The sequence below is a fragment of the Streptomyces olivaceoviridis genome (assembly GCF_014650115.1).
GTDB classification, from domain to species: Bacteria; Actinomycetota; Actinomycetes; order Streptomycetales; family Streptomycetaceae; genus Streptomyces; species Streptomyces olivaceoviridis.
Genome location: NZ_BMUI01000014.1, coordinates 1 through 115,343, shown reverse-complemented (window position 1 = coordinate 115,343; position 115,343 = coordinate 1). Strand labels below are relative to the sequence as shown.

Below are 115,343 nucleotides of genomic sequence, written 5' to 3'. Positions count from 1 at the left end.
CCCGACGAGACCTGGCCGACCCTGTGACGGCACTCGACACCGCCAAGGAGACCGACACGATGAACACCCCAGTGCCATCGGCGCGGCGCCGCAGAGGGGCCCTCATGGTGCTCGCAGCCGCAGCGATGCTGGCGCTCGCCGGCTGCAAGGGCGGTGACCTCGTCTCCTACGACCTTCCGGCGAAGTCCGCCCGGTACACGTTCGAGACGCGGACCAACGACGTCAAGACGGTGTGGCGGTACACCTCCGCCACGGCGACCGAGGACGACGCCCCGAAGCTGAGCCCGTGCGTCGGTGAGCTGGTCGGCAGCAACCACGCGGCCTGCCGCCCGGAGCCGCTGATCTTCCTGCGCTACGACTTCGGTCTGGCCCTGGACAACACGGCCAGGGCCGGGGAGAAACACGAGGTCACCGTCGTCGGCTACTACCAGCAGCGGCTCACCGACCCGCCCGAGGTGACCTCCCTGAAGGCGGAGACCACCTTCGACGGAGGCAGGACCTGGCATCCCGCGGCCACGAAGGCGACCGGGAAGAACACGTTCACCACCACCGTCGGCAACCCGCGGCGGGAGCAGGCCGCCGAGGGTGTCGGACTGAGGATCAGCGCGACCGACAGCCAGGGCAACACCGTCAGGCAGACCATCCCCACGGCATATACGCTGCGCTGACGGACATCCATCGCGCGGCCGGGTGAGCGGGGCGAGAGGCGACTCTCGCCCCGCTCACCCGGCACAGCCCTTCGGGACACTGATGGGACGGATGGTGGAATAAGGAGCTTTCACCGGAAAGTTGGGGACATACGACTGGCTCCGGGGTGCCGGTGGCCGGTCGCCACGTGTCACGTGATGTCCCGACGGACTTCTGGGGAGGCCTGATGCACCGCGAATCCCTCGCGGCCACCGACTGGCGGGCGATGAGCGCCTGTAGACGCGAGGACCCTGAGCTGTTCTTCCCGATCGGCGACACCGGTCCCTGCGCGGTGCAGATCGAACAGGCCAAGGCCGTGTGCCGGGACTGCGCCGTCGTCACGCCCTGTCTGCGGTGGGCGCTGGAGACACGCGAGGCCCACGGCATATGGGGGGCGACGACCGAGACCGAACGCCGTCGGCTCCGTCGTCAGCCCCCGGCCGTGCGGGCGGACGTCCGAGGCGCATGACCCGCGAGGGAGCCGGAACCCCGCACGACGGGGCGGGAGAAGGTGCGCCGTGCGGGTTCCTGGGCGGGGTCAGTCCTCCCCGTGGCGGACCGCGTCGGTCGCGGTGACGTCACCGGCGTAGACGAGGGCCACGCGGTGGTTGTACTGGATGGTGTACATCTTCTTGCCGCCGATGACGACCGCCCCGCTGGAGGGGAAGTAGTCGTCGGTGGCGGCGGGGCCGGTGGTGGCGACGTACGCCTGGCCCGCGGGGAGGGAGTACATGCTCAGGGGTGCCTGGGTGGAGGCACCGAGGCCGGCCGGGTACTCCGCCTTGTCCGGGTAACTCGATCCGTAGAGCGAGACCGCGGTGGTGCCCACGGGCCGGATGGTCTTCACTCCGTAGCCGATCTTCGTGTTGGCGCCGCCGGGGTTGTGGAACCACACCTCGGAGCCGCTGTACCAGATCGCGGTCCAGTCGCCCTGTACGTCCGCGACGACGAACTGCTGCCCGGACTGGGCCGTGCTGCCCCAGTCGCTGACGCGGTCGGTGCCGGCGGCGGTCCCGTGGATCGCCTGGTCGCCGAAGAGCGGGGCCGTCTCGCTCGGAGCGGTGCGCAGGTAGACGAAGTCGGCCGGCTGCCGTCTGTCGGCGCAGGCGGTCGTCTGCCCGGTCGGGTCGTCGGACGGGCACACCTGGATCGTCTGGGTGTTCTCGGCGAACGGCGGGTCGATCGTCACGACCTGGCCCGTCCGGGGAACGCCCGGCAGGCCGTTCGCCGGCGCGCCCAGCAGCGTCATGAAGTGGTCCCAGTCCCAGGAGGGGCCCGGGGCCCAGTGCATGCCGGAGACCAGAGCGGAGTTCGGTCCGGCAACGTTGTCATGGCCGATGACGTGCTGCCGGTCCTGGGGGATGCCGAACCGGGCGGCGAGGTACTGCACCAGGGCGGCCGTCGCCTCGTACTGGGCCTCGGTGTACCAGGCCGCGCCCTGCACGGCGTAGCCCTCGTGCTCGATGCCTGTCGAGTGCAGGTTGGTCGAGTAGTTGCCCGCCTGGAAGGCGATGTCCTTGGTGGGCACCATCTGGGTGACGGCACCGGCGGAGGACATCACGTAGTGCGTCGAGGCGGGGTGCACCGGGTTGGCCAGGCCGGTGACGCCGGCGTCGTAGGTGGTCTCCAGGTCGTGGATGACGATGGTGTCGATCCTGATGCCGTTGGCGGGCCGGTCGGAGACCTGGCGGCCGACGGGCGAGCCGGCGACGAAGGCGCAGGGGACGGCGGGCGGGCATTCGGTGTCGGCGGTGGAGGCCGCGGCCGTCTTCAGGCCCAGCGCGGCGGCCTGGGACCGCGCGGGGCGGACCGAGGGGTCGGCCGCCAGGCGGATCCGCCGGCCGTCCCGCGCCGTCGTGGCGGCGCCGGTGCGGAGGGTGGCGAAGACGCGCTCTGCTTCTGCGTGGCCTGGCTGTACCGGGCCACCGCGCCGTACCACTGGGAGGCGTCCGCGGGTGTGCCGCCGACCAGCTTCTTCTCGTACGAGGCGAGCAGTGCGGCTCCGCCGCGGATGTTCGCCTCGTCGTCCTCGCGCAGTTCCCGCGGGGACAGCCCGGTCAGCTTCGCGGCCGTCCGGAGGGTGTGCAGGGCGGGGGCCGCGGCAAGGGTCTTGAGGTCGGCGCGGCCCGCCGCACCGGCGCCGCCGCCGGCCAGCATGCCGGGGGTGACGTCCGTGAGGTGCATGGCGCCGTAGCCGCCGTCCGTGCTGACCTGCGTGCCGTGGGAGTCCCAGCGCGACTCCTGGTAGGAGAGGGCGAACAGGACGCCGGGCGGGATGTGGTACTCGGCGGCGGCGGACCGCAGGGCCTGCTGCCGAGTGGTGGGGGTGCTGTGCGAGGGGCCGTTCGGGGTGTCGGCCAGCGCCGTGCATCCTTGGGGATGGGGAAACGTGTTTCGAGATACGTATCTCGGAAGACGGTGAAATGTGTCTCGGAGCCGCATCTCGAACGGGCCGACTACAAGGTGTCCGGGCTCCTCCGCGGTGTCCCGGGCGCCGCGGTGCGGGAGCGGGCGAGCGGGTTTGCCGGAGTCGGACACACATGTCACGTATGACGCGGAGTTACACTCACATGTATGACCAATGACGATGCGGTATTCGAGGCCGCCGAGGCATTCCAGACGGCTGCGGAGCGGCTCGCCGGTGTCCTGCCGGACGGCCTGCACGAGCGCGGTCCCGGCGGCGCCCTGCTGGCCGTCACCCGCTCGATGATCCCCTTGCTCAACAGCATCATGAGTGTGACCGACGTGCCGGACGCGGCGGAGATCGAGCTGCTCTGCGAGAAGGCCGCACCGCATGTCGCACAGCTCCCCTGGAGCATCCGGCTGCGCGGCGAGCCCGATGCCGGGATCGTCGGCATCGCCGCCGCCCACGGGCTGCGCACGCTCACCCGACAGCCCTTCATGCTGCTGTCGCTGGACGAGGACCGCGGCAGCAGCGAGTCCGCCCGGGGCTCCGTGACCGTGCGTCCGCTCCGCGACGACGAGGACCAGACCTTCGCCACCGTCCTCGGCGCGGCCTTCGGGGCTCCGCCGATGATCATCACCAGCCTGTACACGCCCCTCGTCCTCGGACAGCCCTTCGTCCGGGCCTACCTCGCCGAGGTGGACGGGGTGCCGGCCGGAGCGGGGCTGGCGATCCTCACCGACCGGCATGTCGGGCTCGCCAACATCGGTACCCTGCGCGACCACCGGCGGCGCGGGGTCGGCCGCGCGGTGACCGAGGCGATCCTGCGGGACGGCCGGGCCGCCGGGGCGCACACGGCGTATCTGCACTCCAGCGACGAGGCGCTGCCGCTCTTCGAGCAGGCCGGCTTCCGCACCCGGGAGTCGTGGGCGGCCTTCACGGCCTGAACGCGAAGGCGACAGAAGGCGACAGCGGCCCTGCCGGTCGGCCCGTGGGTCGCTGTGCCGGGCTGCCGGGCCCACGCCGCCCGGGGCTGATCACCTGTGCCGTCGTACGGCGACCGCGCGCGCCGGGGAACGGCTCACACGCCCGGCGGTGGGGCCGACAGCCGGGCGAGCTGGGCGTGCCAGAGTTCCTCCAGGCGCTCCACCCATGTGGGCGACAACGTGTCGAACGCCCTGGGGAGGGAGGCGCGGACGGCGCTCTCGACGACGATCTCCGTGTCGTCGCCGACCTCGGTGAGCAGATATCCCTGGTACAGCCGGACACTGGTCCCCAGGCACATCCAGCCGAGCCGGCGGGGCGGTACGTGCTCTCCCACGTAGACCTCGAACCGATGACCGCACCAGCGCACCTCGAAGGTCTGGGTGAAGGTCTGGGTGCTGACCTCCTCGCACCCCGGCACCCAGCTGGTCCAGTCGGCGGCGTCGGTGAGCACACGGAAGACCCGCTCGGGCGGGCCGGGCACGACGGCCTGCACATGGTGGAAGCCATGGGCTTCGGCAGGTGAGAATCCGGACGGCCAGTGGATGTCCGGGTGGCTGTCTGCGGGGTCGTGCATCCGACTCTCTCTCACGCTGCTTCTGGCTTCGGTCGCCCCCGGCGGCGCTGGTGGCGCGAGCCGGGGGCATGCCCCTGTCCAGGATGCGACCATCGCCCGTGCGGGTACATACGTCATCTGACTGACCGTGCACCGTGCGGCAGGTCAGCTCACGCCGCCTCCGGTCTGCTCGGCCACCAGGTACGCGGCGTACCACTCGGCCCAGTCGGTGCCCGCGTCGCCGGTGCTCCCCGGCCGCTCGGCGTGTGCCGCGGCGGCTCGGCGCAGGGCCCGGGCGAGGTCGTCCGCGGAGGTGAAGGCCGTCGGGCCGGGTCCGATACGGCCGGGCAGGCGGGAGGTGACCTCCTGGACCAGCCACGCGTTGCCGTCCGGGTCGCGGAAGGGGAAGTGCGAGCGGTAGCTCTCCCGCTCGGGGTGCAGTCCGGGCTCGGGGACGGGCCCCCCGGTGTGGTAGTAGTCGCCCACCTCGCCCCCCAGCCGCACCAGTCTGTTCCGTTCCGCGACGATGTCGGGGACGCACAGGTACATGTTCTGGGCCGAGCCTGGTTCGGCCGTGGTCAGGGCCGTTCCGAACTGCACCGAACACGCCGAGCCCGGCGGGGTGACCTGCACCTTGGCGGGTGGCGTGCGGTCCAGTCGCCAGCCGAGCCGTAGGTAGAACTCCTTCGCCCGCTCGACGTCGGACACGGGGATCGTCACCACCTCCAGTCGCTCGTCGGGGCTGAACCGCACCGGTTCTGCCGTCATGACGTCCTGCCTCCTCCCCTGCGACATCTCACACGTACCTGGATGAACGCTACGCTCCCATCAGGGGCAAAACCAGCGAATCGGGTACATATCTTCGCCCGACATGTGTCCGGTAGACTCCGGCCCGGAGACACGTGTGCCGGGAACGGACCCGGTGGGCACATGTGAGCACAGGGATGGCCGCGAGGTCAGCGACGCGTGTCCGTGTCAAGCCCTCCGTGTGTCTCCTTCCGTCGTGACCATGGACTGTGAGGGCCGCATGACCGTCATCCCCGCGGGAGACCCGGGCCACGCTCGATACGACACGGCGACGGCATCGACGCTCACCTCCGTCGGCGAGCACCTGCATCTGGTGCACTCGGGGAGCAGGCCGCCGGTGTGGCTCACCCGGCTCGCCGGCCGGCTGGGCCCCACCCGGCCGAACGAGGCGTTCGTCGTGGTCGGCGTGCCCTCGGTCGAGGGCGGCGCGGAGGGGCTGGGCCGGCTGCTGGCGCCCGCGCTGGAGGCGAGCCGGGACGCACGGGTGCGCCTGCTGACCCTGGTGATGTCCGAGGGCGCCCACGAGGCCGGCGACAGCCCGTCGGCGGCCCGGCTGATCAGCGAACGGTGGGGGATGGACGTCCTGGCCACCGCCGGGTCCGCGCTCGTGACGGCGACGGGTTGTCTCTTCGCGCCCGGCCACCCGGGGGGCCCCGGCGGCTGGTGGCACTTCTCGCCCGGCACGGCCGCCCGGCACGTGAGCGGTCATCTGCCCGTTCCGGACTGGGAGATCGCGGTGCGGCGGGTGGGCCGCCAGACACTGGCCGGGCACATCGTCGAACCCGTGCCGGCCGGGCTGGCCGTACGGCCCGCGGGACCGGTGTCGCCCGCCACCCACGCCCGGCTGCACGCCGTACCGCCGGAGGACGGCCGGCCGCAGCTGATCATCACCTCGCCGCGGACTCCCGCCACCGTCCTCGCGGTGGTCATGGGGACGCTCCCCGAGCGGGTCCGCGGCTCGCTGCGGCTGGTTTCGCTGGCGGGTCGGCCGATGTCACGGACCGCTCAGGAGGTGTCGGACCTCCTGGGCTGCGAGGTCGCGGTGGCGCTGGGAGCGCCCGTCATGCACGGCAGGGCCGTCCCGGAGGGCGTCTCGGCCGGCGACGCCGCCGCGGACCAGTACCTGCTCGACGAGGAGGGCCGGCCCGCCTGGCGGCCCTTCGCCCGGACCCTCGTCCACGGGCCGGCGACGGGCGAGGGCGGCCGGCCGGCGCGCGTGACGCAATGGCGGGTCCCCGCGGTGCTGAGCGCGGGCACCGGGCCCGACGCGCTGTCGCTGGGCCGGGACTGGAGGGCGGGGGTGACCCCGTCGGGCCTGTGGGTCGGACCGCGTGACGCCGCACCGCCGCTCCTCGCCACGGCCCGCCCCGCCCGCGCCGACACCGTCGCACTCGACCTCGGGCCCTGGGGTTCGCACCGACCGCTCGACGCGTCCCTGTGGCCGGCGCTGGAGCGGCTGTTCGGGCAGTTGGAGCCCGAGGTCTGTGTCCGGGCCGTGGTGCACGTCCACGGTGTTCTCGACGCACGGGACGGTGAGCGACTGCACGGGCTGACGGTCCGTCACGGACTGCGGCGGGCCGACTCGGTGACATCGCCCCGGCCGGAGCCCGCGGGAGGCCCCGGCAGCGGACCGGAACCCGCCTCCGGCTCCGGCCGGTCCCGGCATCGCACTCCGCTGCCGGCGTCGTAGTCCGCCATGAACCGCCGCGGGCGGCGTCCCGGCCGGCGCACGGATCCCGACCCATTTCTTCCTCTTGGACACGTATGTGACTGTCGGCACATTCGCCCGACCTGCGAACCAGCGGAGCGTCACACGTCGTTGGTGATACGTGGGGGATACATCGTGCAGCGATCCCGCACCCTGATCAGGAGGGGACAATGGGTCCCAGCGGAAGGACACCCAGGACCGCCGTCGCCGTGATCGGCGCGGGTGCCGTCGGAGGTGTGGTCGCGTCAGCGCTGCACAGAGCAGGCCACGATGTGACGGTCTGTGTGCGTACCCGTGCTGGGTCCTGCTCGCCGTGAAGTCGTTCGACACTCAGAGCGCGGCCATGTGGCTGCGCTCCCTGTGCGACGAGAACACCACCGTCGTCGTCCTCCAGAACGGCGTCGAACAGACGGAAGGCGTCCAGGATCTCTCCCCCCGGGCCTCGCTGGTCCCGGCACTGGTGTACATCCAGGCCGAGAGGCTCGCCCCGGGCCGTATCCGGCTCGGTTACGGCGACAGCTTCCAGGTTCCGCGGGGGCCGTGGGCCGAGGAGCTGGCCGAGTTGTTCGAGGGCAGCGGAATGACAGTGGAGGTGGCGGAGGACCTCACCACGGCCATGTGGCGCAAGCTGATGCTCAACATCGCCGTGAACTCCCTCACCGCGCTCACCCTGCGCCGCATGGAGGTGTTTCAGGACGCACACGTGCGTGAACTCGCCCTCGGGCTGATGCGGGAGGCGTCGGCGGTGGGCGTGGCGCTCGGCGCCCGGCTCACGGAGGAGGACGTCCAGCGCACCCTCGCCTTCACGGCGGAGTTCGCCGCGGACAACGGAACGTCCATGCTGTACGACCGGCTGGCCGGAAGGCCGCTGGAGTACGACGCCCTCAACGGGGCCGTCGTCCGGCAAGCCGAGAAGCTCGGCATCGACGTCCCGTTGAACCGGGCCGTCACCGCGCTCCTCCAGGCGCTGCGCCCCCTGGACACCGGCGGGGCCGGGGTGCCGCGTCTGCCACGGGCCGCGTGACCGGCGGCGGTGAGCCGACGGCGCTCGGTGCCGGACAGCGCCCCGGACGCCGTACGCCCGCCTCCGCGTGTGCGCCCTCATCCGGTCAGCCGCCGTGTGTGCCCCCATCCGGTCAGCCGCCGTGTGTGCCCCCATCCGGTCAGACGCCGTGGGCGTCCCCTGCCGGCACCGGCTCGTGCGGTGGCCCGGTCCGTGTCCGCGCGCGCGGCACTCACGCGGCACCGGAGCCGGACGGTCGCCGGTAACTCCGGTCCGCGGCGGAGGAGTTCGGCGGCGAGGGCGGCAGCTTCAGCGGATTCCGAGGCAACCCGGGGGCCACCCTTCCCTGTTCACCTGTCGGGACACATGTCCCCGCCCCTCGACCACGGGGCGCCGACAGGAGGATTGCAGTGACACGACACAGAACAGCGGCGCTGTTACTGGGCGTCGGCACGCTGACGGGAGCGCTCGTCGCTCCGGCCGGCGCGACGCCCACGGACGCCGCCGCCCGGCCGGGCACACCCGCCGCCGGGCCGGTCGAACAGGTCACCCTGATCACGGGGGACATCGTCCGCTACCGCCGCACGGGCGACACCGTACGGGTCGTGAGCGCCACGGCCGGCACGGAACGGCGCCAGACGGCGTTCGCGAACTACACCGAGGGTGGCCACACCTATGTCGTGCCCCGGGACGCCTGGGGTGCGATGGCGCGCGGCGAGGTGGACAAGGCGCTGTTCGACATCACCGAACTCGCGCGGCAGCACCTCGACGACCGGCACACCCATGACATCAAGGTGATCGTCGCCGGACGACCGGGCACCGCCCCGAAGACGGTGACGCCCTCCACCGCCAGGGTCACCCACACCCTGCCCCGGCTGGGCATACGAGCGCTGAGCACCGGCAAGCCGCACGCGACCGCCCTGTGGCGGTCCCTGACCGGTGAGCGGGCCGGCGCGGCCGGCACCGGCCGGGCCGCCCCGGCGCACGGCACGAAGATCTGGCTGGACGGCGTCGTACGGTCCACCCTGGACGTGAGTGTGCCGCTGGTCGGCGCGCCCACCGCCTGGGAGCACGGCCATACCGGCGAGGGCGTCAAGGTCGCCGTGCTCGACACCGGCATCTCCTCCACCCATCCGGATCTGAAGGGGAAGGTCGACGCGGCGGAGAACTTCTCCAGCGCGGCCGACACCGACGACCACGCGGGCCACGGCACCCATGTGGCGTCCACCATCACCGGCAGCGGCGCCGCCTCCGGCGGCCGGTACCGGGGGGTGGCCCCCGGGGTGAGGCTGCTCAACGGCAAGGTCCTCGACGACGAGGGCAGCGGCACGGACTCCGGCGTCCTGGCCGGCATGGAGTGGGCCGTCCAGCAGGGTGCCGACGTGATCAGCATGAGCCTGGGCGGCGACGCCCCGAGCGACGGCACCGACCTGCTGTCCACCTCGGTGAACAGGCTCTCGGCCGCGTCGGGCGCGTTGTTCGTGGTGGCCGCCGGCAACGCCGGCCAGCCGCGCAGCGTGACGGCGCCCGGAGCCGCGGACGCGGCGCTGACCGTGGCGAGCACCACCAAGCAGGACACCCTCAGCCGGTTCTCCAGCCGGGGGCCGCGCGCGGGGGACTTCGGACTGAAACCGGAGATCTCGGCGCCCGGCGAGAACATCGTCGCCGCCCGCGCGCCGGGGGCGTTCCCGGACGCGCCGGGTGACGCCGACTACGTGTCGCTGTCGGGGACGTCGATGGCCACCCCGCACGTCGCGGGCGCCGCGGCGATCATCGCCGGCGAACACCCCGACTGGACCGGCCGGCAGATCAAGGCCGCGCTCACGGGGTCGGCGACCGTGCTGAAGGACGTCGACGTGTTCGGCAACGGCGCGGGCCGGCTGGACGTGGCCCGGGCCGACGCGCAGTCCGTGCGCGCCGTCACCCCGTCGCTCGGCCTGGGCCGCATCCCGTGGCCCCACGACCCGGCGCAGCCCACTACCGGCCGGGTGACCTACGCCAACGACGGCGACGCTCCGGTCACCCTCGGCCTGAGCCTGTCCGTGACCGACGAGCGGGGACGGCCCGCGCCCGACGGCTTGTTCTCCGCCGAGCCCTCCGTCACGGTTCCGGCGCACGGGACGGCCACCGCCACCGTGCGGCTCGCGGCCGGCCCCGACTCCGTCGGCTCCTACGAGGGGCGGCTGACGGCCACCGCCGGGGACGCCCGGGTGGTCACCCCGGTCACCGCCCAGGTCCGGGAACTCCTCCGCACGGTGACGGTCCGCGTACGCAACCACGCGGGGGAGGCGCTGGGCCTCGACGACGCCTGGGTCGCGCTCCAGAACGAGACCACGGGCGCCGTCTACCCCGCCGACTCGGGTGACGAGAACGGCCTGCGGGCAGAGGTGCCCGACGGGGACTACCGCGTCCTGGGGCTCGGCACGGTCTCCGGCCTGCTGCATGTGACGATCACCTACTACCTCCAGGGCGGACTGCACGTCGACGGCGACCGCACCCTCGCCCTCGACGGGACCAAGGCCCAGCCGGTCACGGCCGACCTGGACGATCCCGCCGCGCGCCCGGATCTCTACTCGGCCCACGTCACCCTCTCGTCCGCCGTCACCACCGGCGACGGCACTGACGGCATCGCCCTGGAAAGCAACTACACACCCCGCTACGTGCTGTCCGACAAGGCCGTCCCCGGAACGGCGCTCTCGTACGGCGCGGCCTGGGCCCCACCGCAGAACCAGGTGACGACGGTCGGCGAGCACCCGTTCGAGGTCAGCTATGTGGAGGACCCCCAGTCCGCCGGTTACGAGGGCGACATCACCGCGGACCTGGTCGACATCGACGAGGAGACCGACCCGGACCAGGTCGGAGACGTCCGGGGCAAGGTGGTGCTCGTCGCGCCGGAGCACTACTCGCCGGATCCCGTCGGCACGCCGACGCAGGAGCAGTTCGCCACCCTGGTGACGGGGCTGAAGGCCAAGGGCGCCGCGCTGGTCCTCACCTACGACTACATCGCGCGCCTCACGGAGGTGCCGATCCTGCAACTGCTGCGGTACGAGGACGTCGAGGGGCTGCGGGAGCGGCTGGCGGCCGGTGCGCGGCAGGTGCACGTGGTCGGCACACCCGCCACCCACACGCAGTACAACCTGTTCGGCTCGGTGGGCCTGGACCTGCCCGAGGGCCAGGCCTGGCACTTCCGGCGCGCCGCGCTCGCCCGGACGAAGGCCGTCTACCGCAACCCGGCGGGGGGTCGGCACGTCATCGTGCAGGGCGTGCTCTACAACGACCCGGTATCGGGCCTGTCGGGCGTGACGGAGCAGCGGCTGGCCGTCCCGCAGACGCGCGTCGAGTACTTCACGCCCGGGGTGTCCTGGAGCGTGGACTCCGGCGCCGGGCTGAACGCCGACTGGACGTACGGGGCGTCGGAGCGGACCGCGTGGACCACCTACCGCACCGACCGGCGCACCTCGGCCGCGTGGGGCACGGCGCCCTTCGCGCCGCGGCTGCCGAAGCCGCTGACCAGTGACGCGGACGGCCTGCCGGCACCCGCGGCCTACCGGTCCGGCGACCGGCTCGTGACCGCGATCCCGGTGTTCAACGACGCCGATCCGAACCACACGACCGCGGCCGGTACGGACATCGACGGCCAGGTCCTGGAGAAGGGCACGACCGAACTGTTCCGGGACCGGACGAAGGTGGACGGCAGCGACACACCGGGAGCGGGGGCTTTCGACCTGCCGTCGGCCGCGGGCACCTACCGGCTGGTCGTCAGGGCCACCCGCCCGTCCGTGCTCTCCCCGAAGGTGCGTTCGGAGTGGACCTTCACCACCGGCCGTACCGAGGACTCGGTCCGCACCCCGGTGGACCTGCTGGACCTCGGGTTCGCCCTGCCGCTCGACGGGCACAACACCGCCTCGGCCGGCAAGGAGTTCACCGGTTCGGTCACGGTACGGCACCAGCCGGGCGCTTCCGGCACGTCCCCGGTCCGCAAGGTCACCGTCGACGTGTCGTACGACGACGGCAGGACCTGGAGCCCGGCGGCGGTCACGTCCGCCGGCCGGGGCCACTGGTCGCTGGTGATACCCGCCGGCGGGCAGCCGGGCGGCCACGTGTCCCTGCGGGCGAGCGCCGTCGACCGCGCGGGTGACCGGGTCCGGCAGACCGTCACGCGGGCCTACGGGCTGCGCTGAGCCGGTCATCGGGTGTCCGCCACCGGGATCGCCGGTGGCGGGCACCCGTGTCGTGACTGATCACAAAAAAGGAGCGCTCGCGTTGCGCGAGCGCTCACCGACAACCAGTCCAGGGGAACGCGGGTGAGGAGGGCGGTTCCATCGGGCCGACAGGTCCGGCGGGCCGCCGGGCGGCCCGCCGGAGGAGGGGGTCAGCCGTGGATGCTGACCAGGGTGCCGGTACCGTCCTGGTAACCGACGTAGGCGGTAGCCGGAGCGGAGGTGTCCACACCGGACCACGTACCGGTGACGGGGAAGGGGACGCCCGGCTTCGTCGCAGGACGCTCGGGAGACACGCTGAAGGTGCCGGTCGTCGGCGCGTCCGTGCCCACCACGTTCGCCTGAAGGGTGAACTTGATGTCGGACGAGAACGGCGCCCCCTCGTACCAGGCCGACATGACGGTCACCGCGTACTTGCCCGGCTTCAGCGTCCCCAGGCTGACGTGCGCCTGGTGTTCGTACTCGCTCAGCTGGCCGCTCGTGGCGGGCGAACCGTCCTCCCGCAGGGGCGTGACCATCAGGTACAGCTTGTCGTCGGGGTTGTCCCCGACGGCGAAGAACTCACCGGCCTTGCTTCCCTGCGGCACCGTGAGGACGAAGTCCTGTGCGTTGCCCGTCTCGTCGGACATCTCACCGCGTACGGGGGCGCCCGCCACGGGGGCGTAGGCGGTGAGCTTCAGCTTCTCGGTTCCCGGGGTCACGGAGTACGAGACGCTTCCCGCGCTCCCGCTGCCTTCCAGCCGGCCGGGGGCCAGCAAGCTCTGCGGTGTCACCACGATCGGGCTGCGTACTGACACGTGCCCGCTGCCCGCCCAGGTCAGGGAACCCGTGACGGGGACATCGGAGACCGCTGTGGTGCGCGTCAGCTTGATGCTGACCTTCGCGGTCTGTCCGGTACGGGTGAAGCGCAGGGTCGAGGGCTTCACCTCGGCCTGGAAACCGGGCAGCTCGACCGACGCCCGGTACACACCCGGCCTGACCGCGGTCAGCGTGCGGGTGAGGGTACGCGAACCGAGCAGTCGGTCCACGGAGATGGAGGGGTAGTTCAGATTGCTGGGTTCGATGGGAGCCACGCCGGTACCGGTGTCGATCCCGAGGCCCTCCTCGTAGGCGAGCCAGTCCCGGTTCGACGAGTCGTAGACCAGGCCGGGGTTGAGCATCGCGGCGGGGTCGACCTCACCGGAACCCTGCGCGTACACGTCGGTGTTGGTGCCGCCCGACGCGGTCTTGGTGTCCACGGCGGTCGTCATCAGGGCCGACTTGACCGCCATCGGGGACCACTTGGGATGCACGCCGAAGTAGAGGGCCGCGAGGCCGGACACCTGCGGCGCGGCCATCGACGTTCCCGACATGAAGTCGAAGTCGTGCCCCTGGTTGCTGGGCGGCGCGACGGCCGCGAGCACGGCCACGCCCGGTGCGGCGAGGTCCGGTTTGATCAGCGCGCCCTTGTTCTCCTCCGAGGGTCCCCTGGAGGAGAACGGAGCGATCTGCGGGTACGGCGTCCCGGTGGAACCTCCCGGCTCCAGTGAGACGGTGGCGCCCGGCGCCGCCGCGTAGCCGCGGACCGTCGTGGCCGCCGTTCCGTTCAGGTGCACGGTCGGCACCAGGTGGATGTCGCCGTCCGTGTCCTGGTCGCTGGTGTTCACCAGGACCATGCCGACGCCCCCGGCCCGCGCGACCTCGGCGGACTTGCTCACCCGGGTGTTGACCCCCCGGTCGCACACCACGATCTTCCCGGCCGTCTTCGCCGGGTCGAGCGTCCCGTCCTGGCACAGCTTCGCCGTCGTCTCCGTCGCCGAGGCGGCCCGCACGTCGGTGGACAACACCAGCGGTTTCGGCCCGACTTCCGTGTCCACGGTGACGCTGGCCCCGACGAAGGTCCGGCCGTCGCCCAGCTTCACCGTGGCCTCCGGGGTCGCCATGGTGCTGGCCGCGACGGTGGTGGTCCACGGGGCGGTGTTGTCCATCCACGACCTCGACGGGCCGTTGTTGCCCGCGGACGTCGACACGAACACGCCGGCCTGTGCCGCCGCCCGGAATGCCTGCTGGACGGGATTGTCGAGCGGGGTCTCCAGGAGCGCCCCCGCGGAGTAGTTGATGACGTCGACGCCGTCCGCCACCGCCTGGTTGATCGCCGCGACGATGTCGGAGTCGGCGCCGCCCTTGTCCTTCCACAGCGCCTTGTACACGGCGACCGCGGCGCCCGGTGCCACTCCGGAGATCTTCCCGAAGTCCTTCCCCTGCACGGTCACCCGGACGTTCGCGTTGCCCGCGGCGGTGGACGCGGTGTGGGTACCGTGGCCCTCGCCGTCGCGCGGTGACACGTAGTCGTCCCGCTGCTCCGGGGGCGTCTCGGCGAGATAGGCGTCGCCGAAGTACCGGGCGCCGACGAGCTTGGTGTTGCAGGCGGCGGCGGTGAACTGATCACCGGTCTGGCAGACGCCGGTGAAGGTGCCTCCGTCGGCCTTCTTCATCGTTATCACGTCGCCCTTGCGGTAAGGGCGGTAGGGGTCCTTGGCCGTGGGGGGCGCGGTGCCCAGCGCGGGGGCGGCGAACGACGCGCTCTCGGGCCAGACGCCGGTGTCGATGACACCGACCACCACGCCCTTGCCCGAGTTCGCGGTGCCGCCGAGCCTCGACCACACACCGTGCGGCCCCGACAGGCCCATGAGGTCGGTGGACCGGGAGTCGTCCGTCGGCTTGTTCCATCCGTCCGGGCTGACCTTGAGGACGCCCGGCTGCCGGCTCAGAAGCGCCGCCTGAACGGCCGTCAGTTTCGCGGTGAAGCCGTTGGTCACCACCGTGTAGCGCCCCCGGACCTTGGCGCCGACCGAGGCGGCGACCTCGCTCTGCCGGTCCTGGAGGTAGTCCCGGTAGCGGTGCGCGGCGGCGCTGGAGGTGTCGACCCTGGCGCCCGGCTTCGGTGCGGTGCCCGCGAGGCCGGCCACGCCACCCTGGTAGAGAGCGACGGGCGCGTCGGAGAGGGTCACGATGTAACGGCCGGCCGGGAGGTGCCCGGAGCGGGGGACGGGTGTCAGCGGGTCACCGGCGGCCTGCGCCGGTATGCCGGTACAGACGGCGGCCAGGGAGACGGCCAGAGCCGCCGCGCCACAGGCGAAGGTCGTTCTTCGGAGCGTGGAACTCACACGTTCCTCCACGGGGAGTGGGCCGAGCGGATGGTGTCTCCAGCACCTTCGGACTGGTGCTGCGCGTGCGGGGGTGGGGAGTTGACGACGGCGGGAGCCGGACACTGAAGCAACCTCGTCGCCCCAGCGAGAAAGTGAACGCTGTTCCTTGGAGAGGTGTCCAGATACTCTGTTGGCACATTTGGACGGATGGCCAACCGCGCCAGGAATGTCACACACCGATCCGACGGAGGTATGCATACGTGCTGTCGGTCCTGGGCATAGCCGAGCCCGATGAAGAGGTGTACCGGTGCTTCGTGGACCACGGTCAGGCGACCGTCGAGGAGGTCTGCGCGTCCCTGGGTGTTCCGGAGCAGCACGTCGTGCGGTGTGTCGCCCGCCTGCGGGACCTCGGGCTCCTGCACGTGACCGGCCTCAGCCGCTACCAGGCGACGAACCCGCAGACCGCGATGCTTCCCCTGCTGGCCAGACGGCAGTGGGAGACGGAGATGGCGCTGGCCTCGGCACGCGCGGAGATCGACCGGATCGCCGAGCGCTACCGTGAGGGGCGGCTGCGGTCCGATCCGCGCAACCTGGTGGAGGTCCTCTCGGACCGCAGGCTGATCCTGGAACGGGTCGAGGAGCTGAGCAACTCCGCGGCCTCCCACATGTGGGCCCTGGACCGGCCGCCCTACGTGGGCCGCCCGGACGGCCGGCTCCACAGCAACGAGGACGAGTTCGGCCTCACCAAGGGGTGGCTCGAACGGGGCATCGACGTGCGGTCGATCTACTGTCCGCAGTCCATGGAACGGCCCGGACGGTTCGCGATGCTGCTGAGGCTCGCCGAACTGGGCGAGCGTTCACGGATGCTGCCGTCCTTGCCGTTCAAGCTCCACATCATCGACCGGCGGGTCGCGCTGGTCCCCCTGTCGGGGCCGGTCTACGACGACCTCGTCGTGATCCACCCCTCCGCCATGCTCGACGCCCTGATGGAGTTGTACGAGGCCTACTGGATCCGCGCCGAGCCGATCACCGGGCCGGCGCCCGCCGGGGACGACGGCCTCGACGAGGACGATGTCCTGCTGCTCCGCATGCTCAAGGCCGGCCTGAAGGACCAGGCCATCGCCCGCCAGCTGGGGTGCAGTACCCGTACCGCCACCCGGCGCGTCGCGGCCGTCCTGGCCAGGCTGGGCGCCGACACCCGTTTCCAGGCAGGGGCCACGGCCGCGGCACGCGGACTGATCTGACCGCCGCGCGCCCCGCACCCGTCCCGGCGAAGGGCGGGATCACGGACAAACGCGCAGGTCACCGCATGGCACCGGCTGGTGACGCCGAGCGAGGCAGGTAGGCGGATTACGCCCACGCGCTCCTACAATGGCCGGGCACGGTGGGAGATACGCATGGCACGGTTGCGCGAGGCCGGGGCCGGAGGAAGGCGGTGGCCGGTGGCGCACGCCGACGTGCCGAGGATCGGCCACACCGAGCTCCTGGTGGGACGCGAGCGCGATCTGGACCACCTCTCCGAGATGCTGGAGCGGCATGCGAGCGGTGTCCTGCTGCTGTCCGGGGAGCCCGGGGTCGGCAAGTCGGCCCTGCTGGACGCCATGGCGCGGGCCGCCGGCCGGCGGGGGACCCGCGTCCTGCGGGCGGCCGGCGCCGAGTTCGAGGCCGACGTCGGCTATGCGGCGCTCAACCAGATCCTGCTGCCGTTGCACGGCCTGCTCGAACGGCTCGACTCCCCCAGCCGCGAGGCCATGCGGATCGCCCTGGGATTCGGCGCCGGCCCGCTCCCCGAGCGCATGGTCGTCTGCAACGCCGCGCTGGCCCTGCTGCGGTCGGCGGCCCAGGACACTCCCGTCCTGCTGATCGTGGACGACCTGCCCTGGGTGGACCGGGCGAGCGCCGCGGTCTTCGGCTTCCTCGCCCGACGGCTGTCCGGCACCCCCATCCGTTTCCTCGCGGCCTCCCGGACGGGCGTGCCCAGCTTCTTCGACGGCGGCGGACTGCCCGCCCACCAGTTGCCCGCCCTGGACGCGGACGCCGCCGCCCGCCTGGTCGACCTGCGCTTCCCGGACCTGGCGCACCCGGTGCGCCGACGACTGCTGGACACCGCCCAGGGCAACCCGCTGGCCCTGCTCGAACTCCCCGACGCGCTGGGCGCGGACCAGCGCCGGGCCCGGGAGGTGCTGCCGCCCGTCCTGCCGCTGGGCGAGCGCCTCCAGTCCGTGTTCGTCTCCCGGGTGCGCTCCCTGCCCGCCACGACCCGCACCCTGCTGCTGCTCGCCACCCTGGACGGCACCGGCGACCTCGGTGTGCTGTCCGCCGCAGCACGGGAGAGCGACGCCGACGCGGACCTGCACGACCTGGACCCGGCCGAGCGGGACGGGCTGGTACGCGTGGCCGAGGCACCGCGCCGCCTGGTGTTCAGGCATCCCCTGATCATGTCGGCCGTGGTGGCGGCGGCCACCAGCAGCGCCCGCCGCGCGGCGCACCGTGCCCTGGCGCGGGTGCTGGCCGGCAAGCCGGAGCGACGGGCCTGGCACCTCGGAGAGGCGACCCTTCAGCCCGACGAGGAGGTGGCCCTGCTGCTGGAGCGCACCGCCCGGCGCATCCTGGACCGCGGGGACGCGGTGGCGGCGATCGCCGCCCTCACCCGGTCCGCCGACCTCAGCCCGCTGGACACCGACCGCGCGCGCCGCCTGTCGGAGGCCGCCTACGTGGGCGCCGAGGCGATCGGCGCGCTGAGCAGCGCCTCGGCCCTGCTGGAGGACGCCTCCCGGGCGGATCCCGGACACGGCGCGTCCCTGCGCTCCGCGACCGCCGCCGTCCAGCTCGTGCTGAACAGCGACGGCGACCTCACGACGGCCCACCGGCTGCTGGTCGGCGCCATCGAGGAGGGCGGCCACGGCTACGACGCCGAGGATCCCGCGCTCGTCGACGCACTGCACTTCCTGCTCCTGCTGTGCAACTACGGCGCGCGTGCGGACCTGTGGACGCCGTACTACACGGCCGTCTCCCGGCTGCGCCCCACTCCCCCGCGGCTGCTGTCCGTGGCCGCGCGGACATGGGGTGACCCGGCCCACGCGGACGCGGAGACGCTGCGGGAGCTGGACGAGATCATCGAGGGCACGACGCGGGAGACCGACCCGGCGCGGGTCGTCCGGGTGGGCACCGCCGCGGTGTACCCGGACCGGCTGGCGGCGGTGCGGGACGCGGCCTGGCGGCTGGTCAGGCAGGGACGCGAGGGAGGTCCGGTACGGCGGCACATCGGCGCCCTGCTGCACCTGTGCCTGGACGACTACCACCGCGGCGAGTGGGCCGAGGTCCTTCAGCTGTCGGAGGAGGGCCTGGCCCTGTGCGCCAGCTCGGGGTACGTCGTCTGCACCTGGTTCTTCCAGTACACCAAGGGGCTCGTCACCGCGTCGCGGGGCGACACCGGGACCGCGCACGCGCTCGCCGAGGCGATGACGAACTGGGCGGCGCCGCGCGGCATCCGGGAGGCCGTCCACTGCGCGCTGCACGTGCACGCGCTCGCGGACATCGCCGACGGTGACTTCGACGGGGCGTTCGCGCGCGTCAACGCCATCAGCCCGGCCGGGAGCTTCCCGCCGTACGTCGCCCACGCGGCATGGGTGTTCTTCGAACTGGTGGAAGCGGCCGTGCGCACCGACCGGCGGGCGCAGGCGGTCGCGCATGTGCGGGCGCTGCGCGAGACGAACGTCGCCGGGCTCTCGCCACGGCTCGCCATGCTGGCCACCGGCGCCGAGGCGCTCGTCGCGGAGGACGACGCGGAGGCGGCCCGGCTGTTCGCCGCGGCGCTGGCCGTCCCGGACGCGGAGCGGTGGCCCTTCGCCCTGGCCAGGGTGCGTCTCGCCCAGGGCGAGCGGTTGCGCAGGTCCCGGGCGCTGTCCGGCTCCAAGGCTCCGCTGACGGCCGCGCTGGAGACCTTCCGGCAGCTGCGCTCCACGGCCTGGACGGAGCGGGCGCGCAAGGAACTGCGGGCGGCCGGACGGGTGGTGGGCGGCCCCGGCGGCAGGGACGTGACGGCGCTCACCCCGCAGGAACGCGAGATCGCGGAGCTGGCCGCGACCGGGCTGACGAACAAGCAGATCGCCGAGCGGCTGTTCCTCTCGCACCGTACCGTCGGCGCACACCTGTACCAGATCTACCCGAAGCTCGGCATCGCCTCCCGGGTGGCGCTGCGGGACGCCCTGCGCCCACCGGACACGGACTGACGGGCCTCGGGGCGGGCGGACCGGGCGCCGGCTGCGCCCCACCCGGCCGGACGCGCCGCCGGGCAGCGGAGCCACCCCGCCCGGCCGGCGCCGCCCGCCACGGTGTCACCGTGCCTCATCCTTCCCCGCCCGGCAGCGCCGCGAGCGCTGCCTCGGGCAGGTCCTGCGGGAGGAGGGTGGTGAGCGCCTCCAGGTCGGGTGCGGGCAGGGACGCCAGCCGGCCCGCCTGCCGGGTCATCATGGTCTCCAGCAGTTGGCGGGCGAGGCGCGCGTTGCCGAAGCTCTTGGTGCGCGGCAGGCCGTCGAGGTGGAGGCGCAGGGCCTCCCTGGTCTGCGGCGCGCACACGTATCCCGCCGTCGACGCCTGCTCCTCCATGATCGACAGCAGCTCGTCGGTGGAGTAGTCCTCGAAGGTGACGTGCCGGGAGAAGCGGGAGGCCAGACCCGGGTTGGACTCCAGGAACCGGTCCATCTCCGCCGGGTAGCCGGCGACGATCACCACGACCTCGTCGCGCCGGTCCTCCATCAGCTTCAGCAAGGTGTCCACGGCCTCACGGCCGAAGTCCTGCGGCGAGTTCTCGGGCGTCAGCGTGTACGCCTCGTCGATGAAGAGGACACCGCCGACGGCCTCCTCGAACTTCTCGGTGGTGAGCTGCGCGGTGTGACCGATGTAGCGTCCGACCAGGTCGGCCCTGGCGACCTCGACGAGCTGGCCCTGCGGGAGCACTCCGAAGGACTTGAGCAGGTCGGCGTAGAGCCGGGCCACGGTGGTCTTGCCGGTGCCGGGCGGGCCGGAGAACACCGCGTGGTGGCTGACCGAGGGGGTCGGCAGTCCCAGCGCGGCACGCTGCTGGTAGTTGGTGAGCAGGTTCACGATGCCGCCGACCTCGCGCTTGACCGCCCCCAGACCGGTCATCGCGCGCAGCCGGGCCAGCACGTCGGACTCGCCGGGCTCCTTCTTCTTGACCTCCGTGCGCAGTTCCTCGGCGAGGTCGGCGCCGACGTCCTCGGGCAGCATCAGCATCAGGTCCGCCTCGCTGGCCTCGGGCAGGGTGGCCAGCCGCAGCGACTGCCGGTCGACCATCTCCTCGAAGACCTGGCGGGCGGCCCGGCCGTTGCCGAAGGTCGCGTCCCGTCGCATCCGGGAGAACCGCAGCCCCAGCGCCTGCCTGGTCAGCGGGTCCAGTACGTAGCGGTGGCCCGCGCACATGGACTCGGCGATGGTGACGAGTTCGTCCACCGAGTAGTTCTCGAACTCGATGGTCCGGGTGAAACGCGAGGCCAGGCCGGGGTTGGCGGCGAGGAAGTCCTCCATCTCCCGGGGATAGCCCGCGACGATCACGACGGTGTCGTCGCGGTGGTCCTCGATCAGCTTCACCAGGGTGTCGATGGCCTCCTGGCCGAAGTCGACGCTGGAACCCTTGCTGTCGGACAGCAGGGTGTAGGCCTCGTCGATGAACAGGACACCGCCCTGCGCCTGTTCGAACACCTCGGTGGTCTTGATCGCGGTGCCGCCGATCACCTGGGCGACCAGGTCGGCGCGGGCCACCTCGACGATATGGCCGGACGACAGCATCCCGAGGCTCGCCAGGATGCCGCCGTAGAGCCGGGCCACCGTGGTCTTGCCGGTGCCGGGCGGGCCCGCGAAGACCAGGTGACGGCTCATCGGCGGGGCGGGAATGCCCAGTTGGGCCCGTCGCTGGGCGAGCTTGCCCAGGCTGACGAGCATGTTGACCTGCTCCTTGACATTGGTGAGACCGACGAGGTCGTTCAACTCGGCGACCAGGGCGTTCTCCGGCGCCCCGCCCTCCGTGCCGCCGGCGGCACCGGTCCCGGCCTGCTCGGGTACGACCGGATCGGCGGCCGGGTCGGTGCCCTCGTCCGGCGACTTGTTGTCGACGCTGGTGAGACCGGAGAGCGTGAACTCGCCCCGGGACGGCGCGCGTTTGATGCCGGCGCCACGGTTGGAGCGTACGGTGCAGTCGGTGACCTCGACGGAGCGGTCGGTGTCGATCCGGATGCCGTCCCCGGCGTTCCCGCTGAACTCACAGGACTTCAGCGCCACCCGGCCGCCCGAGCCGACGAGGGCACCGTGGCCGCCGCTGCCCAGCACCCGGGTGCGGACGAGCGACAGGTCGCCGTCCTCCTCGACCGCGGCTCCCGAGGCGGAGCAGCCGGAGATCTCGCAGTCCCGCAGCGTGACCCGCCCGTTGCCGCCGACACAGACCCCGGACCGGCCCGCACCGCGCAGGGCGGAGGTTCCCACGTGCGGATTGCCGCCGCCCTCGACGCGCACGGCGTGTCCGGCGCAGTCGCCCACCTCGCAGTCCTCGAACCGGCCGCGGCTGTTCCCGGCGACCAGGATGCCCGCGCCGCGCGCCTCCGTGATCCGGGCCCGGCGCAGCAGCGGATTGGCCCCGGTCGACAGCGACACCCCGTTCCCGCCGGCCCGTACGACGTCCAGCTGGTCGAACTCCGCGGCGGACTCGCCCTCCAGCAGCACGCCCACCGTCTTGCTGTTCGTCACCCGGGTCCCGGTCAGGGACGGGGTGCTGGACTCGTCGACGTACACGGCGGCCTCTTCGGCTGCGTCGAACGCGCAGTTCACGTAGTAGCCGCGGGAGCGGCCGGTGACGTACAGGCCACTGCCCCGGGTGCGGGCGGTCTCGCAGTACGACAGCTGCGGGTCGGAACGCTCCGCGACCACGAAGCCGTGACTGCTGGAGTCGTACACCTGGACGTGGGACAGCTCGGTGCGCACGGAGCTCGCGAGATGCACGCCCACCGAGCACTCGCGCAGCGTCGTGCGCACCACCCGCAGCGACGTACCGCCCTCCAGAGCGAGTCCGGGCTTCTCCACGGCGGTGATCTCGCAGTCCTCCACGACGCCCCGGGACTGGCCGTTGGCCAGCACGCCGTTGCCGCGCGCGTCCCGGATACGGCAGTTGCGCACGTCGGCGCGGCCCTGCTCGCTGATCACCACACCGGAGGTGCCCAGGTTCTCGATCAGGCAGTCCGCGATGACGCTGCCGGTCGTGCCGGCCTCCACCACGCCCGCTCCGACGGGGTTGGTGATCCGGCAGGACCGTATGGCGAGGGAGCCGCTGCCGCGGCTGAGCAGGGCCGTCCAGCCCGCTCCGAGGACCTCGCAGCCGTCCAGGGCGACCTGGCCGCGGACCGCGTCGATCACCGGCAGCTCGCCCGCGCCTCCCCGCAGGAGCAGGTCGGTCAGCATCACGGCGTCGGCGGCCAGCGTGACGGCGGCGCCCTTGTCCGGGGCGATCTCGACGCTGCCGCGCGGGCCGTCGGCGACGATGGTCACCCGGTTGTTCACCACCAGGGTCTCCCGGTAGCTGCCCGGCCGGACGCTGATGACGGCTCCCGGCCGGGCGTTGGCGAGTGCCGCGCCGATGGTGGTGTGGTCGCACCCGTTCTCCTGGCCGACGGTGATCAGATGGCGGGCCACGCCTGCTCCTTCGTGTTCGCGGTGTTCGCGGTGGGCTCAGTGCTGGGTGCCGGCGGCCCAGAGGGTCTGATCGCCGGAGCTCAGGATCGTGACGTTGCCGTCGTTCTGGATGACCAGCTTGGCGCCGGTGTGGCCGCCCGTCCGTGAGGACCACAGGGTGTGCTGGTAGGCGGACCGGACGACGAGTTCGCCGTCCGCCTTGAAGGTGGCGTAGTTGTTCTGCCCGGTGGTGCCCGACGACCAGCGGACGGTGCCGTTCTCGTCGGAGATGACGAGGTCGCCGCCGGCACGCATGGTGATGCGCATCCGGTCGGAGTGCACCGACTCGCCCGAGCGCAGGGTCAGCGTCGAGGTGAAGACCTTGGTGCTCCACTGCGGTGCGGGGGCCGCCTGGGCCGGAGCGGGTGACGGGTCGGCGGCCTGGTCGGAGGGGGTGTCGGCCGAGGTGCCGGCCGCCTGGGCGGACGTCGCCTGCTGGCGGTCGGACGCCGGGGTGGTGTCCGCGGCCTTGGTGTCCGTCGTGTCGGCGGCCGTGGTGTCGGCGGCCGTGGTGTCGGAGGGCTTTGTGTCCGTGGGCTTGGTGTCCGTCGCGCCGGTGTCGGTGGGCTTGGTGTCCGTGGGCTTGGTGTCCGTCGCGCCGGTGTCCGCGGGCTTGGTGTCCGTCGCGCCGGTGTCCGCGGGCTTCGTGTCCGAGGGCTTGGTGTCCGCGGCCTTCGTGTCGGTCGCCGTCGTGTCCGTGGGCTTTGTGTCCGCGGCCTTGGTGTCCGTCGCGCCGGTGTCCGCGGGCTTGGTGTCCGCGGCCTTCGTGTCCGCGGCATTCGTCGTGGTGGCGGCACCGGTGGATGCCGTCGAGGCGGCCCGCGCGGCAACGGCCGTACCGGCCGCGCTGCCGGACTTCACGGTGGTGCCGGTGGCCGCCGTGCCCGCGGTTCGGGCCGCCGCCGTCGTGGTCGCGGCCTTGGCGGGAGCATCGGCGGCGGTCGTCCGCGCCGGTTTGGAGTCCGTCGCGGCGGGCTTGGACGCGCCGGTGCCGTGGGCGGCGGCGTTCTTCGAGGACGCGGCGACCACCGCGGGACCCGGTGCGTCGGCGTCGTGCCCCGGCCGCGCGGCGGCCACCGGGGTGCCGGTGGAGGGCGCGGACGCATGGGCGCCGGAAGTGTCCGCCGTCAGCACGCCCGGCACCACCGGGGACTGCGCCGTCGGCGAGTCACCCGCAGCGGAGGTGTCCGTCGAGCCGTGCCAGGCACCGGCATCGGGGTCCAGCAGGTTGTCCGCGGACGTCGTCCCCCCACCGGTACCCGGGTCCTGCAACGGCACCTGGCTGGGATAGGCGTCGGGGTGCCGGTCGGGGGTGCCCCCGGACCCCACCGCCACCGGGTCCGCCTGCCCGAGACCCTCGTACGTCGTCGTGTGGCCCTTGTCGTTGGACGTCATGAACGGGGTGGCCGCGACGACCGCTCCGGCCAGGGCGGCGGCGACCAGGAACGGCCGCTCGGCCACCTTCGACGTCAGCCGGCCACCGCCCGCACGGCGCGGCGGCGAGCCCGCCGGGGCGGTCGCCGCAGCGTCGGTGCCGGTGGCCGCTGCCTCCTGGCCGGCCTCCTCCGTGCCGCGCGGGCGCCAGGCGGCCGGGTCCGTCTCGGGCTCGTCCTGCGCCGTGCGGGACGCGGCCAGCGTCGAGGCCAGGGACCGCAGCGTGCTCTCGTCCTGTCCGGCACCCAGCGGATCCGCCGGTGCGAGGGGGCTCATGCTCGCTCCGTCGGGCATGGGCAGCGCCGCGGCGCGACGGATCCGCCGGTCGGCGGACGCACTGCCGCTCGTGGCGATCGGTTCGGCGGCGGAGCTCGGCGTTCTGGGGGTCATGACGCTCCTCGGGGCGGGACGCTGGAGGTAGGGGCTGGTCGGGACTGACTGCTGTCTGCGGGACGGGTCGCCTGGCCACCCGTGTCGGGGACGGGCGACGTCCCGGGGGGCGGGGCGGGTGGACCGGTGTACCGCTCGGGTGCCGCGGAGGGGAGGTCGAGTACGGTCCGCAGCCGGTTGAGGAGAGCCGCGTCCAGGTGCGGCAGCGAGGCGTGCGCCTGCCGCGGCACTTCTTGCAGGAGCCCGACGGTGGCCGGGCCACGGCGGGCGACCCCCAGGACGCGGAAGCGTGATTCCCGGGCGAAGAGGACGTCCTGGCCGTCGTCGCCGGCGCGGGTGCCGCTACGGCGCCCGGTGACCGACCAGATGAGGAGGTGATCGGTGGACGGCCCCGGGTAGGTACGCCCGACCGAGACCGCGCGGACCGGCAGGTTCCCCTCCCACTCGTCGCCTACGGCCTCCGGAGTGAGGCGCGCGACGAACTCCTCGGCGGTGCTCACCGCGGCGCCCCGGTACGAGGGCAGTCGGCGCATACCGGACCGCAGACAGCGCAGCAGGGTCCGGCTCTGGTCGTCGTCCTGCGCGAGCGCGGCGCGCAGTTGCGCGTCGTCCACCGCCGTCATGTAGACGTGCACCGCGACCAGTTCCGCGATCATGGCGTCCGACTGCTCACGCGAGGAAGCGGGGAACAGGCGTTCGACGATCTGTGAGGCGGCCGTGCGGTGCTGCTTCCAGAAGGGGCCGAGATAGGCGCGGAGCTTCTTGTGGTCGCTGTCCGGGGCGCCGCGCTCCGGTGACGTGTCCGGCGCACCGGCACGGCCGGTCGCACGACGCGACGGCTCGGAGGGGGAACCGACGCCCGCGGACGGGGGCTGCGGCGCCGACGGCGCACCCGGGTTCTCCCGCACCTGAGGCGGTACGACGGTCTCCCGCGCCGGCGCGCCTACGGCGGGCGGCGCGGAAGGCGTGCCCGGGGTGGGCGCAGGAGGCGCGCCCAAGGTGGGCGCAGGAGGCGCGCCTACCGCAGGCGCGGAAGGCGTATCCACGGCCGGCGCCGGAGGCGTGCCCACGGCAGGCACGGAAGGGGTGTCCACGGCAGGCACGGAAGGGATGCCCAAGAGGGGCGCGGAAGGCGTGCCCACGGCAGGCGCGGAGGGTGCGCTCGCCTGTGCCGGGGGCGTGTTCGGCGGCTTCCCGGGCGTGCCGGTGGCGGACGCGGGGACATCCCCCGCCCCCGCCGCCGTCGTCGTACGCGGAGCGGGCGGCGCCGAGGGGGCGGGCGCCGCGGTGGCGCCGGCCGACGCCGCGGAAGCACCGGCGGGCTCCGGGGAGGAGCCGGACGGCGGACGGCCGGTGGCCGACGGCTGCGTCTGCTCCTGCGGACGCACCCGTGCCTGTGCCGGGGACGGCCCGGAGGCGTGCGCCGCGCTCGTGGACTCGGTCTGCGTGGGAAGCTCTCGTGGAACCACCGGCGTCTCGGTCCGGCTGCCGCGCTCGGGGGACGCGGACCCGTCGGCACGGAAGACCTCGCTGGTTTCCTCGGTCTCTTCAGACTCCTCGGCCTCTTCGGCCTCTTCAGACTCCTGCGTCTCTTCGGTCTCTTCGGTCTCTTGGATCTCTTGGATCTCTTGGATCTCTTGGATCTCTTGGATCTCGTCCGTCTCGGGGGCCTCTTCCTCCCGCTCCGGACCGGAAGTCAGGCCGGCGGACAGGAAGGGCTCGGCGGTGGACGGCACGGACGCCGCCGCCCCTTCGGCATCGGCCTCCTCCCGTGCCTGGGGCATCAGGGAGAAGTTGTGCCGGACCGTCAGCCGCCGCAGGTGCTCCATGCCCTTGCTGCCGAGGACACCGTGGACATGGACGACGGCCCGTTCCCGCACGTCGGGGTCGAGCTCCCCGAACAGGCGGTCGAGGCTCGGCCACAGCGCGTCGTCGAGGGCCCGGCGTGGGGCACCGAGCTCGATGGCCACGGTGTCGGCGTCCGCCGTACGGGTCACCGCGGTGAGCGGGGGCTCGCTGCTGCGCGGGCCGGCCCACAGACCGGCGGGGGTGAGCGCCACCTTCCAGGTCGGGTCGAAGGGCAGGGCGTCGGGCCGGGCGCCCTTGAGCAGCGGGGCCGGGCTGTGCCAGGAACTGACCCGGGCGCGCCCCCCGCGGCCGTCCGCCGCCGGCGCGCAGGTGAGCGTCTGCGCGAACGGCCGCCAGGCAGGCGTGCCGTCGGCGTCGACCATGTACAGCTCCGTCGTTGCCCCGCCCGCCTCGTCGGTCTCCGGGTCGTCACCGTCGACCACCACGGGTATCCCGTTGGCCACGTGCACGTCGGTGCCGAGCAGGTCCGCCACCTCCTGCCCGGTCTCCAGCAGGGAGCGCCCGTCCAGGGACAGCAGCCGGATGTCCTTGCGCACCCGTCCCGGCAGCGCGGCGATCACGGTCGCCAGTCCCGCGGCGGGCACGTCCACCGCGTCGACGAGCAGGTGCGGCCGGTCGGGGTCCGGAGGCACGGCGTACGGCAGGGTGTGCACGGCGGCGGGGGCCACGCCCGCGTGCCGGATCAGCAGGCCGGCCGGTACCGGCTCGACGACGTGGTCGGCGACCAGGTTCCGGTCCGTCCGCCGCAGCCCGGCCTCCCAGTCGGGGATGGGCAGCCGGCTGCCGACGGGCCGCGGTACCTCGCGGAAGGAGAAGTGCCACCAGCCGCCGGGGGCGTCGGGAAGGTCGGGTGAGAAGAGCGTGCCGTCCGGGACGACGACCGCGGGCCCGGCGGTCGCCAGTACGTCGAGTTCCCACCGCTCACAGATGAGCCTGGCCGTGGAGGGGCGGCCTTCCGCCTCGTCGGCTCCCGCCGACATCACCAGCCGCAGCAGACGTACGTCGTCGTCCTTGAACCGCTGGAGCACCGGGGCGAGCAGGTCGCACAACCCCTCGACACCGTCCTGGCCGAGGGAGGCGCCGACGAGCACCGCGGCCTCCTCGGGGCGGGCGGGCCCGAGCCAGTCGGCGATGTCCGCCAGCCGCCGTGGCGGTGTGCTGCCCGTGTGCACCAGGTGCACACGTTCACCGGCGCGCGACACTGTCAGGCGGGGGGCCGGGTGCCGGTCGGCCTGCCCGCCTCGCCGACCGGTGCCGCGCCGGATCATCACACACTCCTCACGAGGACGGCGGTCACGCGATCCTCACAGTCCGCGGTCACATCCGGCAGGGGTGGCATCGCAGCCGCCCGGCGCGGGAAGTGACCCGTCGATGACGGCCGGCCGGTGCCGAGCCGAAACCGAATGAAAACAACGGTGTTCTACGGTTCGCCCCTTGCGAGGCCACATACGGCTGGTCGGCGTCGGCCCACTGCCACACGTGTTTCTCATGCGCAGCTTACCCGCTGTCGGCAACCGCCGAGCCAGGGCACCATGTCCGGGGCACGAACGTCATATGTGTTCCGAGCCTCCACCGCGAGCTGACTAGCATGTCCTCATGTCCACACCCAGCGGGACACCTCAGCCGCGGCCGGTGGCATGCCGACCGGCCGCCAGGGCCAGGGAATTCGATGACATGACCGACGACAGCCTCTTCCCGCGCCGTCTCACACGCGGAACCCGGAAAGGAGACGTCCGGGCGTTCCGACCGGGACGCGGGCCCGGTGCGCCGCGTCTGTCGGTGCTGGCCCCGCTGCTCGGCGCGGCACTCGCCGTGGTTCCGGCGGTGAGCGCCGAGGCCGCCGGGGGCGCCACGCCGACGCCGGTCGCCTCGGCGTCGGCCGGGCCCAAACTGCGGTTGATACCCCCCTCGCTCGACCCCGGGTCCGGCACCTGCACCAAGGCCTCGCCGACCCAGGTGGCCGCCACACCCTGGGCGCAGCTGAGCCTGAACCTGGCGCAGGCGGGCCGTTACACCCAGGGCGGCGGCGTCCTGGTCGCCGTGGTGGACACGGGTGTGGCTCCGCAGGCCGCCGGGCTCGCCGGGCGCGTGCGGGCGGACGGTGCCGCCGCGCAGGACTGCGTGGGACACGGCACGTTCCTGGCCGGGGTGATCGCCGGCTCGGCGGTGCCCGGAAGCGGTTTCGCGGGCGTCGCGCCCAAGGCCCGTATCGTCGCGGAACGGGGCACGGACCAGTGGGGCCGGCCGAGCGCCGACATGGTCGCCGACGGCATCGAGGCGGGCATCGCGGCCGGCGCGAAGGTGGTGGACGTCTCGGCGGCCCTGCCCGCGAACACCGCCCGGCTGCGGGCCGCCATCAAGCACGCCGCCGCCGCGGACGTCCTCGTGGTGGCCCCGGCCGCGCCCGACACCGCGCCGCGGACCGGTTCCGGACAGTCCTCGGCTCCCCCGCCCGCCTCCTACTGGCCGGCCGCCTCGGACGGTGTGCTCTCGGTCATGGACGTGGACATCAACGGTCAACGCCCCGACGGAATCCCGCAGCCGGAACACGCGGACCTGGCCGCGCCCGGCGACGGCATCACCGGGATCGGCCCGAAGGGCACCGGGAACTACGTCGCGAGCGGCGCGTCCGTGGCCACCGCCTTCGTGGCCGGGACCGCCGCCCTGGTGCGGGCCCATCTGCCGCATCTCACCGCGGCCCAGACCGCCGCCCGGCTCAGGGCCACCGCCGCGCACGCCGAGGTGCCGCTGCTCGACCCTTCCGGCGCGCTGAGCACGGTGCTGCCCACGGGGGCGGCACCATCCAGCGAGCCGGACGCCGCGCTGCACCTGCCCGAGGCGGCACCGACGAGTGGTGTCGTCCCCCGGGCCTGGGCGCTGGCGGGAGCGTGCCTGCTGCTGGGCGTCCTGGCGGCCGGGGCCATGGCGGTGGCCCGGGTCCGCCTGTCCCGCCGGACGGCCGGGCAGCGACGGGCCTGAGCCCACCGGGGCTCGCGACGCGGGGCCGGGCCAGGCACTCCCTGCCGAACCCGGCCCCCGCTCATCGCCCTTGGGCGTTCTCCCGCCACCAGCACCGCAGCAGCCACCGAACGCCGTCCTACCCGGCCCTTCACCCCGCCCGGCCCACGCTCACCGGCCCTGGACGTTCCCCCGCCCATCACCCCGGGGCGTCCCCCGCCCCCAGCACCGCAGCAGCCACCGAAGACCGCCCGATACCTGGCCCCTCACCCCGCCCGGCGCCGTCAGTCACCCTTCGGCGGCCTCCGCTCCACGCCATGCCCACCCCGCACACGACCGCACCCCGGCCATCGCGGTGCCTCCCCCGGCGGCCGGGCCGGTCGGACCAGCGACGCGGGGGGACCCACGACGGCGGAACCCGCCCGCACCCCGCCGACCACGCAGGGCACCCTCGCACCCTGCCGACCCCGCTGAGTGCCCCCGCACCCCGCCAGCCACGCGGCGCACCCCCACACCCCGCCGACCCCGCGGAGCACCCCCGTATCCGGCCCCCACCTCGATGCCCGAGGTGGGGGCCGCCGTGGTCAGTGGCCCGTCGGCACCTCCGCCGTCTCGTCCTCCAGGAACGCCGTCTGGATCTGCGTCACGCTGCGGCGCGTGATGTAGTTGCCGCGGCCCGGCGGCAGCACGCGCGGCTTGACGTTGCCGAACACGTATCCCTCGCTGGGCGGGCAGGACAGCAGCAGGCCCGGGGCGTTCACCTCCAGCATGCGCCGCACGAGCGGGTCGTTGACGCCGCGCACCGCGCCCGCCGCGGACCGGGTGACGACCATGTGCAGACCCACTTCGTAGCCGAGGGGAAGGTGTTCCAGCAACGGCTCGAAGACGGTCCGCATGGGGGCGGCGACCAGGTCGTAGTCGTCCACGAGAATGAACAGCCGGGGCCCCGCCCACCAGTCGGCCAGTCGCATCCGGGCAGGTGTGATCTCCGGACCGGGCGTGCGGGTCTTCAGGGCCCGTGCCACGCCCTGCACGTACTCCTCCAGTTGGTCCACCGAGACCGCGTGTCCCAGCCGGTACGCCTCGGGGACCGACTCGACGAGTTCGCGGCGGAAGTCGACCGCGAGGATCCGTGCCTCGGCCGGGGTGAACCGCTCGGTCACCGCCTTGGCGACCACGCGCAGCAGGTTCGTCTTGCCCGACTCGGTGTCGCCGAAGGCCACCAGGTGCGGGGTCTCCGCGAAGTTGTGCCAGGCGGGAGCCAGTTGGTTCTCCTCGATGCCGAGCGCGATCTGCAGGGGCCGCCCCTCGGGCACGGGGGCGAGGTCGCGGGCGTCGAAGAGCGTCGGGAGCATCCGCACGGGGGGCGCTGTGGGACCCTGCCAGCTCTCGGTCACGGCCTGGACCAGGTCGGCGACGCCGTCGCCGAGGTCGGCGGGGTCGTCGACGCCGTCGATGCGCGGCAGCGCGGTGAGGAAGTGCAGCTTCGAGTCGACCGTCAGGCCCCGGCCGGGAATGCGCGGGATGCTCTTGGCCTGCCGGATGTCGATCATGGAGTCCAGCGGGTCGCCCATCCGCAGCTCCAGCTTGGTGGCCGACTGGTCGCGGACCGCGGCGGTCAGTTCGACCCAGCGGGTGGTGGTGGTGACCACGTGGATGCCGTAGTTGAGACCGGTCGTGGCGAGCTGGCCGATCACCTGGACGTGGTCCTGGAAGTCCTGCCGGACGGTCTGCCATCCGTCGACGACCAGGAACACGTCGCCGTGCCGCTCCTCGGGGAACTCGCCCGCCGCCCGGCGGCGGCGCAGCGTGGCCATCGAGTCGATGCCGTGCTCCAGGAAGAGCCGCTCGCGGTGGGCGAGCAGCGTCATCATCTCGGCCAGGGTGCGTCCCACGCGCTCACCCTCCAGCCGGCCGGCGACGCCGCCGACGTGCGGCAGGCCGGCCAGCGAGGCGAGCGAGCCACCGCCGAAGTCCAGGCAGTAGAACTGCACTTCGCGCGGGGTGTGGGTGAGCGCCAGCGCCGTGATCAGGTCGCGTACGAGGGTGGACTTGCCGCTCTGCGGCCCGCCGCCGATGGCCACGTGGCCGCCGGAGCCGCTGAGGTCCACCATCATCGGCTCACGCACCTGCTCGAACGGCTTGTCCACGATGCCGAGCGGAACCCGCAGCTTGCCGCGGCCCTCCCAGTCGGCGGTGGTGAGCCCGAGTGCGGGGTCCGGGACCAGCGGGGGCAGCAGCGCGTCGAGGGTGGGCGGTGCGCCGAGCGGCGGCAGCCACACCTGGTAGGCCGGCGGCCCGGCGTCACGCAGCTTGTCGATGGCCACCGCCATCAGACTGGTGTCGTCCTCCTCGTCCCCTTGCGCGCCGGCGGCCTTGTCCGGTTCCTCGGCCGCCGGTTCCTCCCGCGCGTTCACCCAGTCCCCGGTCCAGGGCACCACCTGGCCGGCGATCTTCTCCTGGGCGAGCGCGCCGACCCGCTGCCGGTACGGTCCCGACACATAGGCGGCACGGAAGCGGGTGAGCGGTTCCACGCCGCTCTTGAGGTAACCGGCGCCCGGCTGGGAGGGCAGTTCGTAGGCGTCCGGCACGCCGAGCACACCCCGGCTCTCCATCGCGGAGAACGTGCGCAGGCCGATCCGGTACGACAGGTGGCTCTCCAGCTGGTGCATGCGGCCCTCGTCCAGGCGCTGCGAGGCGAGCAGCAGATGGACGCCCAGGGAGCGGCCGAGCCGGCCGATGGCCACGAACAGGTCCATGAACTCGCGGTGTGCCGAGAGCAGTTCGCTGAACTCGTCGACGACCACCAGCAGGCTGGGCAGCGGCTCCAGGTCCGCTCCGGCGGCGCGCGCCTTCTCGTAGTCGAGGGCGGAGGTGTAGTTGCCCGCGGCGCGCAGCAGTTCCTGGCGCCGCTGCATCTCGCCGCGCAGCGCGTCCTGCATGCGGTCCACCAGGGCGGCCTCGTCGGCGAGGTTGGTGATGACCGCGGAGGTGTGCGGGAGGGCGTCGAAGCCGAGGAAGGTCGCGCCGCCCTTGAAGTCGACGAGGACGAAGTTCAGCGTCTCGGACGAGTGGGCGAGGGCGAGGCCCAGGACCAGGGTGCGCAGCAGTTCGCTCTTGCCGGAGCCGGTGGCGCCGATGAGCATGCCGTGCGGGCCCATGCCGTCCTGCGCGGACTCCTTGATGTCGAGCTCGACCGGACGGCCGTCGGCCCCGATCGCGATGGGCACGCGCAGCCGCTTGTTCTGCCCGGCCCGCCGCTCCCAGTACTCCCGCGGCGAGTAGCGGTGCAGGTCGGTGATGCCGAGAAGGGCGGTGAGCTGGATGTCGGTGGACAGCGGCTGCGCGATCTGCGCGGTGACGCCGGTGCGCATGGGCGCGAGCTGGGCGGCCAGGGACCGCGCGGCGGCGGGGCCGAGCCGGTCGGCGCGGCCCAGCGCGATCGCCGTCTCCTTACGGTTGCGGTCGGTCCGTACGATCTTCACCTCGTCGTACGCCCCGGCCGTCCCCGCGGTCCCCTCGGCCTCCTCCACGAGCAGGCGCAGCACGGTCCGGCCGGGCTTCCAGGCCAGCGTCTCGGAGACGTCGAGCACCACGGTGTTGCGGTACCCGGCACGTTCGAAGCGGTGGCCGGAGGGGACCTGACCGCCGTCCAGGACGACCACGACGTAGGGCTCGTCCTTGGTCGGTGACGCACCCGCCTCGAAGACGCCGCGGTCGGTGAGTTCCGCGCCCAGCAGGTCCTCCAGCTCGGCCACGGTGGACGTGATCAGCCGGGCCGGTCCCGCGCCGTCGGACTCCTTGGGGTGCAGCGCGTGCGGCAGCCACTTCGACCACTCCCACTCCACGCGGTTCTCCGGCGCCACGCAGAAGGCGATCACCAGGTCCTGCGGGGTGTGCAGCACCGCGAGTTGGGCGAGCAACGCCCGCGCCGTCGCGAGCACCTTCTCCCGTTCCCCTCGGAACATGATGCGCGCCCAGGCCCGCAGGAACACGGCGATGGGCTGCTCGGGCACGGTGGAATAGGCGTTGATGAAGGCACGCAGCGCGTGCGCGGACAGCGGGTCGAGGTCCTCGACCGGCTTCGCCGTCTTGTTGACCAGCTGCATCGCGAGGCGCTGCTCGCCGACCGCGACGCGCACCTCCGCGAAATCGTCGTCGGTGGTGCGGCGTTCCCACAGACGGGTGGTCTTCGCGAACGACCACAGCACGGCCGGGTCGGGATGCTTCCAGGCCAGCGCGCGCTGCTGCTCGGTGACCGCGGACCGCACCCGGCGCCGTACACCGCCGAGGTAGCGCAGGTAGTCCCGGCGTACCCCCTGCATCTTCTGCTTGCGCTCGGAGCCGGACTTCACCAGCTGCCCGACCAGCATCATGATCATCGAGAGCAGCATCAGCCCGACCACCAGATAGATGATCGGGCCGGTCCCACTGCCGATACGTGTATACAGCAGCACCATACCGACGGACATACCGGCCATCGGCAGATAGGTGAGCATGTTGGCCGTGGACGACGGGGCCGCCTCCGCGAGCGTCGGTGGTTCCTGGAGCGTCAGCTCACCGTCGGGCAGTTCCGGGCCGCGTCGGCGGGCCGGCCTGCGGAAGAAAACCACACTCACGACTGGGCTCTCCTTCAACTGTGCACAGGGCGGTTCGACAGGGCCCCCGCGCAGGGGTGATGAGGGGCCTGGAGAGCGGGCTCACCACAGGGTGACACCTGAGTGCCTGTCACCGCAGGGGACGATCCCGGCGCCGGGCCGCGGCGGCATCGCAGCCACCCGAGGACACATGTGCTCCCAGGGGCTCGGGTGAAGAAACGCTTCCGGACATGAGAGTATCTGACTCTCAGGTATTTCCGGCTCAGGCATCGCATGGCCTCGACCGCCCTCGCTTCACCCGGCAGACTGAACGCCTGCGCCGCGGTGAGGCGGAGCGTCCCGACCGCTTCGCCCTGCTGCACACGTGTTCTGCGGAGCACGCTGCGGCACGGCCGTGTATCTCTCCACGGAAGGCTGTTGCCCCCCATGAGCGAAGGCTCGCTGAACGGGCTGTGCCGCCTCACGGTGCGCGCCCCCGACAAGACACTCGACCTCGCGGTCCCGGCCGACGTGCCGATAGCCGACCTGCTGCCCGTGATCGCGGGACACGCGGGCGAAGACCTGAGCGAGCACGGCCTGGAACACGGCGGTTGGGTGCTGCAACGCCTCGGCGGCCATCCCCTGGACCTTGAGGGCACGCCCGAGTCGCTCGACCTGCGGGAGGGCGAGACGCTGCTGCTGCGCCCGCACACCGAGACCCTGCCGCCGGTGCGTTACGACAGTCTGCTGGAGGCCGTCTCCGCCGTCGTCCAGCAACTCCCGCACGCGTGGAGCCCGCAGATCAGCCGCTGGGTGCTGCGGGTGCTCATGGCCGCCGCGCTGCTCGGCTGCCTGGTGCTGCTCGTCACGGCGAAGGGCGACTCCGGCGACCGGATCACCCTCGCCGCGGGCGCGGCCCTGCTCGCGCTGTCCGGGGCGGGCTCCGCCGCCCGGGTCCTGGAGGACCCCCAAGGAGGCGTGCTGCTGGGCCTGTTCGGCTCCGCCTTCCTGGCGGTGTCGGGTCTGCTGCTGGTCGGCGGCGGGCAGGCCGGGGACGGCTCGGCCCGCACCGCGGGCGCCCATCTGCTCGCGGCGGGGGCGGCGGGCACCGTGGGCCTGGTCCTGGCCACCGCGGTGGTGACCGGTTATCCGGTCGTGTTCGCGTCCTGCGGAGTGCTGACGCTGGCGGCGGTGCTCGGCGGTGCCCTCATGATCGCTCTCGACGTCTCCGCCCACCGGGCCGCCGCCGCGGTCGCCGCGGGCGCCGTCCTGCTCGGCGCCTTCATTCCGATGATGTCCTTCTCCTTGTCGGGGCTGCGACTGCCCCCGCTGCCCACCAACCCCGGTCAGCTCCAGGAAGGCATCGAGCCACGCTCCGAGGACGACGTCGCGAGCGGCGCCGCCGCCGTGGACCACTGGATGACCGGGCTGTACGCCGCGGTGGGCGTGGTCTGCCTGGCCTGTCTCGCCGCGATGGCCCGGCACCCCGGCCTGCCCGAGACGGTCACCGTGCTGGTCCTGTCGGTGCTGCTCGGTCTGCACGGGCGCAGCCTGGGCACCTCCTGGCAGCGGATCGCGCTGAGCCTGCCCGCGGGCATCGGCACCGTGCTCCTGATCGTCGAACTGGCCGCCCGGCACGGCCGGCACGGGGAACTCCTCGGCATCGCGGCCCTGCTGCTGTGCGCGGCCCTCGCCGCGGTCGTCTCCTGGACGGTGCCCGGTCGGCGGCTGCTGCCGTACTGGGGTCGAGCGGGTGACCTGATCCAGTCCGGCGCGGCCCTCGCACTGCTCCCTCTCGCCCTGTGGGTGCTGGACGTGTACCAGCGCCTGCGCGGCCTGTTCGGCTGAACCGAGGAGGTGTCGTCATGCAGTCCCGACGCGACCAGGTCATCGCCCACCAGTTCCTGGTGTCCCGGCTGACCTCGGGTTTGCTCCGCGCGGATCCCGATGTGACGGAGCCGCCCACCCGGCGGACCAACCGCGGTATGACCTACGGAATGGTGATCGCCGCCGTCGTGTCCGCCGGATCCCTGGTGTTCGGCCTGGTCAAGCCCGGCGGCAACACCACCTGGGAGAGCGGCAAGGCGCTCATCGTCGAGAAGGAGACCGGCACCCGGTACGTGTACGACGGCCGGCTGCACACGGTGCGCAACTACCCTTCCGCGCGTCTGCTGCTGGGTGCCGGCATGACCACCGTGTCGGTGTCCGCGAACTCCCTGGGCTCGGCCCGGCACGGCACCGAGGTCGGCATCCCCGGTGCCCCCGACTCGCTGCCCACCACGGAGAACCTGAACAGCCACCCCTGGCAGGTGTGCGCGGCCACCACCACGACCGGTTCCGGAGCCCGCAAGCCGCTGACGGTCCTCGCCGTCGACAGCGCGCAAGAGGGCACGGGCGTACGGGAGGGCCAGTCCGTGCTGGTCAAGGGCCCCGACGGCAACGTCTATCTGCTGTGGCAGGACAACCGGTTCAAGGTGGCCGGCGGTCAGGATGCGCTGGCGGCGCTCGGCTACGGCGGCGCCACCGCCACCACCGTCTCCGCGGCGTTCCTCGACGCCGTGCCCGCCGGCCCCGACCTGGCGGCTCCCCCGGTGACGGGTCTGGGCGACAGCGGTCCGGCGCTGGACGGCAAGGCGACCCGGGTCGGCCAGGTGTTCACCGTCCAGACCCCCGGGTCCGCCAAGCGCTACTACGTGCTCGGCGGCGACGGTCTCACCCCGATCACCCCGACGCAGGCGGCCCTCGCCCTGGGCGACCCGGAGGTCAAGCAGAAGGCCTACCGGGGAGCCGTCCCGACGGAGGTGGTCCTGTCGGCGCAGGCACTCGGCGGCGCGCTGGCACCCTCGGGTTCGGCGACCAGCGCCGCTGTACGGCGGGCCGGTTCGCAGCTTCCGGGGCAGCCGCCGGCCCTGCTGGGCGTGCCCGAATCCTCCGGTGTGTGTGTCGGTCTCGACGCCGAGGGGGCGAAGAGCATCCGGGTGACGCTCTCGCTGGTGCCGGGGAAGACGGTCGTCGAGGAGGCCCTCCCGCCGCTGAAGGCGCTGGCACCCGCCTGCCTGCCCGTCGACGGCATCGCGGTGGCGCCGGGCAGCGGAAGTCTGGTGCGCGCGCTCAACAGTTCGGGGGGCGGTACGGGAACCACCACGTATCTGGTCACGGACAACGGGGTGAAGTACCGGGTGCCCACGGCAGACGCCGCGAAGGCGTTGGGGTACGACCTGTCCGCCGCGGAGGGTCTGCCCGCCCCGCTGCTCGACATGCTCCCCACCGGCCCCGACCTGTCCGCGGAGGCCGCGGCGACGGGCCGGGCGACGGCCACGGGCTCACCTGTGTGTGAGCAGGGCAACAAGGGAAACGCGAAGGCGGGTTGATGTCGCAGCGGATAGTGTGAACCAGTCCAGGCACGTATCTCGTCTTCAACAGTGGCGGCGGAGGTGTCGGCATCGCGACACCTCCCGTCGGCCGCATGGCCGCTCCGGCCTACCGGAGCACCTCACGACACCGCGGAGAGGAACCATGGACACCAACAACCAGAAGTCAACAAAAGAGGCCTACATCAAGTCCATCGGGTTTCTGGAGCAGGCCCGCAAGGGGCTCCAGTCCACGCAGGACGTGGTCAGGTCGCACCGAGAGTCCCTCGCCACGCACTACCAGGGCAGGGACGGCGTCGCGTTCGGGCAGGTGATCGACACCTGGCTGGAAGAGGTCGACCGGATCATGAACACCTGCATCGCGATGGAGAACACGCTCGGCGAGAGCATGCAGCGCGACGAGCACGTGCAGGAGTCCAACTTCCAGGCCGTGGTCAACAGCGGTGGCGGCCTGACGGGTTTCGGCGAGGGCGTCACGCACGTCGCGCCCTCGGTCAGCTCCACCGCGGACAGCACCTACGGGGCGCTGGTTCCCTGACCCTGACCCGGCCGCGGGCCGGTCAGCACCACATCGCAGTACACCCACGACTTCCAAGGAGAAACCGTGTCGGACGGCATTGACATTGATCACCTGCAGGTCGGCCAGTCGGTCGCGGCCATGCAGGAGCAGACCCGGGCGATCGCGAGGACGATGAGCGAGCTGGAGACCAACATCGGCACCGTCATCGGCGCCTGGACGGGTGCCGACAGCAACGTCTACTACCAGCGGGTCCTGCCCACCTGGCACACCGAGGTGGACAACCTGTCGCTCATCCTCGAGCGGTTCTTCACGACGCTGAACGACGTCTCGGACAACTACAAGAAGGTCGTGCAGACGAACGCACAGGGCTTCATGGACATCCGGATGTAACTCCTCTCAACAACACGTCGAAGCGGTAGGAAGGCGCACATGCCCGGTAGCGAGAACCACCACCTGGACCAACTGGATTTTGCGGCCCTGCAAAATTTCATCGACACCGACGTCAGCGGCTTCCTCCGCGCGATCGACAACATGCGGTCCGTGGACGCGCACCCCACGTCGCTCTACGACGTCAGCAAGAAGCCTCAGGTACTGGCCATCGGCCCGATGGCGGGAGACGACCAGACCGGCGGCAAGAACATCTGCGACAACGCGAAGAAGGCCGCCACCGCGATCGACGAGGTTCTCAATCGTCACAAGGCCGGGTTCACCAAGCTCCAGGCCGATCTGCGGAACGTCATCACGACCATGAAGGACGCGCAGGCGCACAACCTCTCGCAGGTCGAGTCGCAGAAGTTCATGAAAGCGATCAGTGACTACCAGACAGCCATCGGCGGCAGTTCGGGCACCGGAACGGGCAGTGGCACCGGCAACGGCCAGAACTCCCTGGGCATCTGACAGCCAACGATATCCCGGAGTAGTAGGACCATGGCCGCGCAAAGCTGGGAAGACATCCTCCACCTGTTGACCAACTGGTCGCTGGTCACGCGTTCCGACGTCACCAAAGTCACCGGCGACAGTGGCATCCCCTGGGTCAATTACGCGTACAAAAGGGGCGGAAAGACCTTCGACAGCAGCGATGACGTCTTCGCGTGGATCGTGCCGCAGAACCCGAACAAGGGATTCCATTTCGAGTTCTACACGGCGGTCGACGGCCCACGTAAGTGCCGGGTCGACATCACCTACATCGATGATCCCTCGTATCACCGCTACTGGGGTGACTCGGACGGCGTTCTTTCCAGCCTGCTCACGAACTACTCCTCCGCGAAGGGCGACATCAGCGTCAGTGGCGACGGAGCGCCGGCTGTCGACGGGGTGCAGCTCAAGACGTTCGCCGAGCTTGCCTGGTCCTTCGACGCCGCAGGGGACTTCTTCAAGCAGCAGACCGCGGTCCTGGCGGACTGGAAGCATCAGCTCGGCAGCGAGCAGGCGTCCTGGAAGGGGAACGCGGCGGGGGCCTTCTGGCTCCTGATCGACGACCTCCACAGGAAGTACGAGAACTACACCTCACAACTTCAGCCGCCGGGATTCAGTCCGCAGCACAGGTCCCCCTCCACCGGATTCGTCAGCAAGACGCTGCACGGGGACGACCTGATCGGGGCCGAGCAGTCCCTGTACAAGGCGTACACCGACCTGCACAAGATCTACAGTGATTTCTACTGGCAGCAGGGAAAGCCCATCAGCACCACCCTGCCGGACGGCTCGACCACGCAGCAGCCGATCCCGGCCGATCCCCTGGACGTGCTCAACCAGGTGTTCGTCGAGATCGGACGCTGGATCATCGACAACAACGCCCGGCAGATCGAAGCCGACATGGGCGATTACAACGACATCACCGGCGCGCACGTCAAGCCGGGCTTCAGCGAGCACATCACGTGGGGTGGACTGACCGACACGGCGACCTGGCACGCGGCGGTCAAAGAAGCCCAGAACCGCTGGACCACCAACATCGAGACCAATCTGGACGCACCTGCCCGGCAGGTGCTGGAGACCCTCCAGAAGGACTGGTCACGTGTCCTCGATCCGTCGTGGAACCCCGCGTACTCCTTCAGCGACACCAGTTCCACGCTGACCTCGGACGTGCAGCAGGAGACCAGCGACAAGAGCGGCAACGCCCTCGGCGACAGCCTGAAGAACCTCGGGAACGGCCTCAACAACCTCGGCAACGGCCTCAACGACGGTTTCAAGAACCTCGGCAACGGCCTCAACAACAGTTTCGACAACCTCGGCAACGGCCTCAACAACGTCGGCAACGGCCTCAACAACGGCCTGTCGAACCTCACCCACCAAACCGGCGACGGCGGGTTCTCCAACCTCCCGACCCCCGGAACCGGTGGGTTCTCCAACATCCCGGCCCCCGGAAACGGCGCGTTCGCGAACGATCTGGCCAACGGACTCGGTGGTGGCGGTGGTCCTGCCCCGACGCCCATCTCGCACATCGGCGGCAACGGCGGTTTCGGCACCGACCTGCCGAACCCCAACACCCTGCTGGGCGGCGGCGGGAACACGCCCTTCGGCAATGGTCTGCCCATCAGCAACATCGACGGCAGCACCACCACCCGTAGCGGCAACGGTGTGATGACCACGTACCCGAACGGCAACACGGTCACCCGCAACGCCGACGGCAGCATCACCTCGACGTTCCCCGACGGAACCAGGCGGACGATCACGCCCGACGGCGCGGTGACCACCGTGGACGCGCAGGGTCACTCCAGCACCAGCCACCTCGGCGTCGGCGAGTCGGTGCACAACCCGGACGGCACGACCATCACGCGCAACGGGGACGGGAGTCTGACCGAGACCGCTTCGGACGGCACCAAGACCACCCACTTCACCAACGGTGCGTCGGAGATCGTCAAGCCCGACGGCGGGACACAGCTGACCTCACCGGACGGCACCGTCTCCCACATCAACTCCGACGGCAGTCTGACCACGCAGAACGCGGACGGTTCGAAGGTCACCGTGCACCCCAACGGTGACGTGACCACCGTCGACGCCCACGGACACTCCACCACCAGCCACCTCGACGCCGGGAAGACCATCACCACCGGCGACGGCAGCACCATCTCCGTCGACGGCAAGGGCGACATCGTCACCCACAACCCGGACGGCAGCACCACGACGCTGCATCCTGACGGGAAGATCACGACCACCGGGCCCACGTCGAACGGCACCCGTGTGAACGGTGGCGGAAACCTCGACGTCCCGTCCGTCCACTACCCCACCACCGGTGGCGGAGGCGCGATCAAGTACACGCCGGACGGCACCTCCATCACCACCCACCCCAACGGCGTCACCGAGTACAAGCACTCGGACGGCAGTGGACTGGTGACCACGTCGGACGGGCGGTTCCAGACGGTCCCGAGCCCGCAGAGCGCGGCGGCGGAGGAGGCCAACAAGGCCGCGGCCGAGGCGGCGGGCGTGGGCATGGGCGTGGGCGCGGGTGCCGGTGGCGCCGCCGGCGCTATGACCGGGGCGGGTGCCACGGACAGCCAGAGCGCCATGGGGCTGCTCTCCCCCATGATGATGATGGCCGGCATGAACCGCATGGGCGGCCAGCAGGGCGGCCAGGGTGGCGGTGACCGGGAGCGCAACCTCTACGACGGCAACGACATGGACGGTGCCGTCATCCAGCACGGCATGTCCCCGTTCGCCGCCCGTGCCACTGCCGAGGAGCCGGAGGAGTGGGAGGAGGAGGAGACCGACTCCGACGAACTCCTCGGCCCGCGCCGCCCGTCCACCGAGTCCGGCTACGGACCGGCCGGCGGCTCCCGGCAGGCGACCGACAGTGCCGCCTGGAAGGGGAAGGGCAAGGACGTCTGGGGCACCGAGGAGGGCGGGCTGCCCGCCTCGATCGGCTACTGAACCCGGGGCACCCGACAAACGGAGAATCCATGAGTTCATCACTGCAAGAACAGCAGCAGCAGGCGCTGGCCGAGTTCATGAAGACGCGCGAGGCGCTCATGGAGGCCAGGAAGGAGATCCAGTCGATCTCCGTCACGGCGCGGTCGCGGGACGGCGCCGTGGAGGTCACCGTCGGCTCCGACGGGACGCCGTCCGGACTGCGCTTCCCCAACAACAAGTTCAAGGAGATGACCGGGCAGGCACTGGCGGCCAGCGTGCTGGAGGCCATGTCGGCGTCGCGGGCCCAGGTGACATCGCGTGCCATGACCCTCATCCAGGCCGCGGGCGGCAGCGCTCCGACGACCCTGGACGGCGGAGTGCTCGACCGCGTCGACCTGGACAAGCTCCTCGACGGCGGATCGCTGGAGGAAGTCCTCGCCCCGCGGCCCGCCGGAGGTGACAAGCGTGGCTGATGACAACGTCTTCGTAGCCGACCCCAGCCGTATCCAGTCCGGCGCCGGCGCCACCGACCAGGTCGCGGAGGCGACGGACCGCGCCGCCGAGCAGTTCGCCGAGGACACCGCCTTCGACCCGGCGGACCCTCCGTGGGGCAACGACTCGTACGGCAAGCAGTACGTCCAGAACTACGTCCCGTTCCACAACCTGCTCAGGGACGGCATACGCGACCTGGCGCAAGCCATGGAGGGTGCCGCGCGCCTCACCCTGAGCTCGGGCAAGAACTTCGAGAAGACCCAGACCGACAACACCAAGGCCATCCACGACCTGCCCACCCCGCACACCCACATCTGACGGGCTCGTCGGCGGCCTGCCGAGCAGGTGTCACCAAACGAAGAGGACCTCACCGCACCGGTTGCCCGGCGCGGTGAGGTCCTCTCGTGTGATCGGGTCCGGTTACTTCTTGGACCACTTCTGGTTGTCGGTGCCGGCGCAGTCCCACAGTTGCAGGCGTGTGCCGTTGGCGGTCCGCTGGTCCTTCACGTCCACGCACTTGTCGGCGAGGACGCTGGTCAGGTCCTGCCGGAAGTTGAGCCGGAACTGCTGGGCGGGGCCGCCATTGCAGTTCGCCAGCTGGACGACCGTACCGTTGGAGGTGGAGGCGCCCGCGGCGTCCATGCACAGGCCGAAGGCGCGGATCGTACCGTCGGAGGCGAAGGTCCACTTCTGCGCGGCCGAACCGGAGCAGTCACGGATCTCCAGCGGGGACCCGTCCTTGCCCTGGCCGCCCGCCACCGTGAGGCAGCGGCCGGAGGCGTGGCTGAACACCATGACACCCGAACCGCCCGAACCGCCGGAGCTGCCGGAGCTGCCGGAGGTGGACGGAGCCTTCGTGTGACTCGGGGCCGCGGGGGCCTCCGTGGCATGGGTGGCGGGGTGGGTCGCGGTGGAGGAGGTACTGCCGCCCCCCGTCTTGCCGTGGCTCTGCGAGGCCGACGACCCCGACGAGGAGCCGTGCGAGCCGCCCCCGCTCGCGCTGGTCCCGGCATGCTTCCCGTGTCCCGCCGGGCTCGGGTCGCCGTGCCCCGTGGAGGCGTGGCCGTCGGCGGCACCCGACTTGTGAGCGGACGGCACCGGGAGCGCACCGGGCACACCCGCCTGCGGGCCGCCGTCCGTAGCCGGATCGAGCAGGGTGGCGGCGGGGTCCGGTGCGGCGCGGTCATGACCGCCGCCACCGCCACTGCGCAGACCGACCAGGACACCCGCCACCAGGACGACGCCGGTGACCGCGGCGACGGTGAGCAGGGTGCGGTGGGAGCCGCGCAGCAGAGCACGGGCACCTCGTCCGGCTGCTTCCGTCCGCGTGCTGCCTTCGGCCACGCCGGCGGCCTCGCCGGCGGCCTCGCCGGCGGCCTCGCCGGCGGCCTCGCCGGCGGCGGCGCCACCGGTGTCGGGGTCCGCCTTCGCGGAGACCAGGACGTCCGGGTCGCGACGGCTTCGGTCGGCGCCGTCCTCACCCTCCGCCGTGGCGGTGGCCGGCGTGCCGGACGGCGTGACCGTCTCGGCCGCAGTGGTGCCGGTTCTCCGCCGCGAACCGCGCGGTGACAGCAACGAGAGCGGCGAGGAGGCGGCCACGCCTGTGGTGGGCCGCGTCTCGGCTTCCCGGGAGTCGGTCCGTGGCCGCGTACCGCTCTCGGCCTCGGTCTCCGCGCCCTCTTCTGCGGGCTGGAGCGACGGCGCCTTCCGCGGGTCCTTGGTCTTCGAGCCGGTGGGTTCCTTGCGTCCGTCCGGCGTGCCCTTGGGCACCGGCGGCTTCGTCGCCGATTCCGTGGGCATCGGAGGAACTGGTTCCGAGGGGGCGGGGCCGGTGCCGGCTGCCACGCCCGGGATGACTGGTGTGCTTGCCGGAGCCGCGCGGGCGGGCCGCGGCGGATCTGGAGACTTCATGTGCTTCCTTTCGAGGGAGCGCAGGCCGGATCCGGTGCGTCGGGTTTCGGCACACCTACCTACTCCCACAACCACACAACGGATCCGAGGACCGCAGGGTACAGCACGTGTGAGTTACGACTCATCCCGCCGGGGCGACGCGGCCACACCCCACCGAGTAGGTGCTCCGCATGCGAGACGTGCGAACCTAATACACGTATCGACGCGTATAACTGATGGTGAGTTCCGTCCTGTGTGAGGTGTCACGCTCGGCGGGCCGGTGACCGGTTGCCGATCGATGAGTTCGCGTTTGTGGGGATGTTGTGACTGAGGAGCCCTGGTACAACCCGATCGTGGTGTTCGTGGCGGGTATGTCCGTGCCTCTGGGTTCGTCCGAGCGGATGCGCAACGAGGTCCAGGTTCCGCACCTTGAGCTGGTGAAGTACCTGGACGAGTTCCAGAACCTGGTGGCGCAGGTCGCGGGCGGGACGGCACAGGGGGCCAACGGTGACTGGCCCAAGGCGTACGTGGATGCGATGAAGACGTTCCTGTCGGGGGACGGGGCGGACTACATCTCGGGGCTGCGGGACACGGCGGCACAGCTGGCGGACGGGGCCGGGGAGTTCGCGTACCAGCTGGACTACACGAATCTGATGATCGTCCTCCAGGTGCTGGCGTTCCTGGTGGAGTGGGCGATCACCCTGATCATGTGGGACTTCAACCCGATCGGGGCGGCGATCGAGCAGGCGCTGCTGAAGGAACTGTTCAAGATCCTGTTCGGGAACACGCTGCGGCGTTTCCTGACGCACGCGGCGATGACGATGGTGACGAACGTGGCACTGTCGACGGCGCTGGACGGGCTGGCGCGGTGGATCCTGGCGCTGGGGGGCGAGCACACCTCGCAGGGGGACCAGTACCGGCACAGTGCGGTGCTCTCGGGTGCGGTCCAGGGTGCGATCGGCGCGGGAGTGCCGCTGGTGACCGGGCCGATCAAGAAGCTGATCTCGAAGGGGTTCTCGCCGGCGGCCGTCAAGTCGATGCAGGAGTCGATCGAGAACGCCCTCAAGCATCCTTCGACGTCGACTCCCACCAGGTCCGCCGTCTCGGACCTGGCGGGGTCGGTGACGCCCGGAACCAAGACCGCCGTGAAGACCGGGGCCGGCCTGGCCGACACCCCGCTGGTCAAGGACCTGGCCGACCTCAGCGGCACGTTCGGTCCCGACCTGGCGAAGCTGACGGTGCCGATGCGGGTCGAACTCACCCACAGTGTCGTCTCCAAGGACGCCCAGGAAGCCTTCCAGCACGCGGTCGGCGACCAGTTCGAGCGGGCCTTCGGCTCCCGGCTGGGTCCGGATGTCGCCCGGGAGATGGGGGCGGAGTGGGCGAACGCGTTCATGGCGCACGCGGGCGGCGGCAAGAACCTGGCCGGCGCGCTGAAGTCGGCGCTGGACCCGATGGAGAAACTCGGGGCGACGTACGAGCCGCTGCGCACGGCTCTGTCGGACGGTGTGGCCAAGGCGATGCCGTCGGTGTGGAAGGAGAAGCCGCCGCACCTGCTGCTGGACACCGGCTTCAGCATGGCCCACCAGAACCTGTCCGAGGCCGTCGTCAACTACATCGAGCAGGGGCAGTTCACCACCAGCAAGGAGACCACGTTCGGCGCGATGGGCGGCGACGTCCTCAGTCACGCCAAACATCCCGTCCTGAGCGCCGTCCACAGCACCATCAAGAGCTCTCTCAGCCTCAACCTCAAACTGCCCCAACTTCTCCTGTCGCCGGAGCAGTTCAACACGGCCGCACCCGACGACCTCACCACCCCGCCCCCGTACACCCCGTACCCGACCGGGGGCGACTCCAGCCTCGGTGGCACCCACAACGCGGCGTTCACACCCCCGCCCACGTACAGCGAGGCGACCCCGAACCCGTTCACACCGCCGTCCGTCAACACCCCCGCCCTCGGTTTCCCCTCCTTCAACGCCCCGGCCGTCAACATCCCCGAGGGCCTCGGTGCGACAGGGCCTCAGACGGCTCTCAACAACCCCGCCACCCACCAGACGCCGCTGCCCACCAGCTCCGGCACCGGCTCCGCCACGACCGCGGGTACGGGTGCTCCGGCGGCCGGTACGAGTGCACCGGCGGCCGGTGCGGGCACAGGCACGGCAGCCGGCACACCCGCGCAGCGTCCGGGCGCGCCTGCGGCGGGGCAGACTCCGCCGTCCGCCCCGCCCCGCATCAGCACCACGAGCACGGCCGGAGGGGACCAGGGCCGCCCGGAGACCCAGAGCGACAACACCGGCCGGCCGGCGGCCGGTACGTCGCGCCCGGAGACCCGCGGGTCGCAGCCGGGCTCGACCGGGCCCGAGCGGCTGTCCACCAGCTCCTCCGGCGGCACCGGCGGGCCCGGACGCCGGGAGCCGGAGAGCCCGGAGTCACAGCCGACACCCCCCGCGCACGAGACCCCGGCCACCGCGCAGGAGACTCCCGCCACGGCGCAGGCGACTCCGATCACCACGCAGACGACCCCGACCACCACCGCGCAGGAGACTCCGGCCACGGCGCACGAGTCCGCCGGGCACCTCGATGAGCCGACGGGACGAGCGGACGTACCGGAACCGGCACGGGACGGCTCCACACCTGCTTCCGGTACGCCACACCTGGCCCCGGCACCGGAGACGACCGCGACGCGCGGCCCGGACGCCGCGGCCGGTCCCGTCGACGCGCTGGACGGGACCCGGTCCCAGACCCCTGCCGCCCACGACAGTGCCCCGCCGAACACCACCGGTCCGCAGCGTGACGCGCACACCGCGACCGGCACGGGAACGACTTCCCGCCCGGGAACCGAGCACACGACGACCAGCCGGGGCGACGGTGACCGCGAGGACACCGACGCGTTGCGGTCGTTCCAACGGCTCTGGGGAAAGACGTCCGCCGACCGCGGGCTCCCCGCCCCGTTGCTGGCCGCGGTGACGGAGGCGTACGTACGGCTGGGGGGATCCCCGGAGCACACGGACCGACTGCTCACGCAACTCAATGAACATGCCGACGACTTCGGCGGCCTGTCCCCCGTGGACCGGCACGTGGCGATCGTCGCCCAGAAGCTGCTGCGGGGAACCCCGCAGGAGGTGGAAGACACCGTGGAACGGGCGCGGTCCGCCGGCATCACGGTCTCCGGGACGGACGCGAACACGGGCACGAAGACACCGTCTCCGGCGGACAAGGGGAAGGGCCGTCAGACCGAGCCCGGCGCGCCGGACGAGAACACCAGGCTGCTGTCACCGGACGAGGCGGACGCGATCCACGAGCGGCTTCGGGCGGAGCTGGACCCCGAGGTCTACCGCCGTATCGTCCTCCAGGCTTCCGGGATCACCGGATCCGTGGTCGACACGCCGCTCAGTCTGGACAGGGGCCTTGCCGACGCCGATCCCGCGGCCTACTCGGTCCTGACCCAGGTGGCCGTCGTTCTGGCCCAGCACCAGCACGATCCCCGGACGGGCCTCCGTCTGGCCGGCGACCACGCCCGCGTCCTGCGCGACGAACTGGACCTGGACCAGGCGCCGCCGCGGGTTCTCGCGGGCGTCCCCCAGGGGCTGCACGAGCCCGACCGGGCCGGTACACATGTGACGGAGACGTCGTCCTCGGGGCACCGCGTCGCCGAGCCACCCCTGCGATCGCCGATCGCCACGGAGTCGACGTACGACGCCGCGTCCGGAACCGACACCGGGAACGCGGTCGAGCACGGACCCGCAGCCGGTGCCGGAGCCGACGCCGTTCAGGAGCCCTCCCGTCCCGCGCCACGGCCGTGGATGGTGTCGGACGGTAGGTACGTGCCCGTCGCGAAGATCGACCCGGCAACCGGGCAGCAGATGGTCGACCCCACCACGGGGCAGCCGCAGACGGAGTACGTGCGCGTCCCGTACGAGCCTTCGACGTCTGTCTTCCGCGTGCTGGACGGCCAGAAGGTCGGTCTCACACCCAAGGGCGTCCGGGACTGGCTGACCGAAGAGGGCGTGCATGTTCCGCCCGGCCCGGTGCGCGAAGCGGTCGTCGACCACCTGTACGGGGTTCATGACGGCGAAGTCGTCTATCAACCGCACGACGCGGCGCGGTTGCTGAAGGATCTGCGGGCGGCCGCTCATGCGCAGATCCTGGCCGGACAGGACGCCGTGATCGACGCCGTCGTCGAAACGTCGGCCCTGATCACCGAGAAGTACCCGCCTTCCGGGCACTTCTACCTGGGACTGGGCCGCAGCCCCGCCGCGATCATCGCCGCCCTCCAGGCGACCGGTCACCGGGCCGAGTCGGTACCGCTGTCCGACTTCCGCCCCGCTCCGGAAGAAGGCGACTGGTCGATCTTCCATGACGCGTTCAAGAAGTATCCCCCGCTCAACGGCGAGCAGCGGCAGATGCTCGACGCGCACTTCGACGAGTTCGTCAGCCCGCACCTCGAAGCGGGCAAGGACATCGTGCTCATCGACTACACCCAGACCGGCCTGTCGCTCTTCGCCGCACAGCACTACCTGGGCGCCTACCTGGCAGAGCGGGGATTCGACGGCCAGGTCAAGGCACTCGCCATGCACCAGGACATCGACACCGGCAATCTCGGTGCGACGATGGACGCGATCCGGGCCCCGCGCAGTTGGCTGCGCAACCCCCTCGACTGGTACTACAACACCAGCGAACGCGTCGCATGGGGCAAGGGCGCGGACAGCTTCCCCCTCGGCACGGACAGCGCACTCGCGGACAACGGACCCGTGCTCGGACAGGCTTTCAAGCAAGAGGCGTTCGACGGGCTCGCGGAACACGGTTCCTACAAGCTTCTGAAACAGACCCCGCAGGACTTCGAAGTCAACCGCCCGCTGGTCCGGCACGCGCAGGACGCCACCGGTTATCACACGCTGAAGGGCCTCATCAAGACCCGCCTCACCATCAGCGGTCAGACCGGCACCCCGCACGACACCGCCACGCACGTGGCCGAGTCCGCTCCGTCCCCCGTCCGCGACCAGTCCCTGTCGACGGCTGTGCGGGAGCCGTCCCCGGCCGGTCCTGGACGAGCTGCCGAGCCTGTGCCGACCGTGCGGGGCTCGGAACCGGGGGAAGCCGTCCCGGGTTCGGTGGACAAGGGCAAGGGTCGAGCGACCGAGCCCGACGCGCCGGGCGGAAACACCAGGCTGCTGTCACCGGACGAGGCGGACGCGATCCACGAGCAGCTTCGGGCGGAGCTGGACGAGGACACCTACCGCGAGATCGTCTCCGACGCCTCCGCGATCACCGGCTCCGTCATCGACATGCCCCCGCACCTCGACGGGGGCCTCGCCATCACCCGCCCCGCCGCCTACTCGGCCCTCACCGACGCCGTACGCATCCTCGCCGACCACCTGCACGACCCCGATGCGGGCGCGGCCCTGGCCCACCAGCACACCGTCGACCTCCGCACCGCACACGACCTGCCTCCCGCCACACCCAAGGGCCTCGGCGCCGGCCCTACACGAACGAAGCCCAACGACCGTCCCGCAAGAAACAGCCAGGCCGGCCCCTCTCGCGCTCCAGGCCGGCCCCGCACGTTCGGGCGACCCACGTCGGCACAGGCTGCCCCGAGGCCGTCCGCGGCTCACGCGCCGGCCGTGGACCCACGTGTGCACCAGACCCTGCGACCGCCCGTCTACGCACCTGAGAACTCGCTGGTCATGCACCCGGGTTACGCGTCCGGCGACCAGTTCGGCATCCTCGCGATGCTGCTCGACGAGCCCAACATGCACGTGCTCATCGCGGGCGGTCCCGGTCCCGGCCTTCCCGGACACGACCCGATCCGGGACAAGTCGCGGTCCATCGAGGCCTTCTACCTGGAGAGCGGGATCCACCCCGACCGCATCTGGAGGCTGGAGCTCCCGAGCCTGGAGCAGGGCAAGGTCTGGAAACCGCTGAACCAGGAGGCCACCCGAATCGCCCAGGTGCAGTGGAAGATCGACAAGAAGTTCAGCGCCATGTACCGGAAGAAGGAGTTGTGGGGTGTCACGGACGGCACCGGCTTCGTCGCCCGCCACTTCTCCGATCAGCTGCGGACGAGAATCCGCACGGCGTGGAAGCTGGACGACCACCGCGACACCGAGATCACCGAATGGCTCGCCGGCCGGGGGGTGCGGATCCCGGAGGGCGAGAAGGACGTGCTGGTGCTGTGGTCCCGCTTCACCGGCAAGTCCACGAACTGGTCGGGTCTGCGCAGCCGGATGGAGCACGACACCAGCTTCGAGGGCACGCGCCAGCTCCTGCGGAACCTGGCGAAGGACTACAAGGCGGTGATCATCACCGGCGACCCGCACCCCGGCCAGGGCAAGGAGGGCAAGTGGGACGAGCTGGTCCGGGACATGCGTGCCGAACTCGGCACCGAGAACATCCACCAGCTCACCGGCTTCTGGCGGGGAAAGGACGCCGCACTGAGCGCCTGGGGCGGTGACACCCGCACCGGCCAGTTCCGCCTGTACGACCACCTGAACCGGCGGCACGGCGTGCAGCACGTCGGCTTCCGCTCCGGAAACCTGGAGGCCGTCGCGCTGATCGGCCACGACGTCCACTACCTGGAGGATGACGGCTCGACCGGCTCCGTCCGCATGCAGGCGTGGCACGACGCGGGCTACGGACGGACCAGCAGCGGAGGCCTCGCCCCCGGGTACGAGCGCATCGTCGTCTCCGAGCCGCCGACCGCGTCCGGACGGTACTCCAAGGACTTCGAGGTGAAGCCCGAGCTTCGGGGGACGTACCAGCCGCCCGACCCGAACTCCCCGTGGCGCAAGCCCGTCATGGCCTACGGCAAGGAACACGGCTTCGGCCACGCGGACGTGGAGCTGATCCGACGGGAGCTGGGGCTCGACGAGCGCGCCGGCCAGAGCCGGGCCGAATTCGACGCGGACCGCCTGCGCCACGTCATGCGGAAGTACACGGCGGCCACCGCTCCCCTGCGGCAGCACCCTGAGACGGTCGACTCAGCCGTCACCAGGTACGTGAGGTACGCCGACGGCTTCCTGAGCAAGAAGCCGAACGAGTACGACGGCGGCCCGGCCCACATGTACGACGACTTCGTCACCAACGTCCTGCCCTACTTCCCGCACATCTGGAACAGCAGCCGGTCGGTGCAGCAGTGGGCCTGGATCCAGCAGCAGTCAGTCCGGACCGGCACGGCCGAGCAGACCACGCCCGGCGGTGACGGAGTAGCGCCGCGCGGACCGCAGCCGGACGGTGTCGGCACCGGCAACGACATGGCGGTGACACACGCGGCGCACATGCACTGGGAGCCGTCCACACCCTTCGGCAAGGGCATCCTCAGCAAGACCGCGGCGTCGCACCAGGAGACCCCCTCCCCTGCTGGCAACGCCATGCGGGAAACACCCCCCACCCACACGCCGCTGAACCCGCTCACCGACCTGAAGATGGCGTACGCCGCGCAACGGGGCATCCGCCACGGCGACGTCTCCGACGGCGCGTTCGACGAGTCCCTGCGGAAGACCGCGGCGCACTTCGACGACGCCGAATGGCGACGCATGACCACCCGGGAGAAGGCCGGGCACATCGTCGCCGTGGAGGTCACGGGCAGCCCTCTGCGGAGGTCCGGCGGCGCGCACCTGCTCGACGACAGTGCTCCGCACACGCCGGGAGCCGGGCCCTCCCGCGTTCCCGGCAGCACCTCCCACACGCCCGAGGAGCCTCATGAGCCGGTGTCCGAGGAAGGGGACGGCGAGGACGAGTCCCTCGGACCGCAGCCGATTTCGGATTTCCTGGACGAAGAGCAGTGGTGGAACGTCTACATCAGGGCCGATGACCTCACCAAGGCAGCCGACGCTTCACTGACGGATCCCAAGATGCTTGGTAATCCCGGCGGCTACTACGAGCAGACCGACCCCGGCTACCAGCAGCGCATGACGGATGCGTACCACGAGTTCCTGAACGATCCGCAGGCCGTGGCGAAGCCGGTGAACTCAGCCGACTACGTCCGTATGCACCAGGTCGTGACGGGCCATGAGGCCCGTGCGCTCGGGTGGTCCGATCTCGGCTGGCTCACCGATCTCCCGGATTCCCACTACGTGAGCTCCGATCTCTTCTCGGAGACGCTGCTCGGCCGGCCACTGATCACCCGGCACATGGGAGACGCCTGGCCCTACACAGGTAATGCCCTGCTCACCGTCGTGTCGGACGAGGCCACTCCTGCCATCATGGTCCGCTACGAAGGCCACGAGGCGCCGGCCCTGATCGACGCGGTGTTCGAACGCCATTACCGCGAGATCGAGCGCATAGGCACGAAGAACGAACACGCGATCATCATGTCGATCGCTCGCACCGTCCGGGCCCTCACCCTCCTCAACCCCGTCGACCCTTCCTCCGCAACAGTCAACCACTACCTGCTCCTTCCCAAACTCCTCCTCGAACAGGGACTGCCCCCGGTCGCCTCATCCGATATCGAACACATATTCAGGGGTGACCACAGCGCCGAAGAGATCACCCGCGCCATCATCAAGATCTACGACGCACAGGAAGAACCCGACCCCACCGAACAGAAGGCGGTACCAGAACTCAAGACACTTTCCGATCACTACCCCGAGAAAGACTGGTGGAACTTCTACATCACCGGAAACGCCCACTGGCTGGCGAAGCGGGACCTCCTCAAAATCCCCGAGCTTCAGCGCGACCCCGGACGCTACTTCGATGTGCAGATTCCCGACAGCACCTACAATCCTTCCCCCGGCTATCAGCAGAGCATGATCGCCGCCTACAAGGCGGCTTTGGACGACAAGAAGTTCATCGCCAAACGGTTGAACTCGACGGAGCACAAGAAGCTCCACGAACTCGCCACCAGGGACGTCGAGGGCAACTTCGGATGGACCGGGGAAGGCGGCGTGGGATTCCCGCTGCGCAGAGCCGTCGAACTGAGCCCCGACCTGCTCTCCGAGAGACTTCTGGGCCGCCCCGTGGCCAAGAACTACAACGTCCACGGCGAACAGCCGATCACATCCTTCACCAGCGGTCTCATGCTGACCAGGCACGAAGAGGGTGGCGCACCCCGCCTGGTCGACGCCGTCTACGACCGCTACTACGAGGAAGTCGGCAAAGCGGCTCCCGGTGACCGGCGCGCGGTCGTCACCGCCATCGGACGCGCCGTCCGCACCCTTATGGTGATCCACGCGTTCACCGACGCCAACAGCAGGCTCAACATGCGCCTGATCCTGCCCAAACTCCTGCTCGAAAACGGCTTGCCACCCGTATACTCGTCCGCCTTCCACCAGATCTTCCAGGGTGGATATTCACTGGACAAGATCACCGACATCATCGACGGCCTCATCGCGGAGAAACTCGGCGGTCCGGCATTTAAACTGGACCAGGACCTGGCCACACACGAGGACGTGGCGGACGATCCGGCACCGGAAAGCGACCTGGCTGCCATCGAGTACGCCACGGCGGCGGCCTCGTTCGAAAATCGGCTCGGTCGGTACCTGATGGAGCGCCCCCAGGCACTGGAAGCGACCCGGAAGGTCGCCCAGGCGGTATGGGATTTTCTCCAGGAAAACGATCCGGGCAAACTCCACATGCTGGGCTCGCTTTCCGACTCCGCAGTCGGCGGTGTCGGAGTCGATGTCGAAACCCTGCGAAAGGTGGTCAGTTCCGGCAACCTCCGCGAACTGTCCACACTGCTCTACAACGCCACCTCCCATTCGGCTCTGGGCTCCTTCATCAAGGCACCCGGCTATGCCGACTTCCCGGAGATCAAGGAAGAACGCGTCTGGCGGCAGCCCCTCTTCGGCCAACGGCCGCCGACGCGTCCCGAGGACGTGGTGCCCCCGCTCAGCGAGGCCGAGCGAGCGATGTCGGTGAGGACCGACGCCGCCGGTAGGGAGTATCTGCTGTGGTCGGCGGCCAGTGACACGAAGCACGTGACACTGGACAGCCCGCTGCAACAGGCGGGGCAGGGCACAGGAGCTCTCATCGCCACCGGCACCTCCGGTTCCCTGGCGCTGGTCCTGGAGACGGTGTGGCGTCTCCAGGAAGTGACCGGCCAGAGCTTCGACCTGGACGAGGTTCGGCTGGGACTGATCGGCCACAACCTTCAGGCGGGCCATCACACGCTGCATGAGCTGATGCGCTCGGCGGAGCTGTGGGACAGGGCGCACGACGGTCATCTCGGGCTTCGCTACGAGAACGCGTGGAACCGGTACCGGCATCTGGCGCCGCTGACCGAGACCGAACTGCGCGAGCACGTCGCCGAGAACGGGCTGTTCCCCGACGAGATCGCCCTGGGCGTGCGCGACCCTCGTCTCGACGAGTCGTCCGTCGCCGACGGCAAGACGATCCTCCACGCGCTCGGGATCGACCCCGGGCGGTGGGCCGCCGAACTCGAACACGACGGGCACGGCAACCCCCTGCCCGGATGGCAACCGGAGTCCGCCGGCATGCCGGCCACACGTCTGGACGCCTGGTCGCAGTACCTGCGGGCACAGAACGCCCTGGACATCGCCGTCGAACAGAAGAACCTCCTGCGTCCCCCCGGACAGGACGCCGTCACCGAGGCCGGCCCGGACGGCCGCGGCGAGCGGGAATGGCGACAAGCGACCGCACAGGTGGAGGAACACACCCGGCAACTCGCCTCCGCCGAGGAGGCGTTGCGCGGCACGGGACATGACCCCGCAGAACTCGACGGGCGCTTCTCCGCCTGGCTCCAGGGGCAGTGGCAGGAGACACACTCGCCGTCCCGTGAGCCCGACCCGATCGCACAGGGCACCCGGCAGGAACCGGACACACGGTCGGCGGACAAGGGCAAGGGCCGTCAGGTCCCGTCCGAGGCACCGGAGACGGACGACGGTGTGCGGTTGCTGTCGCCGGAACAGGCGGACCAGACTCACGAGCGGTTGCAGAAGGAACTGGGCGACTCGTACCGCCATATCGTCACGCGGGCGTCCGGGATCGTCGGTTCCGTGATCGACATGCCGCCACGGATCGGCGGGGGGCTGGCCGACACTCACCCCGGCGCCTACACGGTGCTGACCGAGGTGGCCGGCATCCTGGCCCAGCACCGGAACGACCCCGTGACTGCCGCCGACCTGGCCGACCGTCACGCCCGTGCCCGGCGCGACGAGCTGGACCTTCCCCCAGCGGCGCCCAAGGGTCCTGGCGCCGGTCCCGGACAACCGGTGGAAGGCGGCGGCCCCGCTCTGTCGGATGCGCCGGCGACGGGCTCGTCGTCCAGGCCCACGCCCGGCGACGGGGCAGCGCCCGCGCAGGTGCCTAGCGGCAGTACCCGGCCGACCACGACCGGGACATCTTCCGGTGCCGAGGCAGTGCCGTGGAGAATTCCGAGCGAGAGGCTGGTGCCCAGCCAGTTCACCCGCTCCGACGGTAGTTCGATGACCACATTCTCGTGGCGTCCGTACGAGCCTTCGACGAGTGTCTTCCGTGTGCTCGACGGCCAAAAGGCCGGTCTGACACCCAGGAGGGTCAGGGACTGGCTGAAGGAAGCGGGGCTGTACGTTCCCCCGGGCCCGATACGCGACGTGGTCGACGACCACCTGTACGGAGTCCGCGACGGCGAGGTCGTCTACCAGGAACACGACGCGGAGCAGTTGCTCAGGGACCTGAGGCTGGCCGCCTACCGGCAGCTTCAGGAGAGTCAGGACACCGTGATCGACGCCGTCGTCGAGACGTCGGCCCTGATCACGACAAAGTATCCGCCCGAGGGGCACTTCTATCTGGGGCTGGGCCGCAGCCCCGCGGCGATCATCGCCGCCCTCCAGGCGACCGGCCACCCGGCCCAGTCGATTCCGCTGTCCAACTTCCGCCCTGCTCCGGCGGACGGCGAACGGTCGATCTTCCGGGACGCTTTCAAGGGCCGTCCGCCGCTCAGCGACGATCAGCGCCGGATGCTCGCCGCGCACTTCGACGAGTTCGTCCGACCGCATCTCGAAGCGGGCAAGGACATCCTGCTGATCGACTACACCCAGAGCGGCCGTTCGTTGTTCGCCGCACAGCACTACCTGGGTGCCTACCTGGCCGAACGGGGTTTCGACGGCAGGGTCAAAGCCCTGGCCATGCACCAGCAGGCCTTTGCCCACCGCCTCGATGGGGTCATGGACTCGATCCAGGCCCCGCGTAGCTGGCTGCTCCGTCCCCGCGACTGGTACTACAACTCCAGCAAGCGCATCGAGTGGGGCAACAACGCGGACACGCTCTCTCTCGACGCGGAGACCGCGCTCGCCGGCAAGGGTTCCGTTCTCGGTGACGTGCTCGAACTGGAGGTGTTCGACGGGCTCGCGGAACACGGCTCCTACAAGATCCTGGAGCAGACCGCGCAGGACTTCGAAGTCAACCGCCCCCTGCGCGTGCACGCCCAGGACGCCAGCGGCTACCAGGTACTCAAGGGCGTCATCAAAACCCACCTCACCCTCAACGACCCCACCGGCACGACCCGCGGTGACGGGGCCCCGGCCCGGGTCTCCGAAGTACCGCCGCGTGGCTCCGGCTCGGCGGACCAGGACACCCCCCTGCGCACGCCGGACGAAGCAGACTCCACGACCGGGCCCGCGACACGTGGTGCTCTGGATCCGCGTACCGATCTGAAAATGGAGTACGCGGCGAAGCGCGGCATCCGGCACGGTGATGTCTCCGACAGCGACTTCGAGGAGTCCCTGCGACAGGCGGCGGCACACTTCGGCCAGGCCGTATGGCGGCGCATGACCACTCGCGAAAAGGCCGACCAGATCATCGCTGTGGAAACCACCGGTGTTCCCGTCAGGACGGCCGGCGGTGCTCGTCCGGACCACGTCGGCGCCGACACCCTCCGCGATGAAACGGACCTGGATGAGGCGGCTACAGCGCATCCGGCCGCACCCCCGCACGGTGCACAGCAGCAGGACAACGGGGCCGAGGAGGCCGCCTCACCGGTGTCGTCGGACACCGGTGAGGAGCCGGGGGGCGCGGCGCTCCTGTCGGAGATGGTCGCCGAGCGTAACTGGTGGGAGATCTACGTTCCCGCGTCGCATCAGGCGACGGTGGAGAACGAGTGGAGCAACGCCGGCCACCGGGGCGATCCGGGCGACTACTACGAGAGGTACTCGCCCGGCCACAAGCAGCGGATGCTGGACGTCTATCACTCGATCCTCGACGACCCCCAGGCCATGGCCACGCCCCTGGACAATGGGCAGTACGCCCGGCTGTACACCCTCGTCAAGGGCCTTGACAGCGACGACCAGATCCCGTGGTCGCAGCAGGGCTGGGGCGGCCCCGCCCCCGAGTCGGGACACGTGAGCTCCGACCTCCTGGAAGAGACGCTGCTGGGCCGGCCACTGATCACCAGGGGCGCGGACCCCGCCGCGACGGACGACTCCGTCGTACGGGTCGTCAGCAACGAGAAGGGAACCTTCTTCGTCGCCAACTACCGACGCGACGAGGTCCCGCGCCTGATCGACGCGGTCTTCACCCGGCACTACCAGGACATCGCGGCCACCGACCCAGCGGACGAGATGGGAGTCCTGACGACCATCGCCCGCACCACCCGCGCACTCACCGTTCTCCGGCTCGCCCAGGAACCCGACACGCTCAACGAACATGTGGTTCTGCCCAAACTGCTGCTTGAGCAAGGGTTCATGCCCGTCACATCAGTGGAACTCCAGACCATGTTCCACGGCGACCACACCGCAGCGGAGATCGCCAACGCGATCGCCAGGGCCATGACCAGCGGCGAGGAGGAGTCGCATCCCTCCGACGTCCCCGGAGAAGCAAAGCCGACGCTGCTGTCCGAGCACATGCCGGAGAAGGACTGGTGGCGGCTCTACATCGACCCGTCCGTGCACAACGACGCGGTGAAGCACGCGGGCTACCGGCCGGAACTCCACAAGGACCCCGGCCTGTACTTCGACGCGGGCACCCCTGCCATCAAGGGCTCCCCGGGCTACCAGAAGAACATGATCCGCGCCTACCGCGAAGTCCTGGACAACCAGGAATCCCTCGCCAAGCGCATGGACGCGACCGAACACCGCAGGATCCACGGCATCCTCACCGGCGGCATCCAGGGCAAGTTCAAGTGGTCGGAGAACAAGACCAGCTTCCCGTTGCGGAACGAGACGCGCGACGACAGAGGCCGGATCGTCCGGTACGCCGACCTGAGCCCTGACATCCTCGAAGAGGAACTGCTGGGCCAGCGGCTGGTCGCACCCTACGCACCCGACCTCGACAGCGAGCCCATCACCACCTACGCCAAGGGCTTCGGCGTACTCAACACGAACCACGCACCCGCCAAGGCACCACGGCTGGTCGACGCCATCTACGACCGGTACTACCAGGAAATCGCCGGCGTCGGGGACAACCGGACCGCCCACCTCAAGGCCATCGCCCGAGCCATCCGCGCCTTGATGGTGATCCACCCCTTCACCGATGCCAACAGCCGCCTCAACATCCGCCTCGTCCTTCCCAAACTCCTCCTCCAACACGGCTATCCACCCGTCTACCACGAAGATTTCCACGTCCTCTTCCAAGGCAGCTTCTCAGTGGAAACCATCGCTGAACGCCTCAACAGCCTGCTGGAGGAACGACTCGGCCCCGCCTCGCGTCCGCCCTCGGAACCGGCCGGACGCGAGGAGGCGGATGACGGCCGGACCGGTCACCCGGTTCCCCCGACCGCTCCCTCCCCCGAGCCTGCACGGACCGAGGACGAAACAGCGGACACCGAGCAGACACTGGACGCACTCTCCGACTTCGCTCCGGAGAAGGAATGGTGGACGTTCTTCATCGACCGGAGCGACCACGGTGTCGCGACGCATGCCGCACAGAACGACGCGACCACCGGCGGCGATCCCGGGGCGTACTACGAACGCAGGCACCCCGGCTATCTGCGTGGCATCACTGAGGTGTACCGAGAGGCGCTGGACGACACGTCCGCCCTCACGCAGCACATGGACGCGCGAGGATACGAGCGTCTCCACAAGATCCTCATGAAGCACATGGGCGGCGCGACCCGGTGGTCGGGCGATTCCCGGTCCGCCTTCCGCACAGGTTCGACGAACCTCAGCACGGAACTCTTCGACGAACAGTTCCTGGGGCGGAAGCTCGTCGTGGCCAGGGACGGCAGGAGCGATCTTCCCGACGAGCAGAACCCTCCCCTCACCATCGTCAGCAGCTCCCCACAAGGGAACGCGGTCATGCACAACGCGTACGGCGTCCGCGAAGCCCCCGCTCTGGTCGATGCCATATTCAGCCGGCACTACAGGACCCTCGACACGCTGGACAGCGGTGATGACCACGCGATTCTGAGCACCATCGCCCGTACGGTGCGCTCGCTCACGGTGATCCACCCGTTCACGGCCGGCAACGAATGGATCAACGTCAGAGTCGTGCTGCCCAGGCTCCTGCTGGAGCAGGGATTCCCGCCTGCGATCCTGCGGGACGCGGCGGGGATTTTCGACGGCCGGCACTCCGCGGACGAAATGGCCCACCAGATCGAACAGTCCCTCATCGCCTTCTGGGGATACGAACCTCCCGAGCATTCCGCCCCGCAGACGGGTGCCCTCTCCCCGAATCCGGTGCAGGCGGCCACGGATCTGGCTGCCATCCGGTATGCGGAAGCGTCCGCGGAGTTCGAGAACAACCTCGGTCGCTATCTGGTCCAGCACCCCAGGGCGCTGCGGTCGCTCCGCGAGGTGGCGAAGGCCGTCTGGGAAGTCCTTGAAGAACACAACCCCGACCGGCTTCCCCTGCTGGGATCGACCTCACGAAGCATGGCCGGCAGCGTCGGAAGAGACGTGGGGGTCCTGCGGGAAGTGATCCGTTCCGGCAACGTCCGGGAACTGGCCACCATGCTCTTCAACGCGTCCAACGCCCAGGCTCTGCGGTCGCACATCCCTCTGCCCGGCTACTCCGACTTCCCCGAGATCCAGCACGAGCGTTCCTGGCGGCGCAACCGCGACGACGACTCGCCGCAGCTGCGCCCGGAAGACGTCGTGCCTCCGTTGAGCGATGCCGAACGCGCGCTGGCGGTCAGGTCCGACGCGTCGGGCCGGGAATACCTCCACTGGTTCAGGGCCGCCGACACCAGTCATCTCCCGGTGGAGGCGCCGTTGCACACGCAGGGGCAGAACACCGGAGCTCTCGTCGCCACGGGTACGTCCGGTTCGATGACGCTGCTGCTGGAGATGGCCTGGCGGCTCCAGGTACACACCGGCCAGAACTTCGATCTCGACGGGCTGCGGCTGGGCCTGCTGGGACACAGCCTCGTCCTGGGCCACCACTCGCTGCACGAACTCCTGCGTTCCGCCGCGTACTGGGACTCCGTCCACGGACATCGCTACGGCTTCCGCTACGACGACAGCTGGAGCCGCTACCGGCAGCTCGCACCGCTGACGGAGAACGAACTGCGCGAACACGTCGCCAGGGACGGACGGTTCCCCGACGAAATCGCACGCGAGGCGGACGACCTCATCCTCGACAACGAGTCCGCCGCCGATGGCGAGAGCCTCCTGCACGCTCTCCGCATCGACCCCCGGCACTGGGCCACGGAACTGGAACTGGACCAGCACGGCACGCCTCTGCCCGACTGGCAGCCCGCCTCCCCCGACCAACCCGCCACACGACTGGACGCCTGGTCACAGTACGTACGCGCACACCACGCCCGCCAGATCGCCCGGGACGAGCACGACACCGCCCCGCGCGACGACCGCGGCATGGCCGTCGGCCCCAACGCCCACCAGGCCGGCACCGCCCTGGAACAGCACGACCAGGACCTCACCACTGCCACGGAGATCCTCCGTGCCACCGGCCACGACCCGGAGGAACTCGACACCCGCTTCTCCAACTGGGTGCGGCAACAGTTCCGGAACACCCGACGGACGGCCGACCCGCTCACGGACGCCACCGCCGACGACGGTCATGGCGGACCCGGGGACGAGGGAGACCTCGGCGAACGCACGCACACGGAAGACCCGGCCCCCCTCACGGTCGACGGCCTCGGCGATGACACAGTCGGCACCCAGCCCACGCCGGTGAGCGAAGGTGTGCGTCTCGGCGACGTGACCCAGCCGATGATCGGCGAGGGGGGGTTCCACCGTTTCGACACCACCGACGGCGGAACCGTGTACATCAGCGACAGCCAGATCAGTGGCGGGACTGTCAGCCCCGACGTGGCACGGCTGGTCACCAGGTTCCTCAACGGCGGGCTGGTCCTCCATCGCGTACAGTCCCTGACCGCACCGCGGGCGGGATACGAGGGTGAGCCGGTGAACCTGCTCCCCGTCGGCCGGGAGGAGTTCCCCCGGCACAACGATGTCGACTCGACCGCGTTCGTGGTGTTCTCCACTACTCCCGAAGGCGCCGAACACAGTTTCCACGAGCCGGGCGGGCAGCGGCCGGGTGCCTCCACGGGGCTGATGGTGGACGCCATCGTGGGGCCGGACCAGCACATCGCCGTCATCGACGCCACGACTGTCCAGGTCCGGGACCTGGTGGTCGGCACCTTCGCCGATCGCGCGCCCCTCACCGTCGACGCCCCGGAACAGCCGCGTCGCTCCGGAAGCACCGGCCTGGACGACTCTGCCGACGAACATCCGCACAAGCAGCCGCTGACACAGGAACCCGGCAGCGGCGGCCTCTCGCCCGACCCGCGCGACCAGCCTCATGCGGAAGCATCACGCACACCCGCTGACAGCCCCGCGCCCTCCGGCGAGACGACCGTCCCGGCCATCGTCGACTCGGTCTTCTCCATCCTCACGTCGCCTCATGTCCGCGAAACCCCCGCCGATGCCGACGGGACCGGACTGACCGAGGGCGGCGGCGAGCAGACCCCCCTCAAGTCCGGGACCACCGCGGAGCCGACCGCGATCCCGCCCTCCCGGGACTCCACCCCCGCTGTCCCGGAGGACAGCGCGAACAACCCGGTGCCGCCCGGCGAGGACGGCGTCACCAGGACCCCGACGGGCAAGGGCAAGGAACGTGCCCACGACTGGGAGGACGACACCCGGGACGAAGGGGCGGTGATCGACGCGGGCGCGGCGATCACCGAAGCCCGGCGCAACCTGGCACACGCGGAGTCCGTGATGGAGGAGGTACAGGCCCAGCACGGGCAGCATCTGGGCACGTCCACCGATGTCGACGGCACGCGCATGGCACAGGCGTACGACGATTACGTGCGGGCCGGTCACGAGTTGTCCGAGGCAGAGGCTCACTGGTACGAGGTCACGAACGGCGAACCACTGCCTGAGGTGCAGCCGTACGAGGGACCCGGCCTCGGCGGCGGTATGCCACTGCTGAAACGGAAGACAGGGGACATCTCCCAGCGCCCGCCCATTGCCCAAGACCCCGGGGAGGGTTCGGCACAGCCGGGCCACGGAACGCATCCGGGAACCATGGGCACGAATCATGTGGCGGCGACGCCTGACACTTATTTCACAAAGTGGCTGTCGAAAACTCCGCCAGAAGCACGAAAGAACAGGAACTTCGCCCGCGTTTACGACGATCTGCAGGCCTGGGTCTACAACCGAGGGTCCCTCGACGCCGTCCATCACAGTATCGATGCGTACTTGAATTCACTCGCCGGGCGGACCCATAACCGGCACACCAGTGCCGTGAAGAGCTTGCGGGATCGTCTGGGTCAGCACACGCAGAACCAGATGCCCTCGGGACCTGTGTATCAGCATCAGGGCAGGAACAGCTCGGTAGGGCACCTCGACATCGGGTACAGGATGGAGCGCTCGGACACCCGCGAAAGCCACCGCAGCCAGGTGTCAGTGGCGAGCCAATCGGAGCGGGGCCGCTCGAAGACGCGCGGAATCTTCGGCCGCATCGGAGACACGTTCAAGCGTTCGGTTTCCCGTGGTGGTGCGCAGAAGGACAGCCTGCCTCTCGCCGAAGGCACACTCCACCCGCAGTTCACCGGTCAGCACGTGCCCTGGACCGGCCCGGCCCCGGAGCGCCCGCCGTCCGCGGCTGGACAGTACGCCGCCGGTCCGTCCCGGCACCGGTCGTCTTCGTCGGCCCGCCCGGACACCACGCAACAGCAGCATCCGGGGGGCGCCTACGGCACCGCGCAGCACTACCCGGCCGGCGCTCCGGCGCCGGGCCGCGGGCGTTCGGCGAGTCAGGTGAGTGTCGACAGTCTTGTCGGCTCGTTCCAGGGAATGGGCGTGGGCCAGACCTGGCACGGTGGCCCGCAGACGCACCCCTCCTACGCGCAGGGCCCGGTGCACGTCCAGCCGATCGGTCAGCAGGCGCCATGGGGAAGCGGCGTGCCCGGACGACCGCCCTCGGCGTCCGGATTCCACGCGGAGCCGCCGCGTGGCCGCAGCTCGTCGAGACCACGGACAGGCACCGGGCACAATCCGCCTGTCGCGAACCCCTACGGCACTTCCCAGCCCTACCCCGTGAGCACGCACCACACGAACCAGTGGCCGGCCGCAGGGAACAGTCAGGTCAGCGGCGTTCCTCACCAGTTCCAGCACACGGCCGTGAGCGCGCCGCCGCAGGGCGGTCCGCAGGCGTACGCCCCGACACATGTGCATCCCCAGGGCGCGATGTACGCGCAGCCTGCGGGTTCGCGGCCGCACCCGATGGTGCAGACGCCTGCCAATCCGGTAATGGCACCCACTCTCCATAAATATCTGACCGTTGCGCCGAAAGCAGTCCAGTTCTTGAGTGGCGCGCCACGCTTCAGTAATCATCCGGCAGGCAAGGAAGGCACCATCCTCCCGCAATATCTCAAGCCCCGGTATGACGCCAGACTTCAGCAATACCAAGTCATGACAGAGGCCGCAAGGCAAGGATCCGTCACACAGTACTCAGGCCCCTTGTCGCAGCACGAGAAAGACTACCTCCGAAACCAGTATCCGCCGCTGACCTCGTTCTTCGAACACCAGGAGAGGCACGCGAACAGCACGCAGGACGCCGTGATCCGAAAGCCGGGTTACAGCAGGCACAAGGTCGGGAACACCGCTTTTACGCTGCACACGGTCTCCGGTGAGGATTTCACGAGGCATGCACTGAAAACATACACGGCGGCGCTTCAGAAGATCCTCGTGAAGTTTGACGTCCCCGAACTTGAGGTCCACGTATCACGATACAACCATTCACACTACATTATTCATAAGGACAAGACCGTGGAGGTACGCCCGATCAAGGCCAGCGGCACGGAAATTTTCCATGACAACAGGGTGGCCTTCTTCTTGGCCCCCCAAGCGATCGTGATTCTCACTCGGTCTGCCGTGTCCGAACACGACCTCATACATGAGATCGGGCACGCTCTGCACTGGGATCGCAGTTTCTCCCTCTACGAAGAGGTAGACATGTCAACTTGGAAGGACGACAGGACACAACATCTGGCCGCCAGCGCCACCACCATCGGCACAGCGTCCGGATACGCCGGCGAAAATCCGATGGAATTTGTCGCAGAAGTATTCACACGCCTGGTAGAGGGACAGCCTGTGAGTCCGCAGTGGATGGCCATGTACACGGCCTTCGGAGGAGCGCTGCCGAACAGGTAGAACCGATCCCGCACCAAGTTGATCGCCACGATTTTTCCAGTGTCTATGTGACAGGAACCTTCCATGACGGAGCAGCACGCACTTGCCGGGCGGGACATGGACCCGGCACCCACCGACGACACACATGACGACTCCGACTCCATCGCCCTGCCCATCCCGCCACCGGAGATCATCAGCGCCGCCCGATTCGCGCGTGGCCAGTGGCTCACGGAGGTCGATCCCTTCTGGGCGGACGAGGATGATGTGCCGTCCTGGGCAATCGTCGGTGAGTGGCAGAGCGACTCCAGAGGGCTGATCGTCGCCTGGCGTCCGAATGACGACTACCGGCCCTCCCCCCTGGCCCTCGGCTGGGCCGAACCGACGGATCCGGTGGACGAGGCGATGCAGGCGGCGGCGACCGGACTCGGACCTGTCGAGGCAGTCCTGGAGGCCCTCGTCGAGGCCGAGGAGGTCGCCGTGCTGACCACCGCGGGCGGCGGCCTCGTCACCGCCCTCTCCCAGGACGGCGCCGAGGTGGTACCCGTCTACACGGCCGCGGACCAGATGCTGGGCATCGGTCGTCTGACCGCGCGTACGGCGCCCGTCGCCGAGCTGCTGGACGGGCTCCCGGACGGCCACGAGTTCTACCTCAACCCCGCCGGCCCGGTCGCCATGCGCGTGCGGACCGAGGCGTTGCGGGAGGCGCTGGCCCGGTCATCGGCCGAAGCCGAGCGTCCGGAGGACCTGTCGCCGGACCTCGAACCGCCCTTCGTGCCCGTGCCCACACAGTCCGCACAGGCCGAGGAGCCGCTTCAGGCCTCCGTCGGTCCCTGACCCCATCGGCCGGCGGCGGCGGTCGAACGCCGCCCGCCGTGCTGACCCGGCCGAGGAGACCCGGGCATCCTGACGTCCGCGCCTTGGTCCGAGCGGACCTGGGAGATCGCCAGGGGAAGCGTCTGCCGGAGGAGCAGGCCGGAGGCGCGTGTGAGTACCACCGGTGTGATCGGCCGGGACGACGGTCTGTCACCGCCCGCCGTGCCCCGCGACGGACATGTGATCCCCGGCGCCCCCGGATTCCGTGTCCCTAGTGAGCGGGCCGGAAGAACCCCGGCTCCCCGAGCCGGCCGGACCGGCCCGCCGCTCGTGCACCGGCTCGGTGGACGGCCTCGTCCCTTCGGCGGCGGACACACTTCTTCTTCGAGGAGACGGCATGCAACGTCTGGAGAACAAGATCGCACTGGTGACGGGCGCGGCACGCGGGCTGGGCCGCAGCCACGCCGTACGCCTCGCCGAGGAGGGCGCCGACATCATCGCGCTGGACATCTGCGCACCGGTCGCCGGCATCGACTACCCGATGGCCACCCTCGACGATCTGCGCACCACCGGGGACCTGGTGGTCAAGGCGGGCCGCCGGGTCGTGACGGCCGAGGTGGACGTCAGGGAGCGGCAGGCCCTCACGGAGGCGGTGCAAGCCGGGGTCGCCGAACTCGGGGGCCTGGACATCGTGGTGGCCAACGCGGGTGTGGCGGCGTTCGGGCGGTGGAACGACACCGACGGGCAGCAGTGGGAGGCCGTGATGGGGGTGAACCTCACCGGCACCTGGAACACGATGGTCGCCACGATTCCGCATCTACAGGCCCGCGGCGGCGGTTCGGTCGTGGTCACCGGCTCGGTCGCCAGCGTCGAGGGCCTGCCCTGCGCGGAGGCGTACACGGCCTCTCAGCACGGTGTCTTCGGGCTGGTGCGCTCGCTGTCCGCCGAACTGATCGAGGAGGGCATCCGGGTCAACGCGGTACGCCCGACCGGCGTATCGGGAACGGGCATGCCGCAGACCCTGCCCGCGGTGGCGGACGTCCAGGCCGGCATGCGGGGGGAGTCCGCGTTCCGCCGCGGGTTCGCGGCCGACACCGTCGAGCCCGCGGACGTCAGCAACGCGGTGCTGTACCTGGCATCCGACGCGTCCCGGTACGTCACCGGTACGGCCATGCCGGTGAACGCCGGCCTGGTCAGTCACTGACCGCGCGACGCGCGCCCTGGGGTCCAAGAGCACCGGCGCAGCCCGGCGCGTCCGTTCGGACGTCGTATCGCAGACCCCACGGCCGGCGGCTGGAAGCTCCATGCGCCGTCGTTCCCTTGGCGAACCTCTCGCCCGGGTCGTAGCACGGCACCGGCCGCCGTGGTACGACCGGGCTCGGCCGTCATCCGTGGAAACCGGGCCCTGTCGAAGGGACCGAAGGGACCGGCATCGGCATTATGGTCCGGCGCCGTGCTCTCAAAGGGTGCGGGCGAGCAGGGCGAGGAGTTCGGTCCAGTGCCGCTCGGCCGCCGCGGGGTTGTAGGCGGCGGTGTCGGACTGGGTGTAGCCGTGGTGCGCGCCCTCGTAGACCTCGCACCGGTGCTTGACGCCCGCCTCGGTGAGCGCCTGCTCCAGGCGGTCGACCTGCTCCTCGGGCATCGACGGGTCGTCGTCGGCGTGCGCGAAGTACAGCTCGGCCGTGACCCGGCCGGCGAGCAGGTGCGGGCTGTCGGGCGCCTCGCTGGCGAGCCCGCCGCCGTGGAAGCCGGCCGCCGCGGCCACCCGGTCGGCATGGGTGCCGGCCGTGTACAGCGCGAGCCGGGCGCCCATGCAGTAGCCGGTGATGCCCACCGGTCCGTCGGCCACCGGCGCAGCGTCCGCGAGCCACGCCAGGTAGGCCCCCGCGTCGCGCTCGATCAGGTCCGGCGTGAGCGACTCCATGACCGGGACGATCTTCTCCACGATGTCCGGTCGGGCCTCCATGTCGATGAACTCGGGCAGTTCCACCACCGGGGCAGGACCGTGCCGGTAGAAGACGTTGGGGACGAGCACCGTGTAGCCGGACTCCGCCAGCCGGTCGGCCATCGCCTTCAGATGCGGGCGCAGCCCGAACGCGTCCTGGTACATGAGCACACCTGGATGTGCCTGCCCGTCGTCCGGGTGGACGAGATACGCGTCGGCGGTGCCGTCGGCGGTGGCGATCTCCACGGACGTTCTGCTCAGGGTGCTCATGGCGGGGCTGCCTCTCAGTGTGGTCGGGACGGGCGGCGGCACCACGGCACACCGCTCCGCTCACACATGTCGAACACACATGTTCGTTCCGCGATTCCCGCCCGCCATGACCAATTGACATAGGTGTCTCGCGCGGGCGGGACGGGCACGGAGGCCGACGTCATATGCTGAACACGGCACCGGCATGCGCACCGTCGAAGTCCTCGCCGCTCGGCCGTACCCCCGCCGCCAGGAAGGCCACCTCGACGGCCGCCGGCAGGAAGGCGCCCTCCTCGTCCTCCCGGTACCGGCCCAAGCCGATCTCCTCCATGGACGGCACGAAGACGCTCCGCTCCGCGCCCCTGGGAGCCGCCTTGCCACGCTCCAGCCGGGTGGAGTCGTCCTCCCCGTACCCGGCGAGCAGCTTCCCGTCCCGGTACCAGGCGAGGGACTGCCAGCCGTCGTAGTCCAGGTAACAGACGATCGCGTCGGTCCCGCGGGACAGGTCCTTCCCGCGTTCCACGGCTTGGTAGCCGCACGGCTCGACGACCACGACGTGGTCACCCGTGCGTACCGCGAACGCGCTCGCGCAGTCGCCGTCCGGGTCCCGGAGGGACGCCTGAAGCAGGTCCCGGTACGTGGTGGCCCTGATCGCCTCGGCGGGGGCGCCCAGGCTCCGCAGGACCTCCTCTTCGTCGGTGTGCCTCACCAGCGTGAGGGTGTACGGGCCCTCGGACAGGTCCAGCAGGTCGAACCAGTCCCGGGGCAGGCCGGTGCCGGCCGGACGCACGGGCCTGGCGGCCTCACGGGCCTGCCTGCGGGCCTCCGAGCGACGGAGCTTGTCGAGCCGGGCCTCTTCCGCGGCCGACCCGCTGTCGTGGAGTTCGTCGCCGTTCTCGTCGAGCAGCACGATGTCTCCCCGGTCGCGCACCACCACCGCGGAGATCCGGACGGCCTCCGGATCCAGCCGGTAGCGGCCGGTCCAGCGCAGCAGGACCATGGAGTTGGTGCCGGCGCGCAGGATGCCGTCGGTGCCCAGGGTCAGCTCGCCGGGTGCCTTCACGCTACGCGACCAGACCCAGCGGTCCCTCCCGTCACCGGGTGCGGTGAGAGTGGTCTCGCCGTCCGGGGTGTGGCTGAGCCGGTACTGCCCGTTCGGGGAGACGAGCGGCTCGGAGAGCACCTGACCGGGCAGCAGCCGGTCGCCGGTCGCGGGGCGGTGGGCGGCCAGCTCGGCCTCGCTCACCGGATCCCGGCTCCAGCGCAGACCGCCGTCCGGGTCGGTGAGGACGAGGCGCCCCTGGTCGGTGACCATGGCGGTGACCGCTCTGGGGTCGGGGTCCGCCGAGATCCAGACGGGCACCTCGGGCCATGCCTCCAGCACCAGACGCCCGTCGTCGAGCAGGGTGAGCTGCCCCGGCGTCGTGCCGGGGACGCCGACGTGCCACAGGTCGCGCCCCTGGACACGGTCACGCAGGGCGGCCGTGCCGTCGCGCCGGTGCTCCAGGACATAGCCGCCGCCGGGCGACACCAGGGACGCGAGGACGAGCGGGCGGCCCGCCCTCAGCACGGTCGTGTCAGCGGTGCTCATCACGGCCTCCAGGGGATCGGACAGCGCGGCGGTGCGCGCAACGGAAGGCGGCCGTCCCACCGGGGGAGATAGGGACGGCCGCCGGGTCCGCCGCATCTCGATCGCGCGGCGGAGCTTCCCAACCGACAACGGATCCGGGCTGCCGAAAGGTTCACATCACTCGGCTCGGCCTCGGAACAGGTCTGCCCCGCCCCGGAGCTCCTCGGCCCCGGGTTCCGCTGCGAACGAATCGTACACACGGCCGGGTTGGGCCCGGAAACACCTGATGCTTCTCCGCGTAGACACATATGATCGTCCGGCGACATGCCACGACCACATGTCACGGAGCCGGTCGTCCGGCTCTGCCCTCACACCGCGAGGACAAGACTGACGTGAACGACGACTTCCACCCCGGCCGCCGACGCCTGCTGAAGATGTTCGGGCTGGGCGCCACCGCGACCACCGCGACCATCCTCCAGGCCGACCCGGTGCTCGCCGCGACGCTCGGGTACGACGAGAAGACCGGTGTCTCTCCGACCTCGTACCGTGCCCCCAAGGGGCTGGCGCAGAACACCGCCGCCAAGCAGACCGCGCTCGACTGGATCTCGGCCAACGAGGACGCGATCAAGAAGCTCAGCGACGAGGTGTGGCGGCACGCGGAGCTGTCGCTGCGCGAGTGGAAGTCCTCCCTCGCCCACGCCAGACTGCTGAAGGACAACGGCTTCACCATCGAGTGGGGTTCGGCCGGCTTCCCGACCGCCTTCGTCGCCACGTACGGCACGGAGGGGCCCGTCCTCGGCTTCAACGCCGAGTACGACGCGCTGCCCGGCCTGTCCCAGAAGAAGGGTATGGGCACCCACGACCCCCTCGTCTACAACTACGACGCCTACGGCCCCACTTACGGCGCCGGCCACGGCGACGCCCACAACACCCTCGGCGCGGGCGGCACCGCCGCCGCCATCGCCGTCGCCCAGGCGATCCGGGCGAACGGTCTCAAGGCCCGGGTCAAGCTGTTCGGCAGCGCGGGCGAGGAACAGCTCGTCGGCAAGGCGTACGCCGTCAAGGAGGGGGTGTACGACGGCCTCGACGCGTTCCTGGACTGGCACCCGTTCAACATCACGGTGCCGTTCTGGAACACCACCAGCGCGCTGATCTCGGCCACCTTCACCTTCCTCGGCGCCTCCGGGCACGGCGGCACCCCGCTCGGCAACAAGAGCGGCCTGGACGGCGCGCTGCTGATGGCGACGATGTCGGAGTACCTGCGCGAGAAGAACGTCGCCCCGTCCGGGCGTTTCCACTACGCGATCATCAACGGCGGCGGCGCGCCGAACGTGACCCCGGACATGTGCTCCATCTGGTTCTTCGTCCGCGAGGGCAGCCCGGCGCGCGCCCAGGTGCTCTACGACAAGATCGTGGAGTGCGGGAAGGCCGCCGCCCAGGCCAGCCAGACCCGCCTGGTGCACAAGTTCCACGCCGCGACGTGGAACCTGCTGGCCAACAAGGCCGGTGCGGAACTGCTCAACGACAACATGCGGCAGATAGGCGCCCCCAAGTTCGCCGACGCCGACCACGCCCTGGCCAAGAGCATCCAGAAGTCCCTGGGCAAGCCCGAGGTGGGCATGCCGACCGAGCTGACCCCGCTCGCTCCCCCGGCCGCCGCCTACACCGGCGGACTGGCCACCGACACCGCCGACATCAGCTGGCAGGCGCCCACCGCCGTGCTGCTGTCCGCCGCCTATCCGCCCGGCATCCCGAACCACAACTGGGGTGTCACCGCGACGGCTGCCACGAACATCGGCCACCAGGCGCTGCTGTCCGCCGCCCGCTACCTGGCGGCGGCCGCGGTCGACCTGATCGAGCAGCCGGAGCAACTGGACGCGATGAAGCAGGAGTTCAAGGACCGTACCGAGGGCGTCACCTGGGCCTCGATGATCCCCGACGGCAACCAGCCGCCGCTGTACGAGCCGCCGGCCGAGTTCCTGAAGGCGACCGGGCAGAGCTGGCCGCCGAAGGGCGTGACCTGGCCGGTGCCGCCGGTGGTGTCCACTGAGCAGCTCGGCACGACGGGCCCCAACCTCCCGCCCGTCACCTGACGTCCGGCGGACTCCCACACGAACCCGCCCGTGGCCGGTCTCCGCCGGCCACGGGCGGGTTCGTGTCGCACGGTGGGTGCGACGGTCACCGTGCCAGCGAGGCGGCGTCCCCCATCACGATCACCGGGTGCAGCGTCGGGTCGAGCGTGCGCAGCAACTGCCTCATGTGCTCCTGCGACAGGCTCACACACGCGTGGGTCGGGCCGCCGTGGTCGACGTGCAGCCATATGCCGCCGCCCTTGTCCGCGCCCTGGGGGCGGCCCCAGTCGAGCGGGGACGTGCCCCTCACGCGGTTGTAGTCGATGGCGACGACGTAGTCGAAGGAACCGGCGAGGGATTCACCCTCGAAGCCGGTGCCGCCGACCGCGAACCCGCCGGAGCGCGTGTACGGAAGCTTCGTGCCCGGGTCGGCCAGCAGACCGCCCGCGTCGCTGAGCGTGAACACACCGATGGGCGAGCGGAGATCGCCGAGGTGGTGGTCCGTCGTCCAGCCCTTGAAGGCGTTGTGGGCCTGCCAGGTCGCACCGCCCTCCCAGCCGGACGCCGTCTTCCGGTACAGCACCACCCGGGAGCGGGAGGAGTCCTTGTCCTCGCCGGTGACCAGCACGACCTGCCGCGCGTTCGCGGGGATGCGGGCCGACGTCTTCGGGCCCACGCCGGGAAGGTGTGTGTCGGTGGCGGAGACCGGGTCGGCGGCCGTCACCGTACGGGGGACGTCCGGTGCGGCCGGCGGCGCGCCGCTCGGCGCCGCGTCCGGTGCGACGGCCTGGGCCCCGTGGACGGGATCGGCGGTGGTCGCGCCGGTGGTTCCGCATCCGCTGACGGAGACCGCGGCGACCAGGGCGACCGCGGGGAGCGGCAGACGCCTGCCGGAGTCGGCGAGCAGTGCGCGCAACCGGTCGCCGGCCGAGGGCGCGCGGTGGCGGCCGGTACGGGCGCGATCGTAGGACGAGGACATGTCTGAGGCGACCCCCACTTCACGGTGCACGTCGGTGTGCGGCGGGAACCCGCACGGATGCGTGCCGGCGACGCCCGTCGTCCAGGTGTGGGACATCGCCGATTGAGGCACGTATGAACTTGAAGATACATGCACCGTGGTCGCAGCCCGTCGGCACCGGCCGCTCGGCGGCTTCCCGGCGCGGGGCAGCACATTGACTTACGTCGCGTTCCTCGCGCTCCGTACGGCGCGTCTCCGCGTCATCGGCTGCCCCGCCGCGCCGCGTCCTTTGACCGTCAAGTGACCGATGTGCGGGTTGTGCCCCCGGGCGAACAGTGGGAGGCGCAGGCTTCCTACCACGGAGGGGAACTCCCGTCATGCACCGTGATCAGTCACCACTGCGGGCGCGGTCGACGCCCCGGCATCTGCCTTCGCTGCTCCTGGACCTCGACCAGATGCTCGACGAGTTCACCCGGCAGCCCATGCGAGCGGAGTTCCGGTTCGACGCGGACATGCCCGCGGTGATCACCGTCGAGTTCCTGGCGGAGCGGGGGCCGAGTCTCATCTGGCGGATCGGCCGCGAGCTGCTCCACCGCGGCCTGACGTCGATGAGTGGCTGCGGCGACGTGCGGATGTGGCCGACGCTGCCCGGGGAGCGCCCCTCGTCCTGGCTGCTCCTCGAATCGCAGGAGGTGGAGGCCCTCTTCGAGCTGCCCACCGGGCCGCTCGCCGAGTGGCTGGAGGCCACCTACCGGATCACCTCGGCCGAGGCGGAGATGGACGGTCTGAACTGGGACGACTTCCTCCTCCGGTTGCTCGACGGTCCGGCGGCGCCGTCCGAGTGAGCGCGGCCGGGCCCGGGCAGGGACGACTTGCGCCCGATCGCGTCACCTGTCAAAGTGGTGACGCACAGGATGGCCGGACATCGGTCCGGCGGACGGCACGACACACGTATGCCACCCCGGACGCCCGAGGACAGCACTGTGCCGCAGGCCGCACGCGCGGCGGACGAGGAGGAATGACGTGAAGAGCACCAACCCGGTCTTCTCCCGCTGGGGCGCCGCCCGTGATGCCGCCCCGGTCGACGCATACACGCGTCACCCGGTGGGGGCCACGGCCGGAGGCCGGCCGGCGGACGACTACCCGACCAACCCCTACGCCCCGGCCGCCGGCGCGGGCCCCGACGCCGGCGTACGGACCACGCGGACCGCGATCACGATGGACGACGTCGTCGTCCGCACCGCGACCACGCTCGGCACCGTGGCACTGACGGCGGTGCTGTCCTGGCTCCTGCTGCCCGTCGACGAGGCGAACATCGGCCGGTCCTACGGCCTCGCCGTGGGCGCAGCCCTGATCGCCTTCGTCCTGTCGATGATCCAGGCGTTCAAGCGGGCGCCGTCCCCGGCGCTGATCCTCGGATACGCGGCGTTCGAGGGGGTCTTCCTCGGCGTCATCTCCAGCGCCACCTCGACGTACATCGCGCCGGGCGTGGTCGTCCAGGCGGTGCTCGGCACCTTCGCCGTGTCCGCCGGCGTCCTCATCGCCTACCGGATGCGCTGGATCCGCGTCGACCGGCGCTTCGCCGGGTTCGTCGCCTCCGCCGCGACCGGATTCCTGCTGCTGCTCGCGGCCGACCTGCTCTTCTCCGCCTTCGGCGCGGGCAACGGCCTCGGCTTCCACAGCGGCGGCCTCGGCATCCTCTTCGGCGTGCTCGGCATCCTGCTCGGCGCGGCCTTCCTCGCCCTGGACTTCAAGCAGGTCGAGGACGCCGTCGCCTACGGCGCACCCCGCGAGGAGGCGTGGCTGGCCGCCTTCGGTCTCACCACGACCCTGGTGTGGATCTACCTGGAGGTGCTCCAGGTGCTGTCCATCCTCAACAGCGACAACTGAGTTCCCACACGCCGGAGGGGCATGCGCACCGCGCATGCCCCTCCGGCGTGTCCGCCCACGGGCCGGGCAGGCTGAACCAACGCCGAACCCGGCTCGTTCTCCCCACACGACGACCTGACAGCGCGTCGGGTGCCGTCCGGGGCCGCCCCGGGCGGCCCCGGACCGCCAGAACCCGAGAGGCACCCATGAGCGCGCACGAGCACTGCCCGTACCAGGACGGCAGGGTGGTCATCGATCACGCCTTCAAGGCGGACTCCCCCGCGCGGTACGCCCGGCTCCGCCGGCTCGGCCCCATCCACCCGGCCGAGTTCCACCTCGGTCTGAAGGGCTGGGTGATCGTCGGCCACGACCTGGCCCGGGAGGCGCTGACCCATCCCGCCCTGCTCAAGGACGCCACGCCCGCCGCCGAGGCCCTGGCCGCCGCCGGATACGTCCTGCACCAGCCCTCGGTGGGGCTCGGCGCGCAGATGATGGAGGCCGACCCGCCCGAGCACACCCGGCTGCGCCGGCTGGCCTCGGCCGCCTTCACCCCCCGCCGTACGGCCGAACTGGCACCGCGCATCGAGCGGATCGCCCACGACCTGATCGACGCGATGCCGCCGTCGGGCGAGCTGGACCTCGTCGAGGCCTTCAACGCCCCGTTGCCCGCCACGGTCATCGCCGAACTCCTCGGCATCCCGCCCCGGCACCACCTGGACTTCCGCCGCTGGTCGGGGCAGGCCCTCCAGGTGGCCTCGCCCGAGCACCGCCCGGCGCTGGCCGCGCTGCACGGGCTGCTGGCCGACCTGGTCGCGGACAAACGCCGCCGTCCCCAGGACGACCTGCTGTCCGCCCTGGTGGCCGTGCGCGACGAGGAGGACGGCCGGCTCTCCGAGGAGGAACTGGTCGGCACGGCCATGATGCTGGTCGTCGCGGGCCACGAGAGCACGGTGAACCTGCTGGGCAACGCGGTGCTGGCCCTGCTGCGGCACCCCGGCCAGCTACGGCTGTTGCGCGAGCGGCCCGAGCTGGTGCCCGGCGCGGTGGAGGAGTTCCTGCGCTACGACACGTCCGTCGAGCGCTCCACGAGCCGCTACGCCTCGGAGGACCTCGAACTGGGCGGGGTGCCGGTCCCCCGGGGCAGCATGGTCGTCGTCGCTCTCGGCTCGGCCGGGCACGACGCCCCGCAGCCCGACGGCGACGACCCCGCCGTTCTCGACGTGACCCGGCCGAACGCCCGTCACCTGGCCTTCGGGCACGGCATCCACTACTGCCTCGGCGCCCCGCTCGCCCGCCTGGAGACGGCCATCGCCCTGCGCACCCTGCTGTCCCGCGTCCCCGAGCTGGAACTGGCCGTACCGCCGGACTCGCTCGACTGGATCGGTTCCGGGATCATCCGCGGCGTGCTGTCCCTTCCGGTGCGCTACCGCGTCGGCTGACGGCCCCCGGCCACCCAACCACCCACCGGCCACCGGCCACCGGCACCGGCCACCGGCATTTGGCCACCGGCATTTGGCCACCGGGCCACCGGGCCACCGGGCCACCGGGCCACCGGGCCACCGGGCCACCGGGCCAAGGGTCCCGGCCCGCGCGCCCCTGCCCGGCGCACGGAAAAGTCCCGGCCCGCGCCACAGGGGCGCGGGCCGGGACGGCACCGGTCAGGGGTGGGTCAGACGGTCCGGGTGCGCAGCTGGCGGGCCTTCCAGCCCAGCAGCAGGGCCTGGAGGATGAACCACACCCCGCCGCCCGTGGCGTAGACGGACAGCACGTCGAGCGAGGGATTGTCGCCCGCGGCCTGGACGTTGTAGACGAAGCCGACCAGGAAGGACAGCCCGCCCGAGATCAGGGTCGGCCACTGCTTGCCCAGCTCCGGACCGCGCCGCCGCAGCCCGACGGCCACCTGGGCGGCACCGGAGACGACGGCCCAGGCACCGAACACATGGAGCACCGGCGCGACGCCACCGGCCCCGGCGATACCGACCGCGATGGCGGCCAGCGTGCTGAGCGCCCCGTTGAACGCGGTGACCCGGCGCTCGGAACCGTCGGGGGTGGCGCGGTAGTCGATCAGCGAGGACACCGCGTCGATCAGCGGGTAGACGACCAGCAGGGTGATGGCCACGGCGTCGACGTTCTCATGGGCTCCGGCGAACGCCAGGGCCCACGCCACGGCCAGCACGCCGCGGCCCAGGTACAGCCTCAGCAGGGAGGAACGTCCCGTGGCCGCCGTCGGGTTCGACGGTGCCGCTGTCTGCGTGCTCATGAGGGTGGGGCCTTTCTCGGGTGGTCAGGTGGTCGGTCGTCGGGTCAGTGCCGCGACGGCAGGACGCACCGGAAGCTGGAGGCGACGGCCGGGTCGCCGTGGCCGTCGTAGCGGGACACCGACGGGTAGCTGCACAGGTCGCGGGTGACGCTCTTGTGCTCGGCGTTGATCAGGGTGGCGGGCAGCGTCCGGGGGGCCTTGCCCTTCTCGACCCAGGTGCGCAGCGCGCCGAGGTCGTCGGCCGTGGCACCGCTGCCGTTGTTGAGGCCGCAGTGCGCGGTGCCCGGGGCGAGGAAGAGACGGTAGAAGTCGTTGACCTTCTTGGCGCCGCCCAGCTCCTGCTCGACCTGCTTGCGGTACTTCACGGTGCCCTGGTCGGGGATGTACTGGTCGGCCCGGCCGTGCCAGCTCAGCAGCTTGCCGCCGGACTCGCGGAAGGCGGACAGGTCCGGGTCGTCGGTGCCGATGATCTTGTCGTACTCGGCCTCGGACTGCTTGAACAGCCGGGTGAACTCGCTGTAGGTGATCTTCGCGAGGTCGGAGGACGGCTGCTTCTGCACCCAGGTCTGGACCCACGCGGCGGGCACCGGGAAGGGGGCGCCCTTGACGTTGCCGTTCGCGTCCGGCGGGGTGACGCCGGCCAGGGCCGACAGCTCGGCCCCGATCGGGACGCCGGACCACAGCTTCTTGCCCGACGCGGTGCGCGGGCCGTCCCAGATCTTGCGGACCACGGCCGCGTCGGCCGCCGTGATCGTCAGCTCCTTGCCGTTGCACACCACCTTGGTGCCGATCAGCCGGCGCGGGTCGAAGTCGCACCGGGCCGGGTCGTTGACCAGGCCGTCCTTGACGCCGTCGAGCGGGTCACAGGCCTTGACGGCGGCGTCGGTGAAGGCCTCGAACTCGCAGGAGGTCGGGTAGGTCTTCTCGTTGTTCATGACCACCTGGGGCCACAGGGTGGCGACCTCGAACTCGTCCCAGTTGATGGCGGGCGCGTTGGCGAGGATGCCGTCGTAGTCGTCGGGGTAGCGCTGGGCCTCCATGTAGCCCTGGCGTCCGCCGGTGGAGCAGCCGTTGAAGTACGCGTAGGAGGCGGGCCTGCTGTAGAAGCCGTCGATGACGTCCTTGGCGACGACCGCGGCCTCGTGCTCGGAGCGGCTGGCGAAGTTCTTCAGCAGCGTCTTGTCGACCTTACCCTCGTCGGTCAGGGCCCAGCTGGTGTCGATGTAGGTGCCGACGCCGGCGTCGGTGGTCGCGGCGGCGTAACCGTTCTTGACCGCGGCGGCCAGGCCCGCGCCGTAGTCGCCGGCGGCGTAGGCCTGGCCGCCGATCGTCTGGAGGCGGCCGTTCCAGCCGTTCAGCGGGAGCCAGACGCGCACCTTGGCGTGGTCGCCCTGGCCCGGGTGGGTCAGCGTCACCGTCACGTCGCAGAACGCCGGTACGTCGGGGACATGCACCTCCGGCAGCGGGGTGACCGGAGGCACGTCCACGGTGCCCGCCGCGTGGCTGACCGCGGTCACGCTCTCCACCGTGGTACCGGCGGGGGCCTTCACGGGCAGCGAGCGGCAACCGAGCGGCGCGGAGGCGGTGTTCGCCGTCTCCGCGGACGCGGTCGGCACCCACAGTGCGGCGGCCAGCGGAACACCGGCCGCGAGGACAGTCAGAAGTGTGCGTCTCATTGGTTTCCATCCCGGAAGTAGTAGATGTGCGCCTGACCGCGGCGACGCAGGTGCACGGCACATGAGCTGAACATGGCTGAGGTCGGCGGGCCCCCCGCGGGCGGCGTCCGCACACGTTCATCCGCGACCTCGGTACGCGACCCGAGACGATCTCGGGCGCCGAAGACTGAGCGACACACTATCACCGGTCTAACTGGTGACGGAAGAGGGTGGGCCATATGTCTCGCGGTCATGTCTCGTACGGCCGCGGGAAGGGTTGCCCTGCGCCCGTGGTGTCACTCTGGCCGGGCGGACCACAAGACGGCCACAGTCAGTTGACGGTCCCTGGCCACGGCTCCGGGCGGGGCTGGGTCAACGGGCTGTTAGGTCATTCGACGGTCGGCCGGGCCGCCGCCCCGTCCCCGGGGATGTCCATCTCCAGCCAGACGGTCTTGCCCCGGCCGCTCGGAGAGGTGTTCCACGTGTGCGCCAACGCGTCGACCAGGTACAGGCCGCGGCCGTGTTCCGCCCGCGCGCTGCCCTCGTCGGTGAGCGAGTAGGCGGTGGGCACGGGCGGGTCGCTGTCCGAGTCCCGCACCTCCAGACGGACCCGGTCGCCGAACGCCCGCAGACGCAGGTCCACATCGCTGCCCGCGTGGATGAGCGCGTTGGTCACGAGTTCCGAGGTGATGAGTTCGAGGTCGTCCGACAGATCGGCCAGACCCCAGTCGCACAGGCACTCGTGCACGAAGCCGCGGGCCGCCCTCACCGCCCGCAGGTCACGCCGGTGGACGTGGAAACGCGCGGTCCGGGGCGCCGCGGAGTCGTCCGCCCCCTCGTAGCGGGCCAGCAGCAGCGCGGCGTCGTCGCGCCGGCCGGGGGTGTCCGCCAGCAGGCGGTCCGCCAGGATCTCCAGGTCGGCGCCCGCCCCACGGCCGTCGGCGTCCAGGCGTGCGCCGACGTCGTCGTGGTCCGGTTCGTGCACTCCGTCCGAGTAGAGCGCGAGCACGGTCCCGGGCGCGAGGGTGTGCTCCTGGGAGCGGTAGGGAGTGCGCCCGTGCAGTCCGAGCGGCACGTTGGCCGGTGCCCGCAGCGGACGGACGGTGCCGTCGGACAGCCGGGCGAGCGGCGCCGGATGCCCGGCCAGCGCCACCTCCGCCACCCCCGTCTCGGTGTCCACGGCCACCACGCAGCAGGTGGCGAGCAACTCGGTGCCCAGCCGGGGCAGCAGCCGGTCGGTGCGTTCGAGCAGCGCGGCCGGCCCGTGGCCCTCGGCGGCGTAGGCGGCCACCGAGGTGCGCAACTGGCCCATGACGGCGGCGCTCTCCAGCGTGTGACCCTCGACGTCCCCGATGACCAGCATCACGCGGTCGTCCGGCATCGTGATCACGTCGTACCAGTCCCCGCCGGCCTCGCTACCGGCCCGGGCGGGCCGGTAGCGGGCCGTGGTGGGCAGGCGGGGTGCCTCGGGGAGGACGGCGGGCAGCAGCCGCCGCTGCATGCCCTCGGCGAGCACCTGGCGCGCGGCGCTGAGCTGGATGCGCTGCACCGCCGCGCCCAGCAGCCCGGCCATCATGGTCAGCACGGCCCGCTCCTCGGGCGGGAACGTCCGCGGCCCGTCGAACGACAGGCAGCAGACCCCGACGACCGGGGCGGCGCCCGCCATCGGCAGATCGACCACGTGCCGGCTGCCGACGAGCGGCAGGTAGGCGGCGGCGTGCGGCCCGTCACCGGCGCCGTCGCGCGGCACACCGCTCGACGGGGCTCCGGGTCCGGCGTCCGAAAGGCGGCCCGCGGACGGCGGGCGGGGGGAACCCGGGACGAACAGTGCCCGTCCCCGCATCGCCCGCGCGGCGGGCGTGCCCGCGTGCAGAGCGCCGCCGTGCAGTTCGGACACCAGGTCCGAGGAGTCCCCGCTGTGGCCCAGGACCCACAGCCGGCCCTCGGCCGCCGAGGTCAGTACCAGCGCTGTGGCGCGCATCGGCGCCACGACACAGAACTCCGCCGCTCCGACGACGTGTTCCATGGTGGTCGCCCGGTTCAGCATCTCCGTCAGCCGCTGAAGGGCGTACAGCAGGGTCATCCCCGCGGAGCCGGGCACCCCCGGCACACCCCGGACGGCGACCTGCGCCCCGGCCGCGTCCGGCGGTTCGGTGCCGAACACCGGCACCAGCACGGGCAGGCTCCCGGGCGCGATCGTGGCGCCGCGGGCGTGGAGACCGGCCAGCAGGACGGCCAGCCGGTCACCGATCCGGGTGAGTCCCCGGCAGTCCGCGTCGCTGTAGCCCCCGCTGTCCTCGGTGCGCAGCACGGTCAGCGAACCGAAGCAATGCCCTTCCGCCTCCAGGGGGACCGAGGCGACGGTGTAGGGATAGGCCAGCGCCCCGTACTCCGGTTCGGCGAGCGGATCCGGTTCGGCCAGGAACGCCACACACCGCCCGGCCAGGGCGCGCGCGGAGGCGTAGGGCGAGTCGAGACCCATCCGGCCGGGAAGCGTCAGCACGGACGGCGGGCTGCCGCCGATCAGGGCGGCGCGCAGTTCCCCGCCGTCGGGTGTCAGCAGGTACACGGCCGCCGCTACGGCGTGCAGGCGGTGAGCGGCCTGGTGCACGGCACGATGCAGCACCGCCGTCAGCTCGTCGCCGGGCACTCCTGCGGTCTCGGGCCCCCGGCCGTCCGGGGACCGGACGTCAGGAGCGCTGCGGTCGTCCATGAACCCTTCCGGCCAGGTCCGCCCCTCCTCGGGGTACATGTCACACCTTGTCCGCTTCCTCGGTTTCACCGGTCACGGTACCCATCCCCTCCTCCTTCAGCCACCGGGAGTGGTACCGCTCCGCCCAGGACCGGCTGACGTACCCGGTGCGCATGCCGAGTCTCGCCTCCGGATCCTCGAACGCCCGGCGCATGTGCCCGATGAGTACGAAGGTGATGGCCCAGGCCAGGAGGTCGTGGACGAAGATCGCGCTGGTCCGGGAGATGGAGGGCAGCAGCCCCATGAACCACATCAGCAGACCGGTGAACATCATCACCAGCACGGCGCCGGCGATCCAGCCCGCGTAGATCTTCTGGCCCGCGTTGAACTTGCCGGCCGGTCGCGCCTCGGGCGCCGTACGGCGCTTGCGCACGGCCCGCAGCCACTGCCGGTCGTACACCGCGAAGCGGTTCAGCCTGCGCAGGTCCGCGCGGAAGTCGGCGGAGAGGAGCCCGAGCAGGAAGGGCAGCGGCAGCGAGATGCCCGACCACTCGTGCAGCGTGACCATCAGGTGGCGCCGCCCGACGAGCTGGGCCAGCGGCCCCAGGTACAGGCAGGCGGCGGTGACCAGGCATACGAGCATCAGGTAGCCGGTGGCCCGGTGGACCATGCGCTCCGCGGTGCTGAACCGGCGCAGACGGCCGGACGGGTCAGGCCGCGTCGCTGTGCCGGTCGGCGTCGTCGAGCCAGCCGTCGACTGCATAACCGCGTTCCTCCCAGTAGCCGGGAACGACCTTGTCGGTGACCGAGATGCCGGACAGCCACTTGGCCGACTTGTAGAAGTACATGGGGGCCACGTAGAGGCGGACCGGTCCGCCGTGCTCGTGGGTGATGGGCTTGTCCTGCATGTTCAGGGCCACCAGAACGTCCGAGCGGCGGGCCTGTTCCAGGGTGAGGCTCTCGGTGTAGGCGCCGTCGAAGCAGGTGAAGCGGATCGCCGCGCCCGGGGAGCGCACCCCGGCGGCGTCCAGGATGTCCGCCAGCCTCACCCCCTCGAAGGGTGTCTTCTCCACACGCCATCCGTCCGTGCACAGCACGTCGTGGACGACCCGGGTCTGCGGCATCGCGCGCAGCTCGTCGAGCGTGTAGGTCTTGGGCTTCTCCACCAGACCGTCGACCTTGAGTTCGTAGTTCGTCGCGTCCTTGTGCGGCACCGAGCCGACGACGCTGTAGTACCGGAAACCGCCCGGATTGGGCAGCAGACCGGTCAGGCCCGTGGCGTCGACCTGGGAGGCGGCACCGAGAAACCCCTCCCAGCCGCGCTGGAGATAGGGCGCGGCGGCGAGCCCGGCGGCGCCCGCTCCGAGCATGCCCAGCATCGCCCGCCGTCCCACCGGTGCGCCCTCGGCCCTCCGCTTCGGCTTTCCTGCCATGGTCAGTGTGCTCCTTAGGGGTGGCGACGATCCCGGTGTGGTGCGGCCGGACGGGCAGGCACCGATTCGGGCGAGCCCACACGTGTGAACACTGTCGACTACCTGTGACACCGTCACCTATTTAACTGGTGACGATGGTGGCACGGCCGTCCACGGACTGTCAACCAGGGGCACATATGCATGAATCGCCGCCGCGGGAACGCCGGACGCCGCACCTGCGCTACACTGTGAGCGACGTAGACCGTGTATCGAGGAGTCGCAGACGTGGTGGGTGAAGACGACATCTCCGGGTGAGATCCGGATCTGACGGCCACCGGCCGGTGCTCAGGAGCGCCGCCGATGTGGTCCGTTCCGTCGTACCCATTTTCCCACGTCTGCCCAGGGCAGAAGTCCATGCTCTGCCCTCAGTACCTTCGAGGTCGCCTCCATGTCCGACGCCGCCGTCGTCTGCTCGAACCTGTCCTTCGCCTGGCCCGACGACACCCCGGTCTTCCACGACCTGTCCTTCACCGTGACCACCGGCCGCACGGGTCTGGTCGCCCCCAACGGCTCCGGCAAGAGCACCCTGCTCAAGCTGATCGCCGGGGAACTCAAGCCCGCCACCGGCTCGGTGTCGGTGGCCGGCACGCTGGGCTACCTTCCCCAGAGCCTCCCCCTGACCGGCAACCTCACCGTCGCCGAGGTGCTCGGCGTCGCCGCGGTGATCCGCGCCATCGACGCCGTCGAATCCGGGGACGTGAGCGAGGAGCACTTCACCACCATCGGCGACGACTGGGACATCGAGGAGCGCACCCGCGCCCAGCTCGACCGCCTGGGCCTCGCCGACCTCACCCTGGACCGCAGCCTGAGCACGCTCAGCGGCGGCCAGGTCGTCTCCCTCGGCCTCGCCGCCCAGCTCCTCAAGCGCCCCGACGTGCTGCTGCTCGACGAGCCGACCAACAACCTCGACCTGGAGGCCCGGCACAAGCTCTACGACGTGCTCGGGGACTTCAACGGCTGCCTGCTGCTCGTCAGCCACGACCGCGCGCTGCTCGACCGCATGGAGCGCATCGCCGAACTCGGCAGCGACGAACTGCGCTTCTACGGCGGTAACTTCACGGAGTACGAGGAGGCCGTGCGCGCCGAGCAGGAGGTCGCCGAGAAGAACGTCCGCAACGCCGAGGCGGAGCTGAAGCGGGAGAAGCGGGAGATGCAGCAGGCCCGCGAGCGCGCCGAGCGCCGCGCGAGCAACGCTGCCAAGAACCTCAAGAACGCCGGTCTGCCGAGGATCTTCGCCGGCAACATGAAGCGCGGCGCGCAGGAGGCCGCGGGCAAGGCCGGCACGATGCACGCCTCCCGGGTCAGCGAGGCCAAGGCCCGCCTCGACGAGGCCGGACGCGCGCTGCGCGACGAGCAGCGCCTCACCCTGGAACTGCCCGACACCCAGGTGCCCGCCGGACGCAACCTCTTCCTCGGCGAGGGCATGCAGGTCCACCACGCGGGCAAGGCCGTGTTCGCCGACGGCGGCGTCGACCTGACCATCCGCGGCCCCGAGCGCATCGCGCTGACCGGCCCCAACGGCGCGGGCAAGACCACGCTGATGCGGCTGATCACCGGCGACCTCGCCCCGGACAGCGGGGAGATCAAGCGCAACGACGGCCGTATCGCCTACCTTTCGCAGCGCCTGGACCTGCTGGACCTGAACCGCACCGTGGCGGAGAACTTCGCCGCGTTCGCCCCCGAGCGACCCGAGGCGGAGCGGATGAACCTGCTCGCCCGCTTCCTCTTCCGCGGCGCCCGGGCCCACCTGCCGGTCGGCGTCCTGTCCGGCGGCGAACGGCTGCGCGCCACCCTGGCCTGCGTGCTGTGCGCCGAACCGGCTCCCCACCTGCTCCTGCTCGACGAGCCGACCAACAACCTCGACCTGGTCAGCGCCGGACAGCTGGAGAGCGCGCTCAACTCCTACCAGGGCGCCTTCATGGTGGTCAGCCACGACGAGCGGTTCCTCGCCGAGATCGGGGTGAACCGCTGGCTGCGGCTGGCCGACGGGGTGCTCAAGGAGACCGGGGCCCCCGCGGTGTGAGCCGCCGGTGTGTGAAGGGGCCCGCCTCCGAGGCCTTGTGCCCGGCGGGCCGACCACCGACCACCTGGGACGGTTCCCTGTGCCTCAACCCGCTCTGCTCGCCCGAGACATCGTCCGCGCTCTCGGCGGCCGTCGCGTCCTCGACGGTGTCTCCCTGACCGCCGCTCCCGGCCACCGCATCGGCCTGATCGGGGAGAACGGCGTCGGCAAGTCCACCCTGCTGCGGGTGCTGGCCGGCGTGGACGAACCCGACGCCGGGAGCGTCACCCGCCCCGGCGACCTCGGCTTCCTGCACCAGGAGATGCCCTTCGACGCCGGCTCGACCATCGCCGCGGTGCTCGACGACGCACTGCGCGAGGCCCGCGAGGACCTCGCGGAACTCGAACGGCTCGGCGAGGAGCTGGCCCGCGTCCCGGAGGACGATCCCGGCCACGCCGAACTCCTCGACACCTACGGCAGGCGGCTGGAACAGGCCCAGGACCGTGAGTCCTGGGACGCCGACCGCCGCGCCGCACTGGTGCTGGACGGCCTGGGCCTCGGCGCGCTCGGGCACGAGCGCACGCTCGGCTCACTGTCCGGCGGGCAGCGCGGCCGGCTGGCCCTGACCGCGCTGCTCGTGCGCAGGCCGTCGGCGCTGCTGCTGGACGAGCCGACCAACCACCTCGACGACACGGCCGCCGCCTTCCTGGAGGAGCAGGTCCGCGGCCTGCCCGGAACCGTGGTCATCGCCAGTCACGACCGGGCGTTCCTCGACGCGGTCTGCACCGACCTGATCGACCTCGACCCCGCGGTGGACGGCCCGGTCCGCTACGGCGGCAACTACAGCGCCTATCTGGCGGAGAAGCGCGCCGAGCGGGAGCGCTGGGAACGGCGGTACGCCGAGGAGCAGGAGGAACTGGAGGAACTGCGGCAGTCGGCGGGTGTGACCGCGCACCGGGTCGCTCCGGACCGGGGCCGCACCGACAACGAGAAGATGGGCTACGGCCACCGGGCCGGCCGGGTGCAGAACCAGATCTCCCGCCGGGTGCGCAACGCCACCCGGCGGCTGGAGGAACTGGAGCGCACCCAGGTGGCCGAGCCGCCGCGGCCCCTTCGGTTCGCGGCCGGGGAACTGGCCGCCCGCGCGGAGGAGGCCCCGCAGCCGCTGGTGGCCCTGCGGGACGTACGGGTGCCCGGCCGGCTCGCGCTGGACGCCCTGGAGGTGCAGGCGACCGACCGGCTGCTGGTCACCGGCGGCAACGGGGCGGGCAAGTCGACGCTGCTCGCCGTGCTCGCGGGACGTCTGCCGGCCGAGGGCGAGGTGCGCAGGCGGCGCCGGCTCACGGTCGGGCTGCTCACCCAGGACACCGTCTTCGACCGGCCCGAGCGTACGGTCCGCGACACGTATGAGCTGTCGCTGGGCGCGGCGCGCGCCGAGAAGGTTCCACTGGGTTCGCTCGGTCTCCTGCACGAGGCGGACCTGGACAAGCCCGTCGGCGGGCTGTCCGTGGGCCAGCGCCGTCGGCTCGCGCTGGCCCTCCTGGTGGCCCGCCCGCCCCACCTGCTGCTGCTCGACGAGCCCACCAACCACCTGTCCCCCACCCTGTGCGACGAGCTGGAGGCCGCGCTCGGCACCGGTCCCGGCGCGATCGTCCTCGCCAGCCACGACCGCTGGCTGCGGCGCCGGTGGCAGGGCCGCGAGATCCGGCTGGAGCCCGGAAGCGGAGAGCGGGAGAACACGGCGGCGGCCCGTTCCCGGTCCTGACCCGGGCGTACCGCACCGGGCGCGGGGGCCTCGGACGGATGCGGGGGCGCCGGACCTGACGCCGGTCGTCGCCCCGGTCGCGGCATGCCGGGCGCCCCACGCCCGGTGCTGCCGTCCTCTTCACGCGGGGTGCCCTGTGACCTGGGTCCGGTGCGGTACCGTGATCACGCCCGGCCAGTCGGCACCGCCCTGGACGGTGACGCTTCTTGCGTTCCATGGCAGTCACCTGTCAAGATGGTGATGTGAACCTTGACCATGTCTTCGTATGCGGGCACCCGGCCCTCGACTTCGCGGCCACTCTCCGTGCCCGGCGCTCGACCCGGTTCGAGATGTTCGTGACGCCGGACCGGCTGAACGCCTGGTACCTGGAGTCCGGACTCGTGGACACGATCACACCTGGCGACGAGGAAGACGTCCGCGAGGCGACGACCGTGCGCGAGGCCGTCTACCGCCTCGTCACCAACCGCCGCCTCGGTGAGGAGTTCGACCGCGAGGCACTCGCCGTGGTGAACGGCGCCGCGCGCAAGACGCCGGTGACGCCGCAGCTCACCATGGCCGGGCGGCACAACGAGGCGACCCCCGGGCAAGCCCTGGCGACCGTCGCGCGGCAGGCCGTCGAACTGCTCAGCGGCCCGGACGTCCCCCTGATGAAGGAGTGCGGCAACCCGGAGTGCACGCGGGTCTACATCGACCGCTCCCGGGGCATGCGGCGCCAGTGGTGCGGCATGGAGTCCTGCGGCAACAAGATCAAGGCCGCCGCCTACCGCGCGCGGAAGAAGACCGCGCCCGCCATGCCCGTGCGATGACCCGCTGACCCGGGCCCCGCCCGGGTCCGGCGGACGCGGGTTCGGTTCAGTCGGCCGCCAGGGCCTTGAGCGTCCTGCGGAATCTGCTCATCAGCATCCCCCGGGTCCAGCGCACGGAGGGCGGCAGGCCGCCGTACAGCCGGTCCCGGCCGGGAAGGGGCTCGGGGTGCTCCAGGAGGCCGAGGACCAGATGCGGGCCGCCGCGCGAAACGGAGTCGGCCAGTGCCTTGCGTAGCCCCGCGACGCCCTCGTCCGGGGCGACCGGGATCAGCCCCCTGAGCAGCGGCTCCTCCACGCCGAAGCGTTCGGCCAGCAGGTCCCGGATCCGGTACGAGGCGAGCGTCCCCTCCCGCATCGCGCGCCCCCAGCTCACCGAGCCGCCGACCCGGCGCTCCTCGGCGATCCGCCCGATCACGCTCTCCAGTTCGTCGAGCGTCTCGCCCAGTGCGTCGGCGTCCTCGGCCAGCCGGTCGAGTCGGCGGACCCTTCCGGGGAACCGTTCGCGCACCACCGGCCAGAACAGTTCGTCCTTGCCCTGGTGAAAGTGGCGCACGAAGTCGACGAACCACTGCACGGTCGCCACCAGCGTCTTCGTGTCGACGGCGGCACCGCCCGCCAACTGCGTGAAGGACCCGAGGACGAGCTGCGCGCCCCGGGTCATGATGCCGTGTACGGCACACAGTTCCTCGAAGAGACGGGTGCCATCTCTGACCGGCACCTGCGTGGCGGACATCCGTAGACCTTTCTTACCGTTTCCGTGCCGGGAGGCGAGGACGGCGACCCGGCGGACCGGCAGCGGGCAGTCGCTCAGGGCGGACCGGGGACGCTGTCGGCCGGTGGGCGTGTTCGATCGAACGAGGGAGAGCCGGCCCTCCGGTACGCACGCGGATCACCGGACCGACTGATCACGGAACGTACCACAGAGACACGTGTCAGAAGATCCTGTGGCGAAGAAGTGTTTCGGGTGGAGAAATTTGGCCGGAAGTAGGCCACACCCGGCCGGTCGCTGGAGAAACGAACGGGCAGGCCCGCCCTCATCAGGGGGGTGCGGAACACCTCACAGGTACAGGGCGCGATGGCTGCGGTAGGCGAACGTGTCACCGGAGCTGAGGATGGTCACGATGTCCTCGCAGTAGCGCCGGTACTCCGTCTCCTCCTCGGCCGGCAGGGTCACGGAGCCGGTCCGGCCCTGGCGCGCGGCCTGCCGCAGGGTGTCCAGGAGCCGCTGCGGCTGCGGAAGCAGCAGGACCTCCATGACGCGCCGGAAGACATCGACGAGGGTGTCCTCCCGTTCGGGCCGGTCGGCACCCGCTTCGGCGTCCGCCCGGCCCGGGACGGCCCGCTGGGTCCTGCCGGCCGCGACGAACAGGTCGAGGCAGGCCGTCAGGTGTCCGAGGTCGGCCGCGGTCACCTCGATCGGGTAGAGACTCGTCAGCTGGGTGCCGCCCGCGCTGTAGAGGGTGTACCCGGCCGGCTCGCCCGGGGCAGGCTCGGCGGACGTGTCCGCGGCGTGCCACTGGGACCACAGCGGCAGTTTCAGCAGCACCTGCACCCAGCTGTCGTAGGCATCCGCGATGACCCGCTCGTCGTCGGACTCCAGGCCCGCGCTGTGGAGCAGGTAGAGGCGGCGGAGAAGCGGCTCTTCAAGGCTCTCGAACCTGGCGAAGAACACGGGGTCGTCGGGGACCAGTACGTACAAGGGGGCTCCTCCTCTCACCGGCCGGCCGGCGGAGCAGGCGCCCGTAGCGGCCTCCCAGGCGATGGAAGCCCGTCATGAGAACGAACGGTGCGGGCTTCCCCATGGTTCACCTGCCGCCCTCGCGCAGCCGGCGTCCCGGCACACACACGTGTGGGCGGTGCGGCCCGAGAACCTCCGGCTGTCACCTCGACATGATCCACCATGACGGACGGATCCACACCCCCGCGGCCACCGCACGGTACTCCTCCCACCAATCCGTCACCGCCTTGACCGGTGACGCGATGAGAGGCATGATGATTCCGTCCCCATTGGCGACGCCGGGTGAGGTGCACATGCCGGTCATACAGGGTTCGCTCGCGCGCGCCGGGCGCCCGCGTTCGACAGGTCGACCCGCGCACTGCCATCGTCATGTGACGCACCGAAGACCCGGACGGCCCGGGAACGGCAAGTCGGCAGACTGATACACCGACGGCCACCGGCTGCCATGCTTGCCCCGTGACTCCCCGCCCCGGAACGGACGGACTGGCCGGACGGCATGGCCTGTAGTAAAGTCGGACCCTAAACGGACTACGGGGTCCACTTACGGGCATACCGTGGCAGAGGTGTCTCCGCTTCCCGGTGCCGCGACACGGCGGACGGTCGGGGCAGCACCCTTCGTGCGACCGAACACGTCAACCGACAGTGGTGGGTTCCGGACACGCCCGTCCCGTGCACCCGTTCCACTGCCCGCTCCTCCGGGGTTCCATGGCATGTCCGAGGTTTCTCAGGCATGTCGGCGCGTGCCCTCGCGGCGGACGGCCTCGTCCCGGACCGGAGCGGTGACCCCATCGGACGGGCGACCAACGGCACGACGTGAGAATGACGAGGCCAGCGGCGAGATGGACGCGACAGTGCGCTACTCAATCCTCGGCACCGTGCGGGCATTGCGTGGTGACACCGAGATCGACCTGGGTCCCCCGAAACGACTGGCCCTGCTCGCCCTGTTGCTGCTGCGCGCCCCCGGCCCGCTCACGGTGGGCGAAGCCGTGGACATCCTGTGGGACGACGAGCCACCGGCCAGCGCCGTCAACGTGGTGCACCGGCACATCGGCGCGCTGCGCAGAACGCTCGAACCCGAACTGCGCAGCAGGACGCACGCGACACACCTGGTGCGTGCCGCCGACGGATACCGCCTGCTGGTCGACACCTCGACCTCGGACCTGCTGCACTTCCGTGACCTGCGCGCGCAGGCACAGCTCGCGCTCAGGGGCGGCGCGCCGGCGCAGGCCGCACAGGACTTCATGGAGGCGCTGCGGCTGTGGCGCGGTCCGGCCGTCGCCGCCGGCACCCATGTGGCCCGGCACCCGGTGTTCACGTCGGTGGGGCACGAGTTCGTCGCGACGGTGAAGGAGGCGGCCGACGCCGTCCTCACGGCGGCGCCCGCGCTGACCGAGGAAGTGCTGACGATGCTGCGCCGCGCCGTGGAGTGCCACCCCTTCGACGAGGCCCTGCACTGCCGGATCATCGCCGCACTGGCCGCCAGCGGCCGGCAGGCGGCGGCCCTGGAGCAGTTCGAGAGCATCCGCCGAGGGCTGGCCGACGAACTGGGCGTCGAACCCGGGCCCGAACTGCGCGCCGCCCAGCAACACCTGCTCCAGCGCCGGATCACCGGCAGTACGGACCCTTTCGCACCACAGCCCGTGGGTGCCGGCAGGCCGGCCCAGTTGCCCGCGGACTGCCTGTCCTTCGCGGGCCGTGAGCAGGCACTGGGCCAGTGCCTGGAGCTGCTTCCGCTGGAGGGTGAGAACCGGCCGCCCACGATGACCGCGGCCATCTGCGGCATGGCGGGTGTCGGCAAGACGACGCTGGCCGTGCACTGGGGCCACCTGGTGGCCGACCACTTCCCCGACGGCCAGATCTACGTGGACCTCCAGGGTCACCACCCGTCCCAGGCCCCCCTGGAAGCAGGCGCGGCCATCGCCGAGGTCCTCGACGCGCTCGGTGTGGAGAACAACCAGTCGTACCCGAGTGCCGCCGCCCTCGGCTCCGCCTACCGCAGTGCCCTGGCCGGACGCCGGCTGCTGCTCGTCCTGGACGACGCGGCGGACTGCGAACAGGTACGGCCCCTCCTGCCCGCCACGCCGGGATGCCTCGCGATCGTCACGAGCCGGCGGCGGCTGGAGGGCCTCGCCGTCACCGACAACGCCCGGATCATCACCCTCGACCCCATGACCCGGCAGGAGGGTCTCGAACTGCTCGACCGGCGACTGGGCACGAACCGGACCCGTGCCGAGCGCGCCGCCGCGGAGGAGCTGGTGGAGTTGTGCGGCGGACTGCCGCTGGCACTGGCCGTCGCCGCCGCCCGTGCCCTGACGCACCCGCAGTTCCCGCTGGCCTCGCTCACGGCCAGACTGCGGGACACGGCCGACTGCCTCGACGCTCTGTCCAGCCGGGACGCCCGCACGAGCACCCGCGACGCCTTCCACCGCTCCTACGACGCTCTGAGCAGCAGCGCCGCGAGACTGTTCCGGCTGCTCGGCCTGCACCCCTCGCGGGACATCGCCCTTCCGGCCGCCGCCAGCCTGGCCGGCACCGATCTGCGCAGGACCCGGCAGGACGTGGCCGAGCTGATGGACCACCACTTCCTCGTCGAGCTGGTCGCCGGGCGGTACACCTGTCACGAACTGCTGCGCACCTACGCCGCGGAACTCAGCTCGCTCCTGGATTCGCCGAGTGCCCGGTCGGACGCGGTCGCCCGGATGGTCGAGCACTATCTGTACAGCGCCGAGGCCGCCACGGCGCTGCTGGCACCGCACCGCAGCACCGTGATCCTGCCGCCGCCGCGGCCGGGTGTCCGCCCCCAGCACTTCGCCGGACGCTCGGACGCCGCCGAGTGGATCGTCGCCGAGCGGTACCTGCTGCCCGAACTCGCCCGCTCGCTGGGTCACTACCCGAGAGGCGAGGCCTTCCGGCGCCAACTGACCTCGGCACTGGAGATGTGCGTCACCACGCAGTAGAGGTCGTCGTCGGGGATGCGGGGATCGGGATCGGCCCCGGGGCGGAGAAGCGACGCTGTCCACGCCCCGGAGCCGGGAGAGACAACGATGTCTAAGCCGCCTCGGGTCGTACGACCGCGCGCAGCTTGCGCAGCGCGTTGTGCTGGCGGCTCTTGACCGTGCCGGCCGGCACCCCGAGGATGCCCGCGGTTTCCTGGATGGTGCGGTCACACAGGTAGATGTGGACCAGCACGGCCCGGTGTTCGGGAGACAGCCGGCGCAGCAGCGGCCTGACCACCAGGGCGTCGTGCACCGCCTCGGTGCCGTCGGTGCGCGACACCGGGTCGTTGTAGGTGTCTCCGAGGACTTCCCGTCGGGCATGGGGCTTGCGCACCCAGTCGATGACCAGATGCCGGGTCACCGTGAAGAGCCAGCCGCGGACCGAGCCCTCCATCCCGATCAGACGGTCGATGTTCCGCCAGGCCCGGATGATGGCCTCCTGGACGATGTCCTCGGCCAGTCCGTGGTCACCCAGCATCTTCTCGGCGTACGAGACAAGGCCGTCCCGGTGTTCCCTCATGATCGTGCCGAGCAGGTCGGACCGGGACATAGCCGTGAGGGGCGTAGCCATAGTGTTCTGAACCATCCTGGTTCTCTGTTGTGCGGCGACCGGGGGCCGGATGTAACCCCCGCATTCGCACTGTAGGCAGCGGCGAGTGCCAGAAAACTGCTGCATTTGTGTCGCCGCGGTGCCGTGTCCCCGTCCGGCCGGAACATGTGGGCGTACGTTGTCCGGGGCGGGCCGGAAAACCCCTTCTCACCAGGTGGTTTCCGTTCCCGACGGTCATTCCCGGTCTTAACAGAATCCAAACATGTGCGAGCGGTGAGTTGTATGTCACGTGCGTCGAGCCGCCTTGACCCGCCGAACGGCGCGGTGGTCCAAGGTAAACACATGTGCGTGTCGTGGGACAATCGGGTGGAGAGTGTGGGGGCTCGCTCGGATCCGGCCACAGGTGTGACACTGTCTGCTCGACACGCGATGCGCGCGGCACGGTGCGGACCCCTCGGGCCACCGGAGCCGACGGCGCCGGTCATGAACGCGTGTTTCCAGTGAGACAGCGCGCCGGCCCGGCCCGGACTCGCCGGCCCCTGCCGGCGCGCTGCGGATCCACCTGAAAGGTTTGACCCACATGCGCAAGAACCTGCTGCGCCTGGGAGTGACCATGGCCGCTGCCGCCGGCCTCTCCCTCGGCGCGGGCACCGCGTTCGCCACACCGGCCGGTCCCGGTGTGAAGGGCACGATCATCTCCCAGACGACGTCCGGCGGGAAGGACTACATCCTCCGGCAGATCACCATTCCCCCGGGCCAGAGCACGGGCTGGCACTACCACGACGGAACCGTCTACGGCTTCGTCCAGCACGGCACCCTGAGCCACTTCGACTCCGGCTGCGCCTCCGACGGCGTGTACCGCACCGGCAGCGGCATCACGGAGCCGGCCGGCGCCGACCACGTGCACATCGGCCGCAACCTCGGTACGACCGACGTCGTCCTCGACGTGCTCTACGTCCTGCCGCACGGCGCCCCGCTGTCGGAGGACGCCCCCAACCCGGGCTGCGACTTCCAGTAGGACCAGCCCCCGCCCGGCTCACGGGTACACAAGCCCGCCGCGGCAGCACGCCGTGGCGGGCGCGCCGTACGAGGAGGCCGGCGGCCGGGTCAGCCGGCCGCCGGCGACCAGGAGCGGAACACCGCGGCCTGGCCGTGGATCCTGCCACGGGCGTCCATCAGATCCCACATGGTCACGTCCTCTATCCAGAAGGGGCGGCCGCCCTTGCCGACACGGATCCCCCGGTAGCCGGTGGCGTAGTGGTCGGCCCGCACGGCGCGCACGAAGGCGTCCCGGTCCTGCCGGCCGTCCGGGCGCGCGGACAGCCGGGACGGCATGCCGACGAACTCGTCCCAGGAGTATCCGAAGCGCTCCTGCGCCGTGCTGTTGGCGTAGACGAAGAGCGGATCGGCGGAGGTGTCGTGCGCGAGCAGGCCGAACGGCGCCCGGTCGTGCAGCCATCGCGCGGCCTCCCGATCGGTGTCCCACCGCGCCGGGCACAGCGGCTCGCCCACCAGCCGCAGATGGCTGGCGAGCAGCAGGGCGGCGAACGCGGGGGCGGTGGCCGGCCTGTTCAGCGTCATCGGCGTGCCGCCGTCATCGAGGGATGTCATCGAGGTTCACCTGTTCCTTCGTCTGGCACGGGCCGGCGTCCGGCCCGGCGGTGTGGCACCGCGCTGTCGGACCACGGGAGGCCCTCCTCCGGCGTCGCGCCCCCCGAGGCCCCGCGCGCCCTCGACCGTGTGTGGCGGACCAGGCTGTCGGCCCCCCTGCGCCCGGAGGCCCAGCTCTCGCAGGTGCCTCGCGGCGGAGACCGCCGCGAGGCGACCGCGACCGTCCGCGACACGGGCTGCGCGGATGCTCCGGCTCTCCCTGCCGGACGCCGAGTACGGCGGCCGGTGCTGCCCCGCTTCCCGACGACGACCGTGGCCGCTGTGCGGTGGGACGCGCGCGATCACGCCGTCCTGGCCGGCCACCGCCCTCGCCCCGGGCCGGCCGAAGCTGCGGGCCGAGGGGTGCGACACGCCTCCGGTCATGGTGCGCGGCTGAGCACCCGGAAGCCCGCGCCGCCGGTCACCCCGGCGGCGCGGGCCCTCATGTGTCGATCACACGCGCCGCTCGTAGGACGCCCACGCGATGTGCGACTCGTGCAGGGTCACGGCCACCTCGTGGATCCCCCGGGCACCCTCTCCCAGTGCTCCCGCCTGGATCCGCTCCACCAGACGGTCGGCGATCACCTTGGCGAGGTATTCCGTCGACGTGTTGATCTGCTGGAACTGCTCCTCGTCATCGAGGTTGCGGTAGTTGAGCGCGCCGACCACCTTGCCGAGTTCCGCGGTGGCGAGACCGATGTCGACGACGATGTTGTCGTCGTCCAGGTCGGGGCGCCGGAACGTCGCGTCCACGACGAACGTCGCACCGTGCAGCCGCTGGGCGGGCCCGAAGACCTCACCACGGAAGCTGTGGGCGACCATCATGTGGTCACGTACGGTGATGCTGAACAAGAGTCCTCCAAGGTGGGGCCCGGGACCGGCGCGACAACATACCTGGCGCACCTGTGACGGAGATGTTTCCATACCTGGCCGCGGACCAGTGAAGGACGTTCACGGTTCCCCCGGCATGTGAACCAAGTGCGCCGCTGACTCGTGTCCATCATGTGTCCCACGGCCCGGCTCCGCCGTCGGAGATCGCCGGGCCCGGACGCGAAGGACGCCCGGAACGTGTCCGCGGCGGACGCGGCCCGCCCGGCCGCTTCGAGGTCATGCCGCCTGCGGGCGGTTCCACCGGCAAAGGAGGACGATGGACAGGCCACCGGGGAGCCGTCTGGAGAAGATCCTTGCTGACTTCGCCGAGCAGTGGGGTGTGCTGAACAGGGCTCGGGAGCAGATGAGGGCCCTGTCGGTGACGGCGTGTTCCAAGGACGGCGTCGTGGAGGTCACCGTGGGTGCCGACGGCCGCGCCGCGGGGGTCCACTTCGTCAGCCAGCGTTTTCGCGAGTTGGCCGCTCCTCAGCTGGGCGACAGCGTCATGGAGGCTCTGACGACGGCCCGCACCGAGTTCGCGGCCCGTACCACCGCCGTGCTGACGGCCGCGAACATCCGTCTGTCGATGGCCGCGGAAGGCGCGCACGAGGACGAACCGCCGAGTCCGGAGGCGATCCGTGAGGCACCGTCGGTGTGCTGGCGCCGCCTGGTCCGGGAAGCCCGGACGATGGCGGTCGGCCCCGGCCCGGTCCGCGACTCCACGTGGGCCAGGCCGTTGTGGGGCCGCCCCGGTACGTTGTCCGCCCTGCCGCACACTCCCCTGCCGTCGGAGCTGTACGAGGCCGTCACGGCACTGAGAGATGCCGTGTGTGATGCCGTGTGCGACTCCTGAGACTCGTTCCGCCGCCCGCGGGCCGACGGTGGCCGCGGCCGGGGAACATTCCACTCATACCGGCCACACATATGTATTCGCTGCTACCGTGCTCCGCAGGATTTCGCGGTGAGAAACACGCCTTCTCGCCGTCTTCCCGCCGCACGCCCGGCGCTTCCTTCCCTTCCCGATCCTCCGCGATCCCGTCCAAGGAGTCACACCTGTGACCGACTTCCCCTCTCCGCCGCCGGTTTCCCAGGACCGCCAGTTCGTCCTCGGCCAGCACCTGCGCCTGTCCGTCCTCACCTCAGCGGACGAGACCGAGGGCCGCCACGACGTCTCCGACGTCACGCTGCCCCCGGGCGCCGGGACCCCGCTGCATCTGCACACCGGCTACGAGGAGCGCATCTGGGTCGTCTCCGGCTCCCTGACGGTCTGGGCGGGACCGGAGACCTTCACTCTGCGCTCCGGGGACTTCTACGCCATCAAGATGAACACACCGCACACGATCAAGGCGGGCGACGACGGCGCACGCACCCTGGCCATCACCTCCCCCGCCAGGTTCGCGGAACTCATCAGCCGCACCGGTACTCCCGCACACCTGGCCACCACCGAGACCGACTGGGACATGGGCCTGTTCCAGGCCGTCACCGAGGAGTTCGGTGACATCATCCTGGGCCCGCCCGGAGCCACCCCGGCCGACCTCCAGAGCAACGGTCAGTGATCCGACGGGACCGCCGCGGGCGGTGAGAACGACGACGTCGTCCCGTCGTCGTCCGGCTCAGGCAGGTGCCTGAGCCGGATCCCCGCCCAGCGGTCCCCCACGTCTTCCTTCGAGGAGCCATACGGCCATGCCGAGAATCCTGCGTGACGACGACATCGTCCGGGTCCGGGACAACGTCTACGCGGTGTCCGGCAGCAACACCAACTGGGTGATCGTCAAGGACGGCGAGAGCTGCACCCTGATCGACACCGGCTACCCGGGCGACCGCGACGCCGTGCTGGCCTCGCTCCAGGCGGTCGGGCTGGACCCGCGTTCGGTGGCCGCCGTACTGGTCACGCACGCGCACAACGACCACATCGGTGCGGCCGAACACCTGCGCGCCGCGTACGACGTGCCCGTCCTCATGCACGAGGACGAGGTGCCACACGCCCGTCGCGACTTCCTCGATCAGGTATCCGTCGGACAGGTGCTCGCCCAGGCATGGCGTCCCGGCGTGCTTCCGTGGGCCGTGCATGCCCTGCGCGCGGGCGGAACCACCCATGTTCCGGTCCGCGAGCCGCAGGCCTTTCCCGTGCCGGGAGCCCTGGACCTGCCCGGCGCCCCCGTTCCCGTGCACACACCCGGGCACACCAAGGGACACTGCGCCTATCACCTGCCCCACAGCGGCATCCTGATCAGCGGTGACGCCCTGGTGACCGCGCACCCCACGTCACGGATCAACGGTCCGCAACTGCTGCCCGACATGTTCCACACCGACCGTGCCAGGGCTCTCGACTCCCTCGCGGCGTTCGAGAGGCTCGACGCGGACACCGTCCTGCCCGGCCACGGACCCGTGCACCACGGTTCGGCCGGGGAGGCCGCCCTGACAGCCCGCGAACGCGCGGCGATGTGACCTCGGGGACCGCTGGGGCGTCCGGGGCCCCACCGGTCCCCGGACGGTTCGACGACACACTTACCGGGCAGTCTGTTCGAGGGGGAACCCCGTGCGGGTGGCGGTGGCGTCCTGTAAGCCGTGGCAAAAGGCAGCACTTGCCACGTGCATCGGGCACATCGCGATTATCGTGAAGAGTGAACATGCCCGGCGAACCGTCTGGCGTCGACACTTATCTGCACGGGACCCTCGGCGTGGGTACCATGCGCAACGTCATCCATATCGAGGGAGTGAACGGTTGTGACCAGCCAATCAGCCGCCACGCTCCGGTCGCGGTACGTGGAACAAGCCGCATCGGACCTGGAGGAGAACCGCCGGCGACAGCAGGAGCTGGAGGAGAGGATCAAGGTGTTGAAGCAGGAGGAGGCCCTCCTGGCGGACATCCTGAACCTCGCCGAGCGGTACGAGGGCTTCGCCGACCCGTCGCGTCTGCCCGAGCAGATGCAGGACGAGCCGGTCCTCGCGAAGGCAAAGACTGGGTCCGGCGCCGCTTCGCGGCGTTCGGCTTCGGCCAGGACCGCTTCGAAGGGCAGGACGGCGAAGGCCGGTGCGAAGGGGAAGTCGCACCGGCCTCTGCTCGGGGACCTGCTGGCGGATCTGCTCGCCGGCCACGACGAGCCGCGTCTGGCGAAGGAGCTGCGGGACGAACTGCTCGGGAAGTACCCGGACCGCAACCCCACCCCGCAGGTGGTGCGCAACACCCTGGAAGCCCTGGTCGCCAAGGGCCGCATCCGGCGTCACAAGCAGCAGCGTTCCGTCATGTACACCCTGGTGAAGCCGGCCTCGGCCGCGGCGGACACCGCCGGCTGACACCTGTGCGCCCGTCCCGTCGGCCGTAGTCGCGCCGCCGGTCACCGGTACGTGTCCGGTGCGGCGGGCTTCGCCACGCGGGACGGGTGAGCCACCTTCAGGCGGTGCGGCGAGCAGGCCGCGCACGCCGCGGCACCTCAGCTCGCGGCCCCCCTCGGACAGCTTCGCACCGGTCTTCACAAACGCATTTCTCCTCATGGCGGTACCACCGGACACATCCGCCCCGGAGTTCCCTCTGTTCTCCCTATGTCCACGGACGGGCGGGGCCGAAACGTTCACCCGGAGCCGTCCCCGCGTCCGGCGAGCCGGCGGCCCGTCGGCGGACGCGGGCGCCGTGCGAGGTCCGCACCGGCAGCCGGGCCGCCGCGTCAACGTGGCGAGTGCGCTCCGTTCGCTCATATGTGTCGTGGTTACCGCCGTGATGACATATGCCCGGCCGCCGCGGGCCAGGCCCCGTCGTTCGGATCATCCCGGCGCCGCGGGGCCTGGCACGCACATCTGCCACGGTGCCGTCGGTCGTCTGCCGCGCGACGCCATGCACGCTCCCCCACTGCCTCAACGGCGTGGGAGGTGCCCCCACTCGCGGCACCGGGCCCCGACCCATGTAGATCCAGTGCGAGGGCCGGGGCCCGGCACTCCCCCAGCCTTCGGCCGGGGGACCCCCAGAGCACGCACCTGACGCCGCGCGGCCAGCCCTCCGGGCGGACGACGGGAGTGTGACGACAGGACCTAGCCCCGCCACATGTTGTCGAACGCGGCGTTCTCGACGTCCCTCCGCAGCCGTAGCGCCTCCAGTCGCGTCACGGCGTCGCCGACGGCGGCCAGCACCGTCGTGACCGCGTCCCCGGTCGGGCTCTCGTCCGCCTCCGACGGGTCGGCCCCGATCCCCAAGGCTGCCAGCAGCGTCCCGAGGACGGGCTCGCCGGACTCCCGGCGTTCCTCGGCGCGGGCGCGCTCCGGCGAGTCCGCCGGCACGGTCCGCCCGGACCACAGGTGGAAGCCATGGCGCCGGGGGTGGACGAAGAGCCCGGCCCGATCCAGGTCGTCGACGTAGGCCGGGGCGAGTTCCCGGCCGCGGCGCCACAGCCAGTCCTCGGCCGTCTCGTGCGGCTCCTGCCGGGCGAGCGAGGCGACCGCCTGGTCCAGCAGACGGTCACCCGTCGCCACCGGCGGGCCGGGAACCATGCGGTCGCCGTCCAGGGTCAGCGCCCCGCTCTCCAGCAGGTCGATCGCCTCGGCCCCCGCGAGCGCGAGGGACAGGTCCCCCTGCTCCACGGGCTGGTCGGGCAGCAGCCCCAGGACGACGAGCGCGAGGTCTTGTGCGGTGGTCATGAGTCCCTCCACGTCTCCAGCAGGCGCAGCCACACTTCGCTGATGGTGGGGAAGGCGGGTACGGCATGCCACAGGCGCTCGACCGGCACCTCCCCGGTGATGGCGACGGTGGCCGAGTACAGCAGCTCACCGACGCCCGGTCCGACGAACGTGGCGCCGACGACGACGTGGCGGTCACGGTCGATGAGGACGCGGGCCCGGCCCCGGTAGTCGGGGCGGTACTGGAGGGCACCCGCGAGGTGGCCGATCTCGTAGTCGACGACGTCGACGGCGCGGCCGGCGCGCTCGGCCTGATCCGCGGTCAGACCGACGGAGGCGACCTCGGGATCGGTGAAGACGACGCCGGGGACGGCCTCAAGGTCGGCCGTGCTGCTGTGCGGGGCCCAGCGGGCGGTGTCGATGTCCTCGCCCCGGGCACGGGCGGCGATCACGGCTCCGGCGATACGGGCCTGGTACTTGCCCTGATGGGTGAAGAGCGCCCGCCGGTTGACGTCGCCCACGGCGTACAGCCAGTTCCCGGGTACGGCGGTGACGGTCAGGCTGTCGTCGGTGGGAAGCCAGTCACCGGGGGTGAGACCCACCGTGCCGAGCCCGATGTCCTCGGAGCGCGGAGCGCGGCCGGTGGCGAAGAGGATCTCGTCGGCGGTGAGTTCGTCGCCGTCCGACAGGGTGATCCGCACCTCGCCGTCGTCCTGCCGCCGCGCGGCGACGACCGAGACGTTGAACCGTACGTCCGCACCGGCCTCGCGCAGACGCTCCGTGACCAGTTCGCCCGCGAAGGGTTCCATGCGCGGGAGCAGCCCGTCCTCGCGGGCGAGCAGGGTCACCCGGCTGCCCAGGGCCTGCCAGGCGGTGGCCATCTCGACACCCACCACACCGGCGCCCACGATCACCAGGCGTCCCGGTGGTCGCTGGGCGCTGGTCGCCTCCCGGCTGGTCCACGGCCGCAGCGTGTCGATCCCGGGCAGGTCGGGCAGGGCGGCGCGGCTGCCGGTGCACACCGCGACGGCGTGCCGGGCCCGGAGTCGGACGGTGTCGCCGTCGGGTGTCCGCACCGACACCTCACGGACCCCTTCCAGGCGTCCGTGGCCGCGCAGCAGGTCGATGCCGGCCGACTTGATCCACTCGACCTGGCCGTCGTCCTTCCAGTCGGCGGACATGCGGTTGCGGTGTGCCAGGACGGCCTCGACGTCCAGCGGGTTCTTCACAGCGGGGTCAAGCCCCGGAACGTGCGTGGCGTCCGCGCGGAGCAGGGCGGGGCGCAGCAGTGCCTTGCTGGGCTCGCAGGCCCAGTACGAGCACTCGCCACCGGCCAGTTCGCTCTCGACGATCACGGTGCTCAGGCCGGCGGCGATGGTGCGGTCCGCCACGTTCTCGCCGACCGGGCCCGCGCCGATCACGATGACGTCGTAGGTCCGGATGTTCTCGGTCGGCATGTGTCCTCCGGTGGGTGCGTGCCGGTCAGGTGGGTGTCGTGGTGCCCGGAGGTGGGCGGTCCCGGCGCGGCGGGGGCGTCGGCCGCGCCGGGACCGGGTCTCAGCGGCCGGGCGCGCGCTCGGTGACCTCCTGGAGGAACCACTCGTTGCCGTCGAGGTCCTTGAAGGCGGCGAAGGTGCCGTAGCTGGCCCGCTCCGGGTGCAGGCCGGGGACCCGGTGGGCGTCACCGGCGTGGTGGAAGGCGCCGGTCTCGTCACGGAACGGTCCGGAGACCTCCACACCGCGGCCGGTCAGCTCCTCCTGGGCCTTGACGATGTCCGTGACGGTCAGCTGGAGCCCGTGGAGCGTGCCCGCCGGCTGCTCGGTGAGGCCCTCCCCGAAGATGACCGAGCACTCGGAACCGGGCGGCGTGACCTGCACGATCCGATAGCCGTCGTTGATCGGGAAGTCGGCGTCCAGACGCCAGCCCAGCTGCTCCACGTAGAAGCCCTTGGCGCGGTCCACGTCGGAGACGGGAAGGATGACGACTTCGAGCTTCATGTCCATAACAGGTATCTCGCTTTCGGTTCGGTTGTGGTGGTGGGCTTGTGGGCGGTGCTGTGTGTACGGGGGTGTGCCGCGCCGCCCCGGACCGAGCCGTCGGCGGTTCCCCCCGGGGTGGCGGATGTGCCGAGCACATATCCGTGCCGGCACTCGCCGCGTTCGTCCTCACTGTCGTCCGGGAACGGCATGTCCCGCATCAGTCACCTGACGGTGTGTCCCGGTCGGCCCCGCGGTCTGGTGTCCTTAAGCAGTCCGGCCCTGGGTACGTGTGAAGGAACTGAAGACGACGCTGATCCGCCAGGCGCGGCGGGTCACTCCCGCCGGGTCGTCACGCGAAGCTTGCAGCCGCCGGGCCGTACCCCGACAGCACCGCGCTCTCCGCCCAGTTCCACACCTGTGTGTCGTCGGGCCACGCCCGCTCCGTGGAGCTTCCGGCGCGCCAGGACGGTTGCTCGTCGCGGACGACGGAGACCTGGTCGTCGACGAAACGACGGTGCCCGGCCCTCCGTCGGAGTGTCAACGTCATGGCGGCCATGTCATGCCCTCGTTCCCGGGGAGACGGTGCGGGTGTGGCAAGGGAGCGGGCCCCGTGCCGGGGGAAGGGGCACGGGACCCGCGGTCTGGTGGATCAGGCGGCGGCGCTGGCGTTGATGGTGACCGGGATGTTGTCGCGCGTGGCCTTGGAGTACGGGCAGATCTGGTGGGCGGCGTGCGCGAGTTCCTCGGCCGTGGCCTGGTCCACGCCGCCGAGGACGGGGCTGAGGACCGCGGAGAGGGAGAACTCGCCGTCGTCGCCGTGGGTGAGGGTGATCTCGGCGGTGATGGTGGTGCTGGTCAGCCGGATCTTGCGGGTGGTGGCGGCGCGGCGCAGGGCGCCGAGGAAGCAGGCGGCCCAGCCGGCGGCGAGGAGCTGCTCGGGGTTGGTCGCGGTGCCGGCACCGCCCAGCTCCTTGGGGAGGGCGAGGCTGGTCTCCAGCAGACCGTCGGAGGAGCGGACGTGACCGCCGTTCCGGCCTTCTCCGTCGACGTCGACAACGGCGGTGTAGCTGACTGCCATGACTGGGGCTCCCCATCTGGATCGAAAGGTGTCTCGGTCACCTCCTGCCTGGACACATTTCGTGTCACCGGTTGAGGTGGTGACGTAATCATGGCAGGGCTTCGCGTCACCCGTCAAGGCGGTGACTGGGTCTTTCGGTGGCTTGTCGGTGGCCCATCCCCCGGCGGCTGCCTGCGCCCGGTACGACGAAGGCCGCACCCAGCGCACAGGTGTGAGCTGGACCGAGAACACACATGTGCCGGAATCCCCGGTGTGCCAGGGGCCGGCCAGACACACCGATGGCACACCTCGGGTGCACCGGGCGGTGTGCCCCGGACGTGTCGCTCCGTTCCCCGCATCGAACGCACCGCCGGGGCGCTGCACGCGGCGCGGGCGGAGGCGGACCGGCTGCTGGGGCGTACGGCGGGACTCCTCGCCGCCAGGACGCCGGACAGTCGCCAGAAGTCATCACCGGGACGGAGATCTGCACCGGCGGCTGACGCGGATGCAGGCCAACTCCCCTGAGGAGATGCCGTGGTCTGCCGGGTCCAGTACGTGGTGATGCCCTCCGGCACCAACACGGAGGAGCACGCGGCCCTCTCCCGAGGCGTCCGCCACCACGCGCTGCTGCTCCGGCACGGGCGAGCCGGCCACGGACGACAGCGGCACGCACCCATCACTGTCACCGGCCGACGGCAAACTGCTGTCCCTGCTGTGGACGGGGGCCGGAACCCGTCAACTGCCTTACGCGAGCGGACCGTTACGGCAACGGGAAGCCGAGCTGCTCAGCGGTGGCCGCGACTCCGGCGGGGCTCCACCGCTTCACCACCTGCTCCATGCTGGACAGGGAACGCAGTTCGGCGCGGTCGAGGTAGAGCACCCCGTCGAGGTGGTCGGTCTCATGCTGCACGATCCGTGCCCCGAGCCCCGCGTGCTCCTCCACGAGGCGCCGTCCCGTCTCGTCCTCACGGGTCAGCCTGATCCGGTCGGGACGAGCCACCATGGCCTGCCAGCCGGGCACACTCAAACACCCCTCGAAGCTCATCGCCCGCGGTCCACCCGCGGCCTCGTACGAAGGGTTGATCAACACGGTGAACGGCACGGGCTGCTGCCCGCTCTCGATCAGCCGGGCGGTGAGCGCCTCGGGGGTCGCCAGCACCGCGAGCCGCAGCGGAAGCCCGACCTGGGGTGCGGCGAGTCCGACGGCGTTGTGGGTCTTCTCCATCGTCTCGCGCATCCTGCCGACCAGCCGCTGGAGCACATCGTCGCCGAGCTGCCCGTCGTAGGAAGCCGTCTTCTGCCGAAGGACGGGATCGCCGGCCTCGACGATGCTCAGGGGACCCGGCTCCTCAAGGAGCTGAGCGACCCTGTCGGAGAGTTCACGGATTCCCATGTCTCACCTTTCGGATGTCTTGAGGAAGAGACACATGCGCGTTCTCCGGCATACGACATGGGTCACGGCCTCAGTATAGAGACACGTATCCCGATATACCGCCGCCTCGGCGTCCCGACACACATGTGTGCAGCGGTGCCTACCGGACCCGAACCATGGAACGGAGGCATTCGGCAAGCGGCGCGTGATCGCGCTGAGAGAGAACGGTTCACCGACGCGCGGGCGGAGACCATCATCCGCACCCGGAAAAGCCGTGCCGACGGCCGCTGTAGGACGGCCCTCAACGCAAAACCGCCTCCGGCGCGTCGGGGGCGGCTACGGGAGAATCGTTCTGAGCGAAGAATCGAACTGTTCGAAAGCCGGTCTCATATGAGATGACTTGCCCGGCTTATGGGCCTCTGGCGCTTCCCTCAGGGACCGCCCGCCCCTCCCCCTGGGAACAGGGACAGGCCGCAACATCGTCCCGACAACGGACCAGACCATTGTCGGGACGACAGACAAAGGCGTCCTACGGATCGCGCCTCATTGACGTGAAGTACATTTAGCGCGATCCACAGAGCGCCTCAGGTGGCCCGCCGGAACGGGACCACGACCCGCTCCCCCAACTGCCCCGGGGTCAACCGGTAGTACTTGATGTGACCGATCTTCTCCGTCTGCTCCAGCCAGCCGAGTTCGATGACCTGCTTACGTGTTCTGGAGAAGACAGGCGGCGCCATGCCGACCAGCTTGGCCAGCTGAGCGGCTGTTTCCAGGACGGCGCCTGAGCGATCAGTCGGGTGCAGAGCGTAGAGCATGACGACGAGGCGCTGGTTGGCGGTCATGCCGGCCGTGGCCTCCAGCAACCTGAGGTTTTGCTGCCTGTCGTCGCTGGTCACTTTGCCTCCCACCGTGCTGGCGTGTTCTCGTCGAAGCCCGGGATGTCTGGCGGATTACATGATTTCACCGCTTCACGCTGCTCCAAGCCCGTGCCGTGGAAAGCGATGTAAGGACTGATGCGGTAAAGGTTGTAATTTCCGATACGTCCACGCACTACCAGGATGCGGTGCTTGGTCAGCTTCCTATTGATTTTCCCCACGGCGTCGGTCGACATGCCCACCCGTTTGGCGATGTCGGCCCCCGTGGCCCTCAATGGCTCCATCCCCTCCGGAGAGACGCCGATCCACCAGAGCACCAGGAACTTCTGGCTAGGTGTGAACGCCTTCGACTCCGTGATGGCCTCGACTCTGGCCTTGTCCACCTGGGTGTGCCTGCCGGAGAAGGCATATGGCGCATAGAGGACTGGCTCGCCCGTGTCGGCGTCAACCAGTCTGCGTGCTGCTCCCAACAGGCCCTCCGTGCATGGGTCATTGCCGCACCGTTCCTTTGAGGGCGGCCTTCGAGCCGCCCTCATGAACCTAACGTACATGAGCAAGAAGTCAATCAACTCCGCCTGTCGGCCGTGTCGTCTGCCGTAAGGGATCCCTCCGCGACCTTCCCGGTGCCGACTGCCTCTACGTGAGAGATGTACGTGAGGTCAATCTACCGCTGCTGTAGAACAGTGGTACTCAGTTCCTGTGGACGTGGTGGCAGTTCCTGTGAACTGCCTGGCAGTCCCTCAGAACCGCCTGGCAGTCCCTCAGAACCGCCTGGCGGTTCCCTCAACCGTGGTAGCGGTCCAGGGGAACTGACTGCCACGATCTGCGGAACTGGGCACCCGGTTCCACGGATCCGCCTCTGCTGTCACAGGAACTGCCTGGCAGTTCACAGGATCTGGGTCCAGAGACCTGTTTCCGCAGGTCAGAGCCCTTTCGGAGGCGTCGCTCTCTTCATCTACAACTCAGCGCCGTACGGGGTTTCCGCACTCGGCTCAGGTCCATGACCGGTGCAGTGACTCCCATCGCGTACTCCCCTCTCCCCCACTGCTCCCGCACCACAGAAAGTCAGCCACGACGTACCGGTACGGGCACGATCAGGCGCGCGTATGTCTCCATCAGCCCCCCACTCGGCTCAGCCACGTAATGCATTCCGGGAAGCCAGCCCGACAGGCAGCGGTTGACGATGCCTCAGGCACCACGTCGGGGACACCCCGGCCGCCCACGGTGAGAAGCTGGAGACCTCGCCCCACCGGAGCGTGCACGCGCCCAGGCAGCAGAGCCGCGTCGGGCCAACGGTCAGAGGCCAACGTTCCGAAACCATCGCCGGCTCCCTCCCATGGGAAGCCGGCGATGAGGTCGCAGGTACTCACGCCTGGAGAGGCATGCGATGTCAGCTCCGAGCGACCTCAAGACGCAGCCGCTGGCCAACGCCCGCGTCTCCGCCGACCTATTACGGCGTAATAGCCCGACCCCCGAATGACTGTCAGTGTGTCGTCTGCGGGACTGGACGGAGCCGGCCGGCGTTTGGGTCCGCTTGCGCACAGCGCTGAGCCCAAGACCAGGGAGAGGAACGACAACATGCTGATCGAGAAGCTGCGCGCTCGCGCGTGGGACCCGGGCCGGCGCTTCGACACAGCAGACGTCCCCGTTGCGTGGATAACCGAGCGATACGGCAGTGAGCAGTTGGACCAGGACCGAGACGACATCGTGTCGTACGACAGCAACGGAACAGTCCAGCTCAAGGCAGCAGCCGAAGAGGTGATCGCCTCCTACGCCGATGCTTCCCGTGGAGCGACGAATCGGAAGCGAGGTCGCCAACGGAGGCTTCGGCCCCAACAGCGGGCTCGCCTCCCTGACCGAAGGCAACCGTCCACTCGGGCACCTCTACGACTGGCCATGCTCGGTCAGCATCTACGAAGGGAGCCGGACCCGGGGGGGGCCGACGTCATGGTTCCACCTCGCGTACGGCGGTTGCACGATGGAGTGGCATCTCTCGTTGGCTGCGGTCGACAACCCGGTCCTTCTTTCTGACGCTGACGGTTGGGAGCCCACATGGGGCGAAGACCCGCATGACGGCCTGCGGCATGCGTCGTCATCACTGCGACGTCGGCTCTGGATCTGGGCTGATGGCGACGAGGTATGGAACGAGGTCTGCAACCGCCGCTCCGACTGTGAGTGACGTCTGCGGCGGAGCTATTACGCCGTAATAGGCCGACAGCACACGCTGCCTTCGGGGTCGGCAAGGACTGCCCGACCAGAGCCATCGGGATTCCGGCGGTCGGCGGCAAGGGTGGCACCGAGCCCCAGCAGCCGTTCCACCTCCTGCTCACGCGAGGTCTCAGGGCACAAACACAGATGGATCCGGTTCTTGGTCCTCTTGGGCTTGGGCACCTGGTTGAAGTACAGCACTGGTCCCTCGGCCAGCGGCTGCTCGGGGCTGCTGCCCGGCATGGAACGCAAGGACTCCTGGCGGCCACAGGTGGTGCGGGTGCCGTGCCCTTGCTGCCCTGCCACCACATGACCTCCTCGAACACGACGGCCTCTTCAACCAGACCTGGCAGCGGCCGGAGCGCCTCGCGGTACCGGGGCAGCGTCGGCGGTCCAAGGCCGTGCCGTGCGATCTCCTTCGGGTCGACGGCCACGACATACGGCCAGCCGCGTTCCTCCAACGCGAGCCGGAAAGAAACGCTGCGGCCGTAGCCGGCATCCGCCACGATCACCGGCACCGCCAGCTCCTGCCCGGCCAGACGGTCCAACAGCCCCAGCAGCCCCAGCGCCAGACGGTCTTGGAGGCATGCCCGACCGCGTCAGGGATCCCGGCCCGCCGACGCCTGTGATGATCAGCAGCCCATTCCTCCGGTTCACGAACTGCTGCCTTCATGTTCCCGTCCGGCAGACGCTCGGCCATCGGCTGGATCGACTTGCGACGGCCGTCCAGCATCAGTCCCCGCAGAGAACACGCGCCCGACCGCCGCTGGTCCCGCCGTTGCCGCGAGGCGAGGCGAACACATCGGCAACGAACTCCGATAACTTGCCCGGAGCCGGGCATCGACGCCCGCGCTGCGGTGTCACGCACGGGTCCGGTCTCGGCAGAGTGCGTTGGGTGGTCGAGCGTGTTGCAGCGGCCCGGGACGGTCGGATCTGACGCTGCCGTTTCCTGCGGCTACATGGCTACGCCCGCGAATGAAGGCAGCGACAGAGCGGGCCGAGCATCTGCTTGCCGAGAGCGACCTCGCCCAGCGGCGTTCGTGGGGGCGCAGCCGGAGCGTTGGCGGTCCGGGCTATTACGGCGTAATAGCCCGGAGACCCTCGTGCCTTCCGACCGCACTCCGCATCGCGACCATCTGCCGACCTCGCCCTGAACGAAGCGACAGTCACACACCATGCGCCATGGCGCCGGGGGAGTCGGGCTCATGACTGGCCCCCGGTCCCTGTTGCAGCTCCACAGCAGCGGCCAAGGCCAGCCGGGCATCCTCGGTCAACGCCGGTGAACGACCCGTACGCCTCTCCAGTTTGAGCAGAGCCCGCAAGGCCGCGTCGAGATAGCGGTCCAGGCTCACCATTTGCAGCGGAGTCTGGCAATGGGGGAGTACCGCCTCGATCTCCTCCAGCCAATAGTCGGCGTCCTCATCGCACTGCAAGGACTCGCGCTGCTCCAGCAGTCGGGTTGCCACTGGTACCAACAGCTCATGCCGCCGCTGCGCCGCCTCCTGAGCGCGACGCTCGGCAGCCTGCTCCAGGGCAATCCGTCGCTCAGCACTGAGGACTGCCTCAGGCGTCCGGCGTACGGGGTGTGCTTGAGGCGTGTCGTCGATGAGCTGGACGGCCTTCAGTCGCTTCGCCTTGTTGTAGGCAGCGTTCGGTGCGCCGACAGCCAACGCGGGAGCCAACTCGATCCATTGGGCTCCGGCTCGGCGGGCGTCGTCCACTGCTCGCACCTGGTGGATCTCGGTCTGCTCACGGAGGTACTCCCACATCTGCACGCGCTTCAGCGCCGCGGCACGCTGCACTTCAGGTGATTGGCTGCGCAGCGCCTGCACGTGCTTCTCGGCATACACGAGCGCGCCGAACAGTTCGTCATCGGCAGGCATGCGCTCCACGTCGGGGTCTTCTGCGTCCTCATGGATCTTGCGTAGTTCACCGACGACGGCCGGAGCATCGAGGGAACCGATCCGCATCGGGGCCTTGACCAGCGGTTTTGTAGGACGGCTCGCACTTCGCGCGCGCTTCTTCATGCCGACATCCTGCCCCGCCGAACGCCGTTTCACAGACTGTGAATCGTCTTCGGGCGACCTCTCGGCGCGGAGGGAGTCATAAGGCGCAGGGCTATTACGGCGTAATAGCCCTGGCTTCCCGGCGCGCGGTCGACCGGGGCTCTGCCGCTGACGGTCTCGGTTCCTGAGCGAGGGCGGCGACGGCAAGCGGCAAGCGACAGCCGGCAGAGCTGAGGACAAAGTCCGGTCCCCGGTCGGAAAGAAGGCAGCCACGTCATAGTTGGCGATCCGTTCAGCCAGCGCCCGTGGACCCATGCCATGGCCGTTCTTCCGGTCAGGGTCAGCACCGGCTTCCAACAGGAGCCGGATCGCCGCCCCTCGCCCCGCGGCTCGAACACCGCCCTAGCTGCCCTGGCTGTATTGACCCGCGGGGTTGTTCACGCGGCTGGTCGGCGGCCGGCCTCCAAGTGCGGTGTGGCAGCGGTGGTGGTTGTAGGTGTGGAGGAAGTCTGCCAGGGCGGGATGCGTTCGGCGTTGCTGGTGTAGGGCCGCAGGTGGTGCGGCGGCGGTCGGGGCGGGCAGCACGGCCGTGGATGCGCCAGCCTCCGCCGTCGGGGATGCGGCCGAGTTTCTTGACGTCCACGTGGACGAGCTCGCCGGGCCGGCTGCGTTCGTAGCGGTGGATGATCTGGCCGCGGGGCCGGTCCATGAAAGCCAGGCGGTTCAAAACGTGCCGGGGCAGGACCCAGTCCACGGGCGAGGCGGGCAGGCCCAGGATCGGGCCGATGCGGGCCGGGCCGAGCTTGCGGTCCTGCCGCAGGCGGCAGATGCGGTCTTCGACTGTTGCTGCCGTGCGGTGCGGCGTCCTGTGGGGCCGGCCGGACCGGTCGTGCAGGCCGGCTTCGCCCTCTGCCCGCCAGCGTCGTAGCCACTTGTGGGCCGTGGCCCGCGAGATACCCATCTCGGCAGCGACATGCGCGACGGGGTGGTGCAGTCCTAGACAGCGGTGTATTGCCATGACGGCCCGCAGCATCAAACGACACGCCCGTAGCCAGAAGATCCTCGACGGCCGCTGGAGTCTGGACCTGCGCCGCGGAGTGCAGCGGCGTCCAGCCCGCGCTATCGGCTTCCCCAGGAGCGGCACCTTCCTCCTCTCCCTCCCCCGTGAAACGGCGAGCGGCGAGGTGGAGGCCATCGCCCCTTTGGCGGCAGTCACGGAGGATCTTCCAGTACTTCAGCCGGACGCGGGGGAGCGGGGCGACCTCAGCTGCGGCATCCGGGACGAGCTCAAGCGCAAGCCGAACCCGTCTCTGAGGGAGGGCCGTTGTGGCACGACCGACACCAGGCCAAGCTCGCGTCCAGGCCGCAGAGGTGGGCTGTGGTGCAGGGGCGAAGCACCGGCTAAGGTTCGTCGATCGGCTCCTGGCGACGCTCGTGCATCTACGCCATGCCGTCACTCATGACGTGCTGGCCTGCTGATGGGCACGAACAATGTGAAAACACCAAGCCCCACCAAGCCCCACCGAGGCCCACGACGCCTCACCGCACACGGCGGAGAGGCCGAGGGCATGAGTGGCCGTACCGCGCCGGCCGGGGGAGAGGCCGCCGGGGCCTTCCAAGGAAAAAACACCTGCGACACGCAGCCTATGGGGTGGCAAATGAGCCCTTCCAGTAAAAACCTGTTAAAAGGGGCCAAGTGTCTTTCGACTGGGTCGAGGGACATGTGGATGCCTGGGAGGGGCGGCTCGCTCAGGGACCGAGGAGAAACGTTGCGCCTTCCATGGAGGTAACGGCAACAGGGACTGGAGAGGTTCAGTCCCTCGCGCCAGGGAGGGCCACTCTCGTGGCAGGGCAAGGGACCCAGGAGGGGGAGGGACTCAATGGGTCGCAGGGATCAGCAGGGGCCGACAGGGGCCGACAGGGGCCGACAGAGCCTGACCGCAGGGGCGGAGGGACTGCGGCTGTTTCGGTCCCTGGGCTTCCGTCCCTGGCGTTTGTGCAGGTCAGAGGGCTAACACAGGGTCTGAGAGGGACTGTAGGGACCGAAAGACGCAATTATGACGTAGAGAAGAGATGTATTCGTACGCGCGTGCGCATACAACACAAGTCTCAAGTACAGCTCATAATTGCGACGTTGAGTCCCTACAGTCCCTCACTTGATCGGGCTTAGGCCGCTGACCTGCGGGGATACCCTCCGCCCCCCTCAGGGACTGCCAGTTTTCCAGCCCCTGCCCGTTGGTCCCTGGACCCTTTTGGTCACTCGCCCTCGCCCCAGGGCCCGGGGTTCCAGGCTCCCGCCCGAAGCAGTGGGCGAAGTTCACCGTGCTGTTCAGTCCCTTCAGCCCCTAGGGTGGGAGTGGACCACCTCCCCAGGGACCCAAGGGACCCACGAAACTGATAGAACGGCACGCGGGTCAGACAGACACTCCCTTTTCGGTAGGCGGGCCTTACACTCGTTTGGCATCAGAGTCCCTTCGGTCCCTGGCGGGGGCAACCTCCCACGCCAGGTGTGTGAAGTGATCGGGCAGACAGAAGTGACGAGGACGATTCCCGTGCGCCGCGAAGACGAGAGCAGCCGTAGTGCAGCCGTAGTTGCGCACGGATCGCCGCGAGCTGTCGCGCGGTGGTGTGCGGCCCAGGGCTGGCCGGTGCACCCCCTGACACCGGGTCGGAAGACTCCTGTCGGGAACTGCTCCGACTGCTCGGGCCGCCGGCACGAACCGGCGTCGTGCCCCTGCCTGTCCGCGGGACGCCCTTGTCATGGCTTCCACGCCGCCACGACGGATCCCGGCCTCGTCGACCGCTGGTGGGCCGACACGCCCGCCGCGGGTGTCGGAGTGGCCTGCGGTCCCGCCGACCTCGTCGTGATCGACATCGATGCCCACCAGGCCCCTGTGCCGGACCGGGGACGGCTCCTCCCCGGCATCCCCATCCCCGACCAGGTACAGCTCGCCGGCCTGGCCTCAGGTTTCGACACGCTGGCTCTCCTGGCCGCCTATCGAGGTGAAACCTCCCCTGCCGAGGACGAGAACACATTGCGCGTACGTACTCCCTCAGGTGGTCTGCACGTCTGGTACCGCAATCCCGACACGTCGACGCGGTACAGGTGTTCGACCGGGTCCGGCCGCCACGCGGCGCTCGCCTGGCAGGTCGACGTACGGGCCGAGGGCGGCTACATCGTCGCCCCCGGCACCCGCACGCCGCAGGGTGTCTACCGTGCGGAGGGAACGGCCCGGCGTCCGGCCGTGCTCCCGGAGTGGCTCCAGCGGGAGTTGCGTCGTACGGGACACGTGCTCGAACCCCAGCGCCCCGGGGCCACCGCGGTTCCCGTCGCCGCTGTCCCGGTCCCGGTGGCGGGGAGACAGCGGCGAGCCGCCTCGGCGGAGCGGCTGATCGATCCTTTGATTGCCAGTGTCGCGGAGTGCGCCGCCGCTCATGAAGGGACAGGGTTCACCGAGAAGCTCAACCGTGCCGCCTACACGGCCGGCGGGCTGGTCGGGGCGGGGTATCTCGACCACGCCACCATTCGTGACCGACTTGTCCGTGTCGCTTCCTACGCCCGGCCGTGGCAGCAGACCAGGAATGAAAAGATCGTCGACGACGCCCTTGCCGTAGGGTCCGTCCGCCCTCTTCACCTCAAAGGACGTCCATGAGCAGCAGCGCCGAAGGCTCACCGCGTTTCGATCCGCAGGCCGCCGCTCAGCAGATGCTTGACCTGGAGACGGTGGAAGTGGTGGCCGCCCCCGCCCGGCTGCCCGCGCAGGGCTTCGTGAACGCCCCTGTGGCCTCGTTCGGCAGCGGAGCCGCCTCCTCGGCTCCCTTGTTGCCTCCTTCCCTCTCGGACCGGGGAAACGCCCGCCTCTTCGTGCAGACACACCGCGATCAGTTCCGGCACGTGGAGGGACTGGGCTGGTTCGCCTGGGACGGCTACCGGTGGAAGCGCGGGGGAGGGGAGAAGGCCGCCCTGTGGGCGGCGGGGGAGATGGCGGAGGACATGCCGACCACCGACCCGCGAGGGGTCTTCAGCGACCGCGAACTCGCGAACCACAAGCGGCGCACGCTGTCCACCACCGGCTTGAAGGCCCTCCTCACCCAGGCGAAGGCCTCACCGGACATCTCCGTCGCCCCCGACAGGCTGGACGGGGACCCCTACGCCCTGTGCACCCCCGTCGGAGTGGTCGACCTGCACAGCGGGCACCTCCGCAAGCCTGATCCCACCCGGGACTTCCACTCCCGTGCCACCAGCGTCGCTCCGCAGGCCATGGAGACCCCTCGCTGGCACCGGTTCCTCGCCGACACCTTCGGTGAAGACGACGAGGGCCGGGAGATGATCGACTTCCTGCACCTGCTGCTGGGCTACTCCATCACCGGCGACGTGGGCGCGCAGGTGCTGCCCTTCCTGCACGGTGAGGGCAAGAACGGCAAGTCCGTGCTGCTCGACATCATGATCCAGATCCTCGGCGACTACGCGGACGCGGCTCCGCCGGGCTTCCTGATGGACCGTGGCGCCTTCTCGGAGCACTCCACCGAGCTGACCGAACTGCACGGGCGCCGCCTGGTGGTGTGCAGCGAGCTGAAGCCGAACGACAAGTTCGACGAGGCGCGCGTCCGGCTCCTGACGGGCGGCGACAAGATCAAGGCCCGTCGTATGCGGCAGGACTACTTCTCGTTCACCCCCACGCACCACCTGTGGCTGCTGGGCAACCACCGCCCGGAGGTCTCCACGGGCGGCTTCGCGTTCTGGCGGCGCATCCGGCTGCTGCCCTTCACCCGGACGGTTCCGGCGCACCGCAGGATCGACAACCTCGCCTTCGAGCTGGTCCGCGACGAGGGGCCGGGAATCCTCCATTGGCTCATCGAGGGGGCCCAGCGCTACCTGCGCACCAGGGACCCGCTGGAGGGCCCTGACAGGGTGCGTATCGCCACGACGGCCTACGCCACCACCGAGGACCACATCGGCCGTTTCCTCGCCGAATGCTGCACGCGTGACGGCGAAGGCAAGGAATTGAGGGTGGAACAGGGGCTGCTCTACTCGGAGTACAGCTCGTGGTGCAACGCCGGAGAGGGGATCCGGCCGGCGACGCCCCGGGCCTTCGCCAACCGCGTCCGTCAGGAGGTGGGCGTGGCCTCACCCGCCGACATGATCAAGTCAAATGGCCGGAAATACTATCCTGGCATCGCCCTATTGGAGCACTCATGACGGCCTCCGTATGTCTGCTCTCTCCACCACGTGGCCTACACGGTCGTCGGAGTGCGCTCTACGATGGTATGCGGGCCCCGGATGCGGTGAGCCCCCGAGAAGCGGCCCGTCCCCAGGCGATGGGCGGACCGGAGCGACACGGACAGATGCCCGGCCATGTCCCATGGCCGGGGAGCACGCCGACGAAGGAGAGGCTGCAGCCATGAGTTCGCTGTTGACCGAGAGCGACCTCATCCACGAGGCCGAGGTGGTGTGGCTGGAGAACCTCGAACGGCTCGACTACGTCCGTCAGGCGCTGGACAAGACCAGGCGGCGCAACACCAAGCCGCCGTACGCGCGCGACGGGCGCATGGTCGGGTACGCGCTGCTGGACGAGGACGCCTCCCCGGACCCGGACAGCGGCCTGTACAAGCGCCGGGTGTTCTTCCTGCTGCCCCACGACCGTGACAGCCTGCCCGACGGTCTCTACCGCGAGGGAGCGCCGGGAGAAGCGGTCGATCCGCGCACGATCGCCCCGAAGAAGCCGGGCGCGAAGACCCCCCGGTCCCAGTCCGGTTCCGTGGCCATAGCGACGTCGACGCCCTGAGGCAGGGCGCTCCGTCCGGCGCGGGCCGGGTTTCCTCCGCTACTGGGAACGAGCGAAGGGTCTTACGGAGTTCGCGTGCGTCCGCCCGAGGAGGGCCGACGCACGCGAGGTGGCCGTACCGTCTACAGCAGCCGGGAGCCGGGGACCGGATCGTCCCGGGTGGCCGGCGGTCAGGTGCTCTTCCAGGGCGGGCATCCGCATGTACTCCCAGAAGACGCCGGCCCGCGCGAGTGGGCCACGCGCACCGGGCCGCTGCCGTGGACGTGACAGCGCTGCACCACTCCGGCCGGCTCGTAGGTGTGCGTGCCGGGGGAGAGGAGCGGTCTGCGACCGCTCCGGGAGACCGGCGGGCCTCAGTACCAGTGGTTGGCCTGCCAGAACGTCCAGGCCTGGCAGGGGCTGCCGTAGGAGGTGTTCATGTAGTTGAGGCCCCACTTGATCTGGGTGGCCGGGTTGGTCTGCCAGTCGGC

Annotated in this window: 72 protein-coding genes and 3 pseudogenes (1 of these 75 running past the window's edge); 39 read left to right on the top strand and 36 right to left on the bottom strand. The window is 70.7% G+C overall.

What is annotated here, in order from left to right; genetic code table 11:
* From IE273_RS25235 to IE273_RS25225, 3 genes are all read left to right on the top strand, one after another.
* On the top strand, positions 1–27 hold the end of the coding sequence (locus IE273_RS25235; RefSeq protein ID WP_189817454.1) for a S8 family peptidase. It extends 3,633 nt beyond the left edge of the window; the window shows 27 of its 3,660 coding nt (coding positions 3,634–3,660); its start codon lies off the left edge, out of view; its stop codon occupies positions 25–27.
* 77 nt (positions 28–104) lie between these two features.
* A complete protein-coding gene (locus IE273_RS25230; RefSeq protein ID WP_189817453.1) occupies positions 105–668 on the top strand; it encodes a hypothetical protein in 564 nt (187 codons plus the stop codon).
* Positions 669–874: 206 nt separating this feature from the next.
* Positions 875–1,156: a WhiB family transcriptional regulator gene (locus IE273_RS25225; RefSeq protein WP_189817452.1), complete on the top strand. Its 282-nt coding sequence runs from the start codon at positions 875–877 to the stop codon at positions 1,154–1,156.
* A gap of 69 nt (positions 1,157–1,225) precedes the next feature.
* Here IE273_RS25225 and IE273_RS43770 read toward each other — a convergent pair whose 3' ends face one another.
* Positions 1,226–2,284 (bottom strand): N-acetylmuramoyl-L-alanine amidase, encoded by a 1,059-nt coding sequence (locus tag IE273_RS43770; RefSeq protein ID WP_229887520.1) that lies wholly within the window; start codon positions 2,282–2,284, stop codon positions 1,226–1,228.
* Positions 2,285–2,457: 173 nt separating this feature from the next.
* Positions 2,458–3,129 carry a lysozyme family protein gene (locus IE273_RS43765; RefSeq protein WP_229887500.1) on the bottom strand — a complete coding sequence of 224 codons (672 nt, stop codon included), beginning with the start codon at positions 3,127–3,129 and terminating at the stop codon, positions 2,458–2,460.
* Positions 3,130–3,261: 132 nt separating this feature from the next.
* Here IE273_RS43765 and IE273_RS25215 point away from each other — a divergent pair, with 132 nt between their 5' ends.
* On the top strand, positions 3,262–4,038 hold the full coding sequence (locus IE273_RS25215; RefSeq protein ID WP_189817451.1) for a GNAT family N-acetyltransferase: 777 nt from the start codon (positions 3,262–3,264) through the stop codon (positions 4,036–4,038).
* A 134-nt stretch (positions 4,039–4,172) separates the two neighbouring features.
* On the opposite strand, the gene IE273_RS25210 is transcribed toward IE273_RS25215, so the two are convergent.
* The gene (locus IE273_RS25210) at positions 4,173–4,652 is read right to left on the bottom strand and encodes an SRPBCC family protein (protein ID WP_189817450.1); all 480 of its coding nucleotides are present in this window, start codon (positions 4,650–4,652) and stop codon (positions 4,173–4,175) included.
* Positions 4,653–4,796: 144 nt separating this feature from the next.
* On the bottom strand, positions 4,797–5,399 hold the full coding sequence (locus tag IE273_RS25205) for a VOC family protein (protein WP_189817449.1): 603 nt from the start codon (positions 5,397–5,399) through the stop codon (positions 4,797–4,799).
* Positions 5,400–5,640: 241 nt separating this feature from the next.
* On the opposite strand from IE273_RS25205, the gene IE273_RS25200 reads away from it, so the two are divergent.
* The 4 genes from IE273_RS25200 (at position 5,641) to IE273_RS25185 (ending at position 12,330) form a co-directional block, all read left to right on the top strand.
* Positions 5,641–7,128, top strand: coding sequence for a hypothetical protein (locus IE273_RS25200; protein ID WP_229887518.1), 1,488 nt, complete (start codon positions 5,641–5,643; stop codon positions 7,126–7,128).
* Positions 7,129–7,316: 188 nt separating this feature from the next.
* A complete protein-coding gene (locus IE273_RS45240; RefSeq protein WP_189817448.1) occupies positions 7,317–7,463 on the top strand; it encodes a 2-dehydropantoate 2-reductase N-terminal domain-containing protein in 147 nt (48 codons plus the stop codon).
* Positions 7,427–8,170 carry a 2-dehydropantoate 2-reductase gene (locus tag IE273_RS25190; protein ID WP_308437060.1) on the top strand — a complete coding sequence of 248 codons (744 nt, stop codon included), beginning with the start codon at positions 7,427–7,429 and terminating at the stop codon, positions 8,168–8,170. The genes IE273_RS45240 and IE273_RS25190 overlap by 37 nt, the downstream gene beginning before the upstream one ends.
* Positions 8,171–8,559: 389 nt before the next feature.
* Positions 8,560–12,330 carry a S8 family serine peptidase gene (locus IE273_RS25185; RefSeq protein WP_189817446.1) on the top strand — a complete coding sequence of 1,257 codons (3,771 nt, stop codon included), beginning with the start codon at positions 8,560–8,562 and terminating at the stop codon, positions 12,328–12,330.
* Between the two features lie 191 nt (positions 12,331–12,521).
* Here the strand turns inward: IE273_RS25185 and IE273_RS25180 are convergent, their stop codons facing one another.
* A complete protein-coding gene (locus tag IE273_RS25180; protein WP_189817445.1) occupies positions 12,522–15,515 on the bottom strand; it encodes a S8 family peptidase in 2,994 nt (997 codons plus the stop codon).
* Positions 15,516–15,757: 242 nt separating this feature from the next.
* Between IE273_RS25180 and IE273_RS25175 the strand changes: the two genes are divergently transcribed.
* Complete coding sequence (locus IE273_RS25175) at positions 15,758–16,741, top strand: helix-turn-helix domain-containing protein (RefSeq protein ID WP_189817444.1); 984 nt, start codon at positions 15,758–15,760, stop codon at positions 16,739–16,741.
* 198 nt (positions 16,742–16,939) lie between these two features.
* A complete protein-coding gene (locus IE273_RS25170; RefSeq protein ID WP_189817539.1) occupies positions 16,940–19,729 on the top strand; it encodes an AAA family ATPase in 2,790 nt (929 codons plus the stop codon).
* A gap of 115 nt (positions 19,730–19,844) precedes the next feature.
* Here the strand turns inward: IE273_RS25170 and IE273_RS25165 are convergent, their stop codons facing one another.
* Genes IE273_RS25165 through IE273_RS25155 form a run of 3 tightly spaced genes read right to left on the bottom strand, consistent with a single transcriptional unit; the run spans position 19,845 to position 28,108 of the window.
* Positions 19,845–23,195, bottom strand: coding sequence for a right-handed parallel beta-helix repeat-containing protein (locus IE273_RS25165; RefSeq protein ID WP_189817443.1), 3,351 nt, complete (start codon positions 23,193–23,195; stop codon positions 19,845–19,847).
* Positions 23,196–23,231: 36 nt separating this feature from the next.
* Positions 23,232–25,058 (bottom strand): hypothetical protein, encoded by a 1,827-nt coding sequence (locus IE273_RS43760; protein ID WP_229887497.1) that lies wholly within the window; start codon positions 25,056–25,058, stop codon positions 23,232–23,234.
* Positions 25,055–28,108, bottom strand: coding sequence for a hypothetical protein (locus IE273_RS25155; RefSeq protein ID WP_189817442.1), 3,054 nt, complete (start codon positions 28,106–28,108; stop codon positions 25,055–25,057). The genes IE273_RS43760 and IE273_RS25155 overlap by 4 nt, the downstream gene beginning before the upstream one ends.
* Before the next feature lie 493 nt (positions 28,109–28,601).
* Between IE273_RS25155 and IE273_RS25150 the strand changes: the two genes are divergently transcribed.
* Entirely contained in the window at positions 28,602–29,906 is a 1,305-nt protein-coding gene (locus IE273_RS25150; protein WP_189817441.1) for a S8 family serine peptidase, read from the top strand.
* A gap of 563 nt (positions 29,907–30,469) precedes the next feature.
* Here IE273_RS25150 and eccCa read toward each other — a convergent pair.
* Positions 30,470–34,504 (bottom strand): type VII secretion protein EccCa, encoded by a 4,035-nt coding sequence (gene eccCa / locus IE273_RS25145; protein ID WP_189817440.1) that lies wholly within the window; start codon positions 34,502–34,504, stop codon positions 30,470–30,472.
* A 405-nt stretch (positions 34,505–34,909) separates the two neighbouring features.
* On the opposite strand from eccCa, the gene eccD reads away from it, so the two are divergent.
* From eccD to IE273_RS25105, 8 genes are all read left to right on the top strand, one after another.
* Positions 34,910–36,310 carry a type VII secretion integral membrane protein EccD gene (eccD, locus tag IE273_RS25140; protein WP_189817439.1) on the top strand — a complete coding sequence of 467 codons (1,401 nt, stop codon included), beginning with the start codon at positions 34,910–34,912 and terminating at the stop codon, positions 36,308–36,310.
* Positions 36,311–36,327: 17 nt separating this feature from the next.
* A complete protein-coding gene (gene eccB, locus IE273_RS25135; protein ID WP_189817438.1) occupies positions 36,328–37,833 on the top strand; it encodes a type VII secretion protein EccB in 1,506 nt (501 codons plus the stop codon).
* 145 nt (positions 37,834–37,978) lie between these two features.
* Entirely contained in the window at positions 37,979–38,371 is a 393-nt protein-coding gene (locus tag IE273_RS25130; protein ID WP_189817437.1) for a hypothetical protein, read from the top strand.
* A 66-nt stretch (positions 38,372–38,437) separates the two neighbouring features.
* Positions 38,438–38,743 (top strand): WXG100 family type VII secretion target, encoded by a 306-nt coding sequence (locus IE273_RS25125; RefSeq protein ID WP_189817436.1) that lies wholly within the window; start codon positions 38,438–38,440, stop codon positions 38,741–38,743.
* A gap of 39 nt (positions 38,744–38,782) precedes the next feature.
* Entirely contained in the window at positions 38,783–39,250 is a 468-nt protein-coding gene (locus IE273_RS25120; protein WP_189817435.1) for a type VII secretion system-associated protein, read from the top strand.
* Between the two features lie 30 nt (positions 39,251–39,280).
* Entirely contained in the window at positions 39,281–42,217 is a 2,937-nt protein-coding gene (locus IE273_RS25115; RefSeq protein ID WP_189817434.1) for an AAWKG family protein, read from the top strand.
* Positions 42,218–42,246: 29 nt separating this feature from the next.
* Positions 42,247–42,669 (top strand): YbaB/EbfC family nucleoid-associated protein, encoded by a 423-nt coding sequence (locus IE273_RS25110; RefSeq protein ID WP_189817433.1) that lies wholly within the window; start codon positions 42,247–42,249, stop codon positions 42,667–42,669.
* Positions 42,662–43,006: a hypothetical protein gene (locus IE273_RS25105; RefSeq protein WP_189817432.1), complete on the top strand. Its 345-nt coding sequence runs from the start codon at positions 42,662–42,664 to the stop codon at positions 43,004–43,006. The genes IE273_RS25110 and IE273_RS25105 overlap by 8 nt, the downstream gene beginning before the upstream one ends.
* A 102-nt stretch (positions 43,007–43,108) precedes the next feature.
* Here IE273_RS25105 and IE273_RS43755 read toward each other — a convergent pair whose 3' ends face one another.
* Complete coding sequence (locus tag IE273_RS43755; protein ID WP_229887495.1) at positions 43,109–44,488, bottom strand: ricin-type beta-trefoil lectin domain protein; 1,380 nt, start codon at positions 44,486–44,488, stop codon at positions 43,109–43,111.
* A 413-nt stretch (positions 44,489–44,901) separates the two neighbouring features.
* Here IE273_RS43755 and IE273_RS25095 point away from each other — a divergent pair, with 413 nt between their 5' ends.
* The 3 genes from IE273_RS25095 (at position 44,902) to IE273_RS25085 (ending at position 67,066) form a co-directional block, all read left to right on the top strand.
* Positions 44,902–65,070 carry a hypothetical protein gene (locus IE273_RS25095; protein WP_189817551.1) on the top strand — a complete coding sequence of 6,723 codons (20,169 nt, stop codon included), beginning with the start codon at positions 44,902–44,904 and terminating at the stop codon, positions 65,068–65,070.
* A 63-nt stretch (positions 65,071–65,133) separates the two neighbouring features.
* Positions 65,134–65,883, top strand: coding sequence for a type VII secretion system-associated protein (locus tag IE273_RS25090; RefSeq protein ID WP_229887493.1), 750 nt, complete (start codon positions 65,134–65,136; stop codon positions 65,881–65,883).
* A gap of 376 nt (positions 65,884–66,259) precedes the next feature.
* Positions 66,260–67,066, top strand: a complete 807-nt coding sequence (locus tag IE273_RS25085) for a mycofactocin-coupled SDR family oxidoreductase (protein ID WP_189817431.1) — start codon at positions 66,260–66,262, stop codon at positions 67,064–67,066.
* Between the two features lie 255 nt (positions 67,067–67,321).
* Here IE273_RS25085 and IE273_RS25080 read toward each other — a convergent pair whose 3' ends face one another.
* Together IE273_RS25080 and IE273_RS25075 are read right to left on the bottom strand one after the other, a co-directional pair.
* On the bottom strand, positions 67,322–68,077 hold the full coding sequence (locus IE273_RS25080; protein ID WP_189817430.1) for a dienelactone hydrolase family protein: 756 nt from the start codon (positions 68,075–68,077) through the stop codon (positions 67,322–67,324).
* A gap of 160 nt (positions 68,078–68,237) precedes the next feature.
* Positions 68,238–69,647: a DUF6461 domain-containing protein gene (locus IE273_RS25075; protein WP_189817429.1), complete on the bottom strand. Its 1,410-nt coding sequence runs from the start codon at positions 69,645–69,647 to the stop codon at positions 68,238–68,240.
* 371 nt (positions 69,648–70,018) lie between these two features.
* Between IE273_RS25075 and IE273_RS25070 the strand changes: the two genes are divergently transcribed.
* Positions 70,019–71,719 (top strand): zinc-binding metallopeptidase family protein, encoded by a 1,701-nt coding sequence (locus tag IE273_RS25070; protein ID WP_229887491.1) that lies wholly within the window; start codon positions 70,019–70,021, stop codon positions 71,717–71,719.
* Between the two features lie 85 nt (positions 71,720–71,804).
* On the opposite strand, the gene IE273_RS25065 is transcribed toward IE273_RS25070, so the two are convergent.
* A complete protein-coding gene (locus IE273_RS25065; protein ID WP_189817428.1) occupies positions 71,805–72,677 on the bottom strand; it encodes a hypothetical protein in 873 nt (290 codons plus the stop codon).
* A gap of 356 nt (positions 72,678–73,033) precedes the next feature.
* Between IE273_RS25065 and IE273_RS25060 the strand changes: the two genes are divergently transcribed.
* From IE273_RS25060 to IE273_RS25050, 3 genes are all read left to right on the top strand, one after another.
* Positions 73,034–73,501, top strand: a complete 468-nt coding sequence (locus IE273_RS25060) for an SsgA family sporulation/cell division regulator (protein WP_189817427.1) — start codon at positions 73,034–73,036, stop codon at positions 73,499–73,501.
* 178 nt (positions 73,502–73,679) lie between these two features.
* The gene (locus IE273_RS25055) at positions 73,680–74,546 is read left to right on the top strand and encodes a Bax inhibitor-1/YccA family protein (protein ID WP_189817426.1); all 867 of its coding nucleotides are present in this window, start codon (positions 73,680–73,682) and stop codon (positions 74,544–74,546) included.
* A gap of 185 nt (positions 74,547–74,731) precedes the next feature.
* Positions 74,732–75,964, top strand: coding sequence for a cytochrome P450 family protein (locus tag IE273_RS25050; RefSeq protein ID WP_189817425.1), 1,233 nt, complete (start codon positions 74,732–74,734; stop codon positions 75,962–75,964).
* Between the two features lie 230 nt (positions 75,965–76,194).
* Here the strand turns inward: IE273_RS25050 and IE273_RS25045 are convergent, their stop codons facing one another.
* The 5 genes from IE273_RS25045 to IE273_RS25025 all read right to left on the bottom strand — a co-directional run bounded on the left by IE273_RS25045 (position 76,195) and on the right by IE273_RS25025 (position 82,565).
* Entirely contained in the window at positions 76,195–76,785 is a 591-nt protein-coding gene (locus tag IE273_RS25045) for a DUF308 domain-containing protein (RefSeq protein WP_189817424.1), read from the bottom strand.
* Positions 76,786–76,829: 44 nt separating this feature from the next.
* Positions 76,830–78,461 carry a tannase/feruloyl esterase family alpha/beta hydrolase gene (locus IE273_RS25040; protein WP_189817423.1) on the bottom strand — a complete coding sequence of 544 codons (1,632 nt, stop codon included), beginning with the start codon at positions 78,459–78,461 and terminating at the stop codon, positions 76,830–76,832.
* A gap of 367 nt (positions 78,462–78,828) precedes the next feature.
* A complete protein-coding gene (locus tag IE273_RS25035; RefSeq protein ID WP_189817422.1) occupies positions 78,829–81,192 on the bottom strand; it encodes a SpoIIE family protein phosphatase in 2,364 nt (787 codons plus the stop codon).
* A 1-nt stretch (position 81,193) separates the two neighbouring features.
* Positions 81,194–81,895: a cytochrome b/b6 domain-containing protein gene (locus IE273_RS25030; protein ID WP_189817421.1), complete on the bottom strand. Its 702-nt coding sequence runs from the start codon at positions 81,893–81,895 to the stop codon at positions 81,194–81,196.
* Positions 81,843–82,565 (bottom strand): molybdopterin-dependent oxidoreductase, encoded by a 723-nt coding sequence (locus tag IE273_RS25025; RefSeq protein WP_189817420.1) that lies wholly within the window; start codon positions 82,563–82,565, stop codon positions 81,843–81,845. Before IE273_RS25025 ends, IE273_RS25030 begins: the two co-directional genes overlap by 53 nt.
* Before the next feature lie 427 nt (positions 82,566–82,992).
* Between IE273_RS25025 and abc-f the strand changes: the two genes are divergently transcribed.
* The 3 genes from abc-f (at position 82,993) to IE273_RS25010 (ending at position 87,177) form a co-directional block, all read left to right on the top strand.
* Positions 82,993–84,627 carry a ribosomal protection-like ABC-F family protein gene (gene abc-f, locus IE273_RS25020; protein WP_189817419.1) on the top strand — a complete coding sequence of 545 codons (1,635 nt, stop codon included), beginning with the start codon at positions 82,993–82,995 and terminating at the stop codon, positions 84,625–84,627.
* 79 nt (positions 84,628–84,706) lie between these two features.
* On the top strand, positions 84,707–86,371 hold the full coding sequence (locus IE273_RS25015) for an ABC-F family ATP-binding cassette domain-containing protein (RefSeq protein WP_189817418.1): 1,665 nt from the start codon (positions 84,707–84,709) through the stop codon (positions 86,369–86,371).
* 242 nt (positions 86,372–86,613) lie between these two features.
* Positions 86,614–87,177 (top strand): CGNR zinc finger domain-containing protein, encoded by a 564-nt coding sequence (locus IE273_RS25010; protein WP_189817417.1) that lies wholly within the window; start codon positions 86,614–86,616, stop codon positions 87,175–87,177.
* 46 nt (positions 87,178–87,223) lie between these two features.
* Here IE273_RS25010 and IE273_RS25005 read toward each other — a convergent pair whose 3' ends face one another.
* Positions 87,224–87,910 carry a hemerythrin domain-containing protein gene (locus tag IE273_RS25005; protein ID WP_189817416.1) on the bottom strand — a complete coding sequence of 229 codons (687 nt, stop codon included), beginning with the start codon at positions 87,908–87,910 and terminating at the stop codon, positions 87,224–87,226.
* A 324-nt stretch (positions 87,911–88,234) separates the two neighbouring features.
* Positions 88,235–88,876, bottom strand: a complete 642-nt coding sequence (locus IE273_RS25000; protein ID WP_189817415.1) for a hypothetical protein — start codon at positions 88,874–88,876, stop codon at positions 88,235–88,237.
* A gap of 890 nt (positions 88,877–89,766) precedes the next feature.
* Here IE273_RS25000 and IE273_RS24995 point away from each other — a divergent pair.
* Positions 89,767–91,872: an AfsR/SARP family transcriptional regulator gene (locus tag IE273_RS24995; RefSeq protein WP_229887489.1), complete on the top strand. Its 2,106-nt coding sequence runs from the start codon at positions 89,767–89,769 to the stop codon at positions 91,870–91,872.
* Between the two features lie 91 nt (positions 91,873–91,963).
* Here IE273_RS24995 and IE273_RS24990 read toward each other — a convergent pair whose 3' ends face one another.
* On the bottom strand, positions 91,964–92,461 hold the full coding sequence (locus IE273_RS24990; protein ID WP_189817413.1) for a sigma-70 family RNA polymerase sigma factor: 498 nt from the start codon (positions 92,459–92,461) through the stop codon (positions 91,964–91,966).
* A 580-nt stretch (positions 92,462–93,041) separates the two neighbouring features.
* Between IE273_RS24990 and IE273_RS24985 the strand changes: the two genes are divergently transcribed.
* The gene (locus tag IE273_RS24985; protein ID WP_189817412.1) at positions 93,042–93,479 is read left to right on the top strand and encodes a cupin domain-containing protein; all 438 of its coding nucleotides are present in this window, start codon (positions 93,042–93,044) and stop codon (positions 93,477–93,479) included.
* A gap of 89 nt (positions 93,480–93,568) precedes the next feature.
* On the opposite strand, the gene IE273_RS24980 is transcribed toward IE273_RS24985, so the two are convergent.
* Together IE273_RS24980 and IE273_RS24975 are read right to left on the bottom strand one after the other, a co-directional pair.
* A complete protein-coding gene (locus IE273_RS24980; RefSeq protein ID WP_189817411.1) occupies positions 93,569–94,072 on the bottom strand; it encodes an MEKHLA domain-containing protein in 504 nt (167 codons plus the stop codon).
* Between the two features lie 492 nt (positions 94,073–94,564).
* Positions 94,565–94,963: a 6-pyruvoyl trahydropterin synthase family protein gene (locus tag IE273_RS24975; protein WP_189817410.1), complete on the bottom strand. Its 399-nt coding sequence runs from the start codon at positions 94,961–94,963 to the stop codon at positions 94,565–94,567.
* A 295-nt stretch (positions 94,964–95,258) separates the two neighbouring features.
* On the opposite strand from IE273_RS24975, the gene IE273_RS24970 reads away from it, so the two are divergent.
* The 4 genes from IE273_RS24970 to IE273_RS24955 all read left to right on the top strand — a co-directional run bounded on the left by IE273_RS24970 (position 95,259) and on the right by IE273_RS24955 (position 98,278).
* Complete coding sequence (locus IE273_RS24970; RefSeq protein ID WP_189817409.1) at positions 95,259–95,834, top strand: YbaB/EbfC family nucleoid-associated protein; 576 nt, start codon at positions 95,259–95,261, stop codon at positions 95,832–95,834.
* Between the two features lie 202 nt (positions 95,835–96,036).
* Positions 96,037–96,537 (top strand): cupin domain-containing protein, encoded by a 501-nt coding sequence (locus IE273_RS24965; RefSeq protein ID WP_189817408.1) that lies wholly within the window; start codon positions 96,037–96,039, stop codon positions 96,535–96,537.
* Between the two features lie 127 nt (positions 96,538–96,664).
* On the top strand, positions 96,665–97,429 hold the full coding sequence (locus IE273_RS24960) for an MBL fold metallo-hydrolase (RefSeq protein WP_189817407.1): 765 nt from the start codon (positions 96,665–96,667) through the stop codon (positions 97,427–97,429).
* Positions 97,430–97,708: 279 nt separating this feature from the next.
* Entirely contained in the window at positions 97,709–98,278 is a 570-nt protein-coding gene (locus IE273_RS24955) for a hypothetical protein (protein ID WP_189817406.1), read from the top strand.
* Between the two features lie 729 nt (positions 98,279–99,007).
* On the opposite strand, the gene IE273_RS24950 is transcribed toward IE273_RS24955, so the two are convergent.
* The 12 genes and pseudogenes from IE273_RS24950 to IE273_RS24890 form a co-directional block, all read right to left on the bottom strand.
* Complete coding sequence (locus IE273_RS24950) at positions 99,008–99,610, bottom strand: GPP34 family phosphoprotein (RefSeq protein WP_189817405.1); 603 nt, start codon at positions 99,608–99,610, stop codon at positions 99,008–99,010.
* On the bottom strand, positions 99,607–101,046 hold the full coding sequence (locus IE273_RS24945) for a dihydrolipoyl dehydrogenase family protein (RefSeq protein ID WP_189817404.1): 1,440 nt from the start codon (positions 101,044–101,046) through the stop codon (positions 99,607–99,609). The genes IE273_RS24950 and IE273_RS24945 overlap by 4 nt, the downstream gene beginning before the upstream one ends.
* Positions 101,047–101,146: 100 nt before the next feature.
* The gene (locus tag IE273_RS24940) at positions 101,147–101,593 is read right to left on the bottom strand and encodes a VOC family protein (RefSeq protein ID WP_014668998.1); all 447 of its coding nucleotides are present in this window, start codon (positions 101,591–101,593) and stop codon (positions 101,147–101,149) included.
* A gap of 325 nt (positions 101,594–101,918) precedes the next feature.
* Positions 101,919–102,116, bottom strand: a complete 198-nt coding sequence (locus IE273_RS24935) for a hypothetical protein (RefSeq protein ID WP_229887487.1) — start codon at positions 102,114–102,116, stop codon at positions 101,919–101,921.
* A 102-nt stretch (positions 102,117–102,218) separates the two neighbouring features.
* Positions 102,219–102,647: an organic hydroperoxide resistance protein gene (locus IE273_RS24930; protein WP_014669000.1), complete on the bottom strand. Its 429-nt coding sequence runs from the start codon at positions 102,645–102,647 to the stop codon at positions 102,219–102,221.
* Between the two features lie 739 nt (positions 102,648–103,386).
* Positions 103,387–104,019, bottom strand: coding sequence for a peptide deformylase (locus tag IE273_RS24925; protein ID WP_189817402.1), 633 nt, complete (start codon positions 104,017–104,019; stop codon positions 103,387–103,389).
* A 563-nt stretch (positions 104,020–104,582) separates the two neighbouring features.
* A complete protein-coding gene (locus tag IE273_RS24920; RefSeq protein ID WP_014669002.1) occupies positions 104,583–104,894 on the bottom strand; it encodes a cyclic nucleotide-binding domain-containing protein in 312 nt (103 codons plus the stop codon).
* On the bottom strand, positions 104,891–105,343 hold the full coding sequence (locus IE273_RS24915) for a MarR family transcriptional regulator (RefSeq protein ID WP_078611565.1): 453 nt from the start codon (positions 105,341–105,343) through the stop codon (positions 104,891–104,893). The genes IE273_RS24920 and IE273_RS24915 overlap by 4 nt, the downstream gene beginning before the upstream one ends.
* 1,726 nt (positions 105,344–107,069) lie before the next feature.
* Positions 107,070–107,303, bottom strand: a pseudogene (locus tag IE273_RS24910) (VOC family protein); the annotation flags it as partial.
* A 203-nt stretch (positions 107,304–107,506) separates the two neighbouring features.
* Positions 107,507–107,922, bottom strand: a pseudogene (locus IE273_RS45485) (transposase); the annotation flags it as partial.
* Between the two features lie 325 nt (positions 107,923–108,247).
* Positions 108,248–109,108 carry a hypothetical protein gene (locus IE273_RS43745; RefSeq protein ID WP_229887486.1) on the bottom strand — a complete coding sequence of 287 codons (861 nt, stop codon included), beginning with the start codon at positions 109,106–109,108 and terminating at the stop codon, positions 108,248–108,250.
* A gap of 381 nt (positions 109,109–109,489) precedes the next feature.
* Positions 109,490–110,072, bottom strand: a pseudogene (locus tag IE273_RS24890) (helix-turn-helix domain-containing protein); the annotation flags it as partial.
* Positions 110,073–110,413: 341 nt separating this feature from the next.
* Between IE273_RS24890 and IE273_RS45225 the strand changes: the two are divergent.
* From IE273_RS45225 to IE273_RS24870, 4 genes are all read left to right on the top strand, one after another.
* Positions 110,414–110,566 carry a transposase family protein gene (locus tag IE273_RS45225; RefSeq protein WP_373309394.1) on the top strand — a complete coding sequence of 51 codons (153 nt, stop codon included), beginning with the start codon at positions 110,414–110,416 and terminating at the stop codon, positions 110,564–110,566.
* An 827-nt stretch (positions 110,567–111,393) separates the two neighbouring features.
* Positions 111,394–112,740: a bifunctional DNA primase/polymerase gene (locus IE273_RS24880; protein WP_308437059.1), complete on the top strand. Its 1,347-nt coding sequence runs from the start codon at positions 111,394–111,396 to the stop codon at positions 112,738–112,740.
* Positions 112,737–114,287: a DNA primase family protein gene (locus IE273_RS24875; RefSeq protein WP_189817400.1), complete on the top strand. Its 1,551-nt coding sequence runs from the start codon at positions 112,737–112,739 to the stop codon at positions 114,285–114,287. The genes IE273_RS24880 and IE273_RS24875 overlap by 4 nt, the downstream gene beginning before the upstream one ends.
* 202 nt (positions 114,288–114,489) lie before the next feature.
* Complete coding sequence (locus IE273_RS24870) at positions 114,490–114,873, top strand: DUF6009 family protein (RefSeq protein ID WP_014669013.1); 384 nt, start codon at positions 114,490–114,492, stop codon at positions 114,871–114,873.
* 353 nt (positions 114,874–115,226) lie between these two features.
* Here IE273_RS24870 and IE273_RS24865 read toward each other — a convergent pair.
* Positions 115,227–115,343, bottom strand: a 117-nt coding sequence (locus IE273_RS24865) for an aggregation-promoting factor C-terminal-like domain-containing protein (protein ID WP_506005265.1), incomplete at its 5' end; no start/stop codon positions are given.

Excerpts from the sequence above, each read along its gene's own strand:
- IE273_RS24925 (WP_189817402.1), bottom strand. The coding sequence starts at position 104,019 with ATGGGAATCCGTGAACTCTCCGACAGGGTCGCTCAGCTCCTTGAGGAG.
- IE273_RS24990 (WP_189817413.1), bottom strand. The coding sequence starts at position 92,461 with ATGTCCCGGTCCGACCTGCTCGGCACGATCATGAGGGAACACCGGGAC.
- IE273_RS25040 (WP_189817423.1), bottom strand. The coding sequence starts at position 78,461 with ATGAGACGCACACTTCTGACTGTCCTCGCGGCCGGTGTTCCGCTGGCC.
- IE273_RS25075 (WP_189817429.1), bottom strand. The coding sequence starts at position 69,647 with ATGAGCACCGCTGACACGACCGTGCTGAGGGCGGGCCGCCCGCTCGTC.
- IE273_RS25215 (WP_189817451.1), top strand. The coding sequence starts at position 3,262 with ATGACCAATGACGATGCGGTATTCGAGGCCGCCGAGGCATTCCAGACG.
- IE273_RS45240 (WP_189817448.1), top strand. The coding sequence starts at position 7,317 with ATGGGTCCCAGCGGAAGGACACCCAGGACCGCCGTCGCCGTGATCGGC.
- IE273_RS24935 (WP_229887487.1), bottom strand. The coding sequence starts at position 102,116 with ATGACGTTGACACTCCGACGGAGGGCCGGGCACCGTCGTTTCGTCGAC.
- IE273_RS24930 (WP_014669000.1), bottom strand. The coding sequence starts at position 102,647 with ATGGCAGTCAGCTACACCGCCGTTGTCGACGTCGACGGAGAAGGCCGG.
- IE273_RS25130 (WP_189817437.1), top strand. The coding sequence starts at position 37,979 with ATGGACACCAACAACCAGAAGTCAACAAAAGAGGCCTACATCAAGTCC.
- IE273_RS25025 (WP_189817420.1), bottom strand. The coding sequence starts at position 82,565 with ATGGCAGGAAAGCCGAAGCGGAGGGCCGAGGGCGCACCGGTGGGACGG.
- IE273_RS25080 (WP_189817430.1), bottom strand. The coding sequence starts at position 68,077 with ATGAGCACCCTGAGCAGAACGTCCGTGGAGATCGCCACCGCCGACGGC.
- IE273_RS25035 (WP_189817422.1), bottom strand. The coding sequence starts at position 81,192 with ATGTACCCCGAGGAGGGGCGGACCTGGCCGGAAGGGTTCATGGACGAC.
- IE273_RS24875 (WP_189817400.1), top strand. The coding sequence starts at position 112,737 with ATGAGCAGCAGCGCCGAAGGCTCACCGCGTTTCGATCCGCAGGCCGCC.
- IE273_RS43765 (WP_229887500.1), bottom strand. The coding sequence starts at position 3,129 with ATGCGGCTCCGAGACACATTTCACCGTCTTCCGAGATACGTATCTCGA.
- IE273_RS25225 (WP_189817452.1), top strand. The coding sequence starts at position 875 with ATGCACCGCGAATCCCTCGCGGCCACCGACTGGCGGGCGATGAGCGCC.
- IE273_RS25050 (WP_189817425.1), top strand. The coding sequence starts at position 74,732 with ATGAGCGCGCACGAGCACTGCCCGTACCAGGACGGCAGGGTGGTCATC.
- IE273_RS25230 (WP_189817453.1), top strand. The coding sequence starts at position 105 with ATGGTGCTCGCAGCCGCAGCGATGCTGGCGCTCGCCGGCTGCAAGGGC.
- IE273_RS24950 (WP_189817405.1), bottom strand. The coding sequence starts at position 99,610 with ATGACCACCGCACAAGACCTCGCGCTCGTCGTCCTGGGGCTGCTGCCC.
- IE273_RS25045 (WP_189817424.1), bottom strand. The coding sequence starts at position 76,785 with ATGAGCACGCAGACAGCGGCACCGTCGAACCCGACGGCGGCCACGGGA.
- IE273_RS25115 (WP_189817434.1), top strand. The coding sequence starts at position 39,281 with ATGGCCGCGCAAAGCTGGGAAGACATCCTCCACCTGTTGACCAACTGG.
- IE273_RS24870 (WP_014669013.1), top strand. The coding sequence starts at position 114,490 with ATGAGTTCGCTGTTGACCGAGAGCGACCTCATCCACGAGGCCGAGGTG.
- IE273_RS43760 (WP_229887497.1), bottom strand. The coding sequence starts at position 25,058 with ATGACCCCCAGAACGCCGAGCTCCGCCGCCGAACCGATCGCCACGAGC.
- IE273_RS25060 (WP_189817427.1), top strand. The coding sequence starts at position 73,034 with ATGCACCGTGATCAGTCACCACTGCGGGCGCGGTCGACGCCCCGGCAT.
- IE273_RS25085 (WP_189817431.1), top strand. The coding sequence starts at position 66,260 with ATGCAACGTCTGGAGAACAAGATCGCACTGGTGACGGGCGCGGCACGC.
- IE273_RS25150 (WP_189817441.1), top strand. The coding sequence starts at position 28,602 with ATGACCGACGACAGCCTCTTCCCGCGCCGTCTCACACGCGGAACCCGG.
- eccD (WP_189817439.1), top strand. The coding sequence starts at position 34,910 with ATGAGCGAAGGCTCGCTGAACGGGCTGTGCCGCCTCACGGTGCGCGCC.
- abc-f (WP_189817419.1), top strand. The coding sequence starts at position 82,993 with ATGTCCGACGCCGCCGTCGTCTGCTCGAACCTGTCCTTCGCCTGGCCC.
- IE273_RS25200 (WP_229887518.1), top strand. The coding sequence starts at position 5,641 with ATGGACTGTGAGGGCCGCATGACCGTCATCCCCGCGGGAGACCCGGGC.
- IE273_RS25090 (WP_229887493.1), top strand. The coding sequence starts at position 65,134 with ATGACGGAGCAGCACGCACTTGCCGGGCGGGACATGGACCCGGCACCC.
- IE273_RS43755 (WP_229887495.1), bottom strand. The coding sequence starts at position 44,488 with ATGCCCACGGAATCGGCGACGAAGCCGCCGGTGCCCAAGGGCACGCCG.
- IE273_RS25110 (WP_189817433.1), top strand. The coding sequence starts at position 42,247 with ATGAGTTCATCACTGCAAGAACAGCAGCAGCAGGCGCTGGCCGAGTTC.
- IE273_RS25030 (WP_189817421.1), bottom strand. The coding sequence starts at position 81,895 with ATGCAGTCGACGGCTGGCTCGACGACGCCGACCGGCACAGCGACGCGG.
- IE273_RS25120 (WP_189817435.1), top strand. The coding sequence starts at position 38,783 with ATGCCCGGTAGCGAGAACCACCACCTGGACCAACTGGATTTTGCGGCC.
- IE273_RS24970 (WP_189817409.1), top strand. The coding sequence starts at position 95,259 with ATGGACAGGCCACCGGGGAGCCGTCTGGAGAAGATCCTTGCTGACTTC.
- IE273_RS24945 (WP_189817404.1), bottom strand. The coding sequence starts at position 101,046 with ATGCCGACCGAGAACATCCGGACCTACGACGTCATCGTGATCGGCGCG.
- IE273_RS25065 (WP_189817428.1), bottom strand. The coding sequence starts at position 72,677 with ATGTCCTCGTCCTACGATCGCGCCCGTACCGGCCGCCACCGCGCGCCC.
- IE273_RS25205 (WP_189817449.1), bottom strand. The coding sequence starts at position 5,399 with ATGACGGCAGAACCGGTGCGGTTCAGCCCCGACGAGCGACTGGAGGTG.
- IE273_RS25210 (WP_189817450.1), bottom strand. The coding sequence starts at position 4,652 with ATGCACGACCCCGCAGACAGCCACCCGGACATCCACTGGCCGTCCGGA.
- IE273_RS24940 (WP_014668998.1), bottom strand. The coding sequence starts at position 101,593 with ATGGACATGAAGCTCGAAGTCGTCATCCTTCCCGTCTCCGACGTGGAC.
- IE273_RS24960 (WP_189817407.1), top strand. The coding sequence starts at position 96,665 with ATGCCGAGAATCCTGCGTGACGACGACATCGTCCGGGTCCGGGACAAC.
- IE273_RS25005 (WP_189817416.1), bottom strand. The coding sequence starts at position 87,910 with ATGTCCGCCACGCAGGTGCCGGTCAGAGATGGCACCCGTCTCTTCGAG.
- eccB (WP_189817438.1), top strand. The coding sequence starts at position 36,328 with ATGCAGTCCCGACGCGACCAGGTCATCGCCCACCAGTTCCTGGTGTCC.
- IE273_RS24985 (WP_189817412.1), top strand. The coding sequence starts at position 93,042 with ATGCGCAAGAACCTGCTGCGCCTGGGAGTGACCATGGCCGCTGCCGCC.
- IE273_RS24980 (WP_189817411.1), bottom strand. The coding sequence starts at position 94,072 with ATGACATCCCTCGATGACGGCGGCACGCCGATGACGCTGAACAGGCCG.
- IE273_RS43745 (WP_229887486.1), bottom strand. The coding sequence starts at position 109,108 with ATGAAGAAGCGCGCGCGAAGTGCGAGCCGTCCTACAAAACCGCTGGTC.